At 64.8% G+C, this 109908-nt stretch carries 115 protein-coding genes and 1 riboswitch (1 of these 116 running past the window's edge); of the genes, 64 read left to right on the top strand and 51 right to left on the bottom strand.

Translation table 11 applies throughout. From position 1 onward, the window contains the following. From BMI87_RS08995 to queF, 4 genes are all read left to right on the top strand, one after another. A protein-coding gene (locus BMI87_RS08995; RefSeq protein WP_078520839.1) for a hemolysin family protein crosses the window boundary here: on the top strand, positions 1 to 568 show its 3' portion. The gene continues 323 nt to the left of window position 1, outside the view; only the last 568 of its 891 coding nucleotides appear in the window; its start codon lies beyond the left edge, outside the window; it ends in the stop codon at positions 566 to 568. Between the two features lie 18 nt (positions 569 to 586). Next, positions 587 to 2152, top strand: coding sequence for an apolipoprotein N-acyltransferase (lnt, locus tag BMI87_RS08990; RefSeq protein ID WP_078520838.1), 1566 nt, complete (start codon positions 587 to 589; stop codon positions 2150 to 2152). Between the two features lie 10 nt (positions 2153 to 2162). Next, positions 2163 to 2212: riboswitch (SAM-SAH riboswitch) on the top strand. A gap of 7 nt (positions 2213 to 2219) precedes the next feature. Then, positions 2220 to 3386 (top strand): methionine adenosyltransferase, encoded by a 1167-nt coding sequence (gene metK, locus BMI87_RS08985; RefSeq protein ID WP_078520837.1) that lies wholly within the window; start codon positions 2220 to 2222, stop codon positions 3384 to 3386. Between the two features lie 221 nt (positions 3387 to 3607). Continuing rightward, a complete protein-coding gene (gene queF, locus BMI87_RS08980) occupies positions 3608 to 4069 on the top strand; it encodes a preQ(1) synthase (RefSeq protein WP_078520836.1) in 462 nt (153 codons plus the stop codon). Positions 4070 to 4168: 99 nt separating this feature from the next. Here queF and BMI87_RS08975 read toward each other — a convergent pair whose 3' ends face one another. Then, positions 4169 to 4600 carry a DoxX family protein gene (locus BMI87_RS08975; RefSeq protein ID WP_078520835.1) on the bottom strand — a complete coding sequence of 144 codons (432 nt, stop codon included), beginning with the start codon at positions 4598 to 4600 and terminating at the stop codon, positions 4169 to 4171. A gap of 195 nt (positions 4601 to 4795) precedes the next feature. On the opposite strand from BMI87_RS08975, the gene BMI87_RS08970 reads away from it, so the two are divergent. The 15 genes from BMI87_RS08970 to BMI87_RS08900 all read left to right on the top strand — a co-directional run bounded on the left by BMI87_RS08970 (position 4796) and on the right by BMI87_RS08900 (position 16500). Continuing rightward, complete coding sequence (locus BMI87_RS08970) at positions 4796 to 5242, top strand: DMT family transporter (protein WP_078520834.1); 447 nt, start codon at positions 4796 to 4798, stop codon at positions 5240 to 5242. Between the two features lie 33 nt (positions 5243 to 5275). Beyond that, positions 5276 to 6022 (top strand): tRNA (guanosine(46)-N(7))-methyltransferase TrmB, encoded by a 747-nt coding sequence (locus tag BMI87_RS08965; RefSeq protein WP_078520833.1) that lies wholly within the window; start codon positions 5276 to 5278, stop codon positions 6020 to 6022. A gap of 59 nt (positions 6023 to 6081) precedes the next feature. Continuing rightward, positions 6082 to 7431 carry a 3-phosphoshikimate 1-carboxyvinyltransferase gene (gene aroA / locus BMI87_RS08960; protein ID WP_078520832.1) on the top strand — a complete coding sequence of 450 codons (1350 nt, stop codon included), beginning with the start codon at positions 6082 to 6084 and terminating at the stop codon, positions 7429 to 7431. Continuing rightward, entirely contained in the window at positions 7428 to 7937 is a 510-nt protein-coding gene (locus tag BMI87_RS08955; protein WP_078520831.1) for a hypothetical protein, read from the top strand. Before aroA ends, BMI87_RS08955 begins: the two co-directional genes overlap by 4 nt. Further along, positions 7934 to 8542 carry a d(CMP) kinase gene (locus BMI87_RS08950; RefSeq protein WP_078520830.1) on the top strand — a complete coding sequence of 203 codons (609 nt, stop codon included), beginning with the start codon at positions 7934 to 7936 and terminating at the stop codon, positions 8540 to 8542. Before BMI87_RS08955 ends, BMI87_RS08950 begins: the two co-directional genes overlap by 4 nt. Before the next feature lie 9 nt (positions 8543 to 8551). Next, positions 8552 to 9118, top strand: a complete 567-nt coding sequence (locus tag BMI87_RS08945; protein ID WP_078520829.1) for a hypothetical protein — start codon at positions 8552 to 8554, stop codon at positions 9116 to 9118. Between the two features lie 96 nt (positions 9119 to 9214). Further along, positions 9215 to 9820 carry a glutathione peroxidase gene (locus tag BMI87_RS08940; RefSeq protein WP_168175179.1) on the top strand — a complete coding sequence of 202 codons (606 nt, stop codon included), beginning with the start codon at positions 9215 to 9217 and terminating at the stop codon, positions 9818 to 9820. 197 nt (positions 9821 to 10017) lie between these two features. Next, a complete protein-coding gene (gene rpsA, locus BMI87_RS08935; protein WP_078520828.1) occupies positions 10018 to 11697 on the top strand; it encodes a 30S ribosomal protein S1 in 1680 nt (559 codons plus the stop codon). A gap of 301 nt (positions 11698 to 11998) precedes the next feature. Then, positions 11999 to 12286, top strand: coding sequence for an integration host factor subunit beta (gene ihfB, locus BMI87_RS08930; RefSeq protein WP_075774953.1), 288 nt, complete (start codon positions 11999 to 12001; stop codon positions 12284 to 12286). A 6-nt stretch (positions 12287 to 12292) separates the two neighbouring features. Further along, complete coding sequence (locus tag BMI87_RS08925) at positions 12293 to 12649, top strand: lipopolysaccharide assembly protein LapA domain-containing protein (RefSeq protein ID WP_152844360.1); 357 nt, start codon at positions 12293 to 12295, stop codon at positions 12647 to 12649. Position 12650: 1 nt separating this feature from the next. After that, positions 12651 to 13331 (top strand): phosphoribosylanthranilate isomerase, encoded by a 681-nt coding sequence (locus tag BMI87_RS08920; protein ID WP_078520827.1) that lies wholly within the window; start codon positions 12651 to 12653, stop codon positions 13329 to 13331. A 113-nt stretch (positions 13332 to 13444) separates the two neighbouring features. Continuing rightward, on the top strand, positions 13445 to 14677 hold the full coding sequence (gene trpB, locus BMI87_RS08915; RefSeq protein ID WP_078520826.1) for a tryptophan synthase subunit beta: 1233 nt from the start codon (positions 13445 to 13447) through the stop codon (positions 14675 to 14677). Positions 14678 to 14816: 139 nt separating this feature from the next. Continuing rightward, positions 14817 to 15350: a PepSY domain-containing protein gene (locus BMI87_RS08910; RefSeq protein ID WP_078520825.1), complete on the top strand. Its 534-nt coding sequence runs from the start codon at positions 14817 to 14819 to the stop codon at positions 15348 to 15350. Between the two features lie 82 nt (positions 15351 to 15432). Continuing rightward, on the top strand, positions 15433 to 15942 hold the full coding sequence (locus BMI87_RS08905) for a hypothetical protein (protein ID WP_078520824.1): 510 nt from the start codon (positions 15433 to 15435) through the stop codon (positions 15940 to 15942). A gap of 30 nt (positions 15943 to 15972) precedes the next feature. Continuing rightward, a complete protein-coding gene (locus BMI87_RS08900; protein WP_078520823.1) occupies positions 15973 to 16500 on the top strand; it encodes a LuxR C-terminal-related transcriptional regulator in 528 nt (175 codons plus the stop codon). A gap of 37 nt (positions 16501 to 16537) precedes the next feature. Here the strand turns inward: BMI87_RS08900 and BMI87_RS08895 are convergent, their stop codons facing one another. Further along, a complete protein-coding gene (locus tag BMI87_RS08895; protein WP_078520822.1) occupies positions 16538 to 17431 on the bottom strand; it encodes a LysR family transcriptional regulator in 894 nt (297 codons plus the stop codon). Positions 17432 to 17558: 127 nt separating this feature from the next. Here BMI87_RS08895 and BMI87_RS08890 point away from each other — a divergent pair, with 127 nt between their 5' ends. After that, positions 17559 to 17963 carry a DoxX family protein gene (locus tag BMI87_RS08890; RefSeq protein ID WP_078520821.1) on the top strand — a complete coding sequence of 135 codons (405 nt, stop codon included), beginning with the start codon at positions 17559 to 17561 and terminating at the stop codon, positions 17961 to 17963. Positions 17964 to 17975: 12 nt separating this feature from the next. Further along, on the top strand, positions 17976 to 18779 hold the full coding sequence (locus tag BMI87_RS08885) for a VOC family protein (RefSeq protein WP_078520820.1): 804 nt from the start codon (positions 17976 to 17978) through the stop codon (positions 18777 to 18779). A gap of 44 nt (positions 18780 to 18823) precedes the next feature. Here the strand turns inward: BMI87_RS08885 and BMI87_RS08880 are convergent, their stop codons facing one another. From BMI87_RS08880 to BMI87_RS08870, 3 genes are all read right to left on the bottom strand, one after another. Next, on the bottom strand, positions 18824 to 19888 hold the full coding sequence (locus tag BMI87_RS08880; protein WP_078520819.1) for a 5-(carboxyamino)imidazole ribonucleotide synthase: 1065 nt from the start codon (positions 19886 to 19888) through the stop codon (positions 18824 to 18826). Continuing rightward, on the bottom strand, positions 19881 to 20366 hold the full coding sequence (purE, locus tag BMI87_RS08875) for a 5-(carboxyamino)imidazole ribonucleotide mutase (RefSeq protein WP_078520818.1): 486 nt from the start codon (positions 20364 to 20366) through the stop codon (positions 19881 to 19883). Before purE ends, BMI87_RS08880 begins: the two co-directional genes overlap by 8 nt. Before the next feature lie 100 nt (positions 20367 to 20466). After that, entirely contained in the window at positions 20467 to 20685 is a 219-nt protein-coding gene (locus tag BMI87_RS08870) for a YdcH family protein (RefSeq protein ID WP_078520817.1), read from the bottom strand. A 232-nt stretch (positions 20686 to 20917) separates the two neighbouring features. On the opposite strand from BMI87_RS08870, the gene BMI87_RS08865 reads away from it, so the two are divergent. Both BMI87_RS08865 and BMI87_RS08860 read left to right on the top strand, forming a co-directional pair. Continuing rightward, a complete protein-coding gene (locus BMI87_RS08865) occupies positions 20918 to 21328 on the top strand; it encodes an Hsp20 family protein (RefSeq protein ID WP_078520816.1) in 411 nt (136 codons plus the stop codon). A 23-nt stretch (positions 21329 to 21351) separates the two neighbouring features. Beyond that, complete coding sequence (locus BMI87_RS08860) at positions 21352 to 21579, top strand: DUF1150 family protein (protein ID WP_078520815.1); 228 nt, start codon at positions 21352 to 21354, stop codon at positions 21577 to 21579. Between the two features lie 33 nt (positions 21580 to 21612). On the opposite strand, the gene BMI87_RS08855 is transcribed toward BMI87_RS08860, so the two are convergent. From BMI87_RS08855 to BMI87_RS08825, 7 genes are all read right to left on the bottom strand, one after another. Beyond that, positions 21613 to 22050 carry a paraquat-inducible protein A gene (locus BMI87_RS08855; RefSeq protein WP_078520814.1) on the bottom strand — a complete coding sequence of 146 codons (438 nt, stop codon included), beginning with the start codon at positions 22048 to 22050 and terminating at the stop codon, positions 21613 to 21615. Positions 22051 to 22086: 36 nt separating this feature from the next. After that, complete coding sequence (locus BMI87_RS08850; protein ID WP_246832019.1) at positions 22087 to 22860, bottom strand: DNA repair protein; 774 nt, start codon at positions 22858 to 22860, stop codon at positions 22087 to 22089. A 127-nt stretch (positions 22861 to 22987) separates the two neighbouring features. Continuing rightward, complete coding sequence (locus BMI87_RS08845) at positions 22988 to 23734, bottom strand: ABC transporter ATP-binding protein (protein ID WP_078520813.1); 747 nt, start codon at positions 23732 to 23734, stop codon at positions 22988 to 22990. Next, positions 23731 to 24522, bottom strand: a complete 792-nt coding sequence (locus BMI87_RS08840; protein ID WP_078520812.1) for an ABC transporter permease — start codon at positions 24520 to 24522, stop codon at positions 23731 to 23733. The genes BMI87_RS08845 and BMI87_RS08840 overlap by 4 nt, the downstream gene beginning before the upstream one ends. After that, positions 24519 to 25568, bottom strand: a complete 1050-nt coding sequence (gene alr / locus BMI87_RS08835) for an alanine racemase (protein WP_078520811.1) — start codon at positions 25566 to 25568, stop codon at positions 24519 to 24521. The genes BMI87_RS08840 and alr overlap by 4 nt, the downstream gene beginning before the upstream one ends. Positions 25569 to 25637: 69 nt before the next feature. Next, positions 25638 to 26366 (bottom strand): hypothetical protein, encoded by a 729-nt coding sequence (locus BMI87_RS08830; RefSeq protein WP_146681540.1) that lies wholly within the window; start codon positions 26364 to 26366, stop codon positions 25638 to 25640. 20 nt (positions 26367 to 26386) lie between these two features. Then, positions 26387 to 27142, bottom strand: coding sequence for an RNA methyltransferase (locus tag BMI87_RS08825; RefSeq protein WP_078520809.1), 756 nt, complete (start codon positions 27140 to 27142; stop codon positions 26387 to 26389). A gap of 100 nt (positions 27143 to 27242) precedes the next feature. On the opposite strand from BMI87_RS08825, the gene BMI87_RS08820 reads away from it, so the two are divergent. Next, positions 27243 to 27860 (top strand): thiamine phosphate synthase, encoded by a 618-nt coding sequence (locus BMI87_RS08820; RefSeq protein ID WP_078520808.1) that lies wholly within the window; start codon positions 27243 to 27245, stop codon positions 27858 to 27860. Continuing rightward, entirely contained in the window at positions 27860 to 28534 is a 675-nt protein-coding gene (locus tag BMI87_RS08815; protein WP_078520807.1) for an AAA family ATPase, read from the top strand. Before BMI87_RS08820 ends, BMI87_RS08815 begins: the two co-directional genes overlap by 1 nt. Positions 28535 to 28642: 108 nt before the next feature. Here the strand turns inward: BMI87_RS08815 and BMI87_RS08810 are convergent, their stop codons facing one another. The 11 genes from BMI87_RS08810 to BMI87_RS08770 all read right to left on the bottom strand — a co-directional run bounded on the left by BMI87_RS08810 (position 28643) and on the right by BMI87_RS08770 (position 38556). Continuing rightward, positions 28643 to 30016, bottom strand: coding sequence for a cytochrome P450 (locus BMI87_RS08810; protein ID WP_078520806.1), 1374 nt, complete (start codon positions 30014 to 30016; stop codon positions 28643 to 28645). Further along, entirely contained in the window at positions 30013 to 31290 is a 1278-nt protein-coding gene (locus tag BMI87_RS08805) for a hypothetical protein (protein ID WP_078520805.1), read from the bottom strand. Before BMI87_RS08805 ends, BMI87_RS08810 begins: the two co-directional genes overlap by 4 nt. A 56-nt stretch (positions 31291 to 31346) precedes the next feature. Further along, positions 31347 to 32039, bottom strand: coding sequence for a M48 family metallopeptidase (locus BMI87_RS08800; protein WP_078521041.1), 693 nt, complete (start codon positions 32037 to 32039; stop codon positions 31347 to 31349). A 34-nt stretch (positions 32040 to 32073) separates the two neighbouring features. Next, positions 32074 to 32706, bottom strand: a complete 633-nt coding sequence (locus BMI87_RS08795; protein ID WP_168175178.1) for a DedA family protein — start codon at positions 32704 to 32706, stop codon at positions 32074 to 32076. After that, the gene (locus BMI87_RS22530; protein ID WP_152844342.1) at positions 32703 to 33077 is read right to left on the bottom strand and encodes a hypothetical protein; all 375 of its coding nucleotides are present in this window, start codon (positions 33075 to 33077) and stop codon (positions 32703 to 32705) included. Before BMI87_RS22530 ends, BMI87_RS08795 begins: the two co-directional genes overlap by 4 nt. Further along, positions 33074 to 34255, bottom strand: coding sequence for a VWA domain-containing protein (locus BMI87_RS08790; RefSeq protein ID WP_078520803.1), 1182 nt, complete (start codon positions 34253 to 34255; stop codon positions 33074 to 33076). Before BMI87_RS08790 ends, BMI87_RS22530 begins: the two co-directional genes overlap by 4 nt. A 13-nt stretch (positions 34256 to 34268) precedes the next feature. Beyond that, complete coding sequence (locus BMI87_RS22525; RefSeq protein ID WP_165756950.1) at positions 34269 to 34436, bottom strand: hypothetical protein; 168 nt, start codon at positions 34434 to 34436, stop codon at positions 34269 to 34271. A 52-nt stretch (positions 34437 to 34488) separates the two neighbouring features. Beyond that, positions 34489 to 35979 carry a DUF2927 domain-containing protein gene (locus tag BMI87_RS08785; protein WP_078520802.1) on the bottom strand — a complete coding sequence of 497 codons (1491 nt, stop codon included), beginning with the start codon at positions 35977 to 35979 and terminating at the stop codon, positions 34489 to 34491. A gap of 374 nt (positions 35980 to 36353) precedes the next feature. Then, entirely contained in the window at positions 36354 to 37340 is a 987-nt protein-coding gene (locus BMI87_RS08780) for a methyltetrahydrofolate cobalamin methyltransferase (RefSeq protein WP_078520801.1), read from the bottom strand. Beyond that, a complete protein-coding gene (locus BMI87_RS08775) occupies positions 37337 to 38230 on the bottom strand; it encodes a 5,10-methylenetetrahydrofolate reductase (protein ID WP_078520800.1) in 894 nt (297 codons plus the stop codon). The genes BMI87_RS08780 and BMI87_RS08775 overlap by 4 nt, the downstream gene beginning before the upstream one ends. A gap of 14 nt (positions 38231 to 38244) precedes the next feature. Then, a complete protein-coding gene (locus BMI87_RS08770) occupies positions 38245 to 38556 on the bottom strand; it encodes a virulence factor (RefSeq protein WP_078520799.1) in 312 nt (103 codons plus the stop codon). A gap of 315 nt (positions 38557 to 38871) precedes the next feature. Between BMI87_RS08770 and BMI87_RS08765 the strand changes: the two genes are divergently transcribed. Continuing rightward, positions 38872 to 39312 (top strand): hypothetical protein, encoded by a 441-nt coding sequence (locus tag BMI87_RS08765; RefSeq protein ID WP_078520798.1) that lies wholly within the window; start codon positions 38872 to 38874, stop codon positions 39310 to 39312. A 54-nt stretch (positions 39313 to 39366) separates the two neighbouring features. On the opposite strand, the gene BMI87_RS08760 is transcribed toward BMI87_RS08765, so the two are convergent. Next, on the bottom strand, positions 39367 to 40281 hold the full coding sequence (locus tag BMI87_RS08760; RefSeq protein ID WP_078520797.1) for a LysR family transcriptional regulator: 915 nt from the start codon (positions 40279 to 40281) through the stop codon (positions 39367 to 39369). Positions 40282 to 40654: 373 nt separating this feature from the next. On the opposite strand from BMI87_RS08760, the gene BMI87_RS08755 reads away from it, so the two are divergent. The 5 genes from BMI87_RS08755 (at position 40655) to BMI87_RS08735 (ending at position 45412) form a co-directional block, all read left to right on the top strand. After that, a complete protein-coding gene (locus BMI87_RS08755; protein WP_078520796.1) occupies positions 40655 to 41872 on the top strand; it encodes an ABC transporter substrate-binding protein in 1218 nt (405 codons plus the stop codon). Positions 41873 to 41944: 72 nt separating this feature from the next. After that, positions 41945 to 42718, top strand: coding sequence for an ABC transporter ATP-binding protein (locus BMI87_RS08750; RefSeq protein ID WP_078520795.1), 774 nt, complete (start codon positions 41945 to 41947; stop codon positions 42716 to 42718). Next, complete coding sequence (locus BMI87_RS08745; RefSeq protein ID WP_078520794.1) at positions 42715 to 43437, top strand: ABC transporter ATP-binding protein; 723 nt, start codon at positions 42715 to 42717, stop codon at positions 43435 to 43437. The genes BMI87_RS08750 and BMI87_RS08745 overlap by 4 nt, the downstream gene beginning before the upstream one ends. Positions 43438 to 43491: 54 nt before the next feature. Next, positions 43492 to 44397 carry a branched-chain amino acid ABC transporter permease gene (locus tag BMI87_RS08740; protein ID WP_078520793.1) on the top strand — a complete coding sequence of 302 codons (906 nt, stop codon included), beginning with the start codon at positions 43492 to 43494 and terminating at the stop codon, positions 44395 to 44397. Positions 44398 to 44491: 94 nt separating this feature from the next. Beyond that, positions 44492 to 45412, top strand: coding sequence for a branched-chain amino acid ABC transporter permease (locus BMI87_RS08735; protein WP_078521040.1), 921 nt, complete (start codon positions 44492 to 44494; stop codon positions 45410 to 45412). A 78-nt stretch (positions 45413 to 45490) separates the two neighbouring features. On the opposite strand, the gene BMI87_RS08730 is transcribed toward BMI87_RS08735, so the two are convergent. Both BMI87_RS08730 and hpt read right to left on the bottom strand, forming a co-directional pair. Then, the gene (locus BMI87_RS08730; protein WP_078520792.1) at positions 45491 to 45673 is read right to left on the bottom strand and encodes a hypothetical protein; all 183 of its coding nucleotides are present in this window, start codon (positions 45671 to 45673) and stop codon (positions 45491 to 45493) included. After that, the gene (gene hpt, locus BMI87_RS08725; protein ID WP_078520791.1) at positions 45670 to 46218 is read right to left on the bottom strand and encodes a hypoxanthine phosphoribosyltransferase; all 549 of its coding nucleotides are present in this window, start codon (positions 46216 to 46218) and stop codon (positions 45670 to 45672) included. Before hpt ends, BMI87_RS08730 begins: the two co-directional genes overlap by 4 nt. 84 nt (positions 46219 to 46302) lie before the next feature. Between hpt and BMI87_RS08720 the strand changes: the two genes are divergently transcribed. Then, positions 46303 to 46761 carry a type II toxin-antitoxin system RatA family toxin gene (locus tag BMI87_RS08720; protein ID WP_078520790.1) on the top strand — a complete coding sequence of 153 codons (459 nt, stop codon included), beginning with the start codon at positions 46303 to 46305 and terminating at the stop codon, positions 46759 to 46761. 77 nt (positions 46762 to 46838) lie between these two features. Here BMI87_RS08720 and BMI87_RS08715 read toward each other — a convergent pair whose 3' ends face one another. From BMI87_RS08715 to BMI87_RS08700, 4 genes are all read right to left on the bottom strand, one after another. Continuing rightward, positions 46839 to 48017, bottom strand: coding sequence for an ammonium transporter (locus BMI87_RS08715; RefSeq protein ID WP_078521039.1), 1179 nt, complete (start codon positions 48015 to 48017; stop codon positions 46839 to 46841). Between the two features lie 179 nt (positions 48018 to 48196). Beyond that, entirely contained in the window at positions 48197 to 48670 is a 474-nt protein-coding gene (locus tag BMI87_RS08710; protein WP_078520789.1) for a CinA family protein, read from the bottom strand. Then, positions 48667 to 49176 carry a phosphatidylglycerophosphatase A gene (locus tag BMI87_RS08705; protein WP_078520788.1) on the bottom strand — a complete coding sequence of 170 codons (510 nt, stop codon included), beginning with the start codon at positions 49174 to 49176 and terminating at the stop codon, positions 48667 to 48669. The genes BMI87_RS08710 and BMI87_RS08705 overlap by 4 nt, the downstream gene beginning before the upstream one ends. Before the next feature lie 4 nt (positions 49177 to 49180). Next, the gene (locus BMI87_RS08700) at positions 49181 to 50308 is read right to left on the bottom strand and encodes a bifunctional 2-C-methyl-D-erythritol 4-phosphate cytidylyltransferase/2-C-methyl-D-erythritol 2,4-cyclodiphosphate synthase (protein ID WP_078520787.1); all 1128 of its coding nucleotides are present in this window, start codon (positions 50306 to 50308) and stop codon (positions 49181 to 49183) included. 276 nt (positions 50309 to 50584) lie between these two features. Here BMI87_RS08700 and dusB point away from each other — a divergent pair, with 276 nt between their 5' ends. The 5 genes from dusB (at position 50585) to BMI87_RS08675 (ending at position 57696) form a co-directional block, all read left to right on the top strand. Next, entirely contained in the window at positions 50585 to 51505 is a 921-nt protein-coding gene (gene dusB, locus BMI87_RS08695; RefSeq protein ID WP_078521038.1) for a tRNA dihydrouridine synthase DusB, read from the top strand. Next, positions 51502 to 52569 carry a nitrogen regulation protein NR(II) gene (locus tag BMI87_RS08690; protein WP_078520786.1) on the top strand — a complete coding sequence of 356 codons (1068 nt, stop codon included), beginning with the start codon at positions 51502 to 51504 and terminating at the stop codon, positions 52567 to 52569. The genes dusB and BMI87_RS08690 overlap by 4 nt, the downstream gene beginning before the upstream one ends. Before the next feature lie 3 nt (positions 52570 to 52572). Then, complete coding sequence (locus BMI87_RS08685; RefSeq protein WP_078520785.1) at positions 52573 to 53943, top strand: response regulator; 1371 nt, start codon at positions 52573 to 52575, stop codon at positions 53941 to 53943. 73 nt (positions 53944 to 54016) lie between these two features. Further along, positions 54017 to 56299 (top strand): PAS domain-containing sensor histidine kinase, encoded by a 2283-nt coding sequence (locus BMI87_RS08680; protein ID WP_246832672.1) that lies wholly within the window; start codon positions 54017 to 54019, stop codon positions 56297 to 56299. Next, the gene (locus tag BMI87_RS08675) at positions 56296 to 57696 is read left to right on the top strand and encodes a sigma-54 dependent transcriptional regulator (RefSeq protein ID WP_078520784.1); all 1401 of its coding nucleotides are present in this window, start codon (positions 56296 to 56298) and stop codon (positions 57694 to 57696) included. The genes BMI87_RS08680 and BMI87_RS08675 overlap by 4 nt, the downstream gene beginning before the upstream one ends. Before the next feature lie 101 nt (positions 57697 to 57797). On the opposite strand, the gene BMI87_RS08670 is transcribed toward BMI87_RS08675, so the two are convergent. The 6 genes from BMI87_RS08670 to BMI87_RS08645 all read right to left on the bottom strand — a co-directional run bounded on the left by BMI87_RS08670 (position 57798) and on the right by BMI87_RS08645 (position 64204). Next, positions 57798 to 59126, bottom strand: coding sequence for a branched-chain amino acid ABC transporter permease (locus tag BMI87_RS08670; protein ID WP_078520783.1), 1329 nt, complete (start codon positions 59124 to 59126; stop codon positions 57798 to 57800). Next, positions 59123 to 60130 (bottom strand): branched-chain amino acid ABC transporter permease, encoded by a 1008-nt coding sequence (locus tag BMI87_RS08665; protein WP_078520782.1) that lies wholly within the window; start codon positions 60128 to 60130, stop codon positions 59123 to 59125. The genes BMI87_RS08670 and BMI87_RS08665 overlap by 4 nt, the downstream gene beginning before the upstream one ends. A 3-nt stretch (positions 60131 to 60133) precedes the next feature. Then, positions 60134 to 60838, bottom strand: coding sequence for an ABC transporter ATP-binding protein (locus BMI87_RS08660; protein WP_078520781.1), 705 nt, complete (start codon positions 60836 to 60838; stop codon positions 60134 to 60136). Beyond that, positions 60835 to 61695: an ABC transporter ATP-binding protein gene (locus BMI87_RS08655; RefSeq protein WP_078520780.1), complete on the bottom strand. Its 861-nt coding sequence runs from the start codon at positions 61693 to 61695 to the stop codon at positions 60835 to 60837. Before BMI87_RS08655 ends, BMI87_RS08660 begins: the two co-directional genes overlap by 4 nt. 104 nt (positions 61696 to 61799) lie before the next feature. Continuing rightward, complete coding sequence (locus BMI87_RS08650) at positions 61800 to 62984, bottom strand: ABC transporter substrate-binding protein (protein WP_078520779.1); 1185 nt, start codon at positions 62982 to 62984, stop codon at positions 61800 to 61802. Between the two features lie 191 nt (positions 62985 to 63175). Beyond that, the gene (locus tag BMI87_RS08645) at positions 63176 to 64204 is read right to left on the bottom strand and encodes a GlxA family transcriptional regulator (protein WP_108722344.1); all 1029 of its coding nucleotides are present in this window, start codon (positions 64202 to 64204) and stop codon (positions 63176 to 63178) included. Between the two features lie 222 nt (positions 64205 to 64426). On the opposite strand from BMI87_RS08645, the gene BMI87_RS08640 reads away from it, so the two are divergent. Next, positions 64427 to 65797, top strand: coding sequence for a class II 3-deoxy-7-phosphoheptulonate synthase (locus BMI87_RS08640; protein WP_078520777.1), 1371 nt, complete (start codon positions 64427 to 64429; stop codon positions 65795 to 65797). Between the two features lie 146 nt (positions 65798 to 65943). Here the strand turns inward: BMI87_RS08640 and BMI87_RS08635 are convergent, their stop codons facing one another. Then, complete coding sequence (locus tag BMI87_RS08635) at positions 65944 to 66708, bottom strand: PAS domain-containing protein (protein ID WP_078521036.1); 765 nt, start codon at positions 66706 to 66708, stop codon at positions 65944 to 65946. Between the two features lie 174 nt (positions 66709 to 66882). Between BMI87_RS08635 and BMI87_RS08630 the strand changes: the two genes are divergently transcribed. From BMI87_RS08630 to BMI87_RS08620, 3 genes are read left to right on the top strand one after another with little or no spacing between them, the layout of a single operon-like run. Continuing rightward, complete coding sequence (locus BMI87_RS08630) at positions 66883 to 67818, top strand: YicC/YloC family endoribonuclease (RefSeq protein ID WP_246832671.1); 936 nt, start codon at positions 66883 to 66885, stop codon at positions 67816 to 67818. A gap of 5 nt (positions 67819 to 67823) precedes the next feature. Beyond that, entirely contained in the window at positions 67824 to 68468 is a 645-nt protein-coding gene (gene gmk / locus BMI87_RS08625; protein ID WP_078520775.1) for a guanylate kinase, read from the top strand. After that, positions 68465 to 68986, top strand: coding sequence for a gamma carbonic anhydrase family protein (locus tag BMI87_RS08620; RefSeq protein ID WP_078520774.1), 522 nt, complete (start codon positions 68465 to 68467; stop codon positions 68984 to 68986). Before gmk ends, BMI87_RS08620 begins: the two co-directional genes overlap by 4 nt. On the opposite strand, the gene BMI87_RS08615 is transcribed toward BMI87_RS08620, so the two are convergent. After that, positions 68983 to 69336, bottom strand: a complete 354-nt coding sequence (locus tag BMI87_RS08615) for a hypothetical protein (RefSeq protein ID WP_078520773.1) — start codon at positions 69334 to 69336, stop codon at positions 68983 to 68985. The two genes, BMI87_RS08620 and BMI87_RS08615, sit on opposite strands and share 4 nt — an antisense overlap. A 297-nt stretch (positions 69337 to 69633) precedes the next feature. Between BMI87_RS08615 and BMI87_RS08610 the strand changes: the two genes are divergently transcribed. The 4 genes from BMI87_RS08610 (at position 69634) to BMI87_RS08595 (ending at position 73800) form a co-directional block, all read left to right on the top strand. Further along, a complete protein-coding gene (locus BMI87_RS08610; protein WP_078520772.1) occupies positions 69634 to 70692 on the top strand; it encodes a cell wall metabolism sensor histidine kinase WalK in 1059 nt (352 codons plus the stop codon). Positions 70693 to 70823: 131 nt separating this feature from the next. Continuing rightward, entirely contained in the window at positions 70824 to 71969 is a 1146-nt protein-coding gene (locus tag BMI87_RS08605) for a Ppx/GppA phosphatase family protein (protein WP_078520771.1), read from the top strand. After that, the gene (locus tag BMI87_RS08600) at positions 71969 to 72703 is read left to right on the top strand and encodes an RlmE family RNA methyltransferase (RefSeq protein ID WP_078520770.1); all 735 of its coding nucleotides are present in this window, start codon (positions 71969 to 71971) and stop codon (positions 72701 to 72703) included. Before BMI87_RS08605 ends, BMI87_RS08600 begins: the two co-directional genes overlap by 1 nt. A gap of 125 nt (positions 72704 to 72828) precedes the next feature. Next, positions 72829 to 73800 carry a GAF domain-containing protein gene (locus tag BMI87_RS08595; protein ID WP_078520769.1) on the top strand — a complete coding sequence of 324 codons (972 nt, stop codon included), beginning with the start codon at positions 72829 to 72831 and terminating at the stop codon, positions 73798 to 73800. A gap of 49 nt (positions 73801 to 73849) precedes the next feature. On the opposite strand, the gene BMI87_RS08590 is transcribed toward BMI87_RS08595, so the two are convergent. The 5 genes from BMI87_RS08590 to BMI87_RS08570 form a co-directional block, all read right to left on the bottom strand. Beyond that, positions 73850 to 74500, bottom strand: coding sequence for an aspartate/glutamate racemase family protein (locus tag BMI87_RS08590; RefSeq protein ID WP_078520768.1), 651 nt, complete (start codon positions 74498 to 74500; stop codon positions 73850 to 73852). Between the two features lie 6 nt (positions 74501 to 74506). Continuing rightward, positions 74507 to 75343: an ABC transporter permease gene (locus BMI87_RS08585; protein ID WP_078520767.1), complete on the bottom strand. Its 837-nt coding sequence runs from the start codon at positions 75341 to 75343 to the stop codon at positions 74507 to 74509. Positions 75344 to 75346: 3 nt separating this feature from the next. Then, positions 75347 to 76204: an ABC transporter permease gene (locus BMI87_RS08580; RefSeq protein ID WP_078520766.1), complete on the bottom strand. Its 858-nt coding sequence runs from the start codon at positions 76202 to 76204 to the stop codon at positions 75347 to 75349. A 75-nt stretch (positions 76205 to 76279) separates the two neighbouring features. After that, complete coding sequence (locus tag BMI87_RS08575) at positions 76280 to 77545, bottom strand: PotD/PotF family extracellular solute-binding protein (protein ID WP_078520765.1); 1266 nt, start codon at positions 77543 to 77545, stop codon at positions 76280 to 76282. 31 nt (positions 77546 to 77576) lie between these two features. Next, positions 77577 to 78551, bottom strand: coding sequence for an ABC transporter ATP-binding protein (locus tag BMI87_RS08570; protein ID WP_078520764.1), 975 nt, complete (start codon positions 78549 to 78551; stop codon positions 77577 to 77579). Positions 78552 to 78779: 228 nt separating this feature from the next. Here BMI87_RS08570 and BMI87_RS08565 point away from each other — a divergent pair, with 228 nt between their 5' ends. From BMI87_RS08565 to adh, 4 genes are all read left to right on the top strand, one after another. Continuing rightward, positions 78780 to 79466, top strand: a complete 687-nt coding sequence (locus BMI87_RS08565) for a GntR family transcriptional regulator (protein WP_078520763.1) — start codon at positions 78780 to 78782, stop codon at positions 79464 to 79466. Then, positions 79466 to 80281, top strand: coding sequence for a GNAT family N-acetyltransferase (locus BMI87_RS08560; RefSeq protein ID WP_078520762.1), 816 nt, complete (start codon positions 79466 to 79468; stop codon positions 80279 to 80281). The genes BMI87_RS08565 and BMI87_RS08560 overlap by 1 nt, the downstream gene beginning before the upstream one ends. Before the next feature lie 476 nt (positions 80282 to 80757). After that, positions 80758 to 83133 (top strand): S8 family peptidase, encoded by a 2376-nt coding sequence (locus BMI87_RS08555; RefSeq protein WP_078520761.1) that lies wholly within the window; start codon positions 80758 to 80760, stop codon positions 83131 to 83133. A gap of 266 nt (positions 83134 to 83399) precedes the next feature. Beyond that, the gene (gene adh / locus BMI87_RS08550; RefSeq protein WP_078520760.1) at positions 83400 to 84926 is read left to right on the top strand and encodes an aldehyde dehydrogenase; all 1527 of its coding nucleotides are present in this window, start codon (positions 83400 to 83402) and stop codon (positions 84924 to 84926) included. 104 nt (positions 84927 to 85030) lie between these two features. Here adh and BMI87_RS08545 read toward each other — a convergent pair whose 3' ends face one another. Together BMI87_RS08545 and miaA are read right to left on the bottom strand one after the other, a co-directional pair. Further along, positions 85031 to 85924: a helix-turn-helix domain-containing protein gene (locus tag BMI87_RS08545; protein ID WP_078520759.1), complete on the bottom strand. Its 894-nt coding sequence runs from the start codon at positions 85922 to 85924 to the stop codon at positions 85031 to 85033. 108 nt (positions 85925 to 86032) lie between these two features. After that, positions 86033 to 86917 carry a tRNA (adenosine(37)-N6)-dimethylallyltransferase MiaA gene (gene miaA / locus BMI87_RS08540; RefSeq protein ID WP_246832670.1) on the bottom strand — a complete coding sequence of 295 codons (885 nt, stop codon included), beginning with the start codon at positions 86915 to 86917 and terminating at the stop codon, positions 86033 to 86035. 118 nt (positions 86918 to 87035) lie between these two features. Here miaA and pyrH point away from each other — a divergent pair, with 118 nt between their 5' ends. The 14 genes from pyrH (at position 87036) to BMI87_RS08475 (ending at position 99883) form a co-directional block, all read left to right on the top strand. Beyond that, positions 87036 to 87767: a UMP kinase gene (gene pyrH, locus BMI87_RS08535; protein ID WP_078520757.1), complete on the top strand. Its 732-nt coding sequence runs from the start codon at positions 87036 to 87038 to the stop codon at positions 87765 to 87767. Positions 87768 to 87856: 89 nt separating this feature from the next. Continuing rightward, positions 87857 to 88420: a ribosome recycling factor gene (gene frr / locus BMI87_RS08530; protein WP_078520756.1), complete on the top strand. Its 564-nt coding sequence runs from the start codon at positions 87857 to 87859 to the stop codon at positions 88418 to 88420. A 51-nt stretch (positions 88421 to 88471) separates the two neighbouring features. Continuing rightward, positions 88472 to 89230: a polyprenyl diphosphate synthase gene (uppS, locus tag BMI87_RS08525; protein ID WP_146681539.1), complete on the top strand. Its 759-nt coding sequence runs from the start codon at positions 88472 to 88474 to the stop codon at positions 89228 to 89230. Next, the gene (locus BMI87_RS08520; protein ID WP_256376235.1) at positions 89227 to 90024 is read left to right on the top strand and encodes a phosphatidate cytidylyltransferase; all 798 of its coding nucleotides are present in this window, start codon (positions 89227 to 89229) and stop codon (positions 90022 to 90024) included. The genes uppS and BMI87_RS08520 overlap by 4 nt, the downstream gene beginning before the upstream one ends. 3 nt (positions 90025 to 90027) lie before the next feature. Further along, positions 90028 to 91206 carry a 1-deoxy-D-xylulose-5-phosphate reductoisomerase gene (gene dxr / locus BMI87_RS08515; RefSeq protein WP_246832545.1) on the top strand — a complete coding sequence of 393 codons (1179 nt, stop codon included), beginning with the start codon at positions 90028 to 90030 and terminating at the stop codon, positions 91204 to 91206. 3 nt (positions 91207 to 91209) lie between these two features. Then, positions 91210 to 92550 (top strand): RIP metalloprotease RseP, encoded by a 1341-nt coding sequence (gene rseP / locus BMI87_RS08510; protein ID WP_246832669.1) that lies wholly within the window; start codon positions 91210 to 91212, stop codon positions 92548 to 92550. A 111-nt stretch (positions 92551 to 92661) separates the two neighbouring features. Next, entirely contained in the window at positions 92662 to 92835 is a 174-nt protein-coding gene (locus BMI87_RS22520) for a hypothetical protein (RefSeq protein WP_166741394.1), read from the top strand. 289 nt (positions 92836 to 93124) lie between these two features. Further along, positions 93125 to 95377, top strand: a complete 2253-nt coding sequence (gene bamA / locus BMI87_RS08505; RefSeq protein WP_093477134.1) for an outer membrane protein assembly factor BamA — start codon at positions 93125 to 93127, stop codon at positions 95375 to 95377. Positions 95378 to 95386: 9 nt separating this feature from the next. After that, positions 95387 to 96274 (top strand): OmpH family outer membrane protein, encoded by an 888-nt coding sequence (locus tag BMI87_RS08500; protein ID WP_078520754.1) that lies wholly within the window; start codon positions 95387 to 95389, stop codon positions 96272 to 96274. 122 nt (positions 96275 to 96396) lie between these two features. Next, entirely contained in the window at positions 96397 to 96858 is a 462-nt protein-coding gene (fabZ, locus tag BMI87_RS08495) for a 3-hydroxyacyl-ACP dehydratase FabZ (RefSeq protein WP_078520753.1), read from the top strand. 4 nt (positions 96859 to 96862) lie between these two features. Then, positions 96863 to 97660: an acyl-ACP--UDP-N-acetylglucosamine O-acyltransferase gene (lpxA, locus tag BMI87_RS08490; protein ID WP_078520752.1), complete on the top strand. Its 798-nt coding sequence runs from the start codon at positions 96863 to 96865 to the stop codon at positions 97658 to 97660. Then, positions 97657 to 98472, top strand: a complete 816-nt coding sequence (locus BMI87_RS08485; protein ID WP_078520751.1) for an LpxI family protein — start codon at positions 97657 to 97659, stop codon at positions 98470 to 98472. Before lpxA ends, BMI87_RS08485 begins: the two co-directional genes overlap by 4 nt. Next, the gene (lpxB, locus tag BMI87_RS08480) at positions 98469 to 99620 is read left to right on the top strand and encodes a lipid-A-disaccharide synthase (protein ID WP_078520750.1); all 1152 of its coding nucleotides are present in this window, start codon (positions 98469 to 98471) and stop codon (positions 99618 to 99620) included. The genes BMI87_RS08485 and lpxB overlap by 4 nt, the downstream gene beginning before the upstream one ends. Continuing rightward, entirely contained in the window at positions 99620 to 99883 is a 264-nt protein-coding gene (locus BMI87_RS08475; RefSeq protein WP_078520749.1) for a hypothetical protein, read from the top strand. The genes lpxB and BMI87_RS08475 overlap by 1 nt, the downstream gene beginning before the upstream one ends. Before the next feature lie 21 nt (positions 99884 to 99904). Here BMI87_RS08475 and BMI87_RS08470 read toward each other — a convergent pair whose 3' ends face one another. The 4 genes from BMI87_RS08470 to BMI87_RS08455 all read right to left on the bottom strand — a co-directional run bounded on the left by BMI87_RS08470 (position 99905) and on the right by BMI87_RS08455 (position 104927). Further along, the gene (locus BMI87_RS08470; protein ID WP_078520748.1) at positions 99905 to 101275 is read right to left on the bottom strand and encodes an aspartate aminotransferase family protein; all 1371 of its coding nucleotides are present in this window, start codon (positions 101273 to 101275) and stop codon (positions 99905 to 99907) included. A gap of 46 nt (positions 101276 to 101321) precedes the next feature. Beyond that, positions 101322 to 102797, bottom strand: a complete 1476-nt coding sequence (locus BMI87_RS08465; protein WP_078520747.1) for an NAD-dependent succinate-semialdehyde dehydrogenase — start codon at positions 102795 to 102797, stop codon at positions 101322 to 101324. Between the two features lie 102 nt (positions 102798 to 102899). Beyond that, positions 102900 to 103385: an Lrp/AsnC family transcriptional regulator gene (locus tag BMI87_RS08460; RefSeq protein ID WP_152844310.1), complete on the bottom strand. Its 486-nt coding sequence runs from the start codon at positions 103383 to 103385 to the stop codon at positions 102900 to 102902. 66 nt (positions 103386 to 103451) lie between these two features. After that, on the bottom strand, positions 103452 to 104927 hold the full coding sequence (locus tag BMI87_RS08455) for an MFS transporter (protein ID WP_078520746.1): 1476 nt from the start codon (positions 104925 to 104927) through the stop codon (positions 103452 to 103454). Positions 104928 to 105427: 500 nt separating this feature from the next. Between BMI87_RS08455 and BMI87_RS08450 the strand changes: the two genes are divergently transcribed. After that, entirely contained in the window at positions 105428 to 107263 is a 1836-nt protein-coding gene (locus BMI87_RS08450) for an alpha/beta hydrolase (RefSeq protein WP_078520745.1), read from the top strand. On the opposite strand, the gene BMI87_RS08445 is transcribed toward BMI87_RS08450, so the two are convergent. Continuing rightward, the gene (locus tag BMI87_RS08445; protein WP_078520744.1) at positions 107260 to 108834 is read right to left on the bottom strand and encodes a cisplatin damage response ATP-dependent DNA ligase; all 1575 of its coding nucleotides are present in this window, start codon (positions 108832 to 108834) and stop codon (positions 107260 to 107262) included. The genes BMI87_RS08450 and BMI87_RS08445 overlap by 4 nt on opposite strands. Beyond that, on the bottom strand, positions 108831 to 109832 hold the full coding sequence (locus BMI87_RS08440; protein ID WP_078520743.1) for a ligase-associated DNA damage response exonuclease: 1002 nt from the start codon (positions 109830 to 109832) through the stop codon (positions 108831 to 108833). Before BMI87_RS08440 ends, BMI87_RS08445 begins: the two co-directional genes overlap by 4 nt. Positions 109833 to 109908: the final 76 nt, after the last annotated feature.

The following is a 109908-nucleotide window of genomic DNA, read 5'->3' as shown; positions in this document are numbered from 1 at the left end:
GGAAACGCTCGATACGCCGCTGGGCCTTGTTCACCTGAAGGACTTGGCACTCGAATACGGGTTCGGATCGGGCAATGGCCGGTTCTCGCTGCGCAAGCTGATCCGTCCGCTGCTTTACGTGCCGCCGTCGATGCCGATCGGTGTGCTCTTGCAGAAGATGCAGGTGCAGCGCACCCATATGGCGCTGGTGATCGACGAATATGGCGGCGTCGACGGGTTGCTCACGCTCGAGGATCTGATCGAACAGGTGATCGGCGAGATTGAGGACGAGCATGACGAGGCCGACGACGCCTATTGGCGCGAGGAAAAGCCCGGCCAATGGGTCGTGCAGGCCCGCGCGCCGGTCAACGAGTTCGAAGCGCAGATCGGGATGCGGCTCTCCGACGAAGAGGCCGATGACGAGATCGATTCGATGGGCGGTCTGGTCTTCATGCAGCTTGGCCGTGTGCCCGCGCGTGGCGAGGTCGTGGTGACCGAGAACGGCGTCGAATACGAGGTGGTCGATGCCGATCCGCGCCGGATCAAACGTCTGCGCGTGCGTCTGCCGGGAGTGGCGCCCGCCGAGTGAGCGGGCTATGACGCGCCCATGATCGCGACCATCCGAGAGGGCTTTCGCGCACCAATGCGCCCGCGCTGGCAGAGCTTGGCTCTGGCAGCGCTTTTCGGTGTGCTATTCGCTCTGGGCCAAGCCCCGCTGGGTCTGTGGTGGATCGCGCTGCCTGCACTTGCAGCCTCCGTCTGGTTCGCCTCCGCCGAACGCTGGCGCGCCTCCACGATTTGGATCGGGTTCGCCACCGGCTTCGGCTATGCGCTGGCCGCGATGTTCTGGATCGTCGAGCCTTTCATGGTCGAGGCCGATATCTATGGCTGGATGGCGCCGTTCGCCCTGGTTTTCATGGCTGCGGGCATGGGCGTCTTCTGGGCGATCGGCTACGGGCTCGGGGCCTATGCGGGGCAGGGGGCGCGTAGCCGCGCGCTGGGATTAGCGCTTGGCATGGCGGCCTCGGATGCGCTGCGCTCTTACGTTTTCACCGGGTTTCCGTGGGTGCTGGTCGGCCACATCTGGATCGGTTCGCCCGTCGCGCAGGCGGCCGCCTTTGTCGGGCCGTTGGGGCTGAGTCTGATCACCCTGCTGATCGCGGCGGCACCGGCGATGACGCGCGGGCTCCGGATGCTCGCAGCACTCGCGATCGTGGGCGCGGCGCTGGTGGTGCTGGTCGGGCTGTGGCTCGGCGGGGTGGCGCGGCTCAACGCGCCGGTGGCGCCGAGGGCAGAGCCGATCACCCTGCGGCTGGTGCAGCCCAATGCGCCGCAGGACCTGAAATGGCTGCCGCAATACCGGATGAAATTCTTCCAGCGGCTTCTGGACCTGACGAAGGCCGATCCCGAACCCGGTCAGCCCAAGCCGGACCTGATCGTCTGGCCGGAAACGGCGGTGCCGTTCCTGCTCGATCATCCGCAGGGCGGGCTGGAGATGTCGACCGAGGCGGCGGGGGGCATTCCGCTTGCGATGGGGGTGCAGCGCAGCCAGGGCAGCCGCTATTTCAACTCGCTGGCCGTCATCACCCTTGCTGACCGGGTCGAGGCGCTTTACGACAAATCCCACCTCGTGCCCTTCGGCGAATACATGCCCTTCGGCGATGCGCTGGCGAAGATCGGGATCACCGCCTTCGCGGCGCAGGTCGGCAATGGCTATTCGGCGGGGCCGGGGGAGAAGCTGCTGAACTTGGGCAAGCTCGGCCATGTCGCGCCGCTCATTTGCTACGAGGCGATCTTCCCGCAGGACCTGCGCGGCTTTTCGCAGCGCCCCGACTGGATCTTGCAGGTCACCAATGACGCGTGGTTCGGCACGCTCAGCGGACCCTATCAGCATTTCGCGCAGGCGCGGCTTCGCGCGATCGAGCAGGGCCTGCCGCTTGCGCGCGACGCCAATACCGGGGTCACCGCGATGATCGACGCGAAGGGGCGGATCACGGCGAGCCTCGGGCTGGACAAGATGGGCAAGCTCGACGTGAAACTGCCGCCGAGCCTGCCGCCGACGCTCTATTCGAAGCTGGGTGACGCGCCGTTAATTGCGCTGATTGTTGCAGCCTTAGCGCTTCTTTCAATCTTTGCGCGTATTTCGATTGACCCGACCGGCAGGCGCTCCTAGCTAGAAGGCCGAACCACCCCAACGGCTTCCTGACGGGGTGGGGATATCAACAACGGAGCACCCCTTCATGGCACGCGCGAATTACGTTTTCACCTCCGAATCCGTTTCGGAGGGGCACCCCGATAAGGTCTGTGACCGGATTTCGGATGCCGTTCTCGATACTTTCCTGGCTGCAGAGCCCAACGCGCGGGTGGCCTGCGAGACCTTCGCGACGACCAATCAGGTCGTGGTTGGCGGCGAGGTCGGTCTGGCCGACAAAACGAAACTCGCCGAATATCTCGAAGGCATCGACAAGATCGTGCGCGAATGCGTCAAGGATATCGGCTACGAGCAGGACGAGTTTCACTGGGCGACGCTGAAAGTCGCGAATTTCCTGCACCCGCAATCGGCCCATATCTCGCAGGGCGTCGACAAGGACGGGGCCGGCGATCAGGGGATCATGTTCGGCTTCGCCTCGGATGAGACGCCCGAACTGATGCCCGCGCCGATCCATTACTCGCACGCGATCCTGCGCCGTCTGGCCGAGGCGCGCAAATCGGGCGCCGAGCCCGAGCTGCGCCCCGATGCGAAATCGCAGCTGTCTGTGCGCTACGAGAATGGCCGCCCCGTCGGCGTGAGCCAGATCGTGCTTTCGACCCAGCACGCGCATGAGCATCAGACCTCGGATGATATCCGCGCCATCGTGGAGCCCTATATCCGCGAGACCCTGCCCGAGGGTTGGATCACGCCGGAGACCGAATGGTGGGTGAACCCGACCGGCACCTTCGTGATCGGCGGCCCCGATGGCGATGCGGGCCTCACCGGGCGCAAGATCATCGTGGACACCTATGGCGGCTCGGCCCCGCATGGCGGCGGCGCGTTCTCGGGCAAGGACCCGACCAAGGTGGACCGCTCGGCGGCCTATGCGGCGCGCTATCTGGCGAAGAACGTGGTGGCTGCCGGCATGGCGCGCAAATGCGTGATTCAGGTGTCATATGCGATCGGCGTGGCGAAGCCGCTGTCGATCTATGTCGACACGTTTGGCACCGGCGAAGTGCCCGACGAGGTGATCGAAACAGCCGTGGGGCAGGTGATGGACCTGACGCCGAAAGGCATCCGCGACACGCTCGACCTGTGCAAACCGATCTACGAGCGCACCGCGGCTTACGGCCATTTCGGCCGCGCCCCCGAGGCCGATGGCGGCTTCTCTTGGGAGAAGACCGATCTGGTCGAGGCGCTGAAGAAAGCGGTCTGAGGCGAGAGCTTCCGGAATTAGCGACGGGCAGGGGGAAACCTCTGCCCGTATGCATTTTGCGTGGATGGTGCTGAGGGTCGCGCCCTCCCGGCGGAGTTCGGGCGCGGCCCGGGCTAGCCGCCCGGGCCATTCGTTCGAAACGGCGCAGCGAGGTTTGATTTGACGGCGGGCCTGCGTGGCCTTAGTGCCGCGCGAACGCTTCTCGACGGAAAGACCATCCCATGAGCACCGATACCTCCGGCCTGACCCAGCTGGGCCAATCGACCGACCTGCCGCAAACGCCCGACGAGGCCGTGCTGGAGCGCGTGCCCCAGCCGCGCAAAGGCGAGCGCTATCTCGTGCGGTTCACAGCCCCCGAATTCACCTCGCTTTGCCCGCTGACCGGCCAGCCTGATTTCGCGCATATCATGATCGATTACGTCCCGCGCGACTGGCTGGTGGAGAGCAAATCTCTGAAGCTCTTCCTCGGCGCGTTCCGCAATCACGGGGCGTTTCACGAGGATTGCTCGGTGATGATCGGGCAGCGTCTGCGCGATCTGCTGGAGCCTGAATGGCTGCGCATTGGCGCCTATTGGTATCCGCGCGGTGGCATCCCGATCGACGTCTTCTGGCAGAGCGCGCCGAAGCCCGAGGATATGTGGATCCCCGATCAGGGCGTGCCGCCCTATCGCGGCCGCGGCTGAGCTGATCTTGCAATGAAAAAGGCCCCGTATCGGCGGGGCCTTTTCCGTTTTTCGGAGGGTGGGGCGCTGCCCTTGGCTGGTCGCCTCGGGCGTTGTCGCTTACGCGGTGACCCGGCCGCTGTGCTGGGTGTTTTCGCGGGCATCGAACGACCATTTGCCCGCGCCCTGCGCCACGATCATCAGCATGCCGCCTGCGATCGAGATGTTCTTCATGAAGTTGATCATCTGGCCCTGCGCTTCCATGCCAGTCATGCCGAGGCTCGGGACGTAGTGGAACAGGAAGCCCGAGATGAGGCTGAAGCCCGCGAGCAGGAAAGCCACGATCCGCGTCTTCCAGCCAAGCAGCAATGCAATGCCGCCGCCCAGTTCGGTCAGGATCACGAGCGGCAGAAGCGCGCCGGGCACGCCCATCGCTTCCATGTAGCCTTGGGTCCCGGCATAGCCGGTGATTTTTTGAAAGCCCGCGATGATGAAGATCTGGGCGAGGAGGAGGCGGCCGAGCGGGGCCGCGAGGTCGGTGAGTTTCGTCATGGAATCTATCCTTTGTATCGTCGTCTGATGGGCCCGGAGGCGATGGCGACAGGATCTACATTGTGCGGAAAAATTTGGAACACCGATAAAATTACAGAATATGCGCAAAAACGAACAGAAATAGCGCTTTGCGATCCACCTTGCACCCCCAGCCCTTCCGCGCCACTCTCCGCCGCAAACCGGAGGAGAAAGACCATGCCCGACGCCCTGCGCTATGCCGCGATCATGCTTGCTGCCGGGATCGGCATTCCGGTGCTCGCCGCGCTCAACGCCCAGCTTGGCAGCCGCATCGGCTCGCCCGCGGTGGCGGCGGTGGTACTGTTCTCCGTGGCGCTTCTGGGCGCGGTTCTGGCCGTCGCGGTCACGACAGGGCCCTCGAGCTTCGCGCGTATTCCCGATCAGCCGAAATACCTGTTTCTGGCTGGCGTGCTGATCGCCTTCTACGTGCTCTCGATCACCTTCATCGCGCCGCGCTTCGGGGTCGGCAATGCGGTGTTCTTTGTGCTGCTCGGACAGATGATCTCGGCCGCCGCGATCGATCAGTTCGGCCTCTTCGGGGCGCTCGTGCGGCCCATCACCTTGATGCGCGGGGCGGGGATCGGCTTCATGTGCCTCGGGCTGTTCCTCATTCAGAAGGCTTGAACCTTTCGAGCGACGCGGCTAGAGGCCCCTCCCATGAGCGAGAATGACACCCCCGAACAGCCCTGGCGTAACTTCTACGGTCGCCGCCACGGCAAGACGCTGAACAAGGCGCAGAAGGAATACCTGCGCGAGGACCTGCCGGGCCGTCTGCCCGGTCCTGTCGGTTGGGACGTGAACCCCGACCGCGAACCGCTCGACATGGAGACGCGGTTCAAGGGCAAGCCGGTCTGGCTCGAAGTGGGCTTCGGCGGGGGCGAGCATCTGGCGCATATGGCGCAGACCTATCCGGAGGTGGAGTTCATCGGCTGCGAGCCTTTCGTGAACGGCGTCGCGATGCTGCTCGGTAAGCTGCGCCGCGAGAAAATCCCGAATGTCGCGGTGCATCCCGGCGATGCGCGCGACCTGATGGACGTGCTGCCCGCGGGTTCGATCTCGAAGGCGTTTCTCCTCTATCCCGACCCGTGGCCGAAATCGAAGCACCACCGCAGGCGTTTCGTGACGCAGGAGCATCTCGAGCCGCTGCACCGCGCGCTGAAACCGGGATCGGAATTCCGCGTGGCGACCGACATCCCCGATTACGTCCGCCAGACCGTCGAGGAAGTGCCGCAGGCAGGCTTCGAGCCTCTGTTCGACGTGCCCGCCGCCTTCGATTTCGACGATCCGCAGCCGGTTTCGGGCGATTGGGATACGCCGTGGGCGGACTGGCTCTCGACGCGCTACGAGCAGAAAGCGCTGCGTGAGGGCCGCAAGCCGCATTACCTGACCTATCGGCGGATCTGAGCCCTTCCGCCTCCCGCCAGATCGCGCTAACAGGGGCGCGTTGGAATAAGGGAGGCACTATGTCCGGCCACGGCACTCCGATCAAGATGACTTCGCGCAAATGCGGGCCCCTGAAGGGCACGGCGGAGGTTCCCGGCGACAAGTCGATCAGCCATCGCGCGCTGATCCTTGGCGCGCTCTCGGTGGGCGAGACGAAGATCACCGGCCTGCTCGAAGGCGAAGACGTGCTCGACACGGCCAAGGCGATGCGCGCCTTCGGGGCCGAGGTCACGCAGCACGGCCCCGGCAGCTGGTCGGTGCATGGCGTGGGCGTGGGCGGTTTTGCCGAGCCCGAAGACGTCATCGATTGCGGCAATTCCGGCACCGGCGTGCGCCTTATCATGGGCGCGATGGCGACCTCGCCGATCGTGGCGACCTTCACCGGCGACGGATCTTTGCGCAAACGCCCGATGGGCCGCGTGACCGACCCGATCCGGCTGTTCGGCGCGCAGGCTTTCGGGCGTCATGGCGGGCGTCTGCCGATGACCATCCTCGGCGCGCCGAGCCCCGCACCCGTGCGCTACGCGACGCCGATGGCCTCGGCGCAGGTGAAATCGGCGGTGCTGCTGGCGGGGCTGAACGCGCCGGGCCAGACCGTCGTGATCGAGAAGACCCCGACCCGCGATCATACCGAGCGGATGCTGCGCGGCTTCGGGGCCGAGATCACCACCGAAGTGACCGATCAGGGCCATGTCATCACGTTGCAGGGCCAGCCGGAACTCAAAGCCCAAGAGGTCGCCGTGCCGCGCGACCCGTCTTCGGCCGCTTTCCCGGTCTGTGCTGCGCTGATCGTGCCGGGCTCCGAGATCGTGGTGCCGGGCGTCAGCCAGAACCCGACGCGCAACGGGATCTTCATCACGCTGCGCGAGATGGGCGCCGATCTGACCTTTGAGAACGAGCGCGAAGAGGGCGGCGAGCCGGTGGCCGATCTGCGCGTGCGCTATTCCAAGCTGCACGGGATCGATGTGCCCGCCGAGCGCGCCTCGGCGCAGATCGACGAATATCCGGTGCTCTCGGTCGTCGCGGCTTTTGCCGAAGGCGTGACCCGGATGCCCGGCGTGCATGAGCTGCGCGTGAAGGAAAGCGACCGGATCGACGCTATGGCGCGTGGACTGGAAGCCAACGGCATCAAGATCGAGGAAGACGAGGACACGCTGATCGTGCATGGCTGCGGTCCCGAAGGCGTGCCGGGCGGCGGCACCGCCGTGACCCATCTCGACCACCGGATCGCGATGAGCTTCATGGTGCTGGGCATGGCCGCGCAACAGCCGGTCTCGGTCGATGACGGCTCGCCCATTGCCACATCTTTCCCGATCTTCGAGGACCTGATGGCCGGGCTTGGCGCGGAGATCGTCCGGGCGGACCGGTGAGCCGGGCGCAGGTCGCCTTTGTTCTGCTCGCGTCCCTGACCGGGGCGGTCTATCTTGCGATGACGCTCGTTACCTTGCCGCATCTTCGGGATGCGGCGGGCGGTCTGGCGCCGTTCGATTTGCGTCCGGGTGGCTACAGTGCTGCGCAGGCCCGCGCGCTCCTCGATTCCTTAGACGCACCGGCGCGACAGTATTACCTCTCGGTTCAGCAGCGGCTCGATCTTGTCTTTCCGGCCCTGGAGGCGGTGACACTGATTGTCGCCTTCCGTACCCTTGCAAAGGGCTGGCTTGCCGTGGTGTTGTCGATCGTGGCGGCTCTTGGTGCTGTGTTCGACTATCTCGAAAATCATGCCGTTGCCGCATTGTTGCGGACTGGCACGGTAACGGATGACATGATCTCCTTCGCGAGCAGATGGACGCTTCTGAAGAGCGTCGCAGTCACTTTGAGCCTGACGGCCCTGGCGCTATTGATCCTGCGGGCAGTTTATTTGCGGATGAAACGATGAAATTCACAGTCGCCATCGATGGCCCCGCCGCTGCGGGCAAAGGTACGATCAGTCGGGCCGTGGCCGAGCGCTTCGGGCTGGCGCATCTCGACACCGGTGCGCTCTATCGCGCGGTCGGCATGAAATCCGAGACCGAGGCGCTGGAGCCCATCGCGGCGGCCAAGGCGCTTTGCCCCGAGGATCTGGAGCGCGACGACCTGCGCACGATGGAAGCGGGGCAGGCGGCCTCGATCGTGGCCGCGATCCCCGAGGTGCGCGCGGCGCTGGTGGCGTTTCAGCGTGATTTCGCGGCGCGCGAGGGCGGTGCGGTGCTCGACGGGCGCGATATCGGCACGGTGATCTGCCCGCAGGCGGAGGTGAAGCTGTTCGTGACCGCCTCGCCGGAAGTGCGCGCGCATCGGCGCTGGCTGGAGTTGGGCGGCGATGAGGCCGACGTGCTGGAGCAGGTGCGCGAGCGCGACGCCCGCGACATGGGCCGCGCCGACAGCCCGTTGCGCCCGGCGGTGGATGCGCTGGTGATCGACACCTCCGAGCTTAGCATCGAAGAGGCGGTCGCCCGCGCCGCCGATCAGATCGAGGCCCGCCGCGCGGGCGATCTGGACTAGGGGGCGGGGATGCTGCGCTGGGTTCTCCTCTCGCTGGTTCTTGCAACGCAGGCCACCGCCGAGGGGCGCCCGCAGGGCCTGCTGTGGAGCGAGACCGACCTGCCGCGCACCATGCCGCTGCAGATCAAATCCGCCCCGGATCGCGATCTCTATATCGTGCTGCGCGATGCCAAGACCGGGCAGGACGTGATGGGCGCCTATGCGCAGGGCGGTGAATTCTTTCGCCTGCTGGTGCCGCCGGGGCGGTTCGAGGTGCAGGTGGCGCTTGGGCCTGCGGAGGACTGGGAGGGCGGTGCTGTGCTGTTCGGTCCCGAGACGGAAAGGCTACGTCTGGACCCGCCGCTCGATTTCGGGGTCACAGGCTATGCGCGGAAAGGCGGCCATCTGATCGATCTGCGCGATCTCGGCGATATCGGCCAGAAAAGCCTTGGAATTTGCCAGCGCCTCGCGCTCGATTTCGACAGCGTGAACACTGCGCCGGAGGCGGTGCGCCCCGGCGTAAAGCCCCGTGATCCCATGGAAATACCGGAGTTCCCGGAGCCGAAATACCGCCGCGTCGACCGCATTTGCGATTGAAGAAAAGGGACGCGTGAAATATATCTTCACAAAGTGGTGAACTTTTTCCCCGACTCTCGCGTTGGGTATTGGTGGATGTATTTCGAGGGTGGACCGATGCGCTTGTCCCTGATTTTGGCCTGCATGCTGTCATGCGTGTCCTTTGCGACCGTTCCGGCACGCGCCGACGGCCCGGCCGCGACGCCTGAACCGATCGCGGTGAAAGCCCGGTCCGCGATGCCGGTGCCGGGGGATCTGTCATTCGATCTGGTGGAGGGCGAGACGGTCTCGCTCGCTGATTTCCGCGGCAAGGTCGTGCTGGTGGTCAATACTGCCTCGAAATGCGGTTTCGCCCCGCAATTTACCGAGTTGCAGGAAATGTCCGAAACCTATGGCCGCGACGGTCTGGTGATCCTCACCGTGCCGTCGAACGATTTCCGGCAGGAACTCTCCAGTGCCGAGGAAGCCAAGCGCTATTGCGCGCTGACTTTCGGGGCCGAATTGCCGATGGCGCAGCTCGCCAAGGTGAAGGGGCCGCAGGCGCATCCGTTCTATCGCTGGATGCGCGAAACCGAGGGGTTCGAGCCGAGCTGGAACTTCAACAAGGTGCTACTGGGCCGCGACGGCTCGGTGATCGCGACCTATCCCGCCAGCGCAGAGCCCCTTTCGACCTGGATGCTGGGCGACGTCAAAGCCGCTCTCGCCACCGCGAGCCGAGGCTGAGCGAAAGGCGCTCGCGCCCTGCCTATGACGCAATAAATGCTTGCGATACTGGCCGATCGCGCCTATATGGGCGCGGTCTGAGACAGGTTGGGACTCACCCGACCCGTATGCTATTGCAGCACGGACATTCCAACGAAAGACCGGCGGAGCCAACCGCAAGGCCAGAAAACCGAAGATGAAAAGGAAAATCTGAACGCATGTCGCAAAATGCAACCATGGACGAATTCGAAGCCCTTCTGAACGAGAGCCTCGAAATCGACACCCCGAACGAAGGTTCGGTTGTTAAAGGCAAGGTCATCGCCATCGAGGCGGGCCAGGCCATCATCGATGTCGGCTACAAAATGGAAGGCCGCGTCGAACTCAAAGAATTCGCCAACCCCGGCGAGGCTCCGCAGATCGAAGTCGGCGACGAAGTCGAAGTGTATCTCGACCGTGTCGAGAACGCTCGCGGCGAAGCCGTTATCTCGCGTGAGAAAGCCCGCCGCGAAGAGGCATGGGATCGTCTCGAAGCAGCTTACGCCAAAGAAGAGCGCGTCGAAGGCGCCATCTTCGGTCGTGTCAAAGGCGGCTTCACCGTCGATCTGGGCGGCGCTGTCGCGTTCCTGCCCGGCTCGCAAGTGGACGTGCGCCCGGTGCGCGACGCTGGCCCGCTCATGGGTCTCAAGCAGCCGTTCCAAATCCTCAAGATGGACCGTCGTCGTGGCAACATCGTTGTCTCGCGTCGTGCGATCCTCGAAGAGAGCCGCGCCGAACAGCGCGCCGAAGTCATCGCGAACCTCTCCGAAGGTCAGGTCGTCGATGGTGTGGTCAAGAACATCACCGAATACGGTGCGTTCGTTGATCTGGGCGGCGTCGACGGTCTGCTCCACGTCACCGACATGGCATGGCGCCGCGTGAACCACCCGTCCGAGATCCTGTCGATCGGCGAGACCGTCAAGGTTCAGGTCGTCAAGATCAACAAGGAAACCCACCGCATCTCGCTCGGCATGAAGCAGCTGCAGTCGGATCCGTGGGACTCGGTCGAGTCGAAGTTCGCTCTGGGTTCGGTGCACACCGGCCGCGTGACCAACATCACCGACTACGGCGCTTTCGTCGAGCTGGAGCCGGGTGTCGAAGGTCTCGTGCACGTGTCCGAGATGTCCTGGACCAAGAAGAACGTCCACCCCGGCAAGATCGTTTCGACGAGCCAGGAAGTCGACGTCATGGTCCTCGAGATCGACACCGCGAAGCGCCGCGTCTCGCTTGGCCTCAAGCAGACCATGCGCAACCCGTGGGAAGTCTTCGCAGAGACCCACCCGGTCGGCACCGTCATCGAAGGCGAAGTCAAGAACATCACCGAATTCGGTCTGTTCGTTGGCCTCGAGAACGACATCGACGGCATGGTTCACCTCTCGGACCTCAGCTGGGAACAGCGTGGCGAGGATGCGATCCAGGACTACCGCAAAGGCGACATGGTCAAGGCCGCTGTCACCGAAGTGGACACCGACAAGGAGCGTATCTCGCTCTCGATCAAGGCGCTCGACGCCGACACGTTCTCCGATGCCGTTGACGGCGTGAAGCGTGGTTCGATCGTGACCGTGACCGTGACCGCGATCGAAGACGGTGGCGTCGAGGTGGAATACAACGGCATGAAGTCGTTCATCCGCCGTTCGGACCTCGCCCGCGATCGTGCCGACCAGCGCCCCGAGCGCTTCCAGGTTGGCGATCACGTCGATGTCCGCGTGACCAATGTCGACTCCAAGACCCGTAAGCTGGGTGTGTCGATCAAGGCGCGTGAGATCGCTGAAGAGAAAGAAGCCGTGGAACAGTACGGTTCGTCGGACTCGGGTGCGTCGCTGGGCGACATCCTGGGTGCCGCGCTCAAGGGCGACCAATAAGAGATCGAGCCGCTTGGCTCAACGAAAGGCCCCGCCGTTTGGCGGGGCCTTTTTCGTTCCGCAAAAGCTTGGCGATCTGCGACGACGATTCGCGCAACGGGTGACGCGTGGGCGGGCGAAGCGCTGAATTTCTGCGTTTGCGAAGGCGCTTCCGTCGGCGGCAGACCGCTAGGGGCTCGATTTTACGTGGATTTTCCGGGTCTTTGCTGTTCCGCGTTGCAACGATTGGTCCTATAATTACGAAATGACGCATGTAAGAGCCGGGGGACACCCGGCCAAGCCCGTGGGGGGAGATAACAAGATGATCCGCTCTGAGTTGATCACCAAGATTGCCGAGGAGAATCCGCATCTCTACCAGCGGGATGTCGAAAAAATCGTAAATACGATCTTCGACGAGATCACTGAGGCGCTGGCCTCGGGCGACCGCGTCGAACTTCGTGGGTTCGGGGCCTTTTCCGTCAAGAAGCGCGACGCGCGCACCGGTCGGAACCCGCGCACCGGCGAGGCGGTTGAGGTCGAGGAAAAACACGTACCCTTCTTCAAGACCGGTAAGCTGCTGCGCGACCGGCTGAACGGGAAAGAGGAATAAGAGCTAATGATTCGAGCGCTTCGGCTGCTGTTTCTCGGTCTGCTCGCCGTGGTCCTGATCGGGCTGGCGCTGGCCAATCGTCAAATCGTCACGCTGCGGGTGCTGCCGCTCGAGGCGGGCAGCTTCCTCGGCTGGGACTGGGCGGTTCAGGTGCCGTTGTTCCTCGTGATCCTCGCGGGCGTCCTGCTGGGCCTTCTGATCGGCTTCGTCTGGGAATGGGCGCGCGAGTCGCGTCTGCGCCGCAATGCCCGCCAGTCGGACCGCAAGGCACGCAAGCTCGAAGCGGAGGTTCAGACCCTGCGCCACGACAAGACCGGCCCGAAGGACGACGTGCTGGCGCTGCTCGAACAGCCCTCGCGCTGAGATGCCGACCGTCGCCATAGACCGCAACGCGCAGGGTCTCGCCCGCGTCAAGATTTGCGGGCTGCGCAAGGCCGAAGACATCGCCGCCGCCGTCGAGGCGGGCGCGCGCTATGTTGGCTTCGTCTTCTTCGCCAAATCCCCCCGCCATCTGGAGATCGCCGAGGCGCGCGCGCTGGCCCAGGAGGTCGAGCCCGGCATCGCCAAGGTCGGTCTGGTGGTGAACCCGAGCGATGAGCTTCTCACCGAGATCACGGATGCCGTGCCGCTCGACATGATCCAGCTTCACGGTTCGGAGACGCCCGAACGCGTGACGGAGATCCGCACGAAATTCGGCCTGCCGGTGATGAAAGCCGTGGGCGTGGCCGATGCCGCCGATCTGCCGAAGATCGCGGAGTATGAGGCGGTGGCCGATCAGATCCTGCTCGACGCCAAGCCGCCGAAAGAGGCGGAGCTTCCGGGCGGCAACGGGCTGTCCTTCGACTGGCGGCTGATCGCCGGGCGCACCTGGGAGAAACCGTGGATGCTGGCCGGCGGGCTGACGCCGGAGAACGTGGCCGAGGCGATCCTGCTGACCGGCGCGCGGCAGGTCGATGTTTCCTCGGGCGTGGAGAGCGCGCCGGGCGTCAAAGATCCCGAGAAAATCCGCGCCTTCATCCAGGCGGCCCGTCAGGGCGCGGCCTGAGCGCCGACGGACCCCACGCAGACGCGAGTATTTTTGGCCAGATGCAGGGGCGGGGATTTATCTCGCCCCGCTTTGACGCTAGACCGATCCTCACGAATAGCGCGAGGTGTGCCATGGCTGACGATCTGATCAATTCCTTCATGAATGTGCCCGACGAGAACGGGCGGTTCGGCATTTTCGGTGGCCGCTTCGTGTCCGAGACGCTGATGCCGCTGATCCTCTCGCTCGAAGAGGAATACGAGAAGGCCAAGACCGATCCCGATTTCTGGGCGGAGATGGACGATCTCTGGAAGCACTATGTCGGTCGCCCGTCGCCGCTGTATTTCGCGCCCCGCATCACCGAAGAGCTGGGCGGCGCGAAAATCTATCTCAAGCGCGACGAGCTGAACCACACCGGCGCGCATAAGATCAACAACGTGCTGGGGCAGATCCTGCTGGCGCGGCGCATGGGCAAGACCCGGATCATCGCCGAGACCGGCGCGGGCCAGCATGGCGTCGCCACCGCGACGGTCTGCGCGAAATTCGGCCTCAAATGCGTGGTCTATATGGGCGCCACGGACGTCGAGCGTCAGGCGCCCAACGTCTTCCGGATGCGCCTGCTGGGCGCCGAAGTCGTCCCGGTGAAATCGGGCCGTGGCACGCTGAAAGATGCGATGAACGATGCGCTGCGCGACTGGGTGACCAATGTGCGCGACACGTTCTATTGCATCGGCACGGTCGCTGGGCCGCATCCCTATCCGGCGATGGTCCGCGACTTCCAGTCGATCATCGGCAAGGAAGTGCGCTGGCAGCTTGAGGAACAGGAAGGCGAGGGCCGTCTGCCCGACACCGTGATCGCGGCGATTGGCGGCGGCTCGAACGCGATGGGCCTGTTCCATCCATTCCTCGACGACAAATCCGTGCGCATCATCGGGGTCGAGGCCGGCGGTCACGGCGTCGACGAGAAGATGGAGCATTGCGCCTCGCTCACCGGCGGGCGTCCGGGCGTGCTGCATGGCAACCGAACCTATCTGCTGCAGGACGAGGACGGGCAGATCCTTGAAGGGCATTCGATCTCGGCCGGGCTCGACTATCCGGGCATCGGTCCCGAGCATAGCTGGCTGCACGACACGGGCCGCGCGGAATATGTGAACATCACCGACAAGGAAGCGCTGGAGGCGTTCCAGTTCTCCTGCCGTCTTGAAGGGATCATCCCCGCGCTGGAGCCCTCGCACGCGCTGGCCCACGTGATGAAGATCGCCCCCGATCTGCCCAAGGACCATATCATCGTGATGAACATGTGTGGCCGCGGCGATAAGGACATTTTCGCGGTCGCGAAGCATCTCGGCTTCGATATGGACGCATAAACTCAGGTTTACGGCGTACAACCTGAGGTTTATTGCTCCTCCATAACCCAATTGGCAATGGACCGGCGGGCGTTGTCCGCCGACCCTTTGCTCCGACGTCGCAGCCCGCGGCGGACAATTGTTCCGGAGGAGATAGAAGATGAAAATGAAATCCACCCTCGCCGCGCTGGCGGCTCTCGCGGTCTCGGCGCATATGGCACAGGCTGAAGTGTCCACGGACGGTATCGCTGCCGATCTGCAGGCCAATGGCTTCACCAATGTCGAGATCAAGGTCGGCCCGACCCAAGTGAAAGCCGAGGGTTACAACCCGAACGGCACCAAGATCGAAGTGGTCTACGACCGCGCCACCGGCAAGATCCAGAAGCAGGAAATGTCGCGCACGCGCGCCGGCTATGACATGACGCAGGGCGTCAGCGTCCGTCAGCAGTCGGAAGATTTCTACGACGGCAGCGACGACGACCATATGGACGATCACGGCGACGACCATTCGGGCAGCGACGATCACATGGATGACAGCCACGACGACGACCACACCACGTCCGATTCCGATCACGGCTCGGATGACGGCGGCTCGCATGAGAGCGGCTCTGACGATGGCGGTTCGCATGACAGTGGCTCCGACGGCGGCGGGTCGCATGACAGCGGCGACGACGACGGTGGCGACGACGACTGATCCGAACGGACTTGCCCGGTGCCATGTGCGCCGGGCATAATCCTCTGAAATGCCGCGTTCGCGCGCGGAGGGAGTTTTGCCGATGAGACTGCGCAGAGATCTGGCGATAGCCGTGTTGATCGGCGCGCTGAGCGTGCCCGTGGTGCCAGGGCTCGCGCGGGCCGAAACCGCGAGCGAAGCGGTCACCCGGCAGCTCAAATCCTACGGCTACCAGAATATCGATGTGCACCGGACCTTGCTGGGCCGCGTGCGCATCACCGGCACCCGCAAGGGCGTCGAGCGCGAAATCGTCCTCGATCCGCGCAGCGGCGAGATTCTGCGCGACCTGTCGCGCTCCAGCCGCACCCCGATCCTGAACAATAGCCCTCTGGGCGGCACCGCCTCGGGGAGCTATACCGCGACCTCCACCTCCGACCGCACAACGACGACCTCCGATAGCGACTCCTCCGACGACTCCTCGGACGATAGCAGTAGCGCATCGGGCAGCGACGATGGCGGAAGCCATGACAGCAGCGACAGCGACAGTAGCGGTGGCGGCGGCGGCGACAGCGGTGGTGGCGACGATGGCGGCGGGGAAAGCGACGATGATTGACGCCTCGGACCGACCGGCGGGAGCGGCGCTATGACGTCGCGGCTGCGCCGTGCGGTGTTTGTCGGGGCGATCTTGCTGTTTCAGGCGGTCTGCGCGCTGTTCTTTATCTCCGATATCCTGCTGTCGGTCTTTGGCCTCTATCCCGCGCCGATCAGCTGGCAGAACCGCGAAATCCTCGAACTCGGAGCGGCGCTTGGCCTCATTCTGGGGCTCGCGCTTGGCGCGTTCGCCTTGGCAGGTGCGCTGCGCGAGGGCGCGCGGGCGAAGGCGCGTCTGCGCCGGGCGACCTCGGCTTTTGAGGATCTCCTGGAAGAGCGTTTCTCCGACTGGGGCCTCACGGCGGCAGAGCGTGAGGTCGCGCTTTTTGCGATCAAGGGGCTGAGCACGGCGGAGATCGCAGCGCTTCGCGAGACCTCCGAGGGCACCGCCAAGGCGCAAAGCGCCGCGATCTATCGCAAGGCGGGGGTGAACGGGCGCGGCGCGCTTCTGAGCCTCTTCGTCGAGGACATGATGGATCAGCGCGCCGAGGGGGCGCAGCGCGAGGATACGGCGGCGTAGCACGGCCTGGCGGCGGTGGTTGCCAAACGCTGAGCGCTCAGGCCCGGAGCGAGCGCGTATCCTCATAGGCGAAATCGATCAGCGCGCGCAGCTTGCGCGGCAGGCGCGGCCCGTCGAGATAGACCGCATGAAGCGGGATCCGCAGCAGCGTCTCGGGCGGAAACAGCGAGACCAGCCGCCCCGCCGCGATCTCCGGCTCCAGCACGAATTCCGGCCCATAGGTAATGCCATGCCCCGCCAGCGCCAGTTCGCAGGCGGCGCGCCCGCTATTGACGCGGATCTGCGCGGGGACGGGCAGGGCGGCGATCTCTTCGCCCGCGCGATGGCGCCAATGCGGGATCGCGCTGTGATTGGTGTCATGGATGCAGCGGTGATCGGCCAGATCGGCGATCTGAGCCGGGCGGCCCGCGCGGTCGAGATAGGCGGGCGCGGCCACGACGCGCATCCCGATCTCGCCCAGCTTGCGCGCCCGAAGCGCCTGATCGCGCAGTTGCCCGATCCGGAAGGCGAGGTCGATCCCCTCGGCGGCCAGATCGGTCGCCGCATCCGAGAGCGTCAAGTCGATCACCAGATCGGGGTGGGGGGCTGCGAAGCGCGCGAGCATTTCCGCCAGATAGACCTCGCCGAAAGTGACCGGCGCGGAGATCCGGAGCACACCCGAAAACCCGCGCGATTGTTCCGACACCGCGCCCAGAAGATCGTCGAGCCCGTCGAGCACGCTTGGCGCCTCGGCCAGCAGACGCTCGCCCGCGGGGGTCAGCCCGATCCGCCGCGTCGTGCGTTGCAGAAGGCGTGTGCCGAGGCGGTCCTCCAGCTCGGCCACGTATTTCGAGGCGAGCCGGTTGGAGATGCCCAGCTGCTCTGCCCCCGCGGTGAACGAGCCCGCGCGGGCGGTGGCGACGAAGGCGCGGAGTTGTTCGGTGATGTCCATCGCTATTCAGAACAAAATGGTAAAAGTCATTCCTGATAATATCCATTTTATTCGCTAACGGAATGGCTAATTTCCTCGCTGTAACGCGAACACACCGCACAGGGAGTGCGGCTACAGGAGATAGACCATGATCGACACCAAACTCGCCCCTTACGGCATCCTCGTCCTGCGCCTTCTGACCGGCGCTTTGTTTCTCGTCCACGGGCTGACGAAGCTGTTCGTCTTCACCCCGGCCGGCACGATGGGCTTCTTTGAATCGCTGGGTCTGCCCGGCTGGCTCGGCATCCTCACGATGGCGGCGGAAATTCTCGGCGGTATCGCCTTGATCACCGGCATCTATGCGCGGATCGTATCCTTCGGGCTCGGGTTCATCCTGCTCGGCGCGGCCTTCACGGCGCATTGGGGCAACGGCTTCGGCTTCTCGAACCAGGGCGGCGGCTGGGAATATCCGGTGATGTGGGCCATCGTGCAATTCGCGCTCGCGGCTCTGGGTGACGGCCTCTATGCGCTGCGCCCGACCAAACTGAAGTGACAGGAGGAGACGATGGCTACCAGTGATGCAAATGTCGAAATCGGCCATGTGACCCTCGTGGTCCATGACCTCCCGGCGGTGGGGGCGTTCTACGAGAGCGTGCTCGGGCTGGAGCGGATCTCGGGCGACGCAACCGAGGCGCGCTACGGCGTCGACGGCAAGGTGCTCGTGATCCTCAAGGCCGACACATCGGCGCGTAAATCGAGCCGGTCGGAAGCGGGGCTGTTTCACACCGCCTTCCTGCTGCCCGAGCGGGCCGATCTGGGCGCGTGGCTGAACCACGCCGCAGAGACCGGCATCCGGCTCGACGGGGCGTCCGATCACCTCGTGAGCGAGGCGGTCTACCTGCACGACCCCGAGGGCAACGGTATCGAGATCTACCGTGACCGCGCCCGCGAAGACTGGCCGCGCAAGGACGGGATGATCGCGATGGTGACCGATCCGATCGATCTGCGCGACGTGATGGCAGAGGCCCGTGGCCCGTGGCGCGGTGCGCCGAAAGGCACGGTGATCGGCCACGTTCACCTTCAGGTCGGCGCGCTCGATCCGGCGGAGCCGTTCTATGCCGAGACGCTCGGCGCGGATGTGATGGCCCGCTATCCGGGGGCGAATTTCCACGGCTGGGGCGGCTATCACCACCACCTCGCCACCAATATCTGGAACAGCCGCGGCGCCAAAGAGCGTCACCAGCCCGCAACCGGTCTGGTCGAGGTGGGGCTGAAGGCGGACGCCGAACCGCTCGCCGCCTTCCGCGAGGTCTATGGCGACAGCGTGGCCGATCCGTGGGGCACGCGCTTCACATGGTCCGCGAAGTGATCGCGACATAAGAGAAAGGCGCCCGCGATGGGCGCCTTTTACATTTACAGGATGTGGTTCACATGGCCCATCTTGCGGCCCGGCTTCACCTCGGCCTTGCCGTAGAGATGCACCTGATACCGCGCGAGCTTCGCCAGTCCCGGCACCCGGTCCATATCGTCGCCGATCAGGTTCTCCATCTCGACATCGCAATGGCGCGAGCCGTCGCCCAGCGGCCAGCCGGTCACGGCGCGGATATGCTGCTCGAACTGATCGACCGCGCTGCCGGCCTGCGTCCAATGGCCCGAATTATGCACGCGGGGCGCGATCTCGTTCACGATCAGCGCGTCGCGTGTGACGAACAGCTCGACCCCCATCACGCCGACATAATCAAGCTTGTTCAGGATCTTGGCCGCCAGCAGAACCGCATCGGTGCGCTGGTTGTCGGTGATCGCGGCAGGCACCAGAGTGGTGCGCAGGATGCCGCCCTCATGCTTGTTCTGGCCCGGATCGTAGCAGGAGATCGCGCCATCCTCGGCGCGCGCGCCGATCACGGAGATCTCCTTGAAGAACTCCACGAAGCCTTCGAGGATCGCGGGCGCGCCCTTCATGTCCTCCAGCGCGGCGGCCGCCTCTTCGGGCGCGTTGATCACCACCTGACCCTTGCCGTCATAGCCGAAGCGGCGGGTCTTCAGGATCGCGGGGCAGCCGATCTCGGCAATTGCCTCCTGCAGGTCCTCGAGATCGTCCACGGCGGCGAAAGGCGCGGTGGCGAGGCCCAGATCGTTGAGGAAGGCTTTCTCGACCAGACGGTCCTGACTGACGGCCAGCGCCTTGCGGTTCGGGCGGATCGGTTTGAGGCTCTCCAGCAGATCGAGCGCCGAGGTCGGCACGTTCTCGAATTCGTAGGTGATGACGTCCACGGCCTCGGCGAAGGCGCGCAGCGCGGCCTCGTCCTCATAGGGCGCGGTGGTCACCGCATGGGCCACGTCGCCTGCGGGCGGGTTCGCGCCCGGCTCGAAGATATGGGTCTTGTAGCCCAGACGCGAGGCCGCGACCGAGAGCATCCGGCCCAGCTGACCGCCGCCGAGGATGCCGATCACCGATCCATAGGGCAGGGGCTCACTCATCTTCCGGCTCCTCTTTGATCGAGGCCGAGAGCTTTTCGCGCCAGTCGTCGAGCCGCTTCGCCAGATCCGCATCCGATACGGCCAAGATCCCCGCCGCCATCAGACCGGCATTGGCCGCGCCCGCAGCCCCGATCGCCATGGTCGCGACCGGGAAGCCCTTGGGCATCTGCACGATGGAATAGAGGCTGTCGACGCCCGAGAGTGCGCGGGTCTGCACCGGCACGCCGATCACCGGCACGCGGGTTTTTGACGCCATCATGCCCGGCAGGTGCGCGGCACCGCCAGCGCCTGCGATGATGACGTGCAGCCCACGCTCCACAGCCGTCTTGCCATAGGACCAGAGCCTGTCGGGAGTGCGATGGGCCGAGACGATCTTCGCCTCGTATTCCACACCGAGTTCGTCGAGAATTTCCGCCGCCTCTTTCATCGTGGACCAGTCGGACTGGCTGCCCATGATGATTCCCACTTTCACGCTCATGACGCCCCCTTTGCAGATGGAGCGCGCACTATAGGAATCTGTGCCGTCGCGGCAAGCCCCGGAGGCGTGCAGGCGCCGATCGGATTGGTCGGAGGTGGGTTCAGGCGATGATGTCGGGGGTGAGCTGGTCTTCGATCCGCGCGATCTCGTCTTTCAGGGCCAGCTTTTGCTTTTTCAGCCGCACAAGGCGCAGCTGATCGGAATGCACGGCCTGCGTGAGCGCCAGGATCGCCTCGTCCAGATCGCGGTGTTCGCGGCGCAGCACTTCCAGTTTTACCCGCAGCACTTCTTCATGATCCATCTCGAGATGGGCGTTCATATCCGTATCGTCCGGTTCTGGTTGCGCAAAATATCATCCGCCCGACTCGGCCAAGGCGGTCAGGTGGGAGGGTCAATATAACAGGTTTCGAACGGGTTAGGAGAAAATTTGCCGTCAGCGTAAATGGTCGGCGGGGTCTTGCAGGGGGCTTCCACGCCGCCCATATTTGATCAGTGGGCTGCCGAAGATCGGGGCCCGAACTTGCAACGTCGCTTGATCAAGGGCTTGCCGAATGACGAAACTGAGTTTTGGCGCACATCCCTACCTGCTGGGCTTCGACCAGCTGGAGCGGTTGGTGGAACGCACCGCCAAGGGATCGGATGCCTATCCGCCGTATAACATCGAACAACGCGGCGAGGATGCGTTCCGCATCACGCTCGCAGTGGCAGGCTTCCGCGAGGAAGACCTCGCGATCACGCTCGAAGACCGGGCACTCGTGATCCGCGGCCGTCAAAGCGAAGAGGACAGCGAACGCCTGTTCCTACATCGCGGGATCGCCGCACGGGCCTTTCAGCGCAGCTTCGTGCTCGCAGAAGGGGTCGAGGTCGCAGCCGCCACGATCGAGAACGGTCTTCTGCATGTCGATCTGAACCGGGCCCCGCCCGATACGATCGTGCAGACCATCCCGATCGAGCGGAAATGAACAGGCAGGAAAGGAAACGCGCAATGAATACGGAATATGATTTCGGCGACAATGCCGAGCATCCCATCGTCTATGTCCGCGAAGTGGCGGTCGTCGATCTGCCCGAGGAAATCCGGGCCGAGCTGGACGATGTCGATCACCTCTATGCGGTGCATGACAGCGATGGCGAGCGGCTCGCGCTGGTGAAGGACCGCAAGCTGGCCTTCTCGCTCGCACGGCAGAACGATCTGGACCCGGTCTCGGTCCATTGATCGGCTGAAAGGACGCGAAAGGCGCCCGGGGGTTCACCCTCGCGGCGCCTTTTTCATTTCCAGATGCGAGATCGCGAAAGAGGCCGCGACGCATCCGGTAAACAGGTACAGCCCCCAGGCCGTCTCGAGCCGCCCGACGCCCACGCCCTTCGCCACCACGATATAGATCGCGATCAGGAAGATGTCGGCCATCGCCAGCTTGCCGAGGATATTGAGCGCGGGCAGCAGGCGCGGCGCGGCCAGATCGAACTGGATCAGCGCGACGCCGATCACCTTCAGATAGGGGGCAAAGAGCGCGAGGAAGCTGACGAGCAGGGCGAGGAACACATCGGTCCGCCACAACGTCTGCAACCCACTGAGCACCGAAATCTCCTCCAGCCCGAAGAAGGGCAACAGCCCCGCGCGCAGAAGCGGCGCGGCCCAGGCGAGGGGGAAGAGTAGCAAGAGCGCCAGATTGGCGTATTTCAGCATCGGCCGGAGCTCACCCCAAGGGGCGCTCAGGCCCCGTTACGACTTGGATTCTTTCTTCGCGATCGGCACCACATTGGGCTGCGGGCCGTCTTCGATTTCGTAGCCCAGCAGCGGCAGGATGTCACGCAGGTCGCGCTCCAGCAGGCTGAACTCGGCGCTGACCTCGCGCTCTTCGGTCTCGACATCGGTCAGCCATTCGCGCAGCTCCGAGCAGGTCCGGCGGGCGACCGAAATCTGATCGCTCAGGGTCTCGGCCTCTTGCTGGCGCTGTTCGAGGAAGGCGCGGGCGCGTTTGACTTTCTCGGCGGAATAGACCTCAGCGAGATCGCGCGATTGCAGGCTCATCTGCGCGGCCAGTTCCAGAAGTTCGGGCTCCAGCCCGCCCAGATCGGGATGCTGGCGCAGATGGGTGATCCGCTCGCGCACGGCGTCGAACTCCCCCGAGAGCGCGAAGACACCCGCGCGGTCGGCATCATGCGCGCTGCGATAGGCGCGGGCCACGTCATCCATGCCGACATGGAAGCGGCGGTGGCTGCCTTCGAGCTTCGACACGCGCGAGCAGGAGGGCAGATAGAGCAACAGGATCAGCGCCAGCAAGGCCGCGCCCACCTGCAGCCAGACACCGAAATCGGGCAGGGCGGTTTCGCCGAATTGCGCCTCGAGGCTGAGCCACGGCATCAGCCCGAGCGAGGCGGCAGCGACCGCGCCGATGGCGGCGAGTGCGGTGACTGCGACAGTGACGGTGAGTGTTTGGCCAATTGCCGCGTTGAAACGGTCTAGATTGGCGCTTCCTACCTGTTCGGTTTGCATGATGTGACCTCCCCCCGGTTCCCATATTGAAGATAGCGGCCAGTTCCGGTCCGAGATTGAGTCTCGTTGGCGGATCAAGCACTTGGGGAGAATGCGCGGAAATTCGCTTGGTTCCGCAGCCTGTGTATTAACGAAGCGTTTCGATCGGCCCTTCGGCGCGCCCGTGGATGAACTGCTGGACGTAAGGGTCTGAAGTTTCGTCCATTTCCGCGATCGGGCCTTCCCAGCGAATTTTGCCCGCATGAAGCATCGCAACGCGGTCGGCAATCGCCCGGACCGAGGACATGTCATGGGTGATGGTCATCGCGGTCGCGCCCATTTCGGTCACGATCTCGCGGATCAGCTCGTTGATGACGCCCGCCATGATCGGATCGAGCCCGGTCGTGGGTTCGTCGAAGAAGATGATCTCGGGCTCTGCCGCGATGGCGCGGGCGAGGCCGACGCGTTTCTGCATCCCGCCCGACAGTTCCGCCGGATACAGGTCGGCTACGTCCGGCGAGAGACCCACGCGGCGCAGCTTCTCGATGGCGATCTCGCGTGCCTCCGCCTTGGGCCGCTTCAGCGCGCCGCGCAGAAGGCGGAAGGCCACGTTTTCCCAGACGGAAAAGCTGTCGAACAGCGCGCCGCCCTGAAACAGCATCCCGAAGCGGGCGAGGAACGCGTCGCGCTCGCCCTCATGCACGTCGACCCCGTCGAGGGTGATCTTGCCGCCATCGGGCTCGATCAGCCCGAGGATGCATTTCAGCAGCACCGATTTGCCGGTGCCCGAGCCGCCGATGATGACGGTGGATTGCCCCGTCGGCACCACGAGATCGACGCCGCGCAGGACGTGTTTCGATCCGAAACTCCGGGTTATGGCGTCAAGGGTGATCATGCCGAGAAGAAGGCCTCCGTCAGCACGTAATTCGCCGCGAGGATCGCGACCGAGGCCGCGACCACCGCCGATTTCGTGGCCCGGCCCACGCCCTGCGCGCCGCGGCCCGAATTCATCCCGTGATAGCAGCCCATCGTGGCCACGATGAAGCCGAAGGCCGCGCCCTTCACGAGGCCCGATCCCACGTCCCAGAATTCAAGGAAGTCCCAAGTGTTCTTGAGATAGGTGGCCGAGTTGAAGCCGAGGCGGTTCACGCCGACCATCCAGCCGCCCATGATCCCGATCACGTCGCCCACGCCGACCAGCATCGGCACGCAAAGCGTCGCGGCCAGCACGCGCGGCACGGTGAGATATTTCATCGGATTGGTCGAGAGCGTGGTGAGCGCGTCGATCTGCTCGGTCACTTTCATCGTGCCGATCTCGGCGGCGATACTCGACGCGACGCGTGCCGCCACCATCAACCCGCCGAGGACCGGGCCCAGCTCGCGCACCATGCCGATTGCGGTGATCGAGGGCACGACCTGTTCGGCCGAGAAGCGCGCGCCGCCCGCGTAGATCTGCAGCGCCAGCGCAGCCCCGGTGAACAGCGCCGTCATCCCCACGACCGGCAGCGACAGCCAGCCGATATTGAGGCACGCAAGCCAGAATTCACGCAGGTAGAAGGGCGGGCGGAGCAGGTGGCTCAGCGTCTCGCCCACAAAGAGCGACAGCCGCCCCGTCGCCGCCATCAGCGCAAGCGTGGCCCGCCCCAGCGCGGCCAGCGGTCGGCTGAGCGCCGCTGCATTCATGCGGTGGGCTCCGCGTAATTCCGGGCATAGCGGGGGCCGAGCGAGGTCAGGATCTCATAGCCAATCGTGCCTGCCAGATCGGCCAGCGTATCGACGCCCTGATGAGGCCCCAGCAGATCGAGCGTGTCGGGCACCGTATCGAGAAAGGTCACATCCACCGTCAGCAGGTCCATCGAGACGCGACCCCGCAGCGGACAGGGCGTGTCGCCCGCGTAAAGCGCGGTGATGTTCGACAGCACGCGGTGGATCCCGTCGGCATAGCCCGCCGAGAGCGTCGCGATTTTGGTCTCGCGCTCGGCGGTCCAGGTGTTGCCGTAGCCCACGGTCTCGCCGGGCTGGACCACACGGGTCTGGATCACCGGCAGCGACAGGGTCGCCACGTGGCGCGCCTCCTCGAAGGGGCGGCCGCCGTAGAGGCCGATGCCGGGCCGCGTCACGTCGAAATGATAATCGGGGCCCAACAGGATGCCGCCCGTCGCCGCGAGCGAGCGGCTCAGCCCCATCCCGTCGGTCATCCGTTTGAATTCGGTCAGCTGCTTGGCGTTCATCTCGTGCTCGGGCTCGTCGGAACAGGCGAGGTGGCTCATCACCAGCTCGATCCCGCGCTCCATCAGCTGCGGGGCGGTGGCCTGCCACTCGGCTGCCTCCATCCCGAGCCGGTTCATCCCGGTATCGAGCTGCACGCCCACGGGGCTGTCGGGGATCGCCTGCAGATGCCGCTGCGCCTGTTCGGCCGAGTTCAGCATCGGGATCAGCCGCGCGTCGCGCAGGAAGCCCGCATCGCCCGCCATATGACCGCCGAGGATGTAGATCCGTGCGTCCTCGCCCAGATGCGGGCGCAGCCTTGCGCCTTCCTCGGCCAGCGCGACGAAGAAGTCCCGCGCACCCGCTTGATACAAAGCTGGGGCCACGCGCCCTGCGCCCAGCCCGTAGCTGTCGGCTTTCACGACCGCCGCCGTGCGCGTCGCCGTGCCCGATTGCGCATCGAGAGCGCGCCAATTGCTGACCACTGCGTCGAGGTCGATATGAAGATTTGCCTGTGCCATGGCCCCTTTTTCTGCGCACACGGCCTCAGGTCAAGGGCAATCCGCGCAAGCCGCGTGCATGGCTGCGTTTCAGGGAAAGCTGCGCCCGTCTTCCAACCGCGCAAGGATGGCCTCCGGCCCGCCCTGATGCGCCTCCCAGATCAGCACGGCGCAGGCGGCCTCGGCGTAAAGCCCGTTGTCGCGCCCGGCCTGCGGCGCCCAGTCGAAAGGCGAGCTGGGCAGGTCGGCGCGCGGCAGCGCTTGACAGCGCTCGATGCCCGAGCCCTGCCCGAGATAGCGCGGATCGTTCGAGACCAGCACCGAGAGCCCCTCGTCGAACCACGCGGGCATCCGACCGCGCACCTGACCCAACACGCCCAGCCGGGCATGGGTCTCGGTATGGGTCAGCTCATGAGCGAGGATCGTCTCGGTCAGCCCGCGCGGGGCCACGCGCACGACGGCCCAAGCCCCGAGCGAATAGGTCACCGCCGCAGCCCCCCGTCCGCCAAGGCGGCGGTCGCAGGCGTCGCTCGTGCAGGCGAGAATGCGGGTATGGGCTTCGCGCGTCGGGTAGAACTGGGCGACGGTGTCGCGCGCCGCATCGACCGTCTCGACCAGATCGCGCCGCTCTGCGCGGCTCATCTCATGTTCGACGAAAATGCCCGGCGCGGCCCGGTCCATCCCGAAACAGCGCGGGCACAGCCCCGCCGCCAGCACCGGGTAGAACCACAACAGCGCGAGCAGACCCAAAAGCCCACCCGCCAGAAGTGCCAATACTGAGACCCGGATCACGCGCCACATGCTGCCAAGATGGCGCAAGCGGCGTCTTTGACCAAGCGTCAGTCGCGCGGGCGGAGAATTTGTCGCAGAGCGCCGTGTAGCGTCTGCACCTCCGAGCGCGTCATCGCGAAACGCGTCCACATGTTGCGCAGGTTGCGCTTCATCATCGGCGCCTTCGCGGGCGGGTGGAAGAAGCCCGCCTCCTCGAGCCGCTGCTCGAAGTGATCGCCCAGCTTCTCGACCTCGACCGCGCTTGCCGGATCATGGCCCGCAAGCCCCGGATCGATCGGCACCGAGTCGAGCGTGTGGCGCGAATACTCATAGGCCGACAGCAGCACCGCCTGCGCGAGGTTGAGCGAGAAGAATTCCGGGTTCACCGGCACGGTGATGATCGCATTGGCGCGCAGGATGTCGTCATTCTCGAGCCCGGTGCGCTCGGGCCCGAACAGCACGCCGACCTTCTGGCCCGCGACGATGCGTTTGCGCGCCTCGTCCATCGCCGCCTCGGGCGTGTAGATGGGTTTGGGCAATTCGCGGCCCCGCGCAGTCGTCGCGAAGACGTAATCGCAATCGGCCACGGCGTCCGCCACGCTGTCATAGACGCCCGCGAAATCGAGCACCTGACCAGCAGCTCCCGAGGCCATCGCGACCGCTTTGGGGTTGGGCCAGCCGTCGCGCGGCTCCACCAGCCGCATCTTGCGCAGCGAGAAGTTCAGCATCGCGCGCGCCGCCGCCCCGATATTCTCGCCCATCTGCGGACGCACGAGGATGAAGGCGGGCTGGGCGGGATCGGGAATTTCGGGCGTATTGGGCATGGGCGGTCCTTTCGCGCCTCTCCTAGTCGCGCAAGCTGGCACTGGCAAGGCCGCGCCGCTTGCGTTAATAGGCGGCCAAGACCCGCAAAGGAGCCTGCCCATGGCCGAAGACCGCCCGCAGATTTACCTGATCACGCCGCCCGCTTTCGACGCCGAGGAATTCGCGCCGAAACTGGCCTCGGTGCTCGATGCGCATGACATCGCCTGCATCCGCCTGTCGCTGGCCAGCCGCGACGAATACGAGATCGGTCGGATCGCCGATGCGATGCGCGAAGTGGCCCATGCCCGCGACGTGGCGCTGGTCATCGAATCCCATGTCGCTCTGGTGGAACGCCACGGGCTCGACGGGGTGCATTTCACCGACGGCGCGAAGCAGATCCGCTACGGCCGCAAGGAGCTGGGTGACGACGCGATCGTCGGCAGCTACTGCGGCAATTCCCGCCATGAGGGGATGAACGCGGGCGAGGCAGGGGCCGACTATGTCTGCTTTGGCCCGATCGGCGAGACCAATCTGGGCACGGCGGAGCCTGCCGAGCACGAGCTGTTCGCCTGGTGGTCGGAAGTGATCGAAGTGCCGGTGGTGGCCGAAGGTGCGCTCACCGAAGAGCTCGTCACGAAATTCGCCCCCGTCACCGACTGGTTCGCCTTCGGCGACGAGGTCTGGCGCGAGGACGACCCGGCTGCAGCTTTGGGACGGTTCATCAAGGCGATGTCGTGATGCCGGATTGGCTCGGCGATAGCGACGGCCCGATGGGCGATCACGGGGCCTTCATGGAGAGCGAGCTGCAGGTGCCGCGCGCCGATCTGGCCTCGCATATCCGCCAGCTTCCGGGCGAGCGGCTGCTGATCGGGCTGGTTGGCGGCCCCGGCGCGGGCAAGTCGCATCTCGCGCATGAGCTGGCCGAGGCGCTCGGGGCGCAATCGGCTATCGTCGCGATGGACGGCTTTCACCGCGACAATGACTGGCTCGACGAACGCGGCTTGCGTAACGTGAAGGGCGCGCCGGAAACCTTTGATACGGAAGGGTTTTTTCAGCTTCTTGCACGGCTGAAATCGAGCCGTCAGGACGAGCCAGTGCCGACCTTCGACCGCGATCTGGACGCGACCGTTCCGGGCGGCGCAAGCGTGCCAGGCTCGGCGAAATACCTTATCGTCGAGGGCAATTACCTGCTGCTGACGCGGCCCGGTTGGAGCGATCTCTACCCGCTCTTCGATCTCACGATCCGCATCGATCTGCCAGAAGAGGTGCTGCGCGAGCGGCTCACTCAACGCTGGCGCGATCAGGGCTGCGATCTGGCCGAGACGCGCCGCCGCGTCGAGGAAAACGACCTGCCCAATGGCCGGACCATCACGCGCGAGAGCCGCGCCGCCGATCTGGTCGTGCGCGACTGATCCCTTCGGCTTGGCCGAAATATCCCGGGGGGCTGGCAAGGCCAGCGGGGGCGGAGCCCCCTCTTTCTTTTGAGATTGTCGCCCTCCGGCGACGGGGGCGGAGCCCCCTCAACGCTCGGAAATCCTGAGGTAAATCCCGTCCTTACCGCGCACCGTCAGATGCGCGACGGGGACCGGTTCGTGGCCCTCGACAGCCTCGAACCGAAACGCCCGCAGCAGCATTGCGAGCAGAAGCGGCCCCTCCGCCATCGCAAACCCCGCGCCGGGGCAGACCCGTGCGCCGGAGGAGAACGGAATATAGGCGCGGCGCTGGCAGGCCTTGCCGTTCTCGGTCTCCCAGCGGCTCGGGTCGAACCCGTCGGGGGTGTCCCAGAGCCGCTCGTGGCGATGCAGGTGCCACGGTGAGATCACCACCTGAGAGCCCCGTTTGACGTCGCGGTTGCGGAAACGCTCCGGGCAGGTCGTCTCGCGCACGAACATCGGCACGGGCGGGTAAAGCCGCATCGCTTCGCGGAAGGTGGCGCGGTTCAACTTCAGCTTGGAAAGTACGGAAAAGTCGCGATTTTCCGCCAGCGCGGTCTCGGCTTCTTCGGCCAGCCGATCCTGCCATTCGGGATGCGTCGCCAGCAGATAGAGCGCCCATGCCAGCGCCGAGGCGGAGGTCTCGTGGCCCGCGAGGAAGAAAATCGCGACCTGATCGACCATCTCGGCGGTGTCGAAGGTCTCGCCGGTTTCGGGATCGGCGGTGGTCATGATCTTGGTCGCCAGATCGTCGGGCGCGGTGCCTGCGGCGATCCGTGCGGCGCGCTCTGTCGTCAGTCGCTCGATCAGCGCGCGGATATGGGCCGCGGTGCGTTTCGTCTCGCGCGCATGGAACCGCGGAAACCAGCGCGGCAGCGGCAGCAGCGCACCGAGATTGACCACCGGGGAGGCGCGTTGATGGCGCTTGAAGGCTGCGAACACGGCGCTGGCGGTAGCATCCTCGATCGGGATCGAGAACAGGGTGCGGAAGATGATATCGGCGGCGACGTGAGAGGTTTCCGTTTCAATATCAATTGGTTCTGCGCCGGTCTTCACCTTCAGACGATCAACGCAAGCGTCGCCCGCCGCCCACATTGCCGGGAAAGTCTCGCGCAGTTTGCCGCCCTCGAAGGCCGGGTCGATTATCCGGCGCTGGCGCTGCCAATGCGCGCCATTGGTGATGAAGACGCTCTCGCGCAGAAGCGGTTTCAGCCCCTCGCGCACACGGTCCGATTTCGGGAAATCCATCGGGCGTTTGTTGAGCACCAGATCGACCAGATCGGGGTCGTTGCACATATAGGAGCGGAAGAACGGCGTGCGGAACTCGGCCATCCACGCGCGATAAAGGCGCGCGGGCTGGGCCGAGAGGATGTCGGATTTGAACAGCCGAAAATAGCGCCAGAGCGACACGCGATCCGGGCGCGGGGTCGGTTTCGGGGGTAGGCGGGACGGTTGGTTCATGTGACGCTCGTGAACCGGTTCGCGGGCGTCGTGATCCGGCTTTTCGACGGGGCGCGGCCGTGGAAGCGTTCGGCCAGTGTCAGCGGCCCGGCGGTCAGGCGGAAATAGTCGTAATCTCCGGGCCGGTCGAAGGCGCAGAGATACTGGAAATGCAGCCGGAAAAAGCGCCAGCGGAGGCTGCGCCACCGCTCGGGGCTGAGCGTCTGGGTGAAGGCGGCGGAGATCACCAGCGGGTGGATCTGGCTCTCTGGGGCCACGCCCGAGACTGCAACCGGATCGCAGAGCGCGAAGGCGCAGCCGTCGCCCGGCGCGGTGACGTCGAGCCAGAACAGCTCGGGCCGGGTGGCGAGGTAGGCGAGATCGGCGCGCAGGCGGGTCGCGCGGGGCAGGTAGCTGACCATCGGGACGACCTGACCGAGCGACAAGAAGGCGAGCGCCGGGGGCTGTCTGCCCCCCGGCCTGACGGCCTCCCCCCGAGGATATTTTTCCCAAGCCGAATTGGGGAGGCGGTTCTCGCGGATCAGATCGGCGAGGATCGAGACGGCGAGATGCGCGCCCGAGGAATGGCCGACAATCAGCACCTCGTCCCAGTCCTCGCGCATCGCCTCTTCGATGCGGGCGGCAAATTCGGCCATGCGGGCTTCCAGCTCGGGCGGGTTCGCGCCGCCCCAGCGCGCGGTGAAGGCGTAGTCATGCATGAGGTAATAGGCGAAGAGCTTGCCGTCCTTGGCGCGGAACCAGCGTAGGGTCAGCGTGAGGATCGCGGCGGCGAGGATGAGGTCTGCGAGCCAATCGAGCGGGAAGCCGGGCAGGAGCGCCAAGGCGAGTGCGGCCGCAACCCAACCGAGGCCGATCCCGATCAGCGCCTGCACGATCAGCGCCACGATCGGGTAGAGCGCGGCGATCACCGGGCCTTTGCGCAGGCGCATCAGCCGGAAGAGCGCGCCGGAGGCGATATAGGCCCAGGCCGTGCGGACCAGTTGCGCGTAGGTCGCGGGGATCGACTTGCCCATCGATGAGCGCACGATATCGGACCAGACCAGTACCTCGACATCGGCGTCGACTTCGGTGCCGTCCTGGGTGGAGGTGACATGCCAGCCATAGGGGCCGCCTGCGCGTTTCGGGGCCAGCGCGATCTCGTAGCCCGAGATGCGGGCCTGGTCTGCGCCTTCCTTGCGGTAGAGCTCGCGGTAGCGGCGGGGATGAATCGGGTCGTAGCCGGGGATGTAGAACACCCGGCGCCTGTGCACCCGCGCTAGAGACCCGCTTGTCATTCACTGCCCTTCCTCGCGGGCAGATTAGCGGCCCTGCGCGGCGAAAGTAAGGAAAATCAGTGCTCTGCGCGCGACCAGCGCAGCTGGTTTGCCTCGATCGCGGCGATGCGCTTTTCGGTCTTTGGGTGGGTCAGCAGCCAGGCGGGCGTGGTCTGGCCCGCGTTCTTGGTCAGCGCGTCGAGCTTGTGGAACAGCGTGACCTGCGGCTCGGTGCCGAAGCCCGCCTTGATCATCAGGGCTGAGGCAAACTCATCCGCCTCGAACTCGTCGCGCTGGCTGAGGCGGGCGGCGAGTGCTGCGGTGATCAGATTGGCGATCCACGGGCCGATGAAGGGGATGAAGCGGCCAAGCACCGTCATCAGCACGGCGCGCAGGGCGTTCTGGCCTGAGAAGTCGATCATGCGGCGGCGCGAATGGCCCAAGGCGACATGGCCCAGCTCATGCGCGATCACCGAGGTCAGTTCCTCCGGGGATACCTCACCGCTGCGATATTTGCGCATGAAGCCTTCGGTGATGAAGACGCGGCCATCGGGGGCGGCGAGACCGTTCACCGGCTCGATCTGATAGACATGGACCGGAATTTCCGAGACTTCGAGCGCAGCGGCGAGCCGGTCGAGATAGGGCTCCAGCTTGCTGTCGCGCAACCGGCGCGAATTCCCGTTCAGCTGGCGTTTGAGTTGCCAGGTCGAGAAATGCCACATGGCGAAGCCGTAGAGGACCAGCAGCAGGATGGGGAGAAGGCGCAACAACATGGGAAGGATATGGCAGCTCGCAGGCCCGTGATCAAGCGTCGTGATCAGGCGTCGGATTGGAGGCTTTGGGGGCGCGCTTGGCCGCATGCCACAGCCACCAGCCGAAGGCGAAGGCGGCAGCACCCGCGCCCAGCAGCCCCAGCGCGTTGCCCGCAAGCTCGGCCGCGGCGTCCAGATTGGCCCCGAAAGTGATGCCGAGGCCCACATAGGTGGTGACCCAGACCGCTTCGCCCGCGAGATCGGCCAGGGTGAAGCGGCGATGCGCGAAGCCGGACGCGCCGGCGGCGAGGTTCACCCAAGGCCCGAGCGCGGAGAACATCCAGCGGGTGAAGAACACTGTGACCGCGCCGCGCTTGCGCAGGGCGGCCATCGCTTTCGCGACCAGTGCGCCGCGTTTCGTGTCGGGATGGGGCAGGAAGCGCTCGGCCCGGCGGCCCAGCTGGAAGCCCACCTGATCGCCGATCACCGCGCCGGTGAAGGCCGCGCCGCCGACGGTCGCGAGGTCGAGATCGCCCGAGGCCACGAAGGCTCCGCTCGCGATCATCATCAGCGAGGAGGGGGCCGGGATCGCGAGGCAGCTCAGGAAGGTCGTGAGGCCGAGGACCCACGGCCCGTAAAGCGGCACCTGCGCGAGCAGCCAATCTGAGAGGTCGGAGAAGCTCATTGCTGTGGCTGCGCCTCTTTGTCGGCGATCGTCTTGGGCAGGCCGAGCGAGAGTTTGCGGATCAAATCCTGCAGCGGCTCGCCCTTGGCCTTGGCGATACGTTCCAGGGTCGGGCGGCCCGCGCCGACCAGCGCACGCCCATCCTCGATGCCGAGGATCGCGTCGACCTCCTCGATCTCCAGATGCCAGCTGCGCGCGATATAGCCCGGCGTCATCCATTCCTCGGGGCTTTGATGCAGATGGGCGGGGTCGGACCAGTAGATCGCGCGCGAGACGAACCTTGCGCCGAAGAACAGCGACAGCGCGACCGCGAGGATAAATCCCAGCGAGGCGATCTTGTGATGCCCCCAGAGGTAGCGCAGCCGGTTCATCCGAGTTCCTTCATTGCCGCGGTGATCCCTTCGAGGGTCAGCGGATGCATCCGGTTCTCGAAGATCTCGCGGATGATCTGGATCGACTGCGTGTAGCCCCAGCCGCGTTCGGGGATGGGGTTGAGCCATGTGTGATCGGGCCATTGCTCGCGCGCACGCGTCAGCCAGACATGGCCCGCCTCGTCGTTCCAATGCTCGTTGGCGCCGCCGCGATGGGTGATCTCATAGGGCGACATCGACGCGTCGCCCACGAAAATGCATTTGTAATCGGGACCATAGCGGTGGAGCACGTCCCAGGTCGGCGTCGCCTCGTTCCAGCGGCGCTTGTTCGATTTCCAGACGCCATCATAGAGGCAGTTGTGGAAATACCAGTGCTCGAGATGTTTGAACTCGGACTTGGCCGCGGAGAACAGCTCCTCCACCAGTTGCACATGGGCGTCCATCGAGCCGCCCACATCGAGGAAAAGCACGACCTTCACCGCATTGTGTCGCTCGGGTCGGGTTTTGACGTCGATATAGCCCGCTTCGGCCGAGGCGCGGATTGTGCCGGGCAGGTCCAGTTCCTCGTTCGCGCCGTGCCGCGCCCATTGGCGCAGGCGCTTGAGCGCCACCTTGATGTTGCGGGTGCCCAGTTCCACCGTGTCGTCGAAGTCGCGGAACTCGCGCTTGTCCCAGACCTTCACGGCGCGCTGGTGGCGGCTCTCTTTCTGGCCGATGCGGACGCCTTCGGGATTGTAGCCGTAAGCGCCGAAGGGCGAGGTGCCCCCCGTTCCGATCCATTTGCTGCCACCCTGATGGCGGCCTTTCTGTTCCTCGAGCCGCTTTTTCAGCGTCTCCATCAGGTTGTCGAACCCGCCAAGCGCCTCGATCTGCTCTTTTTCCTCGTCGGTGAGGTGTTTCTCCAGCTGTTTGCGCAGCCATTCCTCGGGCAGATCGACGGCGTTGAGCACATCGTCCGGCGTGATCGCCTCCAGCCCCGAAAAGGCCTCGGAGAACGCCCGGTCGAAGCGGTCGAGGAAGCGTTCGTCCTTCACCATCGCAGCGCGGGCGAAATAGTAGAAGCCGTCGATATCGTAGGTGCAAAGCCCCGCGGCCAGCCCTTCGAGGAAGCTCAGATATTCGCGCAGAGAGACGGGGACACCGCCGCGCCGAAGAGCATCGAAGAATGGCAGGAACATCGCCGCCCTCCGATTATGCCCAGATGCGGTTGATGATCACGGTGACGAAGAGGCCCACCAGCGCCAGCCCGATCGCATGGACGGCGGCATATTGCGCCCGGTCGAGCTTGTTGCCGCCGCGTTTGCGGGCCTTCCAGTCGCCCCAGATCAGCCCAATCACGACCCCTGCCAGAACATACATGCTGCGCCCCCTTACGGTCTTGGTCCGGGCGCGCCCGGTCCGCCTTTTGCGGTCAGTTCACGCGAGCGCCCGCATTGGCGAGGGCCGCCACCTCATCCGCGCGGCGTTTCACCGCCGCGTCAGAGCCAAAGCCATAGCGCGCCCATTGCTGCATGTCGAGACGGGCCTGATGTTCCTTCTTCGCGTCACCCAGTTGGCCATAGGCTTCGGCGCGGATCATGTAGAGCGTGGCCATCAGCGAGGCGTTCTCGCTCGACACATCCGAGGCCAGCGCGCGGTTCACCAGCGACACTGCCTCCTGCGCGCGACCCGTGCCAAGCGCGTAGGCCGCAAGCTGCATGTCGATATGTGCGGCCTGAATTTCCGCGCCCGGTGTCGCGCGATAGATCCGGCCCGCTTTCTTATAGGCCTCGACCGCTTTCTCGGGGTCGGTCTTCATGGTCAGGCGTCCGACCGCGAACCACGCGAAGGCGGCGCGGCTGTCATGCCAGCCCCGGCTGGTGGCGATCTTCGTGGCGCGTTCGGCGGCGGCGCGGCGGCGCTTGTCGCTCGCCCCTTGGCCGAGCGCGGTGGTGATCGCTTTCACATAGGCGCGCGGCGTCGGATCGGCGGGCAGGGCGCGCATCGAACCGCCCGACGGGTGGATCTTCGACAGAATCGCGGGCAGGGCCGCACGCACTTCGTCGGAGCTCATGCCGGTATGCAGCGCCGGATCGTAATAGGCGCGCAGGATCGTCATGTCGAACTTGGTCAGCACGGTGTGGAAATTGTCGTCGTTCCAGACCGTGTCGGGCAGGCGGTAGAGATCGTTCACCGGCCCGAGCGCCTGGCTGACCTCCTCATGCAGGCAGTCGCGGATTTCCTGCGGCGTGGAGTCGGCGGGGATGAACACGGTGGCGGATTGGCGCTGCGTCAGCTTGGCCCAATCGCTGGCCTCGTCGCCATGCGAATTGCGGTAATCCGTCCAGCTCTCGACGTTCGGCACCACGAAGCAGGCGACATTTGGAACCTCCTGGCGCATCTGCCGTTTGGGTACGAATTGCACCGAGATCGTGTTGGCATTGCCCGGCTCGGTCGAGACGTTCAGCCCCGCCTCGCTCTGCAGCCGGTGGACCAGATGGCCAAGCTCGGTCTGCGCCACGGGCGGCGCGTTGCCTGCGAGCGTGATCGAGACCGGGCCTTCGAACCGGGTGAAGCGCGGCAGGGCGCGACCGGATTCGAGGAAGAAGCTGAGCTCCATGAAGTCGGCGCCCAGATGGCTGTTATTGGGGAGCCGCTCAGACGGGGGACCGTTCTTGAGCCCCGGCGCCAGATCGGGCGCGGACAGGTCGAGCAGCTGGGCCGTGCCGCGGGCCGTCGTCACTTCGGGGCTGTTGGTCGAGCAGGCGGCGAGGGCGCCGGCGATGATCAGCGCAGCAAGCGTGCCCGCCCGCGCCGCAGCACGTCCGGGGGACGCGCCTTTCAGCAGGCCTGAGCGCGGTGCCGTCCCGAGGCGCGTCGGCGCCGGAGCGGCCGCGCTGAGCGGTTTGAATGCTAAGCGCATGGCAGCGTGTGATCCCTGTTCGTTGCCGCAAAGGTACACATACGGGTTTAAGCCCGACCAGTAAATCTTTGCCTTATAATTGGAATTTTGAGCCTGCGCGCCCTGAGGCGGCGACATCCCGCCGGTCAGCTGCGCAGCTGAGGCCGCAAATTGCTGAATGGGGCGGTTTCTGTGCGCAGGGGCTCGGATTGATCACGGATCCGCGAATCGCGCCGTGATCATCGCCATTGTCGCGGATCTACGGACGTTTTGTGGCCGTTTGCGCAACAATCGCCGCTGAATCGGTCGCAACTCCGGGCTGGAAGAAACGCGATGCGCAAAATGCGAAGCGCCCGGAGCGAGCCCCGGGCGTTCGACTGTCTTCGTAGGGCTGATCAGGCGCGACGACGGCGCCCGCCACGACGCCCACCGGCGGAGGAGGTGGCCGCGGCTGCCGAGGCTTCGGCGAAGCTGAGACCGCCCTCCTTCATCGCGTCGAGCGTCTTCGACAGGCGGATCCACTCCATCCCGTTCGGGTCGTGGTTCATCAGCAGGTTGGCGGCGCGGATCGCCTCCATCTCCTGATTGCGCACCGGGTTCATGATCGCGGAGGTCATGCCCGCGCCGATCGCCATCGGCAGGTAGGCCCCGTTGATCCCGTGGCGGTTCGGCAGGCCGAAGGAGATGTTCGACGCGCCGCAGGTGGTGTTCACGCCCAGCTCGTCGCGCAGGCGGTTGACCAGCGTGAAGACCTGACGGCCCGCGGAGGCCATCGCGCCCACCGGCATCACCAGCGGATCGACGACGATGTCATGCGCGGGGATGCCGAAATCGGCGGCGCGCTCGACGATCTTCTTGGCCACGGCGAAACGCACGTCCGGGTCTTCGGAAATCCCCGTGTCGTCGTTCGAGATCGCGACCACCGGCACGTTGTATTTCTTCACCAGCGGCAGAACCAGTTCCAGACGCTCTTCCTCGCCGGTGACCGAGTTCAGCAGCGGACGGCCTTCGGCGGCCTCAAGCCCCGCCTCGAGCGCGGCCGGGACCGAGCTGTCGATGCAGAGCGGCACGTCGATCACGCCCTGCACGCAGTTGATCAGGTCGCGCATCAGCGAGGGCTCGACGAAGTTGTTATCCGCATAGCGCGGGTCTTCGGCCATCTTGTTCGAGAACACCGCGCCCGAGTTGATGTCCAGAACCGTAGCGCCGCAGGCGACCTGCTCGAGCGCGTCTTTCTCGACGGTCGAGAAATCGCCCTGCTCGAGCTCGGCTGCCAGCTTCTTGCGGCCGGTGGGGTTGATCCGCTCACCGATGACGCAGAAGGGCTCGTCAAAGCCGATCACGACGGTTTTGGTTTTGGACTCAAGGACGGTGCGGGTCATTCATGGCCTCTCTGTTCGGCGATCCAGTTGGCTGTCGCGGTGATACCGCCCAGCGGGAAGAAATGCACGGCTTCGATATTCGACGGGCAATCGGCGGCCAGATCGGCCAGCAATTCGGTCGGCTCGAAGGGCATGAGCAGCTTGGTCACGTCGCGGGCGCGCTTTTGAAGCACTTTCAGCGAGGGGCCGACGCCGCAGGCGATGGCGAATTTCAGGAGCGTCTGCAGTTTGGCAGGGCCCGCGATGCCGAGATGGACCGGCATTTCGATGCCGTTGGCTTCCAGACGCTTGGCCCAGTCGCGGATCGGACCGGCCTCAAAAGCGAATTGCGTGGCGATCGCCATATCCGCATCGGTGCGGTTCGCGAAATCCTGCTTGAGCTTCAGCGCGGCCATCACCTCGGCCTCGCCGCCATTGGGGTCGATGTCGCGGTTGCCCTCGGGGTGGCCGGCGATGTGCAGACGGGCGAAGCCGTCGAAGGCGCCGGTTTCGATCATCTGCATCGCGCAGTGGAAGTCGCCCTTCGGCTCGGCCACGCCGCCGCCCAGCAGCAGCGCCTGCTCGACGCCTGCCTCGCCGCGATAGCGCGCGACCCAGTCATTGAGCTGCGCCTCGTCGCGGATGATGCGCGCGGGGAAATGCGGCATCGGCTCGAAACCCTCTTCGCGCAGACGCTTGGCGGTGGCGAGCATCTCCTCGATCGGGGTGCCGTCGATATGAGCGATATAGACGCGGGAGCCCTTCGCGAACAAGGGCGCGAAGCTTTCCACCTTGGCGGCGGTGCGGGGCATCACCTCGACCGAGGCGCCCTCCAGCAGAGCCGCCATCTTGCCGTTCACCGGCGGACGAGCCGGGGTCTTGGCCTCGCGGCGGAAATTCACAAGAGCCATGCGCCTATTCTCCCTTACGCGTCGGGCTGGGTGTTCCAGCCGTCATTGGCAATCAACGCACGCAACCGCGCGTCGTCATAGTCAGAGAGAATGCGCGCCAGCACGGCCTCGGCCGCCTCGGCATCGTCGCCGGGCTCTTCACCCGAAGCCACCTTGCGCCACTCGGCCAGATAGGCGTCGCTGTCGCGGGCGCCGATCTTCATGGCCGCGCGGTCGATCGCCTGCTCGAACCGTTCGGGCAGCGGTTTCTTGACGCCACGCCGTCCCTTGCCCGCAATGATCTGGGCCGGGATGTCACGCCAATAGACCAAGGTGATCTGTGCCATGCGAATCTCTCCTCGTATGCGCAGAATTGCCCGAAACCGAAGCGGGACAGGGTGGATTTTCGACATTCCGTCGCGGCTGAGCGACGTGCCGGTGACTGTGGGGCAGGTGATAGCAGCCGGGCAGGGGGCTGGGCCACCTCTGTGCATCGGAATAATCCGCGCCAAGATCATGAGCCCCGCTCAAGCTGCCTGCGGCACAAACGCCGCGCGGCGATCTGGCACATTCTGTGACGCGCCGCACTGTCTACATCCTCCGGACGACCCGAAAACAGGCCGCCCCTCTGCGGCTCGGCCAAGTCAGAGAGATGATCCGAGATGACCAAGACCTCCATTCTGATCGCGGCGCTTTTCACCGCGCTCCCCTTCGCCGCTCAGGCAGAGACCCCCGGCGAGCAGTTCATGTCCACTTGGGATCTCGATGGCGACGGCACCGCGACGCTGGCCGAGCTGGAGCAGATGCGCTCGGATGTCTTTGCCTCTTTCGATGCCAATGAAGACGGCAAGCTCGACGCCGAGGAACACGCGGTCTTCGACGAGGCGCGCGCCAATGACGTGGCGGGCTACGAGGGCCAACAGCGCGCGCAGATGCAGAAGATGGCAGATGGCATGACGATGGCCGCGACCGATGCCGATGGCGACAAGCTGGTGACGCTGGCCGAGTTCCAGACCAGCACGGCCAAGTGGTTCGCCCAGCTCGACAAGAATGCCGATGGTGGGATCACCATCGACGATTTCGCGCGCAAGCCCGCACAGTAATGCCCGTAGAGTAATCACAGCGCCACGACGCCCGGTCGCCCTGCGGTCGGGCGATCAGGTGCTGGTGGCGGTGATCCGGGGCAGGAACTCTGCACGGTTCTTGGAGACCTCCTCGGCGATGAAGCGCATCGCGGCACGGACGCGGGCGATCTCGTGCAGGTCTTCATGGGTCACCAGCCAGAAAGTGCGGCGGATCTCGATCTCGTCGGGCAGGATCGGCACCAGCTTCGTCGAATGGCGGGCGAGGAAGTCGGGCAGCACCGCGATCCCGCGTCCGGCCTCCGCGACATGCTTATGCGCGAAGAGGTTGGTCGAGGACAGGCGCGGCGTGTGATCGCCCAGCGTGACCGACAGGTAATCCAGCTCCGGCGTGTAGATCAGCTCGGGGATATAGCCGACCAGCGGGTGCTTCAGCAGATCCTCCTTGCGGTTGATCCCCGGATTGCGGGCGAGGTAATCGGGGGACGCATAGAAATGCAGCGTGTATTCGGTGAGCTTGCGTGACACGAGCCGCCCCTTTTCGGGCCGCGACAGGGTGATCGCGATATCCGCCTCGCGCTTGGATAGCGAGAAGAGGCGCGGCGTGGCGACCAGCTGCGCCTCCAGTTCGGGATTGGCCTTGATGAATTCCGCCAGACGCGGCGCGAGGAAGAACGCCCCGAACGCATCGGGCGCGCCGATCCGCACCGTGCCGGACAAGGCATAGAGCGTGCCCGACAATTCGTCCTGCACGCGCGCCGCGACATTCTCGATCTGCTCGGCCTTCGCCAGAAGCCGCTCGCCATGTTCCGAGAGTGCATAGCCGCGCGGGCTGCGCTCGAACAATTGCGCGCCAAGCTGGGTCTCCAGAGATTTGACCCGACGTGATACAGTGGCATGATCGGTGCCCATCGCACGGGCTGCGACGGTCAGGCGACCGGCCCGGGCCACCGAGAGAAAGAATCGGAGATCGTCCCAATCGAAGCTCATTGACGGTCCTTTTTGCGGTCTCGCGTCGGAAAAACGGGAGATATGGGCATTTTCGCACATGCGTTTGGCAATACGTGGCATGGTCGCGTGCATTTTCCCACCTAGCCTTTTGCACATGGCCGGTTTCTGCCTAAGGTGCGTGCACTGACAGGAAGTTTATCGGGTCATCGGGAACCGCGGCGGCGCAAGCACTTGAATGTCCGCCCGTTTCCACGCTGAATTCACTGGCGGCCGCGTTGAGGAGCAGGGACGGCCGCACGAGGAGAAACACAAGATCTTATTCCGGCAGGGACCGCAAAGGCGTCCCGTCGGTGTGCTCTCATGGCGCCGCGCGCCGGGGAGCCGAATCTATCAACCAATGGGAGGAATGTTGATGAAATCAGCTATTTACGCAGGTGTGAGTGCCGCGGCGCTGAGCTTGGCCGCAGGCGGCGCGATGGCGCAGGACGCGATCTCGAACGGCTCCGTGAAAATCGGTGTGCTGGGCGATATGTCCGGCGTCTATTCGACCGGTTTCTCGGGTAAGGGCGCGGTCGACGCGGTCAAGATGGCCGTGCGCGACTTCGGCGGCGAAGTTCTCGGCAAGCCGATCGAAGTGATCTCGGCTGACCACCAGAACAAAGCGGACGTCGGTTCGGCCACTGCTCGCGAGTGGATCGACCAAGAGCATGTCGACATGATCGCCGACCTGACCAACTCGGCCGTGGCGCTCGCCGTGCAGCAGCTCGCCTCCGAGAAGAAGACCATCACCTTCGCCACCGGCGCTGCCACCGCGGCCCTGACCGGCGAGAACTGCTCGAAATACGGTATCCACTACGGCTACGACACCCACGCGCTGCCGGTCGGCACCGCGACGGCCGTTGTGAAGAATGGCGGCGACAGCTGGTACTTCATCACCGCCGACTACGCTTTCGGTCACGCGCTGCAGGACAACACGTCCTCGGTCGTGGAAGATCTGGGCGGCTCGGTCGTGGGCAGCTCGGACGTGCCGCTGGCGACCACCGACTTCTCCTCCTATCTGCTTCAGGCGCAAAGCTCGGGCGCGAAGGTGATCGGTCTCGCGAATGCGGGTCAGGACACCGTCAACGCCATCAAGCAGGCGCATGAATTCGGCATCGTCGCAGGCGGCCAGCAGCTCGCTGGTATGCTCGTGCTGATCTCGGACGTGAAGTCGCTCGGCACCGACGTCGCCAAGGGCCTCCAGTTCACCAGCGGTTGGTACTGGAACATGGATGACGAGAGCCGGAAGTGGAAAGCGGAGTACGAGAAGTTCTCGGGCGGCGAAGCGCCGACCTTCGTGCACGCAGCCGACTACTCGCTGACCATGGCCTATCTCGAAGCGATCAAGGCGGCTGGCACCGACGACGCCGACAAGGTGCGTGAGCAGCTTGGCAAGATGAAGATCGACGACTTCTTCGCCAAGGGCGGCACCATCCGTCCCGACGGTCTGCTTGAGCATGACATGTATCTGCTCAAGGTGAAGGACGGCGGCGAAGATCCGTGGGATGTGGCCGACGTGGCGCGCACGATTCCGGGCAACGAGGCCTATGCCTCGCTCGAAGCGGGCGGCTGCAAGCTGGTCAACAAGTGATCTGAACAAATCCTTGGCGCAGGGCGGCATTGCGACCGCCCTGCGCCTGCGTATCAGTCCGAAAGCGAGACCATGAGCGACGATATCATTCTCGAGGCCAAGAACCTGACCAAGAGTTTCGGCGGCTTCGTGGCCGTCAATGACGTGAACCTGCGCATCAAGCGCGGCGCGATCCACGCGATCATCGGCCCGAACGGCGCGGGTAAGACGACGATGTTCAACCTGCTGACGAAATTCATCACGCCCACTTCGGGCAAGATCCTCTTCAACGATCGCGATATCACCAATCGCAAACCCGCCGAGATCGCCAATATGGGCATCGTGCGGTCGTTCCAGATTTCCGCCGTTTTCCCGCACCTGACGGCGCTGGAGAACGTGCGCCTCGCGCTGCAGCGCTCGCTGGGCGTGAGCTACCAGTTCTGGCGCTCCAAATCGATGCTGCACGATCTCGACGCGAAAGCCATCGCGGCGCTCGATCAGGTGGGGCTGAAGGAGTTCGCCCATCTCAAGGCGGTGGAGCTGCCCTACGGGCGCAAACGCGCTCTGGAGATCGCGACGACGCTGGGTCTGGAGCCGGAACTCATGCTGCTCGACGAGCCGACCCAAGGCATGGGCACCGAGGACGTGGGCGCCGTGACCGAGCTGATCGGCCGTGTCCGCGAGGGGCGCACCATCGTCATGGTGGAGCATAACCTCGGCGTCGTGGCCGAACTGGCCGACACGATCACCGTGCTGGCGCGCGGCGAAGTTCTGGCCGAAGGGCCTTATTCCGAAGTGTCGAAGAACCCGGCTGTCATGGAGGCCTATATGGGCGTCTCCGCCGACGAGCAGGAGGAGGTCGCATGAGCACCGATACGATGATCAAACCGATGCTCAAGATCGAGAACCTGCATGCATGGTATGGCGAAAGCCACGTGCTGCACGGCATCAATCTCGAACTGGGCGAGGGACAGCTGATCACCCTTCTGGGCCGCAACGGCGCGGGTCGTTCGACCACGCTGCGCTCGATCATGGGCATGGTCGATCGCCGCGAAGGCTCGATCAAGATCAATGGCGAGGAATATCTCAACAAGCCCACGCACAAGATCTCGCCCGATGCGCGGATCGGCTATTGCCCCGAGGAACGCGGCATCTTCGCCTCGCTCAACGTGGAAGAGAACCTGATGCTCCCGCCGAATGTGGGCGAGGGCGGGATGTCGGTGGAGGAACTCTTCGAGATGTTCCCGAACCTCGCCAATGTCCGCAAGCGGATGGGCACGCGGCTTTCGGGCGGCGAACAGCAGATGCTGGCCATCGCGCGCATCCTGCGCACCGGCTCGCGACTGCTGCTGCTCGACGAGATCACCGAGGGTCTTGCGCCCGTGATCGTGAAAACCCTGGGCCGCGTGATCCGCGACCTGAAATCGCGCGGCTATACGATCGTTCTGGTGGAGCAGAACTTCCGCTTCGCCGCCCCGCTCGCCGACCGCCATTACGTCATCGAACATGGCGAGGTGATCGACGTGATCGAAGCCGATCAGGTCGAAGCCTCGATGGACCGGCTGAACCATTACCTGAGCGTGTAACGAGAAACCGGGCCGGGCTCAGGCGCCCGAGACCCGACAGGGAGGACAACCCCGATGGATCCGATGATCCGACTTATTCTTGCCCAGGGGATGCTGGGCCTAAACAACGGCGTGTTCTACGCGATGCTGAGCCTCGGGCTCGCGGTTATCTTCGGCCTCTTGAACGTGGTCAACTTCGCGCATGGCGCGCTCTATATGCTCGGCGCGTTCCTCGCGCTGATCATGTATTCCTATGTCGGTCAGTGGATCGGCATGGCGGATCTGCATATCGGCTTCTGGCCGGCGCTGATCCTCGCGCCGATCCTGGTGGCGTGCTTCGGGATGCTGATCGAGCGCTTCCTGCTGCGCAGGCTCTACAAGCTCGACCCGATCTACTCGCTGCTGCTGACCTTCGGGATCACGCTGGTGCTGCAGGGCCTGTTCATCAACTTCTTCAACGCGTCGGGCACGCCCTATCCGGGGATGCCGGAGAGCATGAAGGGCGTGACCAATCTCGGCTTCATGATGTTCCCGAAATACCGCCTCTTCGTGATCGTCTTCTCGATCGTGGTGTGTTTCGTGACCTGGTTCGTGATCGAGCGGACCCGGATCGGCGCACGGCTGCGCGCGGGCACCGAGAACCCCGAGCTGGTGAAAGCCTTCGGGATCAACGTGCCGCTGATGGTGATGCTGACCTTCGGCTTCGGCACCGGCCTTGCGGGTCTCGCAGGGGTGCTGGCGGCGCCGATCTACTCGGTCAGCCCGCTGATGGGCGCGAACCTGATCATCGTGATCTTCGCGGTCGTCGTGATCGGCGGCATGGGCTCGATTGCGGGGGCGGTGATTACCGGCTTCTCTCTGGGGCTGATCGAGGGCGTGACCAAGGTCTTCTATGCGCCCGCTGCAAACACGGTGATCTTCCTGCTGATGGTGATCGTGCTTCTTGTGCGCCCGTCGGGCCTCTTCGGACGTCAAGGGTGAGGGTGAAGACATGAGCAATACGACAAGTACGACGAGCGAAATCGGCGAATTCGAACAGGACGACGTCAGCCCCGAGACCCATAAGCGCGGCCGCATGGTGCAGGCGGTGTTCTGGGTGGTGCTGTTGGGCTTCCTCGCAGTGGCCCCGTTCTTCCTCTACCCGGTCTTCGTGATGCAGCTGCTGTGCTTCGCGCTGTTTGCAGCCGCCTTCAACCTGCTGATCGGCTTCACCGGCCTGCTGAGCTTCGGCCATGCCGCCTTCTTCGGGGGCGCGGCCTATGTGGCGGGCCATGTGCTGAAGGTCTGGGGCTTCCCGCCGATCCTCGGCATCATCGCAGGCACGCTCGCAGCGGCTGCGATGGGCTGGGTCGTGGGCTCGCTCGCGATCCGCCGGCAGGGCATCTACTTCGCGATGATCACGCTGGCGCTCGCGCAGATCGTGTATTTCTTCGCGCTGCAAATGCCCTTCACGGGCGGCGAGGACGGCCTGCAAGGCATCCCGCGCGGCAACCTGCTGGGCATCTTCAACCTCAGCGATCCGATCACGATGTATTACTTCGTGGCGGCCGTCTTCATCGTCGGCTTCCTCGCGATCTACCGCATCGTGCATTCGCCCTTCGGTCAGGTGCTGCAGGCGATCCGCGAGAACGAGCCGCGCGCGCTGTCGCTGGGCTATAACGTGGACCGGTTCAAGCTGCTGGCCTTCGTGCTCTCGGCGGGTCTGGCAGGCCTTGCGGGCTCGACCAAGGCGCTGGTGTTCCAGTTCGCCTCGCTGACCGACGCACATTGGCAGATGTCGGGCGAGGTGATCCTGATGACGCTCTTGGGCGGCATGGGCACGATCTTCGGCCCGGTCGTGGGCGCGTTCATCGTGGTCACGCTGCAGCACTTCCTGTCGGGCATCGGCTCGTGGGTGCAGGTCGTGATCGGCGGCACCTTCATCGCCTGCGTGCTGCTGTTCCGCCGCGGCATCGTCGGTGAGATCGCGCGTCTGCTGCGCATTTCGTCGCTGTAAAAACTGGCGTGGCGGGGGCTCTGCCCCCGCTCGTTTTGCGAGCCCCCCGGGATACTTAAGCCAAGAGGAAGAGAGGGCTCAGGGTCTGGGCGCGCGCAGGGCGCGCGGGTTCACCGTCGCCCAGTCCGGCCAATATCCCAGCTTTTCAATGATAACGATCGCAATCACGGCAAGCGCCACGACGGCGACGATCTTCACCTGCGTCATCGACGGTGGGCGACGGGCCCACCGCGCCATGCGCAGCAGCCAGTGATAGTTCACGAAGCGTCCTCGGTGAAGCGCACCTTGCCGATGAAGGGCAGGTTGCGATTGCGCTGTGCGAAGTCGATCCCGTAGCCCACGACGAACTCGTCGGGGATCTCGAAACCGGTCCAGGTGGCGCGCACATCGACTTCGCGCCGCGAGGGTTTGTCGAGCAGGGCGCAGCATTCGATCCGCCCCGGTTTGCGCGCGCGCAGCATCCCCATGACGTGGTGCAGAGTGAATCCGGTATCGACGATATCCTCGACCACGAGCACGTCGCGCCCCTCGATGCCTGCGCGCAGGTCCTTGAGGATGCGCACCTCGCGCGAGCTGGTCATCGCGTCGCCATAGCTCGATGCCTCAAGGAAATCGACTTCAACCGGCAGGTCGATCTCGCGCACCAGATCGGCGATGAACACGAAGGAACCGCGCAAGAGGCCCACGACCACCAGCTTGTCGGTGCCCTTGAAGGTCCGGGTGATCTCGGCGGCCAATTCCTCGACCCGGGCCGCGATCTGCTTGGCCGAAATCATCTGGTCGATCACATAGGGGCGCTGCGTCATGATGTCGGGCCTCGAAACGGGTTGTAGGGCTTGAACTCGGGCTTAGCTTTAGCGCATCAAGAGGCGCAAGAAAACGGGAGAGACATGCCTAAGCATCACGAGAACCGGGTCATGCCCTATAGCGCGCAACAGATCTACGATCTGGTGGCCGATGTGGGGAGCTATCCGAAATTCCTGCCGTGGAATTCGGCAGCCCGCGTGCGCTCGCGCGAGGAACGCCCGGACGGCTCGATCCTGATGCTGGCCGATCTGGTGATCTCGTTCAAAGTGTTCCGCGAGAAGTTCGGCTCGCGCGTGGTGCTGCATCCCGACGAACATCACATCGAGACCGAATATCTCGACGGGCCGTTCAAATACATGCACAGCCACTGGCGGATGAGCGATCGCGACGACGGCTCCTGCGAGGTCGATTTCCATGTCGATTTCGAGTTCAAGAACGCGATCCTGCAGGGCGTGATCGGGGTCGTCTTCAACGAGGCGATGCAGCGGATCGTGCGCGCCTTCGAGAAACGCGCCGAGGAATTGTATGGGCCGAAGGGCTGAGTGATCCTCGCCTCAGGTTCCACGAAAAAGGCCGCCCGTCGGGGCGGCCTTTTCCATTCCGGGTCAAACCCCTGCGATCAGGAGTTCATGTCATAGGCGCGCTCGCCATGGGTGGAGAGGTCCAGCCCATTGGTCTCGTGCTCGTCGCTGACGCGCAGCGGGAAGACCAGCCGCACCAGCATCGCCAGAATCCAGCTGCCCGCGACGGTGAAGATACCGACGACGGCCAGCGCGCCGAGTTGGGCGACAAAGCTGCCATGGCCGAAGACCGCGATCATGATCGTGCCGAAGATGCCGCCCACGCCGTGGACCGCGAAGACGTCGAGGCTGTCGTCGACATGCAGCCTTTCGCGGATCAGCACGACGAATTCCTGACAGATGATCCCGGCGGCGAAGCCGATCACCAGTGCCTCGATGGGGCCGACGAAGCCCGAGGCCGGGGTGATCGAGGCGAGGCCTGCGATCGTGCCGGTCACGAGGCCCACCATCGAGGCGCGGCCGAACTTGATGCGCTCCCACAGCGCCCAGCTGAGCGAGGCGGCGGCGGCGGAGATATGGGTGACGGTGATCGCCATGCCGGCCACGCCATCGGCTGCCAGCTCCGAGCCGCCGTTGAAGCCGAACCAGCCGACCCACAGGAGCCCTGCGCCCATCGCGACCATGCCGGGGTTATGCGGGGGCGTGGTGCGCTTGGCGCGCGGGCCGATCATCAGCGCCAGCACGAGGGCCGCGAGGCCTGCGGTTTCGTGCACCACGATGCCGCCCGCGAAATCCTTGGTGCCGACCGCACCCCAGATGCCGCCATCGGACATGATGCCTCCGCCCCAGATCCAGTGCGCGACGGGGGCGTAGATCAGCAGCATCCAAAGGCCGGTGAAGACCATCACGAAGCCGTAGTTGATCCGCTCCACGAAGGCGCCGACGATCAGCGCCGGGGTGATGATCGCGAAGGTCATCTGGAAGCCGAAGAAGACGATCTCGGGGATCGAGCCCGACAGCGTGTCCGGCGTGATGCCCAGCAGCGCGAATTTACCCAAGCGGCCCCAGTAGCCGTTGGCGTCGCCGAAGGCGATCGAATAGCCGAACAGCAGCCACAGCACGCTCATCAGCGCCGCGATCGAGAAACACTGCATGAAGATCGACAGCACGTTGCGCGCCCGCACGAGCCCGCCGTAAAACAGCGCCAGCCCCGGCAGCGTCATCAGCAAAACCAGCGCCGTCGCCACCATGATCCACGCGGTATCGGCCGCGTTCATCCCCGCTTCCATCTCGACAAATCCTCCTCGAAATTCCCTCTGGAGGGCAGGGGCCATAAGCGCCGCGCGCAATAAAGAGACATTTTGCGCAAAACCCGCCTATTCGGGCATCACTTTTGGAACTGCGCGAAAAATAGGCGATACGAGGCGGGCATGCCCGATGCGTAGGCGGTTTGGAGTCAGGCTTGCGCCGCCGACAGCAGCAGGGCGAGCGCGTGATCGCGGGCCGCTTCGCGCACCTTGTCGCGGCCGAGCGCGCCGAATTCGATGGTCTCGACTTGGGTTTCGGCCCCCGCGCGGGCAAGGCCGAAACAGACGCGGCCCTCGGGTTTGAACTCCGATCCGCCCGGGCCCGCGATACCGGTGATCGCGACGGCGATCTGGGCGTGGGAGTGGCGCAACGCGCCCTCGGCCATCTCGCGCGCGACCGGCTCGGAGACCGCGCCATGGGCGGCGAGTCTTTCCGCGCTGACGCCCAGCATCTCGCGTTTGGCGTCATTGGTGTAGGTGACGAAGCCGCGCTCCACCACCGCGGACGATCCCGGAATATCGGTGAGGGCTGCGGCGACCATGCCGCCGGTGCAGCTCTCGGCGGTCGCGACCATCAGGCCGCGCGCCTTGCAGGCGTCGAGAACGTCCGACGCGCGGCTCATCCCATCATGCCCAGAAAGACGATGTGATAGAGCCCTGCGAGGATGATCGACACGATCCCGGCGAAGACCCCGGCCCAGATATCGTCGAGCATCACGCCCGTCGCGTCATGGCGGCGATCGGCGCGACCCACGAGCCACGGCTTCCAGATGTCGAACAGCCTAAACAGCAGGAACGCCGCGACCGGGCCGGGCCAGACCATGTGCAGATCGACGCCCGTCGAGAGGCCGCGCTGCCAGAAGCCGAAGGCCGGGAACAGAAGCGCCACCCATTGGCCCGCCACCTCGTCGATCACGATCTCGGAGGGGTCGTCGGTGCTGTCGCCCAGCTGCGCGCGCACCGACCAGAAGCCAAGCGCAGTAACCGCGATGGTGGCGATCACCAGCGGGATGAAGCCCAGGTAATGCTCGATCGCCCAGCCGACCAGCACCGCCACCAGCGAGCCCCAGGTGCCCGGCGCGGGTTTCAGCAAGCCGACAAATCCGACCGTGTTGAGGACGCGCAGCATGGGGTTACTCCTTGATCAATGTGGCAGTGGCGATGGCGGCGATGCCTTCCTCGCGCCCGGTGAAGCCCAGACGTTCCGTGGTGGTGGCCTTGACCGAGATCCGGCCCGGCTCGATCCCGATGATGCGGGCCAAAGCCTGCGCCATTTCAGCGGCATGCGGGCCGATCTTGGGGCGCTCGCAGATCAGCGTCACATCGGCATTGCCCAGACGGAAGCCCCGCGTCTCGGCCAGTTTTACCGCGTGATCGAGGAAGATCTCCGACGCGGCGCCTTTCCACTGCGGGTCCGACGGCGGGAAATGCCGCCCGATATCGCCCTCGGCCAGCGCGCCGTAGATCGCATCGGTCAGCGCATGCATGCCCACATCGGCGTCGGAATGGCCCTTGAGCGTCTTGTCATGCGGCACCGCGACCCCGCAGAGCGTCACATGATCGCCCGGCTCGAACGCGTGCACGTCGTAGCCATGGCCCAAACGGATATCCATCTTGTCTCCCAACAGTCTCTCGGCCCGGGCGAAATCTTCCGGGTAGGTGATCTTCAGATTGTCTTCCGAGCCGCGCGTGATCGCAACCGAAAGACCGGCCGCGCGGGCCACTTCCACGTCATCGGCAGCCCCGCCCGGATGGGCGCGGTGCGCACTGAGGATCGCGTCGAAATCGAAACCTTGCGGGGTCTGCGCGCGGTAGAGCCCGTTGCGGTCCTGTGTTCCTGTGACCTGACCGTTCTCGCCGGTCCAGAGCGCGTCCGACACGGGCAGGGCGGGCGCTGCCGCCTGCGCGCTGTCGAGCGCGTCGAGCACGCCCTCGATCACCGCGCGGCTCACCAGCGGGCGCGCGCCGTCATGGATCAGCACCTTCTCGACGCCCGAGCCCTCGAGCATCTCCAGCGCATTGCGCACCGAGGCACCGCGGCTCGCCCCGCCCGCACAAAGCGCGACCTCGCCCTGAAACTGCGCGATGCCGCGCGTCATATCCTCGGGATGCAGAACGACCACAATCCGCCCGATGCCTTTGAAAGCGGCAACGGTATGGGCCAGCACCGGCTGCCCGGCGAGGCTCTGCCATTGCTTCGGGGTTTCTCCGCCAGCGCGGGTGCCACGCCCGGCGGCGACGATGATGATGGCGTTGCTCATGGCGGCTCCCTGATCGCCCAAGGGCTTAGGCGAAGACGCGGCTCTGCGCAATCGGTGCCGCTGGACGCGATACGTCGCGCGATGTGACAACTGGCCACAGTTAGGTGATTAAAAAATAGGCGGATGCTGATTTTCCCACCTAAAAAGGGGTGGACGCAATTGTGATTCTTTGGTCAAACGCCTAATTCGAAGGAAGACGAGTGACAGGACACCTCCGTGCCGAAGATTTTGGTTCTCGACGACATCACACTGACCCCTCCGGTCTTTCTCGCGCCCATGGCCGGGATCACCGACCTTCCGTTCCGGCGGATGGTGGCGCGTTTCGGCGCGGGTCTCGTCGTGTCCGAGATGGTGGCCTCGGGAGAGATGCTAACCGCGAAACCCTCGGTGCGCGCGAAAGCGCGGGTCGAGATGGGGCTGGAGCTCCCGACCTCGGTGCAGCTTGCCGGGCGCGAGCCCGAACCGATGGCGGAGGCCGCGAAGATGGTCGCGGACATGGGCGCGCGGATCATCGACATCAATATGGGCTGCCCGGCCAAGAAGGTGACGGGTGGGGCCTCGGGCTCGGCGCTGATGCGCGATCCCGATCATGCGCTGCGGCTGATCGAGGCGACCGTGGGCGCGGTCGACCTTCCGGTGACGCTGAAGATGCGGCTGGGTTGGTGTGACGACACGCAGAATGCAGCCGAGATCGCGCGCCGGGCCGAGGCTGCGGGTGTGAAGATGATCGTCGTGCATGGCCGCACGCGGATGCAGTTCTACAAGGGCAGCGCCGATTGGGACGCGATTGCCGAGACGGTCGACGCGGTCTCGATCCCGGTGATCGCCAATGGCGACGTGGTCGATGCGAGCTCCGCCCGCGCAGCGCTTGCGCAATCGGGCGCGGCGGGTGTGATGGTCGGTCGCGGGGCGCAGGGCGCGCCTTGGCGGCTGGCTGAAATCGGTCATGAAATCTTTGGATCGCCGAAGCCGCAGGTTCCTTATGGGAATGCGCTTTGCGATTACATTTCAGAGCATTACGAGGCGATCTTGAGTTTCTACGGACGTGATCTCGGGCTGCGTCTCGCGCGCAAGCATCTGGGATGGTATTGCGAGGCGGCGAATGCTCCGCTGCGCGCCGAGATGATGGTCAGCCAGACGCCGGAGGCGACCTTGGCGCTGATCGAGCGCGCTTTCGGGGAAAGGTGCGCCGCATGAACCTTCCGGCCCCCGGCATCATCTGGACCTCGCTGCCGACCCCGGCTTTGCTGATCGATGGCGATGATCTTGTCGACGAGGTGAACCCCGCCGCCGAGCTGTTCCTTAACCTTTCCGCCAAGGCGCTGAGAGGTAAGGCGATTGGCGAAAGGCTCGCGATTTCCGCACCTTTGGAGGAAATCTTCTACCGGGTGCGGAAGAACCGCGCTTCGCTCTTCGTTAACGATGTCGAGCTGACCACGGGCGAGAAAGCCCCGGTGCAATGCAATCTGCAAGCCGCCCCCGTCGGCGAAGACCCCGACCGGGTACTGCTGCTGATCGAGCCGCGCGAACTCGCTGATCGGCTGGGCCGCGCGAGCCTCGTGAAATCGGCAGCGCGCTCGGCCATCGGCATGGCGGAGATGCTGGCCCATGAGATCAAGAACCCGCTTGCCGGGATCGCCGGGGCGGCCCAACTTCTGAGCATGAACTTGTCTGGCGAAGATCTTGAATTGACGGACCTAATCGTCGACGAGACGCGCCGCATCGTGAAGCTGCTCGAACAAGTCGAACAGTTCGGCAACGTCCGTGCGCCCGAGAAGAAAGCGGTCAATATCCATGACGTGCTCGACCGCGCGCGCAAATCCGCAGGCGTCGGCTTCGGTGCGCATATGACGATCAAGGAGGATTACGATCCCTCGCTGCCGCCGACACTGGGCGATGCGGATCAATTGACTCAAGTCTTCCTGAACCTGTTGAAGAATGCCGCAGAAGCCTCGGAAGGGAATGGAGAAATCAAGATCCGTACCTTCTACGAACACAGCCTGCGTCTGCGTCGCGCCGATGGATCGGGGCAACCGCTGCCGCTCCAGATCGAGATCATCGACGACGGTCCCGGTATTCCGCCGGAAATTTCCAATGAGATCTTCGAGCCCTTCGTTTCGGGCCGTGAGAACGGCACGGGGCTTGGTCTCGCGCTTGTCTCGAAGATCATCAACGATCACGACGGCTGGGTCACGCTCGACTCGGTCCCGGGCAAGACCCGGTTTCGCATTTCACTTCCCGTTGCGCCAAAGGAGGCCTGATCCATGGACGGCACCGTACTTGTCGCGGATGACGATCGTACAATCCGCACCGTTCTGACCCAGGCCCTGACCCGGGCGGGCTGTAAGGTTCATGCCACTGCCTCGCTCGTGACGCTGATGCGTTGGGTCGAAGAGGGCAAAGGCGATCTGGTGATCTCGGACGTGATCATGCCTGACGGAAACGGGCTGGAGGCGCTGCCGAAGATCTCCGAGGAACGCCCGGGCCTGCCGGTCATCGTAATCTCTGCGCAGAACACGATCATGACCGCGATCCAGGCGGCCGAGGCCGAGGCTTACGACTATCTGCCCAAACCGTTCGATCTGCCGGACCTGATGAAGCGCGCGCAAAAGGCGCTGGAGCAGAAGCGCCGTAGCCCGATCGCCCCGCGCGAGATCGAAGGCGGCGGCGATGCGGGCGATCTGCCTCTGGTCGGGCGGACCCCGGCGATGCAGGAACTTTACCGGCTTGTAGCACGGGTGATGAACGCCGATCTCGCGGTGCTGATCGCGGGTGAGAGTGGCACAGGCAAGTCCTTGATCGCGAAGGCTATTCACGACTTCTCGGATCGCCGCACGCTGCCCTTCGTGGTGGCGCAGGCGGGCGATCTTCAGGGCGCGGACGGCCCGGCGGCGCTGGTGGCGAAGGCCAAGGGCGGCTCGCTCGTCTTCGACGAGGTTGGCGATTACGACGACGACACGCAGGCGCGGATCGTGCGGATGCTCGACGCGCTGCCCGATCCCGCGCCGCGGATCATGGCGACGACGCAGATCGACCTCGCGGGGCTGATGGAGGCGGGCAAGTTCCGTCAGGACCTGTTCTACCGCTTGGGCGGCGTGACGCTGAACGTGCCGAGCCTGCGCGAGCGCGTCGAGGATATCCCGCTTCTGGCCGAGCATTTCCTTGCCCGCGCCGAGCGCGACGGGCTGGGTCTGCGCCGCTTCACGCCCGAGGCTCTGCAACTCGTGCGCGCCTATTCCTGGCCCGGCAACGTGCGCCAGTTGGAGAACACGATCCGCCGTCTTGCGGTGACCTCGCCCGAGGAAGAAATCACCCGCGCCGAGGCGGAATTCGTGCTGGGCAACCAGCCCGCGATCGAGCCGCTGCGTCAGGGTGGCGAAGGCGAGAAGCTCTCGGCCTCCATCGCGCGCCACCTGCGGCGCTATTTCGACCTTCACGGCGGCACGCTGCCGCCGCCGGGCCTTTACGACCGGATTTTGAAGGAAATGGAGGCGCCGCTGATCGAAATCGCGCTCGACGCGACCGGTGGCAACCAAGCCAGATGTGCCGATTTGCTCGGCATCAACCGCAATACGTTGCGTAAAAAGATCACCGATCTGGATATTCAGGTGACACGCCGCCGCAAACTGATGTAAACCCGCAACAGGGGGCTGTGGCTTTTCCGTTCACACGGATTCGCGAGCCACGGTCTGGAATGAGGGGGCATTAGTGCAGGGCAGCACGGCATATCGCTCAGGCTGGGACCGTTTGGCGCGCTTTCGCCGCCAGAAGCGGGTGCGCAACCTGTTTACCTTCGGTCTGGTCGTTCTGGGCCCGGCGCTCGCGATTGCGACCTTTATAGTCCTCGGGCCCTTGGGACAGGGGGCGGACAGCACCGCGCTGCGCCTGATCCTGCTCGCCGATTTCGTCTATTTCCTGCTACTCGCCGGTCTGATCCTGATGCGGCTGGTGCAGATCATTGCGGCACGGCGCGCGCATTCCGCCGGATCGCGGCTGACCCTGCGCCTGACGGGCGTTTTCGCGGGCATCGCGCTGGTGCCGACGATCCTCGTCGCGGTCTTCGCGTTCCTCACGGTGAATATCGGTCTCGAGGGCTGGTTCTCGGATCGCGTGCGCTCGGTCGTGGGCACGTCGCTTCAGGCCGCCGAGGCGTATCAGTCCGAGCATAAGCGCGATCTTGTGCAGGATAGCCGGGCGCTCGCGAATTTCCTCAATCTGCGGCGGCAGGCCTCGACCTTCATGTCGGATGGCGAACTGCGCGAATTGCTGATCACCGGGCAGGCGGGCATCCAGCGCGGCGTGAAAGAGGCCTATGTGATCGACGGCACGGGCCGGATCGTAGCCCGCGGCGATCGCTCCTATCTCTTTGATTACGAAGAACCTTCCCCGCGCGACATCGTCGAGGCGCAGAAGGGTGAGACGGTGCTGATCGAGGATTGGCCGAACTCGGAACTGCGCGCGCTGATCCGGCTCGATGCATTTGTAGACCGCTATCTCTATATCTCGCGCAAGGTGGACGGGCAGATCCTCGCGCTGCTCGATAAAACGCGCGAGACGGTGACGCTCTATCAGCAATTGGAAAGCGCGCGCGGCCGGGTGATTTTCGAATTCGGGCTGCTTTACTTCGGCTTCGCGCTGATCCTGATCCTCGCCGCGCTCTGGATGGGCCTGTGGTTCGCAGAGCGCCTGTCGCGCCCCATCGGACGGCTTGCCGCCGCGGCAGAGCGCGTCGGGTCGGGCGATCTGGATGCGCGGGTCATCGAGGCCGAGGGCGACGACGAGATCGCGACCCTCGGCGAGGCGTTCAACCGGATGACCGGGCAGTTGAAGGGCCAGCGCATGGCCCTGATCGAGAACCACCGCGAGACCGAGGAACGTCGGCGGATGTTCGATTCCGTGCTGTCTTCGGTGACTTCGGGGGTGATCGGGCTTGATGCCGATGGGCGCATTGACTTCGTGAACCGGGCGGCGATGACCTTGCTGGCGCTCGATAGTGCGCGTGACAATGCTCGCGAACTCTCGACCGCCGTTCCGGAATTCGTCGGGCTTTACAATCGCTTGCAAGACGGTCTTAACGAGGTCGCGCAGGAGGAAATCCGGGTCTCCCGCGGCGGGCGGCTGGAAAGCCTGCTGGTGCGCATGGCGGTGCGGCGCAACGATCTGGGCACGCCCGAGGGCTATGTGGTGGCCTTCGAGGATGTGACCGATCTGGTCTCGGCGCAGCGCATGGCGGCATGGGGCGACGTGGCGCGCCGCATCGCGCATGAGATCAAGAACCCGCTCACGCCGATCCAGCTCTCGGCCGAGCGGATCAAGCGCAAATTTGGCAAGATGACCGAGGGCGAAGATCTCGAGACGCTCAATCAGCTCACCGGCGTGATTGTGCGGCAAACCAATGACTTGCGGCGCATTGTTGATGAATTTTCGCGCTTCGCCCGGATGCCGGAACCCGACCGTGCCGATCACGATCTGGCTCAACTGGTGCGCGACGCCGCGACCCTGCAGCAAGACAGCCTGCATGGCGCGAAACTGGTGACGGATGTCCCGACCGAGCCGGTGATCGTCGAACTGGACGCGACGATGATTTCGCAAGCGGTGACGAACCTTGTGAAGAACGCAGGCGAAGCGATTGAATCCTATACGGAAAAAGGCAACGTGGAAGAAGGCTTCGCGCCCGAGGTTCGCCTCGATATGCAGGTCGCGCCCGAGCATGTGACAATCCATATCGCGGATAACGGGATCGGCCTGCCGCCGGACCGCTCGCGGCTGTTCGAGCCTTACGTGACGACGCGCGAGAAAGGCACCGGGCTGGGCCTTCCCATCGTCAAGAAGATCATTGAGGAACATGGTGGAACGCTGACGCTGAGCGACGCGCCCGCCTTTGCAGAGGGTGCCCATCGCGGGGCGCTCGCCGAAATCAGGCTCCCACGCGCGCGAGCAGCGCTCAGAGCCATCAAGGAGAGGGGCGAAGCCCCCGGGGAAGTGACATGAGCGACATTCTGATCGTCGACGACGAGAAAGACATCCGCGAGCTGATCGCCGACATCCTGCGCGACGAAGGCTTCAAGACACGGCTCGCGGCGAATTCCAACGAGTGCATGGATGAGATCAACGCCCAGGAACCGGCGCTGATGATCCTCGATATCTGGCTGAAGGACAGCAAGATGGACGGGATCGACATCCTCAAGACGGTCAAGCGCGACAACCCGGACGTGCCGGTGATCATCATCTCGGGCCACGGCAATATCGAGATCGCGGTGGCGGCGATCAAGCAGGGCGCCTACGACTTTATCGAGAAGCCCTTCAACATCGACCAGCTGATGGTGGTGATCTCGCGCGCGATGGAGACGGCGCGGCTGCGGCGCGAGAACTCGACGCTGAAACGCCGCGACATGTCCTCGGGCGAGATGATCGGCGACTCGGCGGCGTTCCGGCGACTGAAGGATCAGCTCGACAAGGTGACCAAGTCCAATGGCCGGGTGATGCTGACGGGCGAGCCGGGCTCGGGCAAGGAGATGGCCGCGCGCTACATCCACCAGTTCTCGACCCGTGCGGCGGGGCCCTTCATCACCGTGAATTCCGCCTCGATCGAACCCGACCGGATGGAAGAGGTGCTCTTCGGGCGCGAAACACCCGAGCGCGGCGTCGAGAAGGGCCTCTTGGAGCAGGCCCACGGCGGCGTGATCTATTTCGACGAGGTGGCGGAGATGCCGCTCGGCACGCAGTCGAAAATCCTGCGGGTTCTGACCGAGCAGCAATTCTTGCGCGTCGGCGGGGCCGACAAGGTCCGCGTCGATCTGCGGGTGATCTCGTCGACGACCCGCGATCTGATGACGCAGATCCGCGAGGGGCTTTTCCGGCAGGAGCTCTACGACCGGCTGAACGTGGTGCCGATCGAGGTGCCGCCGCTCTCTGAGCGGCGCGAGGACGTGCCGCTTCTGGCCGATCATTTCCTGCGCGGGTTCAACGAGACCCAGGGCCTGCCGCTGCGTGAAATCTCGGAAGAGGCTGCGGCGCTGATGCAGACGATGGATTGGCCCGGCAACGTTCGCCAGCTGCGCAACGTGATCGAGCGGGTGCTGATCCTCGGCGAAGGCACGGGCGCGATCGAGGCGCGCGAGCTGCCCGGTCAGGAAGGCCCGGCGGATGAGGGGCGCATCGTTCTGGGCGGTGCGCTCGCCACGCTGCCCTTGCGTGAAGCGCGCGAGCTGTTCGAGCGCGAATACCTCCTCACGCAGATCAACCGCTTCGGGGGCAACATCTCGCGCACCGCGAATTTCGTCGGCATGGAGCGCTCGGCGCTGCACCGCAAACTCAAATCGCTCGGCGTCGTCACCACGAACAAGGCGGGCGCCCGCGTCGCCCAATTCGACGGCGGCGAGGAGTAACGAAAAAAGCGCGCCTCCTTTCGGGGCGCGCGTTTGTTTTCGGCTTGGAAGAAATATCCCGGGGTGAGCCCGGAACGGGCGAGGGGCAGAGCCCCTCGTTTTTATTTCTCCGGCAAGAGCCCGCGCGGGCTGAAGCGCAGCACCATCAGCAGGATGATCCCCATCACGAGCATCCGCATATGCGGGGCCGACTGGATCAGGTGATCCTTGAGCCCGCCATCGGGGAACGGTGCGGCCAACGCGCCCATGATATCCGGGCCCCAGTCGCCCGCCTTGACCCAGACATACCAGATCAGCACGCCACCGAGGATCGAGCCCCAGTTGTTGCCAGAACCGCCCACGATCACCATCACGAGGATCAGGAAGGTGTAGCGCAGCGGGTTGTAGGAGGTCGGCGTCATCTGCCCGTCGAGCGAGATCATCATCGCGCCCGCAAGCCCGATCACCGCCGAGCCCAGCACGAAGATCTGCAGGTGGCGGCGGGTGACGTTCTTGCCCATTGCCGCAGCCGAGATCTCGTTGTCGCGGATCGCGCGCATCATCCGGCCCCAGGGCGATTTCAGCGACATCTCGGTCAGCCAGATCAGCGCGAGGATGACGATCACGAACAGAACGAGGAAGGCCAGCTTCACCGCGATGGTCGAGCCCAGCTGCGGATCGAGGCCCCAGCTCTGCATCTGTGCGACGAAATCGGGCGAGTTCTGCAGGTCGATCTCGTAGGGCACGGGCCAGGGGCGCGGGATGCCGTTGACGTTCAGCACGCCGCGGTCGAGCCACTGCTCGTTCTTCAGGATCGCGACGATGATCTCTGCGATGCCGAGCGTGGCGATCGCAAGGTAATCCGAGCGCAGGCCGAGGGCGGTCTTGCCGACCAGCCACGCAGCCCCTGCGGCCAGAACCGCGCCCACGGGCCAAGAGATCAGCGTCGGAAGGCCCAGCCCGCCGAGGTTGCCCTGCGCCGAGGGGTTGATCGCCTCGATCACCTCGACCGCCGGATCGAACAGCCAGCGATAGGTGAAGAAGCCGACGATCAGCACGGCGGTCACGGCGAGGCCGCGCGTCTTGCCGCGCAGGTTGCGCCAGATCCAGACCGCCGCGAGCACCGCGACGATCGCCACGAAGAAGGCCGCCATGATGTCCGGACCGCCGCCCGAGAAGGCGCCGGGGGTGGGCGGCATGGAGATCAGCACCGGGGCGAGGCCGCCAAGCGCGAGGAAGCCCATCGCGCCCGCGTTGAACAGCCCCGCATAGCCCCATTGCATGTTCACGCCGAGCGCCATGATCGCCGACAGAAGCCCCATGTTGAGAATGCCGAGCGCCGAGTTCCAGCCCGAGGTGAAGCCCTCGAGGAGGATGAGCGCGGCCATGATGGCGAAGAAGAGGGGGGCGCGGAGACGGCTGGTCTCGCCAGCCTGACGATTGCTGCTCATACGATTTTCCCCTTGAAGAGGCCGGTCGGCTTGAAGATCAGGACGAGGATCAGGATCGTGAAGCTGACTGCGTATTTGTAATCGGTGGAGAGAAGCTGAACGAGCCCGTCCGGCTCCCAGTTCGGGACCAGATAGGTCGCGACCTTCTTCCATGCGTAGGTGAGCCCCACTTCCGAGAAGGAGATCACGAAGCCGCCCGCGATTGCGCCCACCGGGTTGCCGATGCCGCCGACGATGGCCGAGGCGAAGATCGGTAGCAGGAGCTGGAAATAGGTGAAGGCTTTGAACGACTTGTCGAGCCCGTAAAGCGTGCCTGCGATGGTCGCGAGCGCCCCGGTGATGATCCAGGTGACCGCCACGACCTTGTTCGGGTCGATGCCCGACAGCAGCGCCAGATCCTCGTTATCGGAAAACGCGCGCATGGATTTGCCGGTGCGTGTCTTGCCGAGGAACCAGAACAGCGCGGCCACGGTGATGATGGCGGTCACGACGGTTATAACTTGGGTCGAGCGCAGCGTCAGCGGCTCGTGCAGTCCCGTCATGTCGCGCCATTGCCGGGCGTTGATGACGAAGCGCGTGCCGTCGTCGAAGTTGATCTGGTCGACGCCGATCAGGAAGCGCGTGAGCGCGTTCATCACGAACATCACGCCGACCGAGACCATGACCATGACCACGGGTGCGGCCCTGACTTTTCGGTAATATTGGTAAACGACCTTGTCCGTGCCCAGCATCAGCGCCGCGGTGACCGCGATGCCGAAGGGCAGGGCGAGAAGGGCGGTCGGCAGCGGGCCAAAGCTGATCCCCATCGCCTGGAAACCCCAGGTGATCAGGATCACGACCCCGGTGCCGAAGGCCATCGTGTCGCCATGGGCGAAGTTGGAAAACCGCAGGATCGAATAGATCAGCGTGACCCCGAGCGCCCCGAGCGCGAGCTGCGCGCCATAGGCGGTGGCGGGGATGATGACGTAATTGGTGACCGCGACAAGCGCGTTGATGAGTTCCATTCCTCAGCCCCCCAGGAAGGTGCGGCGGACTTCCGGGTCGGCCAGAAGGGCCTCGCCAGTGTCGGTGTATTTGTTCGCGCCTTGCACGAGGACATAGCCTTTATCCGCGATCTCAAGGGCTTGGCGGGCGTTCTGTTCGACCATCAGGATCGAGATCCCGCTGCGGGCGACCTCGATGATGCGATCGAACAGCTCGTCCATCACGATGGGCGAGACGCCCGCGGTCGGCTCGTCGAGCATCAGCAGTTTCGGCTGGGTCATCAGCGCGCGGCCCACGGCCACCTGCTGACGCTGGCCGCCGGACAGCTCGCCCGCGTTCTGGCGGCGCTTTTCCTTCAGGATCGGGAACAGATCGAAGACCTGATCCATCGTGCCCCGGAAATCGTCGTCGCGGATGAAGGCGCCCATCTCGAGGTTTTCCTCGACCGTCATGGTCGGGAAGACGTTGTTTACCTGCGGGACGAAGCCCATACCTTTCTTAACGCGGTCCTGCGGCGAGAGGGCGGTAATGTCCTGCCCGTCGAGCGTGACCTTGCCTTCGCGCAGGCCTAGCATGCCGAAGACCGCCTTCATCGCGGTGGATTTGCCCGCGCCGTTGGGGCCGACGATCACGGCGATCTCGCCCTTTTCGACGGTCAATGTGCAGTCGTGCAGGATGTCGGCCTTGCCGTAGCCGCCGGTCATGTTGGAGGCGTTGAGATAGCTCATTGGGCACCCCCTTTGCCGGCTTCATCGCCCAGACCGGGCTGCGCGCCGTGGTCTTCATGGGCGGCGGTCTCGGCGGTTTCCTCGGCCTTGACCTTGTTCTTCAGCCCGGTGCCCAGATAGGCCTCGATGACCGCTTCGTTTTCCATGATGTGATCGGCAGAGCCTTGGGCCAGCACCTTGCCCTCGGCCATCACGATGACCGGGTCGCAGAGGCGGCCGATGAAATCCATGTCGTGTTCGATCACGCAGAAGGTGTAGCCGCGCTCTTTGTTGAGGCGCACGATGGCATCACCGATCGTGTTGAGAAGCGTCCGGTTCACGCCCGCGCCGACCTCGTCGAGGAAGACGATCTTGGCTTCGACCATCATCGTGCGGCCCAGCTCCAGAAGCTTCTTCTGGCCGCCCGAGAGGTTGCCCGCCTTCTCATCCTTGAGATGCGAAATCGTCAGGAAATCAAGAACCTCATCGGCTTTCTTCAGAAGCGCCGCTTCCTCGTCGCGGATATGTTTTCGCCCGAACCATGTGTTCCAGAGCGTCTCGCCCGCTTGGGCCGTGGGCACCATCATCAGGTTCTCGCGCACGGTGAGCGAAGGAAACTCATGCGCGATCTGGAAGGTGCGCAGCAGCCCCTTGTGGAACAGCTCATGGGGCGCAAGCCCGGTGATGTCCTCGCCATCCATCGTGACACGGCCCGCGGTGGGTTCGTGTACGCCTGCGATGACGTTGAAGAGCGTGGATTTGCCGGCGCCGTTGGGGCCGATCAGCCCGGTGATCGAGCCGGTCGCGATTTCGAGGCTCGCGCCATCGACCGCGCGGAATCCGCCGAAGGATTTAACTAGGTTTTCAACCCGGATCATAGGGTCCCCTGAGTTGTAGGCGCGTTAGCTTCACGCCGCATCTTGTTGTTTTATAATTGAAAACAGCCCGGATCGCTCCGGGCTGCTTCAGCTCTGATGACCGCTTAGCGGTATTTCACCGTCTCGATCTTGTCGTCCTTGATCGCGATTTCGCGGAAGGTGCCCGCGGCTTCGCCATTGCCGATCAGGTTGACGGCGGTCGCGCCTTCATAGTCGACCGGCTTGCCTTCCTTGATCAGGTCGAGCGCCTTGCCCAGCTCGCCGGGATAGATCTTCTCGCCGGGGCCGTTCGCGACTTCCATGACCTTGTCCTTGTAGACTTTCGGGTCGGTGGAATCCGCCGCCTGCATCGCGAGCAGCATCAGAGCCGCCGCGTCATAGGCGCCGCCCGAATAAGCCGACGAGCCGTCGAACCCGGCTTTCTCGGCCATGCCGAGATAGGTCTTCATGCCGTCGCCTGCCGAGTCGGGAAGCTGGCCGAAGGAGCCGTTGATTTCCGAGCCGAAATTGTCTTCGAGCGTCTGGCTGACCATGCCGTCCGGGAAGACGAAGGTCTCGAAGGCGCCGGTGTCGAGCGCGCCGCGCAGGATGCCCGAGCCGCCCTGGTCGATATAGCCGACGATGACGAGCGCGTCGCCACCTGCGGAAGCGAGCGATGCGACTTCAGCGGAGTAGTCGCCTTTGCCGTCTTCGTGCGCGGCCGAGATGGTCACGGTGCCGCCTTTGGCCTTGTAGGCTTTCTCGAAGCTGTCGGCGAGACCCTTGCCGTAGTCGTTGTTGGTGTAGGTCACGGCGACGTTCTTGATGCCCTTCTCGAGGATCTCGTCGGCCATGACTTCGCCCTGACGCGCATCCGACGGAGCGGTGCGGAAGAACAGGCCATCATCTTCGAGCGTCGAGAGTGCCGGCGAGGTTGCCGAGGGCGAGATCATCACGACGCCGTTCGGCATGGCGACGTTTTGCAGGACAGCGGTGGTCGCGCCCGAGCACATTGCGCCCATGATGCCAGCGACCTTGTCGGTAGTGACCAGCGTTTCGCCTGCCGCGGTCGCGGCTGCTGCGTCGACGCAGGTCGAGTCGCCGCGGACTGCGGTCACGGTGTCGCCACCCAGCAGCTTGCCGGAATCGGAGACTTCCTTGATCGCCATCTCGGCACCCTGCGCCATCGGCGGGGCGAGCGATTCAAGCGGGCCGGTAAAGCCCAGCAGGACGCCCATCTTCACGTCATCGGCATATGCGCCAGTCGCGCCAAGCGCGATCGCAGCCGAAGCCAGAAGCAGTTTTTTCATGTGTTCACTCCCGTGTTGGAACTCGCGTTCTTGCGCGAGGTTAGTGCGCGGTTTGTCAAATGTGAAGAACCGCGAGTGGCGCGATGACGCGAAAAACGGACCCGAAGGTCAAGGTGCGCGCAATGCGACGTAACGGCAATTTGGGGTTATGTGCAAATTCGTGAAAGGCGCGGGGGTCGATTGCGCAATTTTCAGTCGAGCGAGTCTTCCGGCCCTAAATCCACGGTGGAGTCCAGGCTTTCCTTTTCGCCCGCAGCGCTCGCGCCGCGTTCACGGTAAGGTGTGGTCTGGTAATGCGCGCGGTAGCATTTCGAGAAATGCGACGGGCTCGCGAAGCCGCAGGCCATGGCCACGTTGATCACGCTCATTTCCGTTTGCATCAACAGGTTACGCGCCTTTTGCAGCCGCAATTCCATGTAGTAGCGCTTCGGCGAGCGGTTGAGGTAGCGACGGAACAGCCGCTCCAGCTGGCGCGCGGACATGCCCACTTCGGTCGCGAGCGTCGCGGGGCTGATGGGGTCTTCGATATTGCGTTCCATCCGCCCGATCACCTGCGCGAGCTTGGGGTGGCGCACCCCGATCCGGGTGGGAATCGACAGCCGCTGCGTGTCGCGATCCGAGCGGATCGAGGAATGGATCAGCTGATCGGCCACCGTATTGGCCAGCTCTTCGCCGTGATCGCGGGCAATCAGCCGCAGCATCAGGTCGATCGAGGCGGTGCCGCCCGCCGTCGTCACCCGGTTGCCGTCGATCACGAAAACACCCTTGGTCAGCTCGATATCGGGGAAATCCTCGGCGAAGGCGTCGACATTCTCCCAATGGATCGTCGCGCGTTTGCCGTCGAGTAGCCCCGCGCGGGCCAGCGCATAAGAGCCGGTGCACAGGCCCCCGATCGTAGCACCGCGCCGTGCCTCGCGCCGCAGCCAGTTCAAAAGCGGCTTGGTGACCGCCTCGGCCACGTCGATGCCGCCGCAGACCAGCACCATCGTATCGCGGCCCAGTTCCTCCAGCCCGATATCGGTGCGGAAGGTCGTGCCGTTCGAGCAGGTGACATCCTCGCCGGTTTCCGAGGCCAGTTTCCAGGTGTAGAGCGTGCGGCCCGAAACCTGATTGGCGAGGCGCAGCGGCTCGATCGCGCTGGCGAAGGCCATCATCGTGAACCGGTCGAGAAGCATGAAGACGACCGAGCGCTGGCGCGCGTCCGGGGCGATCCGGATCATCCCCTGCGAAGGGGCTGGGCGACGGGTGGGGCGGGGATCAGGCATGTCGTCAATCCGTCATCTGTGGTGAATCACCGAAACAGGAAATTGGTGCCCGCCGCAAGAGGGGGAACTTACGGAGGGGCCCGCAGGCGTGCGGAAATGCAATTTCGGGTTTGTTTCCCTGACCCGCGCCGTCTATAAGCGGCGCCGAATGAAACGACCACGCTTTTGGAGGATCAGATGGGCAAGGGTTGGAGCAAATCGGACTGGCGCGCGAAACCGCGGGTTCAGATGCCCGACTATCCCGATCAGGGGGCGCTGAACGCTGTCGAGGCACAGCTGTCGCGGATGCCGCCGCTGGTCTTCGCGGGCGAAGCACGCACGCTGAAGGCGGAGCTGGCGAAAGCCGCGCGCGGCGAAGCATTCCTGCTGCAGGGCGGCGATTGCGCCGAGTCCTTCGGGGAATTCTCGGCCGATAACATTCGCGACACCTTCAAGGTGATGCTGCAGATGGCGGTCGTGCTGACCTGGGGCGCGAAGGTTCCGGTCATCAAGGTCGGCCGCATGGCGGGGCAGTTCGCCAAGCCGCGTTCGGCACCGACCGAGACCATCGACGGCACCGAGCTGCCGAGCTACCGCGGCGACATCATCAACGGCTTCGAGTTCACCTCGGAGGCGCGTCTGCCCGATCCGAACCGGATGCTGCAGGCCTACACGCAGGCGGCCGCGTCGCTGAACCTGCTGCGCGCTTTCTCGACCGGTGGTTTCGCCGATATCCACCGCGTCCAAAGCTGGATCGCGGGCTTCACCGATGCCGACGATGCCGAGAAATACCGTCAGGTCGCCGATCAGATCTCGGAGGCGATGGACTTTATGCGGGCCGCGGGTGTGACCTCGGAAACCGCGCATGAGCTGGCTTCGGTCGATTTCTACACCTCGCACGAGGCGCTGCTGCTGGAATATGAAGAGGCGCTATGCCGCATCGATTCCACCTCCGGCCTGCCGATCGCGGGCACCGGCCACATGCTCTGGATCGGCGACCGCACCCGTCAGCCCGACGGCGCGCATGTCGAATTCGCACGCGGCGTGCAGAACCCGATCGGTCTGAAATGCGGCCCCACCACCACCGAGGACGACCTCAAGGTGCTGATGGAGAAGCTGAACCCGGAAAACGAGGCGGGTCGTCTGACCCTGATCGCGCGCTTCGGCGCGGGCAATGTCGGCGATCACCTGCCGCGCCTGATCCGCACCGTCGAGGCCGAGGGCGCGAATGTCGTCTGGTCCTGCGATCCGATGCACGGCAACACGATCAAATCGGCCTCGGGTTTCAAGACCCGTCCCTTCGAGTCCGTGCTGCGCGAGGTGAAGGAATTCTTCGCGATCCACAAAGCCGAGGGCACGATCCCCGGCGGCGTGCATTTCGAGATGACCGGCAAGGACGTGACCGAATGCACCGGCGGCGTGCGCGCCGTGACCGATGGCGATCTGTCCTCGCGCTACCACACCGCCTGCGACCCGCGTCTGAACGCAAGCCAGTCGCTGGAACTGGCCTTCCTCGTCGCCGAGGAGCTGCAGGACCGCCGCAAGTTCGCGAAAGCGGCATCGCAATAAGCGCGCGCCGCGCTGCGGCAGGTTTCAACGGATTGATTGGCCCGGACCTTTGTGTCCGGGCCTTTTTCATGCGTGGCGTTGCAGAGAATAATCAAAGCGTGACAGGGAGTTGCGGGCTGTAGCTCGGCGGCTGCGCGAGGGCTTCTTTACCCCTCCTGACGCACCACCCTGAACATCGCGCGGCGCTCGTCCGGCGTCATCTCGGCCAGATGCTCGGCGCGGGTTTTTGGGCGTGGCGTGTAGGGCGTCTGGCCCTCCGCAAAGCCCGAACTGGCGGGCATCGGCGCGGGCTGCTCGAATTGGGGCGCGGCGCGGAAATCGCGTCCGGCAGGTTTGGGCTGGGGCGGCATCTCCAGCGGCTTGATCCGGGCGCCCGTGAAGGTAAAACGACGCGGGGCGCGGCCCGCATCGTGAATGTCTTCCGCCTCGCCGGTATTGCGCAGAGGCTCTGCCACGAAACATCCCAGCACCCGCGTCACCGCGCCGAAATCATCCGTAAGCGGCAGCATCAGAAGATGACCGGCCAGACCCGGCTTGCCGATCCCGGCCTCCGAGACAAGCTGCGCCTCGGCGATGGCGGGGCGCGCGAAGACGGCCTCGGTCAGATCGGCGATCTGCTTGCGGCCTTCGGGCGCGAAGAGCGAGGTCAGGGGCATCCCGCGCACCTCCATCCCCATCAGGTCGCAAATATGCTGGCCCGCGAGACGAAACCGCCCCATGCCCGGCGCGATCCGCTCGAGGATGAAGGCGAATTCCAGCGCGCGGTCGATGCCGCGCGGATCGATATCGGCGCGCGCGGGCATCGGGCGGCCGGCCAGCAGCGCTTCCCAATAGGCGCGCAGCTCGTTGCCGATCCGGCGACCTTTGGCCGAGGCGGGGGATGCGGCGTTGCTGTCGGTCTCGCGATCCATTTCAATCATCCTTACTTCGTCCCGCGCGGCATGGGCGCGGGGTGGCTGTCTCGCGCCCGGCGATCGGGCGGCATGTGCCGCCTTGCGGTTGACCGTCAGGGCGAAATCGTTACTGAACTCTTACCAAGGCCAAGTTAGGCCATTTTTTCGTCACATGGGGAAAGAAACTCTTAAATGGTTAAACCCGCTCCAGAGCCGCGCCCGGAGGGGGCGCCCGCCGCCGCGACTGTCTCGATGACCGGATTTGCCGCCGGACAGGGGAGCGGCGCGGGGCACGACTGGAGCTGGGATCTGCGCTCGGTCAATGGCAAAGGGTTCGACCTGCGGCTGCGGCTGCCCGATGTCGAAGGGCTGGAGCCCGCGCTGCGCAAGGCGGTCGGCGACCGGGTCGCGCGGGGCAATGTCACGCTGAACCTCAAGCTCACGCAGGCCGCGGGCAGCGCCGCGATGCGGATCGAGCCCGACGTGCTCAATGCCGCCCTTGCCGCCGTCGACAAGGTTGAGCGCGCCGCCGAACGCAAGGGCGTGGCGCTGGCGCCGCTCAAGCCGAGCGATCTGATGGCGATGCGCGGAGTGGTCGACCACTCGGGCGGCACGATCGAGGATCCCGTGGCACTGCTGGCAGCACTGCTCGAGAGTTTCGAGCCCGTACTGGAGAGTTTTGTTGCGATGCGCCGCGAGGAAGGCGCCCGGACCGGCGCTTTGCTGGCCGCGCGCATCGACGAGATTGCCGCACTCACCGACGAGGCCGCAGAGGCTGCTGCCGCGCGCGCCCCGAAGGCAGCAGAGACGCTGAAGGCCGCGCTTGCGCGGGTGATGGAGGCCACCGAGGCCGATCCCGACCGGGTCGCGCAGGAGCTGGCCCTGATCGCGATCAAGGCCGATGTCACCGAAGAGATCGAGCGCCTCCGCGTCCATGTCGAGGCGGCTCGTGCGCTTCTGGCCGAGACCGGGCCCGTGGGCCGCAAGTTCGAGTTTCTCGCGCAGGAATTCGTCCGCGAGGCCAATACGCTGTGCTCGAAATCGGGCGATGCGGAGTTGACGCGGATCGGTCTGGCGTTGAAATACGCGATCGACCAGCTGCGCGAGCAGATCCAGAACGTAGAGTAATTCCGATGCCCGATACCAGCCGCCGCGGCCTTCTCATTATCCTTTCGTCGCCCTCGGGCGCAGGCAAATCCACGCTGGCCAAGCGGCTGATGAACTGGGACCCGACGCTGCGCTTCTCGGTCTCGGCCACGACCCGCGATCCGCGCCCGGGCGAGAGCGACGGGGTGGAGTATTTCTTCAAATCCCGCGCCGAGTTTGAAAAGATGGTCGATCAGGGCGACATGCTGGAACATGCCGAGGTGTTCGGCAATTTCTATGGCACGCCGAAAGGCCCGGTGGAGGCCGCGATGGGCGAGGGGCGCGATACGCTGTTCGACGTCGACTGGCAGGGCGGGCAGCAGATCCGCAACTCCTCGCTGGGCAAGGACGTGGTCTCGATCTTCATCCTGCCGCCCTCGATTGCGGCGCTGGAAGAGCGTCTGCGCAGCCGTGCGCAGGACAGCGATGCCGTCATCAACGGCCGGATGGAAAAATCGCTCGCCGAAATCAGCCATTGGTCGGAATATGACTATGTTCTGGTCAATGATGATCTCGACCGCGCCGAAGAGCAGTTGCGCACGATCCTGACCGCCGAGCGCAGCCGCCGCGACCGTCAGACCGGGCTGAATGAATTCGTGCGAAAACTGAACAGGGAGTTCGAGGCAAGATGATTTACGAACTGGACGGGATCGCCCCCGAAATCGCCAAAGACGCATGGGTCGCGCCCGACGCCAATCTGATCGGCAAGGTGGTGCTGGAAACTGAGGCCTCGGTTTGGTTCGGCGCCACTCTGCGCGGCGATAACGAGGAAATCCGCGTGGGCGCGGGTTCGAATATTCAGGAAAACGTCGTCTGCCACACCGATATGGGCTTTCCGCTGGTGATCGGCGCGAATTGCACGGTCGGGCACAAGGCGATGTTGCATGGCTGCACGATCGGGGACGGCTCGCTGATCGGCATGGGGGCGACGGTGCTCAACGGCGCGAAGATCGGCAAGGGTTGCCTGATCGGCGCGGGCGCGCTGATCACCGAAGGCAAGGAAATCCCCGATGGCAGCCTCGTGATGGGCGCGCCGGGCAAGGTGGTCCGCCAGCTTGACGAGAAGGCACTGCAGGCGCTGCTGGGCTCCGCCGCACATTATCGCGAGAATGCCGCGCGCTTCTCGAAGGGGCTCAAAGCGATCGGTTAATTGTCGCGAAACTCATCTACCGGCAGGGTGAAGATGTCGAAGTCGAGCTGGGGATGCGCGGCGCGCACCTCCTGCCGGATGGCTGAGATATTGGGCAGCGGGCGGGAATAGGCTCGCAGCTTGCCGGTGAACCCGAATTCCTCGAGCCGCTTCGCGAGGTCGAGAATGTCGAACCTCTCCGACAGAAGCGGAGCCAGCACCAGTTCGGGGCGCAGCTTCACCATCTTTTGCGCGGTGATCTGGTCGTATTGAAGCACCTGAATCGCCTGGCCGGAGATCTCTTTGAGCGAAGACGGCAGCTCACGCGCGGGGTCGACCAGCAGCAGGTTGCTGGTCTCAGACGCCTTCACACATTGAAAGAGAACGGCTTGTAAGGCGAGACGGGAACGGGGGGTTCTTGACATAGTAATAGTGCAAACCTCATCGCCCCCGCGGTGTAAGTGACGGGATCCGGAAAGATCCCATGAAATACACGCCTAGGTTTAGCGTTTTTTCACTTATTTCACAAGGCACTGATTGTTGACTGCGAAGCGTGAGTTGCAAAACCGAAGCAGGGGTCGGTTTTTCGGGCATGGCAAGGCTTTACAGCTCGCGCCGCATCGCTCAAACCTTGCCGCGACAGCGATGGCAGGCGGGGAGGCATGGCAATGAGCCAAGGGGCGATCGGACAGGTTCTCGACGCGCTGCCGAGCGCGGTTTTGCTGATCGGGCGCGACGAGCGGATCGCGCAGGGCAATGTCGCGGCCAACCGGCTTTTCGGTACGCAGTTTCTCGGGCGTCCCTATGTGACGGTGCTGCGCCAGCCCGGTTTCGGCGCGGCGGTGAGCGCGGCACTTCGCGGCGCGCGGCCCGATCCGGTTCGCCTGCGGCTGCATCCCACCGGTCAGGCCGAGACGATCACGCTGGTGCATTTCTCTCCGCTGCCGCCCGCGCCCGAAGGCCCGCTTTCCACGAATTCGGTTCTGGCGAGTTTCGAGGACATCACGGCGCTGGAGACCGCCGAAGCGATGCGGCGCGATTTCGTGGCCAATGTCAGCCATGAGTTGCGCACGCCGCTGACCGCGCTGATGGGCTTCATCGAGACGCTGCGTTCGAGCGCGCGCGACGATGCGGCGGCGCGCGATCGGTTCCTGTCGATCATGGAGCGCGAGGCGGCGCGGATGAACCGTCTGGTGGGCGATCTTCTGTCGCTCAGCCGCGTCGAGGGCGAGGAGCGGATGCGGCCCACCGGCAGGGTCGATCTGGCGCTGGTGCTCAAGGGCGTCACGCAGACGCTCGAACCCGTCGCCGAGGCGGCACAGGTGAAGCTGATCTCCGAGGGCGAGACCGGGGCTTTGCCGGTGCAGGGCGATCCCGATCAGCTCACGCAGGTCTTCTCCAACCTCGTGGAGAACGCGATCAAATACGGCGGGCAGGGCGGCGAGGTGCGGCTGCGCGTCTCGGCGATTGCGCATGAGCCGGTGCTGCGCGGCAAAGCCTATCGCGTCGATGTGATCGACCGCGGCGAGGGCATCGACGAACAGCATCTGCCGCGCATCACCGAGCGCTTCTACCGCGTCGACACCCACCGCTCGCGCGAGAAGGGCGGCACCGGGCTGGGGCTCGCCATCGTCAAGCATATCGTGGCGCGCCACCGTGGGCGCTTCCGCGTCGACAGCAAGAAGGGCGAGGGCAGCTGCTTCACCGTGATCCTGCCCGCGGTCTGAGGGCGCGCCGGGGCGACCCCCTTGCGGCCCGCGAAAAGCGCTGACCTTCTATCACTTCCGCGTCGCGCTCCCTTGAACCGGGAGGCGCAAACCGATAGCTTTAGAGCAACTTCAAATCGGAGGGCGTAATCATGGCGCCCAAGCGTCCCCGGTCGGCGGGCGCGCTCCCGACAGCTGCATCGCCCGCGCGGGCGGTGAAACCGGCTCAGGTCGAGTCCCCCGCGACCAAATCCGCCAAGTCCGGCGAGGGGCTATATGCCGCTCTCGACCTTGGCACCAACAGTTGCCGGATGCTGATTGCCCGTCCACGGGGTTCTCAGTTTCAGGTGGTGGATAGCTTCTCAAAAGCCGTCCAGCTGGGCCAAGGTCTTGAAACCTATGGCCGTTTGTCGCGCAGCTCGATGTCGCGCACCGTTCAGGCATTGCAAATCTGCCGTCGCAAGATCGAAACGCATGGGGTCACCCGGATGCGGCTGGTGGCGACCGAGGCCTGCCGCCGCGCCAAGAACGCGCGCGATTTCATCCGCTACGTGCGTCGCGAGACCGGCCTGCCGCTGGAGATCATCCCGCCCGAGGAAGAGGCGCGGCTGGCCGTGATCTCCTGCGCCTCGCTGGTGTCGCCCAATTCCGAGCAGGTGCTGGTGGTCGATATCGGCGGCGGCTCGACGGAGCTTGTCTGGATCGACCTCGAAGACGTGCCGCCCGGTGATCGGGCGCGCGCGATCATGCGGCTCTCGCAAGGGTTCAACCAGCCCGACGGGCCGGACCCGGCAGCGCGCGTGGTCGACTGGATTTCGGTGCCGCTGGGGGTCGCGACGCTCAAGGATCAATTCGCCGATGTCGAGGACGATGCCGCGCGTTTTGCCCTGATGAGCTGGTTCTTCGAGGAAAAGCTCGCCGATTTCACCCCCTATGCGGCGGGCAGCCCGCAGGACGGGTTCCAGATCATCGGCACTTCCGGCACGGTGACGACTGTCGCGGCCTGCCACCTCAACCTGAAGCGTTATGACCGCAACCGGGTGGACGGGCTGACCATGACCTCGGGAGAGATCGACGCGGTGATCCGCTCCTTCCTGCAGCTCGGGCCCGCCGGGCGGCGCTCGGATCCTCGGATCGGGCGCGACCGACACACTTTGATCATGTCGGGGGCTGCAATCCTGCAGGCCCTGATGCGGGTCTGGCCCACCGACCAGATGTCCATTGCCGACCGTGGCCTGCGCGAGGGGCTCCTCTATGCGCAAATGGCCGGAGACGGCGTGTTAGAAGAGATGAAATGATGGCGAAGACACCCAGCGGCAAGAACACTTCCGGACGTGGGCAGCGCGACCTGCGCGTGCGCGTGAAGACGGCGAAGGGGCGCAGGCTGTCCTCGACCCTCTGGCTGGAGCGGCAGCTCAACGACCCTTACGTTCAGCGCGCGAAGAAAGAGGGCTATCGCGGACGCGCGGCCTACAAAATCCTCGAGCTGGACGACAAATATCGCTTCCTCGTGCCCGGCGCGCGGGTGGTCGATCTGGGCTGCGCGCCCGGCGGCTGGTGTCAGGTGGCCGTCAAGCGCGTGAACGCCTTGGGCGAGAAATCGGGCAAGAAGGTCGGCACCGTTCTGGGCGTCGACCTGCAGGAGGTCGATCCGATCCCGGGGGCCGAGATCCATGTGCTCGATTTCCTCGAGGAAGGCGCCGACGACAAGGTCAAGGAATGGCTCGGCGGGTCTGCGGATGTGGTGATGTCGGATATGGCGGCCTCGTCCTCGGGGCACCAGAACACCGATCACCTGCGCATCATCACTTTGTGCGAAGCGGCGGCGGAGTTCGCCTTCGACGTGCTCGAAGAGGGCGGCACTTTCGTCGCCAAGGTCCTCGCAGGCGGTGCGGAGCAGGGGCTGATGACGATCCTGAAGAAAAACTTCACCAAGGTCGCGAATGTGAAGCCGCCGGCCTCGCGCTCGGACAGCTCGGAGAAATTCGTGGTCGCACAGGGATTTCGCGGGCGGCGGCACGAGGAGGACTGAGCCGCACCTGTCTCACCCCCGAGACAGGTGCCGGCTCGCTCAGCGGGAATTTACGTTGTGTAAGGTCCGAATCGGCCTAACCTGCTTGGGCTTTCATAGGCTGCGCAAGAGAGGGAGGCTTTCGCATGCCGTCACTGCATACGGGCGTTCCGCGCCAACATGCCGATATCGTGCGAGAGGTCGTCTCTTCGCCGAAATCCGCCACGCGGGCGGGGTTCGCGGCCAGCTGGCGCCGCTCGATGATCCATCACCGTATCGACCCGGAAACCGGCGGGCGCAACGAGCGTCTGACCCAGGCCGAGATGCGCGAGCGGCGCGAGCGGGCGGGTCTGATGATGCGGATCGCCTCGCCGGTGCTCGACCGACTGTCGCGAGCGGCAGGCGATGCGGGCTGCACGGTGCTTCTGTCCGATGCGGGCGGGCTGGTGCTCGATGAGCGCCTGCGCGACGCGGATGTCGATGACTTCCATTCCTCGAACCTCGCGCCCGGTTCGGACTGGTCCGAAGGGGTCGAGGGCACCAACGGCATCGGCACCTGCGTGGCCGAGGCGCGTCCCGTCACTGTCTGGCGCGATCAGCATTTCCGCACCCGCAACACCGTCCTGACCTGCATGGGCTCGCCCATCTTCGGTGCGCAGGGTGATCTGGCGGGGGTGATCGATGTCAGCTCGGCGCGCTCGGACATGACCGAGGGCTATGCGCGGCTCGTGGCGCTGACCGTGCAGGACGCGGCGCACCGGATCGAGGCGGACCTGTTTCGTGCCTCCTATGACGGCGCGCGCATTCTCTCGACCGGCTCGGGCGAGACCGGGGCGCAGGGCGTGATGCTCTTGGCGCTCGACCGCGACGATCTGGTCGTCGGCGCCACCCGCGCCGCGCGGCGACATCTCGGGATCGAAGCGGGGCAGATCGGCCAGCTTCCCGCGTCGGACCTGCTGGAACACGGCATCCGCAACGGGCTGGAAGAGGCGCAACGCTCCGAAATGGCCCGCGCGCTGGCCCGCAACGGCGGCAATGTCTCGGCGGCCGCGCGCGATCTCGGCATCGGCCGGGCGACCTTCTACCGCAAGGCCAAGGCGCTCAATCTCGGCGTCTGAGCGGCAGGAGCACGGGCAGGGTGCTTCGCCCTCAGGGACGCGTTTGCTCTCAATTCAGGGTCGCCCGGATCGCCCGCGCCAGATGCGCCGAGGCGATGACCCCGTCAATCAGCGGAACGCGGGTTCTCTCGAAGAGATCGGCGCGCAGATGCGACATGCCTGCGCATCCCATCGCAACAGCGCGCGCGCCTTCCTTCCCGGCTGCGGCGATCTCCTCGGAGAGGCGCACGCGGACCGGCTCTGATCCCTCTTCGACGGCCAGCACCGGCACGCCACTCGCGCGCACCGCGATGCACGCGCCCGCAAGCCCGTACTGCGCGATATTCTCCTCGAGGACCGGCACGGATACCGGCAACGTGGTCACCACCGAGAACGCCCCGAAGGCGAGCGCGCCGATCACATAGGCGGCCTGACCGATCCCGATCACCGGGCAATGCGCGGCGGCGCGCAGCTCCTCGAGCCCAGTATCGTCGAAACAGGCGATCACGATCAGATCGGCGCCAATCCCCTTCGCCTCCGGCAACAGTTTCTTCAGCCCGATCACGGCATGCGCACCATCCTCGGGCCCCTCAATGGCGGGCGGCCCTTCCGCATTCGTCCAGCCGACGATCTCGGCGTCCGGCAGCGCGGCCCGCGCGATGCCCACGATCTGATTGGTCATCGACGCCGTCGAATTCGGGTTGATGTAGAGAATGCGCATCTGGGATCAAACGCCTTTCCCGGCATCAGAGCCAAGCCGGGCGCGTCGCCGTGCCATGATCCAGGCGGCGATCAGAAACGCCCCGATGATCAGCAGCGAGAAGGCCGTGGTCAGCGTGCCAAGGGCATAGACCACGGGCGTTGTCACATTCGTCGTCATCCCGAAGATCTCGAGCGGAAGCGTGTTGTAGCTGCCCGCCGTCAGAAGCGTGCGCGCGAATTCGTCATAGCTCAGCGTGAAGCCGAACAGCGCCACCCCGATCAGCGAAGGTGCGATGATCGGCAGCACCACGAAGCGGATCGTCTGCCATGCGCTCGCGCCCTGATCGCGCGCGGCTTCCTCGAAGCTTTTGTCGAACCGGTTGAAGACGGCGAACATGATCAGAAGGCCGAAGGGCAGTGTCCAGGTCAGCTGCGAGCCGAAGCCCGAGGTCGCCCAATGCACCTTCAGCCCGAGCTGGTTGAAGATCAGCCCCACGCCCAGCGAGATCAGGATCGAGGGGATCACCAGCGAGGCGATCGTCAGGTAGAACAGAATGCCGGAGCCGGGGAATTTCTTGCGAAATGCGAGGCCCGCCATGACCGAGACGACGACCGTCGTCACCATGACCAACAGGCCGAGCATGAAGGATCGCCGGAACGCGCCCCAGATATCGCCCACGGCTTGCTGCTGGAACAGCTCGTGGAACCAGTTGAGCGACACGCCCCGCATTGGGAAGGTCAGCCCGCCTTCCGGCCCCTGAAAGCTCAGGATGCCGATGGTGATCGTCGGCCCGTAAAGGAACAGCACGAAAAGCGCGAAGATGACGGTCAGAACGTAGAAGCTGCGCGGACGTTTCTCCATGGCTCAGAGCTCCTTGCGGATGTTGACGAAGCGCAGCAGGATCCCGATCACGATCAGCACGGTACACAGCAGCACCACCGCTGTCGCGGCCGCGGAGGGGTATTGCAGCAGCGCGATATCGTTGGAGATCAGCCGCCCGACATTGGCGCGCTGCGACCCGGACATGAACCGCACGGTGATGAAATCGCCCATCACCAGCGTCAGCACGAAAATCGTGCCGATCATGATGCCGGGCTTCGTCAGCGGGATGATCACATGGACCAGCGTCTGGAAGCCGCTCGCGCCATTGTCGCGCGCCGCCTCGATCAGGTTGCGGTCGATCCGCATCATCGTGTTGAAGATCGGCACGACCATGAACAGCGTGTAGAGATGCACGAAGGCGAGGATCACCGAGAAATCGGAATAGAGCAGCCATTCCAGCGGCTCGTCGATCACGCCCCAGGAGATCAGCGTCTGGTTCGCGATGCCGTTGCGCCCGAGGAACGGGATCCACGAGATCATGCGGATGATGTTCGAGGTCCAGAACGGGATCGTGCACAGCAGAAACAGCGCGATCTGCATCGTCTGGCTGCGAATGTGAAAGGCGAGGTAATAGGCGACCGTGAAGCCGATCGCGAGCGTCATCGCCCATGTCAGGAAGGCGTATTTGAAGGTCGCGGCGAAGACCTTGTAGGTCACCGGCGAGCCGAACAGGAACTCGTAATTCTCAAGACTGAAGGCGGGGATGATCGAAAACTCGGTCGCCTGCCAGAAGCTGACGATCACGATGGTAATGATCGGCGCGACCAGAAAGCCCAGCAACGCCACCGTCAGCGGCGCCGCCTGTAACCATCCCGTCACCGTCTCGCGGGTCACTTTCATCGCGATCCTGCCCTTCGACTTGGCTCAAATATCCTCGGGGGGTGTGGGGGGCAGACAGCCCCCCACCTTCGTTCATCACGAGGCGATGAACTCGTTCCACTTGCGAACCATGTACTGGTTCTCGTCCATCACGGCGTTCCAGCACGCGACATGGCCCATGCGGTCGTAGAAGGAGCCGCCGTCGCGGGTCTCGCCGGCTTCGGCCAGCTTGTCGCCGGTCGGGCTGGTGATGACATCCGTCGCGGGCTTGCCTTCGAACCAGTAGCCCCACTCGTTGTCGGACATGAAGTCCTTCGAGGTTTCCGGCACGGCCGAGTAATAGCCCTGACGCATCAGGTAGCCGCCGACCCAGCCCGAGAGATACCAGTTGATGTATTCATAGGCCGCATCGAGCTCCATGCCCGAGAGCGACTTGGACAAGCCGAGACCGCCGCCCCAGCTGCGATAGCCCTCTTTCAGCGGCTGGTAGACGCAGTCGATGCCGCGCGATTTCACCGCGGTGATCGCGGGCGACCACATCGACTGGATCACCACCTCGCCCGAGGCCATCAGGTTCACGCTCTCGTCGAAGGTCTTCCAGAAGGCGCGGAACTGGCCGTTCTTCTTCGCCTCGGTGAAGATCGCCATGGTCTTGTCGATCTCCTCGCGGGTCATGTTGCCCTTGTCGCCATACTGGATCTCGCCCATCGCTTCGCAGACCATGGCCATGTCCATGATGCCGATCGAGGAGATGTCGAGGATCGAAGCCTTGCCCTTGAACTCGGGGTTCAGCAGCTCGGTCCAGCTTTCGATCGGGCGACCGATCAGGTCGGGGCGGATGCCCAGCGTGTCGGCGTTGTAGATGGTCGGGATCAGCGTCATCCAGCCGGTTTCCTGATCGGCGAAAGTGGTGCCGCCGGGGCCCTCGACGAAGCCTACGGTCGAGGGCGCGGTGCCCTGCGCGATCTCGCTCTCGGGCGTCAGCTTGCCGGATTTGAAGATGCCGACGATCTTGTCGTAATTCTTGATCTTCGAGGTATCCATCGCCTGCAGGTTGCCGGTCGGCCAGACCTTCTTGCAGATCCAGTATTCGATATCGGCGATATCGAAGCTGTCGGGCTGGGTTGCCGCGCGCTGGGTCACCGCGTCGGAATCAAGCGCGGTCATCTCGAGCGTGAAGCCAAGATCTTCCTTCACCTTGTTGGCCACGTCATTGAGGTTCGACACGCCCGTGCCGAACTGGCGCAGCGTGATGTTCTTGATTTCCTGCGCCCAGATCATCGGCGCCGGGAAGGCGGAGGCGCCAAGCGCGGCGGCCCCGGTTTTCAGAATCGAGCGGCGGGTATAACCGGTTTTCGACATTGTCACGTATCCCTCTGTTGGAGTGTCGATTTCAGGCACGGAGGCGGTGCAGCCGCCCCTCATCCCAAGCAAGACGCACTTGCTCGCCCGGGTTTATGTCGTTGGAATAGAAGGCCTCGTCGCTCATCAGCGCGATGATCGGCTCCTGGCCCTCGGCCTGGGCCGTCACCGCGACGCGGTCGCCCTGATATTCGATCGCACTGACCGTCGCGGGCATGCCCTCGGGGCCAAGGCGCACCGCATCCGAGCGGATCGCATGGAGCTGCCCGTCGAGCGTGACCACGTTGTGGCCGCCCATGAAGCGCGCCACGAATTCGGTCCGGGGCGTGTTGAACACCTCGCGCGCCGGTCCGGCCTGTTCGATGACGGCATTGTTCATGACCACGACCTCGTCGGCGAGCGCGAGCGCCTCGTCCTGCCCGTGGGTGACATGAAGGAAGGTGATGCCGAGCTCGCGCTGCAGCCGCTTGAGCTCGGCACGCATCCGCACCCGCAGGAAGGGGTCGAGCGCGGAAAGGGGTTCGTCGAGAAGCAGCACTTCCGGTTCGGTGACCAGCGCGCGCGCCAGCGCGACGCGTTGCTGCTGCCCACCGGAGAGCTGCGTCGGAAGACGCTCGGAGAGATGCGCCATATCGACGAGTTCGAGAAGCTCCATCGCCTTGGCATGGCGCGCGGCCTTGTCGACGCCCTTCATCCGCAGCGAGAACGCGACATTGTCCTTGACCGAGAGATGCGGAAAGAGCGCGTAGTTCTGAAACATCATCGCCGTGCCGCGCTTGGCCGGGGGCAGGGCGGAGACATCAACGCCGTTCAGGCGGATCGCGCCTTCGCTCACGCTTTCATGGCCCGCGATCATCCGCAGCGTCGAGCTTTTGCCGCAGCCCGAGGGGCCGAGCAGGCAGACATAGCTGCCCGGCGCGAAGACATGGTTGATCGCGTCCACCGCGACCGTGTCGCCGTAGCGCTTCGTCAGGTTCACCAGCTCGAGATCATGTGCCGTTCGCATCGCATCGCTTCCCTTTGATCTGGGTTCAGCCTTCGGTGCGAACCGGACAGCTCGCCATCATTTTCCGAACTCACGGTGCCGTGAATCCGACCTTGCCTCGAATTTGAGCAGAAAAATTTTCTGCATGCGCAAAATTACGACACAACATTGTATACAATCCGAATCGGAGCGATCCAGCTTGTCCTCCGCGGATCGCCCGGGGCATCGTGTGAGCGAAAGGACCTCAAGATGAACGATCCGCTCCCCGCCGCCCCGATGCCCGATACGATCGCCAATGATCTGGCGCTCGCGATTCACGAGCATCGTCTGATGCCGGGCACCAAGCTGTCGGAAGAGGAACTGGGGGAGATCTATGGTGTCTCGCGGACCATCATCCGAGCCGCATTGCAGCGATTGGCCCATGACCGGCTGGTGGAGCTGAGGCGCAACCGCGGGGCCTATGTCGCGCAGCCCACGGTGCGCGAGGCGCGCGAGGTGTTCGAGGCGCGCGCTCTGCTCGAGCCGCGCACCGCGCGCTCGGCGGCCGAGCGGATCACCGAGGACGACCTCGCGGCGCTTCAACGTCACATCGACGAAGAGCACGCGGCGATCGACGATGGCGAGGCGGGCCGGGCGCTCTTTCTCTCGGGGCAGTTCCACCTCGAGATCGCACGGATTGCCGATCAGGCCACGATCACCGAATTCATCACCCAGCTGGTCGCGCGGTCTTCGCTGATCATCGCGCTCTATTGGCACCGGCGCGGGGCCCTGTGCGAAAGCCACGCCCACCATGCTTTGATGCGCGCCTTCGCGGAACGCGATGCCGATTTGGCGGAGGAGCTAATGAAAAATCACCTTCTCGACCTCCTCAGCTCTCTCGACTTGCGAAACCGCACCTCCGCGCCTGCCAGCTTGCGCGAGGCGTTGGGGGCATAATGCTGCGCAATGCCGATCTGTCAGAGCTGGAGGCGGTTCTCGACTGGGCCGCCGCCGAGGGCTGGAACCCCGGCCTCGCGGATGCCGAGGCTTTCTACGCAGCCGATCCCCAAGGGTTCTTCGTCGCGGAGGTGGATGGTGCGCCTGTGGCCGCGATCTCAGTCGTCAATCATGATGAGAAGAACGCCTTCTTGGGTCTCTATATCTGCAAGCCCGAAGTCCGGGGGCAGGGCATCGGGTTCGCCCTGTGGCAACATGCGCTGCGCCATGCAGGAGAGCGCAGCGTCGGCCTCGATGGCGTGGCGGCACAGCAGGACAATTACGCGCGCTCCGGGTTTCGGCGTCAGGGCGCGAGCTTGCGGCTCACGGGCATGCTTTCGCGCGAAGACGACACAGGCGTCGTGCTGGCCGAGCCCTCTGACCTGGAGCACCTCATTGCGCTTGATGCGCAGGCATCTGGCGTGCGGCGAGACGCTTTCCTGAGCTGCTGGCTCGCCCCCGGCCCATCTCGCCAGACGGTCTGGCTCAGCGATGGCACAGGCTTCGCGACCGTGCGGCAATGTCGCGAGGGGCTCAAGATCGGGCCGATCATTGCCGTGCGGAGTGACGATGCAATGCGGCTGGCACGCGCCGCGGCGCACCGCTTTCCGACTGCGCCCGTCTCGATCGACCTGCCCGAGAGTAACACGCTGCTTAGGGCCCGTCTGTCGGAGTGCGGCTTCACCCCGGCTTTCGAGACGGCGCGCATGTATCGCGGCACCGCTCCGAAGACGACGGCGTCCTTGCAAGCCATCGCAACGATGGAGCTTGGTTGAGCGCGCATTGACGTAGCTCAGACGCGGGGCGTTTGGCCGCCTGTTCTGTCATAGATGCGCGCGGTTCACTGAACGTCGCGCGCCGCGGTACGCGACCCGCTACGCTGCAGATTGTGCCGAAAGGGGCCGATGCAACCCGACCGAGCGCCGCGATGACCTTTCAATTGTTCGTGTATCCGAAGTGACCGGCATGCTTGCGAGGCGCAGCGCATCCGACCTCCCACCATCTACGACTTCGCGAAGGCGGGCCAAGAAACATTGAGATTTCGCACCGTGTCTCCTGCGTTTTTAAGCGCGCCCTGATGGATTTCCCGAGGGCTCCCTGCGTCGCTGTCGACACATGCCAGCGCGTTTAACCGATGCTTAACTCAAGTGTCGTTGAAGCAAGGGGAGAAGGACAGTATCGCTGAGGCTATCCAGACAAAAAGAAGACCGGACCTCCGCGAAGCAGGCATTTTTCCGCGAAAGGGATCTTGATGACGTTGGGACGTATTCTGGCGGCGACGGCTTTGACCTCGCTTGCCGTCACACAGGTCCATGCACAGGATCTCGCGGCGCGGATTGCGCTCGCAGGTCGCGCGACGGTCTCCTACGGTCTCGCGCAGGCTCCCGCCGCGCCCGGTTCGCCTGATACCGTTTCGGGAAATACTGCGGACACTGCCGCGGCAAGCACGACATCCGTGACCGGCTCCAACAGTATGCTCCTGCTGCTTGGCCTCGGTGTGGTGGGGCTGGCCGCCGCTGCGGGGGGAGGCGGCGGGTCCTCGGGCTCGTCCGGCTCCTCGAGCGACACACAGCCGCCGCCCTCGGGCAACGCGCCGACTACCGGCACTGGCGGCAGCGTCAGCAGCTTCGAGACCGACGAATATTTCGCAAGCGGCGGCCTTGCGCAGACCGAGGCGGCCTATCGCTACGCCGAGGGGGCCTATGGGCTGGGGACGCTCGTGTCGATCTACGACTCCGGCGCGGATGTGACCCATCCCGATCTCGCGAACAACATAGATGGCGCGCTCTCCTACAGCTATTTCGACAACACCTCTGACGTCACCGACACCGACGGGCACGGCACGCATGTGGCTGGGATCGTTGCCGGTGTGCAGAACGGGCAGGGGATTGAGGGGATCGCCTGGGGGTCCAAGCTGATGATCCTGCAAGGCGTCGGAGGTTCGGTGCCTGCGGGCAGCTACGCCGATGCGGTCACGCGCTCGGTCAATGCCGGTGCGGTCTCGATGAACAACAGCTGGGCCTATGTGGACAGCAATAACAATACGCTCACGATCGACCAGTTTTCGAGCGCCGACCAGATCCGCGAACAGCTTGGGTCGGCCACTATCGACTCGCTCGACGCGGCGGCGAAGGCGGGCATGGTGAGCGTGTTCGCCGCGGGCAATGACGGCGGTGCCAATCCGAGCCTGATGGCGGGCCTGCCGGAGTATTTCCCGGAGATGGAAGGCTCGATACTTGGCGTCGTGGCCGTGGACAGCAACCACCAGATCGCCAGTTTTTCCAACCGCTGTGGCGAGGCGATGAATTACTGTCTCGCCGCGCCGGGCGTGGATATCTTCTCGACCTACCCGAGCGATCTCGGGAGCGATTACGCCTATATGAGCGGGACCTCGATGGCGACGCCCTATGTCACCGGCGCGGTTGCGGTGCTCAAGAGCGAGTTCCCCGAACTCACCGGTCAGCAAATCGTGCAGATCCTCGAAAACAGCGCAACCGATCTCGGTGCGGTGGGGATCGACCCGATCTATGGCTGGGGCGAGCTCAACCTGCGACAGGCTCAGGCACCGGCCGGAACGCTGAAAGTCGAGACGACCAGCTCGCTCGACGGCCCGTCCGTGCCGGCCACCCAGAGCACGATCAGCGCAACCCGCGGCGTCGCAGGCGCCCTGCGCGCGACACTCTCCAATCAGCGGATGATCGTCACGGATGCCTATGATCGCGGCTATCACGTGGCGGCGAGCAGCTTCGTGGCCGACTATGCCGACGCCCGCGCCGCGCAAGCCTCCACCGAGACTTTCGCGATGGGGGCGACCGCTCCGGTCAATTTCAGCGCAGGCACCGGTACCCTGTCGCTGTCACATGGCGACAGCTCCGCGATTGCCGGAACGAAATGGGTCGACAGTGCCGCGATGGCCGCGCCCTATCTGAAATCTTTCGACACCGACTCCGCGCTTCACTACGAAATCGGTCTCGGCGATGGCGTGTCGGCCTCGATTTCGCAGGCAGGCGGCGGCGCGGGCGATGTTAGCTCGCAATATATCGCCGGTTCGCTTAATGCCCGGTTCGGCGCCAGCACGCTTTCGATGACCGTCGGCAATCTGCACGAAGACGGCGGTTTCCTGGGCACCTCGGTGGGGGGCGCGTTTGGCGGCGGGCTTTCGAGCAATACCCATTTCGTACAGCTCGGGATGAATGTCGCTCTCGGCGACGGGACGACTCTCGAGCTTACCGCAGCGAATGGCAACTCCAGCTTCTCCGGGAACGGTTTGCTCCAATCCGGGAGCGGATTGCGCTCGAACGCCTATGCCATTGGCCTGAGCAAGACCGGGTTTCTGACCGGGGACGACCGCCTCTCTGTCGGGGTTTCGACGCCGATCGCGCTCGCCTCGGGGAAATTGACGATGAGCGTTCCGACCGCTGTCGGCGCAGCCGTCGGAAATACGCGGTCCGAAAAGGTCGTGATGACGACAGCCTCGGTGAATATCGAAAGCGCGGCCCCTCAGCCCGACCTGCAGATCGGCTATTCGCGCAAGGCCGGGATCGGGCGACTCGGTGCGGGGCTCGTCTACGAGCCGGGGCAGAGTTCGGCGATGGGGGTTTCGCTGGGATGGACGGCGCGTTTCTGATCCGGCTCGGGCCGTCCCCGAACGACTTGCCGTCGTGAAATCCACGTGTCTCAGGACTTCGCTTCCTAGCGCGCGCGACAAGCGCTGTCTTCGATAGTCTCAGCGCCCCTGCAAATCCTCAATGCTGCGGCTGCACCTGTCTCAGGCGCGAGACAGATGATGCATTCCACCAGCGCAGAGCGGCTATGCGCAGAGCGCGCGGTTGGGCAGTCTGATCTCCATGGCGCGCAGCCCTGTCGGTTGCGTTCAATCTGGGAGGAAGACCAATGGCCAACGATATGGCACCTGAATTCAAGGGCGTTTCGGTTTCGCCGTTCCGCGACCGTTATGACAACTTCATCGGCGGCAAATTCGTGCCCCCGAAAAACGGCAAGTATTTCGACAACATCACGCCGATCACCGGCGGCAAGGTTTGCGAAGTCGCGCATTCCTCCGCAGAGGATATCGAAGCCGCGCTCGACGCAGCTCATGCCGCAAAAGACGCGTGGGGCAAGACTTCGGCTGCCGAGCGCTCGAACGTCCTTCTCAAGATCGCCGACCGGATCGAGGAAAATCTCGACCTGATCGCTGCCGCCGAGACCTGGGACAACGGCAAGCCGATCCGTGAGACCACGGCGGCCGACATTCCGCTCGCCGTCGACCATTTCCGCTATTTCGCGGGCGTTCTGCGCAGCCAGGAAGGCACGATGTCGGAGATCGACAACGACACCGTCGCCTATCACTTCCACGAGCCGCTGGGCGTCGTAGGTCAGATCATCCCGTGGAACTTCTCGGTGCTGATGGCGGCATGGAAACTGGCGCCCGCTCTGGCGGCGGGCAACTGCATCGTGCTGAAACCGGCCGAGCAAACCCCGGCGGCGATCCTCGTCGTGATGGAAGTCATCGCCGACCTGCTGCCCGATGGCGTGCTGAACATCGTCAACGGCTATGGCGCGGAAGTCGGCGCGGCGCTCGCGAGCTCCTCGCGTATCGCCAAGATCGCCTTTACCGGCTCCACCGCGACGGGCCGCAAGATCATGCAGGCCGCGACCGAGAACCTGATCCCGGTCACGCTCGAGCTGGGTGGCAAATCGCCCAACATCTTCTTCTCGGACGTGATGGCCGAGGATGACGCCTTCCTCGACAAGGCGATCGAGGGCTTCGTGCTCTTCGCCTTCAATCAGGGCGAGGTCTGCACCTGCCCGAGCCGTGCGCTCATTCAGGAAGACATCTACGAGAAGTTCATGGAGCGCTGCATCGCCCGCGTCGAAGCCATCAAGCAGGGCGATCCCCGCGCGATGGAGACGATGGTCGGTGCGCAGGCCAGCCAGGAGCAGCATGACAAGATCATGTCCTACCTGAGCATCGGTCGCGAAGAAGGGGCCGAGGTGCTGACCGGCGGTGACGCCGCGCGCTTCAACGGCGATCTGGCGAACGGCTTCTACATCCAGCCGACGATCCTGAAGGGCCACAACAAGATGCGGGTCTTCCAGGAAGAAATCTTCGGCCCGGTGGTGTCGGTCACGACCTTCAAGGACGAGGCCGAGGCGCTCGAGATCGCCAATGACACGATGTACGGCCTTGGCGCCGGTGTCTGGACCCGTGACGGCTCGCGTGCCTATCGCTTCGGGCGCGGGATCGAGGCAGGTCGCGTCTGGGTCAACAACTACCACGCCTATCCGGCCCATGCGGCCTTTGGCGGGTACAAGCAATCGGGCATCGGTCGCGAGACCCACAAGATGATGCTCGATCACTACCAGCAGACCAAGAACATGCTGGTCAGCTACAACCCGAACAAGCTCGGGTTCTTCTGATAGGGTTTACCTCCCCAAACCCCGGGCCGCGTCTGCAAAGGCGCGGCCCTTTTTCGTGTCGCTGGGTCGGGGAAGATCGGGCAGGCGGCCTGTCCCGGCACGGGTCAGCTCGCGCGGCGGAAGGCGTTCGGCGTGCTGCCGGTGCCGGCCTGAAAGGCGCGGGAGAAATAGCCCGGGCTGCGATAGCCCAGAAGCTGCGCTATATCCTTGATCGGGACGGGCGTGTCGCGCAGCAGGCGACGTGCTTCATAAAGGCGTCGTTCCTGCATCAACTCCAGCGCGGATTTCCCACAGGCATCGCGGCAGGCGCGCGACAGATGCGTCGGCGTTACGCCCAACTCGCGCGCGATATCGGCGACCGGGGTGCCCGCGCGATACTCGCGCTCGACCAGAACGGCGTAGCGCGTGACCAGACGGCGCGCGGCGCTCGGGCGGATCGCCTCGTTCGCATTGCTCGCGATCTGTCGCTCTAGCCAGACGCTCAAGAGGCCCAGATGGCTGCGCAGGGCGCGGTCGGCGGCAGGGCGCGTGCTTTCGCTCTCGCGCTGGATCGCCTCCAAGATCGAGCCGATCTCGCCCTGCGCGATCGCTTCGCGGATGCGCAGGTGATGGGCGGCGGGCGGCAGGGCTACGTCGCTGTCGCGGCCGAAGAACAGGGCCTGACCGTGGGTCTGGTTGGAAATCTCGAAACCGTGCATCACGCCCGGCGGGATGAAGATCGCGTTGTTGGGGCCGTAGCCACGGGTCACGCCGCCCAGCGTGATCCGGCCTTGCCCACGCGAGAACCACAGCAGGCAGGGCTCGGAATGGGCGCGCATCGCCTCTACCCGCCAGCGCCCGCCCTTGGCGAGATGGGCGATCTGCACCAGCCGCGGCTCACTCGGAGGGCTCGGCAGGTCGGTCGCGGTTTGCGCCGGGCCGGGCGTGCCGCTTGCACCGGGCTTCACGGTTTTGGCCTGCGAGAGCTGGGAGAGGGGCGGTGTCGAGAAGAGCTTCACGATGCTTTGATCCTACGCGATTTCGGCGGGAGGATAGCCCGCAACTCTCGCGTGAACCAAGGAATTTTCCACAGAAGCCCGGGCGCCCAGTTGCCGCGGGGTCACAGTCTACGCGATCTTGTGCCACGCCTTCATGCGGCCACGAAACCAAGTGCGCTGGCGCTTCGCATATTGGCGACTTGCCGCCTGTGCACGCTCGCGCGCCTCACTCAGATCGAGCTCGCCATGCAGATGCGCGATCAGTTCCGGCGCCCCGATCGCCTTCGCCCAGAGCGCGTTCGGATCCCAGATCGGCTCGACTGCGCGGACCTCGTCGAGCGCACCGTGTTCGAGCATCAGATCGAAGCGGCGGTCGATGCGATCCGCCAGCCAGTCGCGATCCGGATCGAGGTGAAGCGGCGCGACGGTATCGAGCGGCAGAAGCGGCGGCGGGGTGCGGGCCTGCCACGCCGCAAGACCCTCGCCGGTGGCGCGCAGCACTTCCCACGCGCGCTGCACCCGCATCGGGTTCTGCGCGTCGATCTTCGCGCGGGTCGCATCGTCCAGCTCGTCCAGCATCCCGGCATGACCCTCCGAGAGCCGCCGCTGATCGGCCTCGGCGCGGATTTCCGGTGGCGTTTCAGGGATTTCCGCCAGGCCTTGCGTCAGAGCGGTGAAATAGAGCCCGGTGCCGCCCACGACGATCGGGCGCGGCCCGCCTGCGTGGAAGGCCTCCAGATACGGGGTGACGTCGCGCAGCCAGTGGCCGACGGAATAGTCGGCGCCGGGATCGAGATGACCGTAGAGCGCATGCGGCGCGCGGGCCTCTTCCTCGGGCGAGGGGCGCGCGCTCAGCACCCGCCAGCACGACCAGACCTGCAGCGCGTCGGCATTGATCACGACGCCGCCCTCGGCCTCGGCGATCGAGAGCGCCAGCGCAGATTTTCCGCTCGCCGTCGCTCCCGCGATCAGCACGGGCGTTCGCGGCGATATTTCGGGCAGGGCAGGCGGCATCGGCGGCTCTTGCAGGCTTTCTGGCGGGCTCGGGGCTCTACGCTTTCGCAAGAGGTTGAACCCCGGCTCTATTTGGATCATTTTGCGCGCCAATGACAACAGCCCATCGGAGGATCAGATGAGCACCGAGACGCATCCCGCGGCCAAATACAATCGCGTGCTACTGAAGATCTCGGGTGAGGCGCTGATGGGCGATCAGGGCTACGGCCTGCATCCGCCGACCGTCTCGCGTATAGCGCATGAGGTGAAATCGGTGCGCGATCTGGGCGTCGAGATCTGCATGGTGATTGGCGGCGGCAACATCTTCCGTGGGCTTGCGGGCTCGGCTCAGGGGATGGAGCGCACGACGGCCGACTACATGGGGATGCTCGCGACGGTGATGAACGCGCTGGCGATGCAATCCGCGCTGGAAGGCCTCGGCGTCTTCACCCGCGTGATCTCGGCCATTCCGATGGATCAGGTCTGCGAGCCCTATATCCGCCGCCGCGCCGTGCGCCACCTCGAGAAGAAGCGGGTCTGCATTTTCGCCGCGGGCACCGGCAACCCCTATTTCACGACCGACACCGCCGCCACGCTGCGCGCCAACGAGATGTCCTGCGAGGCGATCTTCAAGGGCACCAAGGTCGACGGGGTCTATGACAAGGACCCGCAGAAATTCGACGACGCCAAACGCTACGACACCGTCAGCTACGACGAAGTTCTGCAAAAGAACCTCGGTGTGATGGATGCCTCGGCGATCGCGCTCGCGCGCGACAATAACAAGCCGATCATCGTGTTCTCGCTTGACGAGCCGGGTGGCTTCCGCGGCATTCTGGCAGGCGAGGGCACCTACACCAAAGTGCAGGGCTGAGCGCCGCGCGACGGTCACAAATGCTAGTTTTCGCCTGCGAGCTGCGCTAAAGCTCGGCCCGAGGCTCAACAAGAACGGGGAAATACCCAATGTCCGACGATTTCGAGATCGACACCGATGACCTTGCCCGCCGCATGGATGGCGCAATGAGCGCGCTCAAGCATGAATTCGCGTCGCTGCGCACGGGCCGCGCCTCGGCCTCGATGGTGGAGCCGGTTCAGGTCGAAGCCTATGGCCAGATGACCCCGATCAACCAGGTCGGCACCGTGAACGTGCCCGAGCCGCGGATGGTCACGATCAACGTCTGGGACAAGTCGATGGTCGGCAAGGTCGAGAAAGCGATCCGCGAATCCGGTCTCGGCATCAACCCGCAGACCAATGGCACGATCATCATGCTGCCGATCCCGGAGCTGAACGAGGAGCGCCGCCGCGAGCTGACCAAGGTCGCCGCCCAATATGCCGAGCACGCCCGCGTCGCGATCCGCAACGTGCGCCGCGACGGCATGGACCAGATCAAGAAGGCCAAGGCCGACGGCATGTCTGAAGACGATGTGAAGATCTGGGAGAGCGAGGTTCAGGAGATGACCGACGCGCATATCGCCAAGGTCGACAAGGCGCTCGAAGACAAGCAAGCCGAGATCATGCAGGTCTGAGGCATCCGCCTCAGCCCCCCTGCGTCTTGAGCGAAAAGGATCACATTGCCGATGGCCCCTAGCATTCCCGATATCGCCCAGACCCCGCAGGGGCATGACGGGGGCGCCCCGGCGCCGCTGCATGTCGCGATCATCATGGATGGCAACGGGCGGTGGGCCACCCAGCGGGGCTGGCCGCGTCTGGCCGGTCACCGCAAAGGGGCCGAGCAGATCAAGAAGGTCGTGCAGGCCGCGCCCGATCTGGGCATCCGCTACATGACGATCTACGCCTTCTCGACGGAGAACTGGAAGCGCTCGACGCAGGAAGTTCTCGGGTTGATGAAGATGTTCCGGCTGATGATCAAACGCGAGGCGGCGGAGCTGTCGCGTCAGGGCGTCGAGCTGCGCTTCATCGGCGATCGCACGCCGCTCGACCCGCTGCTGCGCGAGACGATGGACGCGATCGAGACCCGCACCAAGGGCAATTCGAAGCTGACGCTGGCGGTTGCGATCAATTACGGCGGGCGCGACGAGTTGAAACGCGCAGCCCAGTCGATTGCGCGCGACGTGGCTGCGGGCAAGATCAAGGCTGACGAGGTTGACGAGGCGATGATCTCGTCGCGGCTCGACAGCGCGGGCATGCCCGACCCCGATCTGGTGATCCGCAGCTCGGGCGAGACGCGGACCTCGAATTTCCTGCCGTGGCAGGCGGCCTATTCGGAGTATGAATTCACGCCGACGCTCTGGCCCGATTTCACGCCGGACGAGCTGTCCGATATTCTCGATCGGTTTGCCGGGCGCGAGCGGCGCTTCGGCGGGGTTGCCTCGTGACGGAGACGCCGCGGACCGGCAAATGGGGCGATCTCGTCCCGCGGCTCGCCTCTGGGCTTGCGATGGTCGCGATCGGCCTCGCTGCGATCTGGTGGGGCGGTCCGGTTTTCGCGGCGCTCTCGGTGCTCGTGACGGGTCTGATGATCTGGGAGCTCACCGCGATGCTGCGCCCCGAACGTCCCGGCAAGGCGATCGGTTTGGGCCTGGTGGCGGCGGCTGCGCTGACGTTCGTCTTGGCGATCCATGAGCCTTACGGGCTGATCTACCTGCTGATCGTGCCGATCATGGCGGCAGTGATCTGCACCGGGCGGCGCTGGCTCGGCGCGGGCTATGCGCTGGCGATCATGCTGACGGGCTATGGGCTCGTGGCGTTGCGCGAAGGGGCAGGGCTTGGCGCGATCACATGGATCGTCGCGGTGGTCGTTGTCTCTGATATCATGGGATATTTCGTGGGCCGCACGGTGGGCGGGCCGAAATTCTGGCCCAAGGTCAGCCCGAAGAAAACATGGTCGGGCACGGTCGGCGGTTGGGTCGGCGCGGCGCTCGTGGGCTTTCTCTTCGCCCAGATGGGCGGCGGGCTCGCGATGATCTGGATTTCGCCGCTTCTGGCCTTCGCGGGCCAGCTGGGCGACATCGCCGAAAGCGCGATCAAGCGCGCGACCGGCGTGAAGGACAGCTCCTCGCTGATCCCGGGCCATGGCGGTGTGCTGGACCGCTTCGACGCGCTGACCGGCGCGGTCGTGTTCCTGATGCTGATCTCGCAGGTGATGACCCTGCCGCTGACGGAAGGCTGAACGATGCGGAAGGTTTCGGTCTTCGGGGCGACCGGCTCGATCGGCGAAAGCTGCTTTGATCTGCTGATGGCGCAAGGCGGAGCGGAAGCCTACGACGTGGTCGCGCTCAGCGCAGGCCGCAATGTCGCGCGTCTGGCCGAGCAGGCCGTGGCGCTGAAGGCCGATCTGGCCGTGACCGCGTTCGACGAATGTCTCCCTGCGCTGCGCGATGCGCTGGCCGGGACCGGGATCGAGGTGGCCGCCGGGCCGCAGGCGCTGATCGAAGCGGCCTATCGCCCGGCGGATTGGGTTCTGTCGGGCATCGTCGGGGCGGCGGGGCTCGCGCCCGGTTTTGCGGCGCTCTCGCAGGGCGCGACGTTGGCGCTGGCCAACAAGGAATCGCTGGTGACCGCCGGGCCGCTTCTTATGGCTGAGGCGCGCGCACATGGTGCGACGATCCTGCCAGTCGACAGCGAGCATTCGGCGATTTTCCAAGGGCTCGTGGGCGAAGATATCGCCGCGGTCGAGCGGGTGATCATCACCGCCTCGGGTGGCGCGTTTCGCGACTGGCCGATGGAGAAACTCGCCCATGCCACCGTGGCCGAGGCCTCGGCGCATCCGAACTGGGACATGGGTCAGCGGATCACGATCGACTCCGCGTCGATGTTTAACAAAGCCTTGGAAGTCATTGAGGCAAAAGAATTCTTTGGCTTCGCGCCGGAGCAGATCGAAGTGCTCGTCCATCCTCAGAGCATCGTCCATTCGCTGGTCGGCTTCCACGACGGCGGGCTGATGGCGCATATGGGCGTGCCCGACATGCGCCACGCGATCGGCTATGCGCTCAACTGGCCCGCGCGCAAACCTCTGCCGGTCGAGAAGCTCGATTTGGCGAAGATCGGACAGCTCGATTTCCGCACCCCGGATCTGGAGCGGTTCCCCGCGCTGCGGCTGGCGCACGAGGTGATGGAAACGGGCGGTCTGGCGGGCACCGTGTTCAACGCCGCCAAGGAAGTCGCGCTCGATCTGTTCATCGCGGGCCGGATCGGATTTCTCGACATGGCCACGCTCGTCGAGAGGGTTCTGGGCGAGATGTCGCGGGACCAGGGTCTTGGAATCGCCGCAAAAGACCTCGATATGGTTCTGAGCTGCGACGCCGAAGCGCGGGCGCGCGCGATGGCGATTTGTGAACACGGAAGGATCTGAGTTTTGGACCTGCTGCCCCAATTCGGCAATCTGCTCTATACCGTAGTGGCCTTCGTCGTCGCGCTCTCGATCATCGTCGCGGTGCATGAATACGGCCATTACATCATCGGGCGGATTTCCGGGATCAAGGCGGAGGTCTTCTCGCTCGGCTTCGGGCCGAAGCTGATCAGCCGCGTCGACAAGCATGGCACGCGCTGGCAGATCGCCGCCGTGCCGCTTGGCGGCTACGTCAAGTTTCTGGGCGATGCGAATGCGGCCTCGGCCGGGGTCGATTCCGAGGAAATGGCCCATCTGAGCGCCGAGGAACGCCGCCACACGATGCATGGCGCGCCGCTTTGGGCACGGGCTGCGACCGTGGCAGCCGGGCCGGTCTTCAACTTCATCCTGTCGATCTGCGTGATCGCGGGGCTGAGCCTCTGGACGGGGCAGGCGACCGAGACGCCCGCGATCCAGACCGTCGTGGCGCTGCCCGGCGGGTCGGGCGATCTGCAGCAGGGCGACGTGATCGACGCGGTGGCGGGCAAGCCCACGCCGGATTATCAGGCGCTGTCCGATGTGGTCGATCAACTGCCCGCAGGGCCGACGCTCGATTACACCGTGACCCGCGACGGCAGCAAAACCGACGCGACGGGGCCGCAGCTTTTCCCGGCGCGGTTTGCGGGCGTTCAGCCGGGCTCTGCCGCCTATGATGCCGGGCTGCGCGCGGGCGACGTGATCACCGCGATCGATGGCAAGCCGGTCTATCGCTTCGTCGATCTGCAGGACGCGGTGAAGGCGGGCGAGGGCAAGGCGGTCTCGCTCGATATCTGGCGGCCCGAGGGTGATGCGGGCAAGACCTTCTCCGTGACGCTGGCGCCGCGCCGCACCGATCTGCCGGTGGGCGACGGGCAGTTCGAGACGCGCTTCCTGATCGGGGCTACGGGCTCGTTCATGTTCGAGCCGGTGACTCAATCGGTCGGTCCCGTCGATGCGCTGGTGGGCGGCGCGCGGCAGACCTGGGGCATCATCACGCAATCGGTCTCGGGCATTCAGGCGATGATCGCACAGCGGATCTCGAGCTGTAACCTGACCGGCGCGCTGCGCATTGCAGAGACCTCGGCGGCGGCTGCGAAATCGGGCGTGCTCGATTTCATCTGGTTCATTGCGGTGCTCTCGACGGCGGTGGGCTTCCTGAACCTCTTCCCGATCCCGGTGCTCGATGGCGGGCATCTGATGTTCCACCTCTACGAGGCGATCACGGGCAAGCCGCCCTCCGATCAGCTGATGAACGTCTTCATGTCGATCGGCCTGGCGCTGGTACTGACGCTGATGGTCTTCGGGCTCTGGAACGATCTGACCTGCTGAGCGGGACCGTTACGGCGGTGACGGCCCAGATTTCGCCACAATTGCCTCGCAATGCGGTCATGAAGACAGGGTAGGGAACTCTTAGCGCAAATCGCGCGAAGGAGACCGCTCATGTCCGAGATCATCGCGCATCACTATCGCGAACTTCGCCCGTTGGTGGAAATCGTCGGGGACCGGCTGCTGTTCATCGCAGCGGTTCTGGTCGCGCTGTTCGGCGCGGCGCTGATCGGTATTCAATTGATCGACATTCTCGGCGGCGACGCTTCCAGCTTCCAGCGCATCTGAGCCGGTCCGAAAAGGGCACGAAACGCCCGCAAAACCCGTTCATCGTCGATCCCGGGGCCGCCTTCGCGGCCCTTTCTTTCGTGGCAAGATGATCGCGCTCCACAAAATCTCGGGTCTGAGCCCCCATCCCAGCTTTGACATCGCTTACGCCCTTCGGTACGACCCTTATCAAAGGGAAAAAGTGAACTTCCGGCGGGAGAGGGCGATGTCTATGAGCGTGCAAACTATGCTGAGACTCTGTGCGACGCGAAAGGCACTGCGGGCCAGCGTAGTATTTCCAGCAGTTGCAATGAGTTGCCTTGCGGTTCCCGTGATCGCTCAAGCGCAGCAATACAGTTTCTCCCAGGTGGTGATCACCGGTAACGAGCGCGTCGACGCGGCGACGATTCTGTCCTTCGCCAGAATCGCCCGCAATCAGGCCGTCACCGCAGCCGATCTCAACGCCGCTTACCAGCGTCTGACGAATTCCGGCCTGTTCGAGAACGTTGCAATCACGCCGCAGGGCAACACGCTCAAGATCGCCGTGACCGAATATCCGACGATCAGCGTGATCAATTTCGAAGGCAACAAGATCATCAAGGACGAGCAGCTCGCTACGATCATTCAGGCGAAGCCGAACCGCGTCTATAACCCGGCCCAGATCGAAGCCGACGCCCAGCGTCTGGCGCGCGCCTATTCCGAGGATGGCCGCATGGCCGCCCGTGTGGTGCCGAAGGTCATCCGCCGCGACAATAACCGCGTCGACGTCGCCTTCGAGATCAAGGAAGGCAAGGTCACCTCGATCGAGCGCGTGACCTTCACCGGCAACCGCTCCTATTCGGACCGTCGTCTGCGTCAGGTGCTCGAGACGAAGCAGGCGGGGATCTTCCGCACGTTCGTCAAGAACGACACGTTCAACGCGAACCGGATCCCGGTCGACCGTCAGAAGCTGATCGATTTCTACCAAGCGCGCGGCTACAAGAACGTGCAGGTCACCGGCGTGTCCTCGCAGATGTCGCGCCAGCGCGATGCGTTCTTCATGACCTTCAACATCATCGAAGGGCAGAAATACCACTTCAACTCGATCAACACGACTTCCGAGATCGACGGCGTCGCACCTGACGATTTCGCGCCGCTCACCAAGATCCGCCAAGGACAGACCTTCTCGCCGAAAGCGATCGAACTGGCCGTGACCCGAATGGAGCAGCTTGCGATCAAGAAGGGCATTCAATTCGCCCGCGTCGAGCCGCGCATCACCCAAGACCCGCGCACGCAGTCGGTCAATGTCGATTTCGTGCTGGTCCGTGGCCCGCGCGTCTTCGTGCAGCGCATCGACATCGAGGGCAACACCGCGACGCTCGACCGGGTGGTCCGGCGCGAGTTCCGGACGGTTGAAGGCGACCCCTACAACCCGCGCGAGATCTCGAACGCTGCCGACCGCATCCGCGGCACCGGCTACTTCAAATCGGTCGACGTGAACACGAAGCCGGGCTCGAGCTCCGATCAGGTCGTCGTCGACGTGAATGTCGAAGAGCAGCCCACCGGTTCGCTCGGCTTCGGCGCCTCCTATTCGAATTCGGACGGGATCGGTTTCAACGCCTCGTTGGAAGAGAAAAACTTCCTCGGTCGCGGGCAGTATCTCGGCGTGTCGATCGGCACGACCAAGGACAATAACAGCTCCAGCTTCCGGTTCATCGAGCCGGCGTTCCTCGGACGTGACGTGGCGCTGAAGTTCTCGGCCGCCTATGCGACCTCGAGCTCGGCGTCGAACACCGCTTACGACACGCGCCGCATCAGCGTCGAGCCGGCACTGGAATTCCCGGTCTCCGAACGCGGCCGTCTGCAGGTGAGCTACAAGATCGGCGAAGACACGCTGAACAACGTGCCGAGCGACTCCTCGGACATCCTGCTGAACGAAGAAGCCGACAAGGGCACGCAGCGTTACAGCGGCCCGGGTCTGCGCTACAGCTATGATACCGCGCGCGAACAGATCGACCCGCGCTTCACCTGGCGGTTCAACGTCGATCAGCAGTTCTGGGGCGTCGGCGGTGACGTGAAAGGCGGCCAGACCACTGCGAAGATCGTCGGCGAGCGCAAGATCTTCAACGAGGAAGCGACGTTGCGCGCCTCGCTCGAAGGGGGCGCGGTCGATGCCACGGATGGTTCGACGATCTTGCAACGCTTCTCGGGCAGCCAGATCCGCGGCTTCGAGAGCTACGGCATCGGTCCGCGTGACCTCAATGCGGGCAATACCGACGCGCTCGGCGGCAATTACTACTGGGTCGGCAAGGTCGAAGCGGAATTCCCGATCGGTCTGCCCGAGGAATACGGCATCACCGGCGGCGTGTTCTGGGACGTGGGCTCGGTCTGGGGTCTGGACGACACGACCGGGACCGGCGGCAACGAGGTCGACGACTCGATGCATGTCCGCTCTGCGGTCGGCGTCTCGATCTTCTGGAAATCCGCGATCGGTCCGCTGCGTCTGAACTTCTCGCGGGCGATCAAGAAAGAAAGCTACGACAAGACCCAGAACTTCGATCTGTCGCTTTCCACGCAGTTCTAAGGGCGCGCGATGCGTCTGAGCAGCGTCACCGTTTCCTTCATTGCAGCCGCGCTGGCCTTCGGGCCCGGCGCGGCTGTCGCGCAATCGGCGGTGGAGACACCCCACACGCAGGCGCCCGCAGCCGGGCCGCGCGTCCAGCAGAGCGCGGTCCTCACCCTCGATTGGGAGCGGCTTTACGACAACTCGCTGTGGGGCAAGCGGGTGCAATCCGAGATCGAGACCGCGTCGAGCGCGCTGCGCAAGGAAAACGACCGGATCGCCAGTCAACTCGAGGCGGAAGAGCGCAAGCTCACCGAAGAGCGGCTGACGATGCCCTCGGATCAGTTCCAGCAAGCCGCCGATGCCTTCGACACGCGGGCGACCGATATTCGCAAGGCCCAGAAGGCCAAGGCCGATGCGATCCAGCGCCAGTTGAATCAGGAACACCAGACCTTCGTGCAGACCGTGGTGCCGCTGCTCGACGAGGTGCTGAAGGCGCGTGGCGCAGTCGTCGTGCTCGATTCCCGCGCGATCATCCGCGGGCTCGCGCAGGCGGACGTGACAGCCGAACTGGGCGCGCGCGTCGACAAGGAGATCGGTGACGGGGCCGGGCGCGTGACGCCCTTGGTTCCGCCGACGTCGAACGGGGGCTCGGCGGATGCGGCTCAAGGTGCGCCCGCGACGCCGGACCAGCCTGGTTCGAACCAGCCCGCTTCGGGCCAATCGTCAAGCGGCGCAGGCGCGGATCAAAGCGGCGAGGCAGGTGTATTTGTCGACAGCAGCCCCAACTCCGCAGGCAAATCGGGCGGCAATTCCACGCTCGACGGTGCGACCCGAGATGCGCCCGGTCTGCCGCTTGGCCTGCCGGTCGTGAATGGCACTCAGGGCACGCAAAGCGACGCCACGACGGCGCAATAGCAAGCGCGCGCTGCTTGCCAAGCGGGGCCGCGATTGCTAGCAACAATCCAAAAGCGACGATCGCGTGATGCGGCAAACTGATACCGCCGCAGGCGCAGTGCGCCCAAGAACGAGGACAGCTCATGACCGAACCCGCCCCCTACACCGAAGCCGATCTGTCGCTCATCAAGCGCATCATTCCGCATCGTTATCCGTTCCTGCTGATCGACAAGGTGCGTGACATCGTCCCGAACAAGGGCGCGGTCGGCATCAAGAACGTCACCGCGAACGAGCCGCATTTCCAGGGCCACTTCCCGGAAGAGCCGATCATGCCCGGCGTCACCATCGTCGAGGCGATGGCGCAGACCTCTGCCGTGGTGGTGGGGATCTCGCTCGACGTGATCGACAAGCCGCTGCTGACCTATTTCATGGGCATCGACAAGTGCAAGTTCCGCCGCAAGGTGGTGCCGGGCGACGTGCTCGAACTGCATGTCACCGTGAAGCGCGGCGGCGGCAAGATCTGGAAATTCGAAGGCCGTGGTACGGTGAATGGTGAATTGGCCGCCGAGGCTGAGTTCACCGCCATGATGGACCTTCAGGGCTGAATGCATGAGCATTGACCCAAGTGCGCAGATTCACGCGTCCTCGGTGATCGAAGCCGGCGCGGTGATCGGTCCGGACTGCCGGATCGGCCCGTTCTGCGTGGTCGGCCCCGAGGTCGTGCTGGGCCGGGGCGTCAGCCTGCAAAGCCATGTCGTGCTGCAGGGCGCGACCGAGATCGGCGACGAGACGGAGGTCTATCCCTTCGCCTCGCTCGGCCAGATCCCGCAGGACCTGAAATTCAACGGCGAGAAGACGCGGCTGAAGATCGGCAAGCGCAACCGCATCCGCGAATATGTGACGATGAATACCGGCACCGAAGGCGGCGGCGGGCTGACGGAGATCGGCGATGACGGTCTGTTCATGTCGTCCTGCCACGTCGCGCATGACTGCAAGCTGGGCGACCGGGTCATTCTGGTGAATTCGGTCGCGGTCGCGGGGCATTGCGTTCTGGGCGATGACGTTATCGTCGGCGGCCTGTCGGGCGTGCATCAATTCGTCCGCATCGGGCGCGGCGCGATCATCGGCGCGCTGTCGATGGTGACGGCGGATGTGATCCCGCATGCCTTGGTCGCGGGACCGCGCGCGGGGCTTGAAGGGTTGAACCTCGTGGGGCTGAAACGCCGTGGCACGCCGCGCGAGGAAATCACGTCGCTGCGCAAAACCGTCGAGGCGCTCGGTCAGGGCAGTTTCCGCGAAAGCGCCCGGACCCTCTCGGACGAGGGCGTCGAAGGCGAATTGGCGCGCGAAGTGCTCGATTTCATCCTCGGCCCGTCCGACCGCAGCTTCCTGACGCCCGGCAAATGAGCGGGGGCACGCATACCGCGCTGATCGCCGGGGCTGGCCGTCTGCCCGCGATCCTGACCGAGGCCGTTCCGGATATTCTGGTCTGCGAAATGATCGGCGCACCTTGCGATCTGGACGGCGAGCATCTGCGCTTTCGGATCGAGCGTCTGGTGCCGTTTCTCGACGAATTGGCCGATCGCGGGATCGAGCGGGTGGTGTTCGCGGGCGCGATGCAGCGTCCGGCGATCGATCCCGAGCAGTTCGATCCCCGCTCGGCGCAGCTGGTGCCGCGGCTCGCCATGGCGATGCAGGCGGGCGACGACGCGACGCTGCGCGCGGTGATCGAGGTGTTCGAAGAGTTCGATCTGGAGGTCGTCGGCGCGCATGAGATCGCGCCCGCGCTGCTGCCCGAGGCGGGCGTGCTATGCGGCAAACCGTCGGTCGTGGACGAGGAAGATGCCGAACGCGGGGCCGAAATCGTGGCCACGCTTGGGGCGTCGGATATCGGTCAGGGGGCGGTCGTCGGACGCGGGCTTTGCCTTGCGGTCGAGACCCTTCCGGGCACCGATGCGATGCTGGATTTCGTGCGTCACCACAAAGGTTTGCGCGGCGATCTTAAAGCGGTGAAAGGGGTCTTTTACAAGGCGCCGAAACCCGATCAGGACCGTCGCGCCGATCTGCCTGCCATTGGCGTCGACACGGTCAAGAACGCCGCCGCCGCTGGCCTTTCAGGGATAGCCTTCGAGGCGGGCGGCGTGATGCTTCTGGATCGCGACGCGGTCATCGAGGCCGCCGAGGCTGCGGGCCTCTTTCTCTGGGCGCGAGCGTCATGAGGCTCTACGTCATCGCGGGCGAGGCATCGGGCGACAAGCTCGGCGGCGCCCTGATGGCGGGGATCAACGGGCTTGCGCCGGGCGTGGACTGGTCCGGCATCGGCGGCGAGGAGATGGGCGCGCAGGGGCTCACCAGTCTTTTCCCGATGGAAGAACTTTCGGTCATGGGGCTGATGGAGGTCCTGCCGAAATACCGCCATCTGAAACGGCGCATCGCCGAGACCGCGGATCATGTGATCGAAAGCGGTGCCGAAGCGCTGATCACCATCGACAGCCCCGATTTCTGCCTCCGCGTTGCGCGGCTGGTGAAGGAAAAACGCCCCGATCTCAAGGTGATCCACTATGTGGCGCCCTCGGTCTGGGCATGGCGTCCGGGGCGCGCGGCGAAGATGGCGCAGGTGGTCGATCATGTGCTGGCGCTGCTGCCTTTCGAGCCGCCTTATATGGAAGCCGCCGGGATGAGCTGCGATTTCGTGGGGCATCCCGTCGTGGCCGAGCCGCGCGCGACCGGGGCGGACGCGGCGGCCTTCCGCGAGACCCATATGATCGGCGAAGACCAACCGCTGGCGCTGTGTCTGCCGGGTTCTCGGCGCGGCGAGGTCAAGCGCCTCGGGGCGCGCTTCGACGAGGCGCTGATGCAGTTGCGCGACCGCGAGCCGGGGCTGCGGGTCGTGTTGCCGACGGTGCGGGGCGTGGCGCCGATGGTGCGCGAGATGACGGCGCGCTGGCCGGTCGCGCCGATCGTGGTCGAGAATGCTGACGACAAGCGCGCGGCGTTCGCTGCCGCCGATATCGCGCTGGCGGCCTCGGGCACGGTCAGTCTGGAGCTGGCCGCGAACCGGGTGCCGATGGTGATCGCCTATGACGCGAATTTCCTGACTTGGCACGTGATCTCGCGGATGCTGAAGATCGATACGGTGACGCTGGTCAATCTGGTCTCGGACACGCGGGTGATCCCGGAATTCCTCGGCCCCGAGTGCAAGCCGCGTGACATCTCGGCGAAAATGCTGGAATTGCTGGAAGAAGACGCGGCCCGAGACGAGCAGATGGCCGCGATGGAAGAGGTGATGCGCCGGTTGGGCGAGGGGGGCGAGCCGCCCGGCCTGCGCGCGGCGCGTTCGGTTCTGGAGTTTCTCGGGAGGGCGTGATGCGCGTCTTTTTGACTGTTTTTCTGACAATCTGGGCCGGGGCCGCCTTGGCCGAGACCGATCCCGCGCAGCTTTTCACGCAATCCTGCGGGCGATGTCATCGCGATGCGGTCAGGATGGTCGCAAAGATCGACTGGGCTGCGGACAATCAGACGCCCGAGGCGCGGCGCGACTGGTTCGACGATTTCATGGTGCGACACCATTCGCCCGATCCAGACAGCCGCGCAGCGATTGCCGAATGGCTGGCAGGGATCGCCTCGTAAGACGACCCCTGCCGAGGGGTCTTAGCCCAGAACCGATTTCACGGCGTCGGCGGTGACTTCGACGATCTTGTCGGCCTCCGCCTCGGTGAGGCACAGCGGCGGGGCAAGGCCGAGGATGTCGCCCTGCGGCATCGCGCGCCCGATCACGCCACGCTCGACCATCGCGCCCGCGATCTTCGCGCCGATCTTGTCGGAGGCGTCGAAGAAGCCGCGATTGTCGCGATCGGCCATGAATTCCACTGCGCAGAGCATCCCTTCGCCGCGGATATCGCCGACATTCGCGTGCTCGCCGATGGCGGCGCGCATCTGGCCATTGAGGTATTTGCCGACCGAGCCCGCATTCTCGACGAGGCCCAGCTTGTCGATCAGTTCGAGGTTCGCGACACCGGCCGCAGCCCCGATCGGGTGCGCCGAATAGGTCCAGCCGTGGCCGATCGGGCCGTTCTCGTCGGTGCCTTGCTCCAGCACTTTCCAAATCTTGTCGGAGACGATCGTGCCCGAGAGCGGCGCATAGGCCGAGGTCAGGCCCTTCGCGATGGTGATCAGGTCGGGCTTCATTCCGTAGTGGTCCGAGCCGAACATCGAGCCCAGACGCCCGAAGCCGGTCACGACCTCATCGGCGATCAGCAGGATGTCGTATTTGTTCAGCACCTTCTGGATCGCTTCCCAGTAGCCTGCCGGCGGGGGCACGATGCCGCCCGTGCCCAGAACCGGCTCGCCGATGAAGGCGGCGATGGTGTCGGGGCCTTCGCGTTCGATCAGCTGCTCCAGCTCCGACGCGCAATAGGCGGTGAAGGCCTCTTCCGACATCGCCTCGTCGGGGCGGCGGTAATAATAGGGCGCCTCGGTGTGGACGACCTGGCTCAGCGGCAGGTCGAACTTCTTGTGGAACAGTTCCAGACCCGTCAGCGAACCGGTCATCAGGCCCGAGCCGTGATAGCCGCGCCAGCGCGAGATGATCTTCTTCTTCTCGGGGCGGTTCAGGATGTTGTTGTAATACCAGACCAGCTTGATGTTGGTCTCGTTCGCATCCGAGCCCGACAGACCGAAATAGACCTTCGACATGTGATCGGGCGCACGGTCGAGGACCATATGCGCCAGCGTGATCGAGGCTTCGGTGCCGTGGCCGACATAGGCGTGATAATAGGCCAGTTCTTTCGCCTGCTCGGCGATGGCCTCGGAGATTTCGGTGCGCCCGTAGCCCACGTTCACGCAGTAAAGGCCCGCAAAGGCGTCGAGCAGCTTGTTGCCGTCGCGATCCTCGATGAACACGCCTTTGCCGCCGGTGACGATGCGGTTGGGGGACTCGCCGCGCGCGTGCTGGGCGAGATGCGTCGAGGGGTGGAAGAAGCTTTCGCGATCCCACTTGTCGAGTTGGTCATTGGTCAGCAATTTTCTCTCCTTCTTCTTGTCTTGGGCGTCCGGGCGGGCGGGGCGATCAGCCCCAGTCCCGGCAGACGTATTTGATTTCCATGAACTCTTCCATTCCGCGACGCGAGCCTTCGCGGCCGAGGCCGGATTGCTTCATGCCGCCGAACGGGATCGGCGCGCCGGTGACCTTGGTGCGGTTGACCGCGACCATGCCGAATTGCAGCGCGCGGGTGGCGCGGTAGATGCGTTTCGGGTTCTGGCTGTGGACGTAAGCCACCAGCCCGTATTCGGTCGCGTTGGCTTTGGCGAAGACCTCTTCTTCCGTGTCGAAGACGGTGATCGGAGCGACCGGGCCGAAGGTCTCCTCCTGCATGATCTTTGCGTTATCAGGCACATCGGTCAGCACGGTCGGCGCGAAGAACAGCGGGCCGCGATCGAGCCGCTTGCCGCCGCAGGCGAGTTTCGCGCCTTTCGCCAGTGCGTCGGCGACATGCTCTTCCTGTTTGGCCACCGCTTTTTCGTTCATCAGCGGGCCGATATCGGGATCATCCATGCCAATGCCCACGCTGAGCGCCTGCGTGGCCTCGGTGAAGCGGCGGCAGAACTCGTCATAGACTTGGCGCTCGACATAGATCCGGTTCGCGCCGAGGCAGTCCTGACCGGAAGTTGCGAATTTCGCCTTTATCACCTCTTCCACCGCGCGGTCCAGATCGGCGCCCTTGAAGACGATCACCGGGGCGTGGCCTCCCAGTTCGAGGACCAGCCGCTTCACGGTTTCCGCCGATTGGCGATAGAGCAGGCGGCCCACTTCGGTCGAGCCGGTGAAGGAAAGCGCGCGGACGCGGGTGTCGTCGCACCACGGCTCGACGATCTCGGGGGCGTGGCCGGTCAGCACGTTGAACACGCCTGCGGGAAGGCCCGCGCGCTCGGCCAGTTCCGCCAGCGCCAGCGCGGAGTAGGGCGTCTCATGCGAGGGGTGCGCGACGACGGTGCAGCCAGCCGCGATGGCGGCGGCGGCCTTGCGGGTCAGCATCGCGGCGGGAAAGTTCCACGGCGTCACGAGGCCCACGACGCCCACGGGCTCCAACCACAGCTCCACCTCGGCGTCGTGCAGATGCGAGGTGACGCCCTCGATATTCGGGCGCTTGGCCTCTTCGGCGTAGTATTCGATGAAGCTCGCCGCATAGTCGATCTCGCCCAGGGCTTCGCTCAGCGGTTTGCCCTGTTCGAGCACCATGATCCGCGCCAGATCGTCCTTCGCTGCGAGGATCAGGTCGAACCAGCGGCGCAGAATGGCGGAACGCTCCTGCGGCAGCGTCATCGACCAGTCGAGAAAGGCGGCTTGGGCGGCATCGACCGCTGCGCGCGATTGGCTGCGGTTGAGTGCGGTGATATCGCCCAGACGTTCGGCATTGGCGGGGTTGGTGACGGGGATGACCTCGCCCGTCTCGCCCGCGATCCAGCGGCCATTCACATAGGAAAAGCTGCGCAGCAGGCGCTTGTCGGCAATATCGGGGCGGGCGGAAATGGCGGTATCGAGCATGAGAGACCTCCTTGGTTGAGATCACTCTGCGCCCGATTTCACAGGGTAATAGTCCGAATGGACTGCGCGGGCCCCGGATTTGGGCTGAAATAGCGCCGTCCGTCAGTCCATTTGGTCTGCGAAGAGGTCGAAGGGGGGCATGGCGGCGTTCTTCACCTCTTTCGTGACGATATAGGTGAAGTAGCGCGCGATGCCGATCCGCGCGTCCAGCATCGAGTCGATGAGCCGCTGATAGGCGTCGATGTCGCGGGTCACGATCTGCATCAGGTAGTCGAAGCCGCCGCCCAGAGCCCAGCAGCCCACGACCTCGGGGTGCTGATCGAGCGAACGCTCGAATGTCTGGAAACTGGCGGCGGTGTGATCGGCCAGTTCGGCGGCCACGAACAGCGTCACATGCGGCCCGAGCTTCTTGAGGTTGAAGGTCGCGCGATAGCCCGCGATCAGGCCCGCTTTCTCCAGCTTTTTCAGCCGGTCCCAGGCAGGAGTGGGCGAGAGGTTGATCTTCTCGGCCAGCGCCGCCTTGGTGATGCGGCCCTCGCGCGCCAGCACGCGCAGAATTTCGATATCGCGGGGGTCGAGCTTGATCATGGCGCCACGCTACACCGGGTTAACGCCCTGCGCATCCCCGATTTTTCGGGTCCGGTGCAGCACTGCTCATTCGGCTGGTTCACGTTGCTTGGATTGCGGAGCGCGGAAGCGCTCCTTGGCCGAACCGTAGGGCTCCACCGTCCGGCGTTTGCGGCGCAACCCGTCGGCATCGCCCCGGCGCAGGCGCAGGAAATAGAGCGCCGAGAGCGGCCCCGTCGCGCCCGCGATCGCAAAGCCCCAGAGGAAGGCGTGGATCGGGATCATCTCGGCCCCTGTCGTGGTCGCCGCCGAGCCTGCGGTCAGTTCCAGCACCACGCCCGCCAGCGCGATGCCGAGCGCGAGCGAGACCTGACGGCTCATCGCGGTGAAGGCGGTGGCGGGGCTCATCTCGCGCGTGTCGAGATCGGCGAACCCGATGGAGTTGATCGCCGTGAAGACGACCGATTGCGCCGCGCCCCCGATCAGCAGAAGCGGGATCAGTTGCCAGTCATGGATGCTCGTCACGGTGAGGAAGCCGAAGATCGTCGCGCCGCGGATCACCGCCGCCCAGATCATCACCCTTTTGAAGCCGAACCGGTCGAGGATGCGCGGCACGAAAGTTCGCAGGCTGACCGCGCCCACCGCGTTCAGACCCGTCAGCGCACCCGAAACCATCACCGAAGCACCGAGGCCCAGTTGGAAGAACAGCGGCAGCAGCAGCGAGATCGCCCCGTTCGACAGCCGGAAGATCAGCCCGCCGGTGATCGAGACATCGAAGGTGCGGTGCCGGAACAACCGGAGATCGAGAAGCGGCTCGGACGTATTGCGCGCCCGCAGCCAGTAGAGGATCAGAAGCGCCACGCCCGCGACGCTGAGGCCCGCAGCGGCCTGCCACGGCAGGATATGCTCGCCCAGCGCGGAAAACCCGGTCATCACCGCCGCAAGACCCACGGCCGAGAGCAGGAAGCCGGGGAAGTCGAACGGTTTCGGCTCGGGCGGGCCGTCGGCGGGCATGTGGCGCAGCGTCAGCCAGATCGCCAGCGCACCCAGCGGCAGGTTCATCAGGAAGATCGAACGCCAGCCGAGGAAGGTCGTCACCGTGGCGCCCACGAAGGGGCCCAGCGCCGGGCCGATCAGCGCGGGCAGGGTGACATAGACCATCGCGCGGGTCATTTCCTCCTTGGAGGTGTGGCGCAGCACGATCAACCGGCCCACCGGACTCATCATCGCAGCTCCGATGCCCTGCAACGCGCGGGCCAGCACCAGCCCGGTCAGGCTCGTTTGGATCGCGCAGAGAAGCGAGGCCACGAGAAACACGCCCATCGCCGCGAGAAAGGTCCGCCGCGCCCCGATCCGGTCCGCGATCCAGCCCGAGATCGGCACGAAAGCCGCGAGCGCGATCAGATAGGTCGCCATCGCCATCTTGAGCGACAGCACCGGCACCGACAGGTCCCGCGCGATCACCGGGATCGCGGTCGCCAGAACGGTCGCGTCGATCAGCTCCATCAGGAGCGACAGCGCCACCGTCAGCGGAATGATATTGTCTCGAAGCCTGCTCAACATGACCGGGCATAGCTAGCACGCGGGCGCACGGAGTCACCCCGTGGCCGCGCGCAGGCTTGCGTGCTCTATCGCGCAGGTGAGGCGGGCAAAGAAAAGCCCCGCCCGAGAGGGGCGGGGAGTTGGGAGTGAAGGGGCCTGCTTCCGGGCAAGAGAGACAGGAGAACCCGGAAGCAGGTCGGTCGGAAACCCGGGCAGGGAGGGGTGGAGAGAGAAAACCCGGTCTTTCCGTATGTCGTCGGGCATCGGCAGTGGACAGCGGTCCCCGGGGGTGGCGTGTCCCGGTTTGCCATCTCGCCTTTGCCCTTGCGTCTCGAGATGTGCAGGGTGAACCGATGCAGCAATGCCTCAGTTCCGATATTTCATGCGCCTCCCGCCCATGTGAGATCGGCTCTTATTTGCGTGAAGAGTTGCGAGGGCGCGTTCTCTTGCGTCAGGTCAAACCACTGTCATCGGTTTTGCGCTAGGGTCGGCGCGGAATCGCAACGCTAGGAGGCTGCGGGATGAAGGATCTGGCCGGGGACAAGACGCCGCCGCGCAAGGGCGCGGGCAAGGGTGCCGGAAAAGCTGCGGGCAAATCTGCACAGGCCGACACGCCTCAGGCCGAGGAGCACAGCGCGGCACTGGCCTCATTCGAGCGGCTCGACCGGTTGTCTCACGCGCTGATGGGCCGGGCCGAGGGCGGGCTGTCTCCGATTTCGCTCGGGCTCGCGTTTTCCGATTGGGCGACCCATCTTGCGCTCAGCCCCGGCAAGCAGGCCGAGTTGGGCTGGAAAGCGGGTCGCAAATGGATGCACCTGTTACGCGAGATGGCACCGCACCGGAGCGACGACGAGGGCGCGCAGCCGCTCGAGCCGCTGCCGCAGGACCGCCGCTTCTCTGCGCCCGATTGGCAGAAGTTCCCGTATTCCCTCTATGCGCAGAGTTTCCTGCATGCCCAGCAATGGTGGCACAACGCGACGACGGATGTGCGCGGGGTCGAAGCACGCCACGAGCAGATGATGCAGTTCTACGCGCGGCAATGGCTCGACATGGCGTCGCCCACGAATTTCATCGCGACCAATCCGCTAGTGCTCGCTCAGACGTTGAAGGAGGGCGGTGTGAACCTCATGCGCGGGGCGCGCTATTGGGGCGAGGATGCGGTCAAGGTGATGACAGGCGACACCAAGCCGGAGCCCACGTTGATCCCGGGAACCGATGTCGCGCTGACGCCGGGCAAGGTGGTGCTGCGCAACGATCTGATCGAGTTGCTGCAATACGAGCCCAGCACGCCGAAGGTCCATTCGGTGCCGCTGCTGATCGTCCCGGCATGGATCATGAAATATTACATCCTCGATCTGGAGGAGACGAATTCGCTGATCCGCTGGCTTGTGGGGCAAGGCTTCACCGTTTTTGCGATCTCGTGGAAGAACCCTGACGAGGGCGACCGCGATCTGGGCTTCGACGATTACCGCGAAGAGGGCGTGATGACGGCGCTCGATGCGGTCTGCGAGATCACCGGGGCGGAAAAGGTTCACGGGCTGGGCTATTGCCTCGGCGGCACGCTTCTGTCGGTCGCGGCGGCGGCGATGGCGCGCGATGGCGATGACCGGCTGGCCTCGCTCACGATGCTGGCGGCGCAGGTCGATTTCACCGAGGCCGGGGAATTGAGCCTGTTCACCAATGAAGATCAGCTGAGCCTGATCGAAGACATGATGTGGGAGGAGGGCTATCTCGACAAGACCGCGATGGCGGGCACTTTCACCATGCTCAAATCGAAGGACCTGATCTGGTCGCAGGCGGTCCACACCTATCTGATGGGCGAGCGCGAGACGGATGGCGCGATGGCCTCGTGGAGCCATGACGCGACGCGGATGCCCTACAAGATGCATTCGCAATATCTGCGCCGGCTGTTTCTCGACAACGATCTGGCCGAGGGGCGGATGGATACGCGCGGCGCGCCGGTCTTCCTGCAGGATATCGAGACGCCGGTTTTCGCCGTCGCGACCCAGACCGATCACATCGCGCCCTGGCATTCGGTCTTCAAGCTGACATGGTCGCTGCCGGGCGCCGTCACCTTCGCGCTGGTCTCGGGCGGGCACAATACCGGGATCGTGCGCCCGCCGGGCGCGCCGCGCGCGAGCTACCGCTTGATGGAGCACCGCCCCGGCATGTTGCACCCCTCTGCCTCCGACTGGGCCGCAGAATGCGCGCCCCGCGAAGGGTCGTGGTGGGAGCCGTGGGCGAAATGGCTGCGCAAGACGGGCGACGGGCAGGAGATCGAGCCGCCGCCCATGGGCAAGGGGCGCAAGTATCGCCCGCTCTGCGATGCGCCGGGCTCTTATGTGCTGATCCGCTAGGGCTGGTCCACGTCGGGCAGCATCGCGCGCAGCGTCTCGATCCGGTCGGCCTCGGCGGCGGGCTTGTCCCAGCGAATGCGCGAGATGCGCGGGAAGCGCATCGCGACGCCGGATTTGTGCCGGGTGGAGCGGTTGAGCCCCTCGAAGGCCACCTCCACCACCAGATCGGGCGACAGGGAGCGCACCGGGCCGAAGCGCTCCACGGTGTGATTGCGCACGAAACGGTCGAGCTTGCGCAGTTCCTCGTCGGTGAAGCCGGAATAGGCTTTGCCCACAGGCACGAGCCGCTCGCCCTCCCAGACGCCGAAGGTGAAATCGGAATAGAAGCCCGAGCGTTTGCCATGCCCGCGTTGCGCATACAGGATCACCGCGTCGATGATGCGCGGGTCGCGCTTCCACTTGAACCACGGCCCCTTGGGGCGGCCCGCCATGTAGGGCGTGTCGCGGCGTTTCAGCATGACGCCTTCGATCACCACTTCGGGCGGCGCTTCGCGTAGGTTGGCAAGGTCGTCCCATGTGTCGAAGGGCAGCAGTTCCGAGACGTCGAACCGGTCGGAATTCAGTTCGGCCACGAGGGCCTCCAGCCGGGTGCGGCGGGTCGCGAAGGGCAGGGGGCGCAGGTCTTCCTCGCCCTCGATCAGGATATCGTAGAGCCGCAGCGCCGCCGGATGGGAGGCCAGCATCGCCTTGCCCGGAGATTTTCGCCCCAGCCGCTTTTGCAGATCGCCGAAGGGCGCGACCTGATCGCCGCGCCGCACGATCAACTCGCCATCCAGCGCGCCCTCGAAGTCCATATGCGCGACCACATCGGGGAAAGCGCCGGAGATATCCTCGCCGGTGCGCGAATAGAGCCGCCGCTCGCCGCCCTCGGCCACGGCCTGCACCCGGATGCCGTCCCATTTCCACTCGGCGGCGAAATCCCCCGGCGGCAGATCGGTCAGCGCCTCGAGATCGGTCGGCGTCGAGAGCATCACCGGCCGGAACGGCGCAAAGCCCGCGCGTTCGGGTTTCTCGCCACCCTCGATCCAGTCGAAAAGCGGCTGATAGGGCGGCGAGAGCCCGTGCCAGATTTCCTCGATCTCTTCCAGCTCGGGCCTGCCGACCGAGGCCAGCGCCACCCGCGCGAGCCGCGCCGAGACCCCGACGCGCAGCCCCCCGGTCGCAAGCTTCAGAAGCGCATAGCGTTCCGAGGGTTCCAGCCGATCCAGCCAACCCGCGATCAGCGGCCCGACGCGGGTCTTGGGCGTGTCCTGCAAGGTCTCGACGATCTCGACCAGATCGACGTCCTGGGCCGTATTCTCCTGCGGCCAGATCAGCGCGATCGTCTCGGCCAGATCGCCGACATAGTCGTAGCTGAGCGCGAAAAGCTCGGGATCGACCCGCTCGCCCACCATGGCGCGCAGGACCGCAGGCTGCGCGCGGCCCAGCTCCAGCTCTCCGGTCAGGGCCGCCAGAGCATAGCCGCGCTCGGGGTCAGGCGCATGGCGCAGGTAATCGGCCAGCACGCTCAGCTTGGCATTGCGCCCCGGCGTGAAGGCGAGCCGTTCGAGAAGGACCGCGAAGGCTTTCATTCCGGCTCCTCCTCGTAGCCCACGAGGTGCAGCGGACGGGCCACGCGCCCCTCCAGTTCCGCCCAGCGCATCAGCGCTTCCTCGCGGCCATGGGTGATCCACAGCTCGGACGGATCGACCTCGCGCACCGTGCGCGTCAGGTCGACCCAGTCGATATGGTCCGAGATCACCAGCGGCAGCTCGACGCCGCGCTGGCGGGCGCGTGCGCGGATCTGCATCCAACCGGAGGCGAAAGAGATCACCGGGTCGGCAAAGCGCTGCACCCAAGGCGAGGAAAAGGCCGAGGGGGGCGCGATCACCAGCGCCTCGCGCAAGTCTCGCGCCTCAGCCTTGTCCATCGTGGCGGGGCGAAGATCGCCCAGGGGGATGCCCTGCTCGATGTGATAGTCGCAAAGCCGCTGCAGCGCGCCGTGGATGTAGATCGGCGCGTCATAGCCCGCTTCGCGCGCCAGCATGATCACCCGCTGCGCCTTGCCCAGCGCGTAGGCGCCCACCAGATGCGGGCGCTCGGGGGCTGCGCGCATGGAGGCCATCAGCTTGGCCATCTCGGAGGCCGGGTCGGGATGTTTGAAAACCGGAAGCGCGAAGGTCGCCTCGGTGATGAACGTATCGCAGGGCACCGGCTCGAAGGGCGCGCAGGAGGGATTGGCCACGCGCGCGTAATCGCCCGACGCCACGATCCGCTGCCCGCGATGCGTGATCGCGATCTGCGCGGAGCCCAGCACATGTCCTGCCGGGTGAAAGCTGACATCCACGCCGCCTACGGAGAGCGGCCCCTCATAGGCCTGCCGCTGCCCCGCGAAATCCTCGCCATAGCGGATCGCCATGATCTCCAGCGTCTGGCGCGTGGCCAGCACATGCCCGTGGCCTGCGCGCGCGTGATCGGCATGGCCATGCGTGATCAGCGCGCGCGCCACGGGGCGACTCGGGTCGATGTAGAAGTTGCCGCTAGGGCAGTAGAGCCCCTCGGGGCGCGGGATCAGAAGCGGCTCGGCCATCGGTCCTTCACTTACGCTAACGCTCGAAATGCATACGCGGGCGCGCGATCTCGGCCCAAATTTTCGGCATTTGCCT

This window comes from Thioclava sp. F28-4 (assembly GCF_002020045.1).
In the GTDB taxonomy this organism is placed as follows: Bacteria; Pseudomonadota; Alphaproteobacteria; order Rhodobacterales; family Rhodobacteraceae; genus Thioclava; species Thioclava sediminum.
Note: the sequence above shows the minus strand (reverse complement) of the source record. Positions and strands in the feature narration are given on the sequence as shown.

Excerpts from the sequence above, each read along its gene's own strand:
- aroA (WP_078520832.1), top strand. The coding sequence starts at position 6,082 with ATGTCCGGCCACGGCACTCCGATCAAGATGACTTCGCGCAAATGCGGG.
- metK (WP_078520837.1), top strand. The coding sequence starts at position 2,220 with ATGGCACGCGCGAATTACGTTTTCACCTCCGAATCCGTTTCGGAGGGG.
- BMI87_RS08595 (WP_078520769.1), top strand. The coding sequence starts at position 72,829 with ATGCCGTCACTGCATACGGGCGTTCCGCGCCAACATGCCGATATCGTG.
- BMI87_RS08950 (WP_078520830.1), top strand. The coding sequence starts at position 7,934 with ATGAAATTCACAGTCGCCATCGATGGCCCCGCCGCTGCGGGCAAAGGT.
- fabZ (WP_078520753.1), top strand. The coding sequence starts at position 96,397 with ATGACCGAACCCGCCCCCTACACCGAAGCCGATCTGTCGCTCATCAAG.
- purE (WP_078520818.1), bottom strand. The coding sequence starts at position 20,366 with ATGAGCGTGAAAGTGGGAATCATCATGGGCAGCCAGTCCGACTGGTCC.
- BMI87_RS22530 (WP_152844342.1), bottom strand. The coding sequence starts at position 33,077 with ATGAACCGGCTGCGCTACCTCTGGGGGCATCACAAGATCGCCTCGCTG.
- BMI87_RS08645 (WP_108722344.1), bottom strand. The coding sequence starts at position 64,204 with ATGATCCGGATCGCCCCGGACGCGCGCCAGCGCTCGGTCGTCTTCATG.
- trpB (WP_078520826.1), top strand. The coding sequence starts at position 13,445 with ATGGCTGACGATCTGATCAATTCCTTCATGAATGTGCCCGACGAGAAC.
- BMI87_RS08665 (WP_078520782.1), bottom strand. The coding sequence starts at position 60,130 with ATGGAACTCATCAACGCGCTTGTCGCGGTCACCAATTACGTCATCATC.
- BMI87_RS08715 (WP_078521039.1), bottom strand. The coding sequence starts at position 48,017 with ATGAACGCGGCCGATACCGCGTGGATCATGGTGGCGACGGCGCTGGTT.
- BMI87_RS08845 (WP_078520813.1), bottom strand. The coding sequence starts at position 23,734 with ATGATCACCCTTGACGCCATAACCCGGAGTTTCGGATCGAAACACGTC.
- BMI87_RS08485 (WP_078520751.1), top strand. The coding sequence starts at position 97,657 with ATGAGCGGGGGCACGCATACCGCGCTGATCGCCGGGGCTGGCCGTCTG.
- BMI87_RS08740 (WP_078520793.1), top strand. The coding sequence starts at position 43,492 with ATGGATCCGATGATCCGACTTATTCTTGCCCAGGGGATGCTGGGCCTA.
- frr (WP_078520756.1), top strand. The coding sequence starts at position 87,857 with ATGTCCGACGATTTCGAGATCGACACCGATGACCTTGCCCGCCGCATG.
- BMI87_RS08865 (WP_078520816.1), top strand. The coding sequence starts at position 20,918 with ATGACGAAACTGAGTTTTGGCGCACATCCCTACCTGCTGGGCTTCGAC.
- BMI87_RS08635 (WP_078521036.1), bottom strand. The coding sequence starts at position 66,708 with ATGGATCGCGAGACCGACAGCAACGCCGCATCCCCCGCCTCGGCCAAA.
- BMI87_RS08735 (WP_078521040.1), top strand. The coding sequence starts at position 44,492 with ATGGTGCAGGCGGTGTTCTGGGTGGTGCTGTTGGGCTTCCTCGCAGTG.
- BMI87_RS08855 (WP_078520814.1), bottom strand. The coding sequence starts at position 22,050 with ATGCTGAAATACGCCAATCTGGCGCTCTTGCTACTCTTCCCCCTCGCC.
- BMI87_RS08775 (WP_078520800.1), bottom strand. The coding sequence starts at position 38,230 with ATGGCTCTTGTGAATTTCCGCCGCGAGGCCAAGACCCCGGCTCGTCCG.
- BMI87_RS08795 (WP_168175178.1), bottom strand. The coding sequence starts at position 32,706 with ATGAGCTTCTCCGACCTCTCAGATTGGCTGCTCGCGCAGGTGCCGCTT.
- BMI87_RS08445 (WP_078520744.1), bottom strand. The coding sequence starts at position 108,834 with ATGAAAGCCTTCGCGGTCCTTCTCGAACGGCTCGCCTTCACGCCGGGG.
- BMI87_RS08720 (WP_078520790.1), top strand. The coding sequence starts at position 46,303 with ATGCCTAAGCATCACGAGAACCGGGTCATGCCCTATAGCGCGCAACAG.
- BMI87_RS08475 (WP_078520749.1), top strand. The coding sequence starts at position 99,620 with ATGCGCGTCTTTTTGACTGTTTTTCTGACAATCTGGGCCGGGGCCGCC.
- BMI87_RS08585 (WP_078520767.1), bottom strand. The coding sequence starts at position 75,343 with ATGGAGAAACGTCCGCGCAGCTTCTACGTTCTGACCGTCATCTTCGCG.
- BMI87_RS08610 (WP_078520772.1), top strand. The coding sequence starts at position 69,634 with ATGAGCCAAGGGGCGATCGGACAGGTTCTCGACGCGCTGCCGAGCGCG.
- BMI87_RS08590 (WP_078520768.1), bottom strand. The coding sequence starts at position 74,500 with ATGCGCATTCTCTACATCAACCCGAATTCGACGGCGTCGATGACCAAT.
- BMI87_RS08750 (WP_078520795.1), top strand. The coding sequence starts at position 41,945 with ATGAGCGACGATATCATTCTCGAGGCCAAGAACCTGACCAAGAGTTTC.
- BMI87_RS08455 (WP_078520746.1), bottom strand. The coding sequence starts at position 104,927 with ATGTTGAGCAGGCTTCGAGACAATATCATTCCGCTGACGGTGGCGCTG.
- alr (WP_078520811.1), bottom strand. The coding sequence starts at position 25,568 with ATGGCACAGGCAAATCTTCATATCGACCTCGACGCAGTGGTCAGCAAT.
- gmk (WP_078520775.1), top strand. The coding sequence starts at position 67,824 with ATGCCCGATACCAGCCGCCGCGGCCTTCTCATTATCCTTTCGTCGCCC.
- BMI87_RS08905 (WP_078520824.1), top strand. The coding sequence starts at position 15,433 with ATGAGACTGCGCAGAGATCTGGCGATAGCCGTGTTGATCGGCGCGCTG.
- BMI87_RS08560 (WP_078520762.1), top strand. The coding sequence starts at position 79,466 with ATGCTGCGCAATGCCGATCTGTCAGAGCTGGAGGCGGTTCTCGACTGG.
- BMI87_RS08655 (WP_078520780.1), bottom strand. The coding sequence starts at position 61,695 with ATGATCCGGGTTGAAAACCTAGTTAAATCCTTCGGCGGATTCCGCGCG.
- BMI87_RS08880 (WP_078520819.1), bottom strand. The coding sequence starts at position 19,888 with ATGAGTGAGCCCCTGCCCTATGGATCGGTGATCGGCATCCTCGGCGGC.
- BMI87_RS08840 (WP_078520812.1), bottom strand. The coding sequence starts at position 24,522 with ATGAATGCAGCGGCGCTCAGCCGACCGCTGGCCGCGCTGGGGCGGGCC.
- ihfB (WP_075774953.1), top strand. The coding sequence starts at position 11,999 with ATGATCCGCTCTGAGTTGATCACCAAGATTGCCGAGGAGAATCCGCAT.
- BMI87_RS08810 (WP_078520806.1), bottom strand. The coding sequence starts at position 30,016 with ATGAACCAACCGTCCCGCCTACCCCCGAAACCGACCCCGCGCCCGGAT.
- BMI87_RS08790 (WP_078520803.1), bottom strand. The coding sequence starts at position 34,255 with ATGTTCCTGCCATTCTTCGATGCTCTTCGGCGCGGCGGTGTCCCCGTC.
- BMI87_RS08780 (WP_078520801.1), bottom strand. The coding sequence starts at position 37,340 with ATGACCCGCACCGTCCTTGAGTCCAAAACCAAAACCGTCGTGATCGGC.
- lpxB (WP_078520750.1), top strand. The coding sequence starts at position 98,469 with ATGAGGCTCTACGTCATCGCGGGCGAGGCATCGGGCGACAAGCTCGGC.
- rpsA (WP_078520828.1), top strand. The coding sequence starts at position 10,018 with ATGTCGCAAAATGCAACCATGGACGAATTCGAAGCCCTTCTGAACGAG.
- queF (WP_078520836.1), top strand. The coding sequence starts at position 3,608 with ATGAGCACCGATACCTCCGGCCTGACCCAGCTGGGCCAATCGACCGAC.
- BMI87_RS08605 (WP_078520771.1), top strand. The coding sequence starts at position 70,824 with ATGGCGCCCAAGCGTCCCCGGTCGGCGGGCGCGCTCCCGACAGCTGCA.
- adh (WP_078520760.1), top strand. The coding sequence starts at position 83,400 with ATGGCCAACGATATGGCACCTGAATTCAAGGGCGTTTCGGTTTCGCCG.
- lpxA (WP_078520752.1), top strand. The coding sequence starts at position 96,863 with ATGAGCATTGACCCAAGTGCGCAGATTCACGCGTCCTCGGTGATCGAA.
- dxr (WP_246832545.1), top strand. The coding sequence starts at position 90,028 with ATGCGGAAGGTTTCGGTCTTCGGGGCGACCGGCTCGATCGGCGAAAGC.
- BMI87_RS08890 (WP_078520821.1), top strand. The coding sequence starts at position 17,559 with ATGATCGACACCAAACTCGCCCCTTACGGCATCCTCGTCCTGCGCCTT.
- BMI87_RS08940 (WP_168175179.1), top strand. The coding sequence starts at position 9,215 with ATGCGCTTGTCCCTGATTTTGGCCTGCATGCTGTCATGCGTGTCCTTT.
- uppS (WP_146681539.1), top strand. The coding sequence starts at position 88,472 with ATGGCCCCTAGCATTCCCGATATCGCCCAGACCCCGCAGGGGCATGAC.
- BMI87_RS08965 (WP_078520833.1), top strand. The coding sequence starts at position 5,276 with ATGAGCGAGAATGACACCCCCGAACAGCCCTGGCGTAACTTCTACGGT.
- lnt (WP_078520838.1), top strand. The coding sequence starts at position 587 with ATGATCGCGACCATCCGAGAGGGCTTTCGCGCACCAATGCGCCCGCGC.
- BMI87_RS08825 (WP_078520809.1), bottom strand. The coding sequence starts at position 27,142 with ATGCCCAATACGCCCGAAATTCCCGATCCCGCCCAGCCCGCCTTCATC.
- BMI87_RS08970 (WP_078520834.1), top strand. The coding sequence starts at position 4,796 with ATGCCCGACGCCCTGCGCTATGCCGCGATCATGCTTGCTGCCGGGATC.
- BMI87_RS08640 (WP_078520777.1), top strand. The coding sequence starts at position 64,427 with ATGGGCAAGGGTTGGAGCAAATCGGACTGGCGCGCGAAACCGCGGGTT.
- BMI87_RS08765 (WP_078520798.1), top strand. The coding sequence starts at position 38,872 with ATGACCAAGACCTCCATTCTGATCGCGGCGCTTTTCACCGCGCTCCCC.
- BMI87_RS08565 (WP_078520763.1), top strand. The coding sequence starts at position 78,780 with ATGAACGATCCGCTCCCCGCCGCCCCGATGCCCGATACGATCGCCAAT.
- BMI87_RS08450 (WP_078520745.1), top strand. The coding sequence starts at position 105,428 with ATGAAGGATCTGGCCGGGGACAAGACGCCGCCGCGCAAGGGCGCGGGC.
- BMI87_RS08705 (WP_078520788.1), bottom strand. The coding sequence starts at position 49,176 with ATGCTGCGCGTCCTCAACACGGTCGGATTTGTCGGCTTGCTGAAACCC.
- BMI87_RS08910 (WP_078520825.1), top strand. The coding sequence starts at position 14,817 with ATGAAAATGAAATCCACCCTCGCCGCGCTGGCGGCTCTCGCGGTCTCG.
- dusB (WP_078521038.1), top strand. The coding sequence starts at position 50,585 with ATGGCCGGGATCACCGACCTTCCGTTCCGGCGGATGGTGGCGCGTTTC.
- BMI87_RS08690 (WP_078520786.1), top strand. The coding sequence starts at position 51,502 with ATGAACCTTCCGGCCCCCGGCATCATCTGGACCTCGCTGCCGACCCCG.
- BMI87_RS08685 (WP_078520785.1), top strand. The coding sequence starts at position 52,573 with ATGGACGGCACCGTACTTGTCGCGGATGACGATCGTACAATCCGCACC.
- BMI87_RS08860 (WP_078520815.1), top strand. The coding sequence starts at position 21,352 with ATGAATACGGAATATGATTTCGGCGACAATGCCGAGCATCCCATCGTC.
- BMI87_RS08700 (WP_078520787.1), bottom strand. The coding sequence starts at position 50,308 with ATGAGCAACGCCATCATCATCGTCGCCGCCGGGCGTGGCACCCGCGCT.
- BMI87_RS08650 (WP_078520779.1), bottom strand. The coding sequence starts at position 62,984 with ATGAAAAAACTGCTTCTGGCTTCGGCTGCGATCGCGCTTGGCGCGACT.
- BMI87_RS08600 (WP_078520770.1), top strand. The coding sequence starts at position 71,969 with ATGGCGAAGACACCCAGCGGCAAGAACACTTCCGGACGTGGGCAGCGC.
- BMI87_RS22520 (WP_166741394.1), top strand. The coding sequence starts at position 92,662 with ATGTCCGAGATCATCGCGCATCACTATCGCGAACTTCGCCCGTTGGTG.
- BMI87_RS08460 (WP_152844310.1), bottom strand. The coding sequence starts at position 103,385 with ATGATCAAGCTCGACCCCCGCGATATCGAAATTCTGCGCGTGCTGGCG.
- BMI87_RS08745 (WP_078520794.1), top strand. The coding sequence starts at position 42,715 with ATGAGCACCGATACGATGATCAAACCGATGCTCAAGATCGAGAACCTG.
- bamA (WP_093477134.1), top strand. The coding sequence starts at position 93,125 with ATGAGTTGCCTTGCGGTTCCCGTGATCGCTCAAGCGCAGCAATACAGT.
- pyrH (WP_078520757.1), top strand. The coding sequence starts at position 87,036 with ATGAGCACCGAGACGCATCCCGCGGCCAAATACAATCGCGTGCTACTG.
- BMI87_RS08770 (WP_078520799.1), bottom strand. The coding sequence starts at position 38,556 with ATGGCACAGATCACCTTGGTCTATTGGCGTGACATCCCGGCCCAGATC.
- BMI87_RS08945 (WP_078520829.1), top strand. The coding sequence starts at position 8,552 with ATGCTGCGCTGGGTTCTCCTCTCGCTGGTTCTTGCAACGCAGGCCACC.
- BMI87_RS08575 (WP_078520765.1), bottom strand. The coding sequence starts at position 77,545 with ATGTCGAAAACCGGTTATACCCGCCGCTCGATTCTGAAAACCGGGGCC.
- BMI87_RS08620 (WP_078520774.1), top strand. The coding sequence starts at position 68,465 with ATGATTTACGAACTGGACGGGATCGCCCCCGAAATCGCCAAAGACGCA.
- BMI87_RS08660 (WP_078520781.1), bottom strand. The coding sequence starts at position 60,838 with ATGAGCTATCTCAACGCCTCCAACATGACCGGCGGCTACGGCAAGGCC.
- BMI87_RS08850 (WP_246832019.1), bottom strand. The coding sequence starts at position 22,860 with ATGCAAACCGAACAGGTAGGAAGCGCCAATCTAGACCGTTTCAACGCG.
- BMI87_RS08465 (WP_078520747.1), bottom strand. The coding sequence starts at position 102,797 with ATGCTCGATACCGCCATTTCCGCCCGCCCCGATATTGCCGACAAGCGC.
- BMI87_RS08815 (WP_078520807.1), top strand. The coding sequence starts at position 27,860 with ATGCCGGATTGGCTCGGCGATAGCGACGGCCCGATGGGCGATCACGGG.
- BMI87_RS22525 (WP_165756950.1), bottom strand. The coding sequence starts at position 34,436 with ATGTATGTTCTGGCAGGGGTCGTGATTGGGCTGATCTGGGGCGACTGG.
- BMI87_RS08975 (WP_078520835.1), bottom strand. The coding sequence starts at position 4,600 with ATGACGAAACTCACCGACCTCGCGGCCCCGCTCGGCCGCCTCCTCCTC.
- BMI87_RS08555 (WP_078520761.1), top strand. The coding sequence starts at position 80,758 with ATGACGTTGGGACGTATTCTGGCGGCGACGGCTTTGACCTCGCTTGCC.
- BMI87_RS08895 (WP_078520822.1), bottom strand. The coding sequence starts at position 17,431 with ATGGACATCACCGAACAACTCCGCGCCTTCGTCGCCACCGCCCGCGCG.
- BMI87_RS08710 (WP_078520789.1), bottom strand. The coding sequence starts at position 48,670 with ATGAGCCGCGCGTCGGACGTTCTCGACGCCTGCAAGGCGCGCGGCCTG.
- BMI87_RS08920 (WP_078520827.1), top strand. The coding sequence starts at position 12,651 with ATGCCGACCGTCGCCATAGACCGCAACGCGCAGGGTCTCGCCCGCGTC.
- BMI87_RS08630 (WP_246832671.1), top strand. The coding sequence starts at position 66,883 with ATGGTTAAACCCGCTCCAGAGCCGCGCCCGGAGGGGGCGCCCGCCGCC.
- BMI87_RS08570 (WP_078520764.1), bottom strand. The coding sequence starts at position 78,551 with ATGCGAACGGCACATGATCTCGAGCTGGTGAACCTGACGAAGCGCTAC.
- miaA (WP_246832670.1), bottom strand. The coding sequence starts at position 86,917 with ATGCCGCCTGCCCTGCCCGAAATATCGCCGCGAACGCCCGTGCTGATC.
- BMI87_RS08755 (WP_078520796.1), top strand. The coding sequence starts at position 40,655 with ATGAAATCAGCTATTTACGCAGGTGTGAGTGCCGCGGCGCTGAGCTTG.
- BMI87_RS08500 (WP_078520754.1), top strand. The coding sequence starts at position 95,387 with ATGCGTCTGAGCAGCGTCACCGTTTCCTTCATTGCAGCCGCGCTGGCC.
- BMI87_RS08785 (WP_078520802.1), bottom strand. The coding sequence starts at position 35,979 with ATGCGCTTAGCATTCAAACCGCTCAGCGCGGCCGCTCCGGCGCCGACG.
- BMI87_RS08760 (WP_078520797.1), bottom strand. The coding sequence starts at position 40,281 with ATGAGCTTCGATTGGGACGATCTCCGATTCTTTCTCTCGGTGGCCCGG.
- BMI87_RS08885 (WP_078520820.1), top strand. The coding sequence starts at position 17,976 with ATGGCTACCAGTGATGCAAATGTCGAAATCGGCCATGTGACCCTCGTG.
- BMI87_RS08580 (WP_078520766.1), bottom strand. The coding sequence starts at position 76,204 with ATGAAAGTGACCCGCGAGACGGTGACGGGATGGTTACAGGCGGCGCCG.
- BMI87_RS08670 (WP_078520783.1), bottom strand. The coding sequence starts at position 59,126 with ATGAGCAGCAATCGTCAGGCTGGCGAGACCAGCCGTCTCCGCGCCCCC.
- BMI87_RS08925 (WP_152844360.1), top strand. The coding sequence starts at position 12,293 with ATGATTCGAGCGCTTCGGCTGCTGTTTCTCGGTCTGCTCGCCGTGGTC.
- BMI87_RS08440 (WP_078520743.1), bottom strand. The coding sequence starts at position 109,832 with ATGGCCGAGCCGCTTCTGATCCCGCGCCCCGAGGGGCTCTACTGCCCT.
- BMI87_RS08805 (WP_078520805.1), bottom strand. The coding sequence starts at position 31,290 with ATGACAAGCGGGTCTCTAGCGCGGGTGCACAGGCGCCGGGTGTTCTAC.
- BMI87_RS08675 (WP_078520784.1), top strand. The coding sequence starts at position 56,296 with ATGAGCGACATTCTGATCGTCGACGACGAGAAAGACATCCGCGAGCTG.
- BMI87_RS08870 (WP_078520817.1), bottom strand. The coding sequence starts at position 20,685 with ATGAACGCCCATCTCGAGATGGATCATGAAGAAGTGCTGCGGGTAAAA.
- BMI87_RS08820 (WP_078520808.1), top strand. The coding sequence starts at position 27,243 with ATGGCCGAAGACCGCCCGCAGATTTACCTGATCACGCCGCCCGCTTTC.
- BMI87_RS08900 (WP_078520823.1), top strand. The coding sequence starts at position 15,973 with ATGACGTCGCGGCTGCGCCGTGCGGTGTTTGTCGGGGCGATCTTGCTG.
- hpt (WP_078520791.1), bottom strand. The coding sequence starts at position 46,218 with ATGACGCAGCGCCCCTATGTGATCGACCAGATGATTTCGGCCAAGCAG.